Annotated in this window: 92 protein-coding genes and 8 tRNA genes (1 of these 100 only partly in view); 80 read left to right on the top strand and 20 right to left on the bottom strand. The window is 56.1% G+C overall.

Translation table 11 applies throughout. From position 1 onward, the window contains the following. Nucleotides 1–325: 325 nt before the first annotated feature. The 10 genes from AAF463_RS15405 (at nt 326) to lplT (ending at nt 19,355) form a co-directional block, all read left to right on the top strand. Nucleotides 326–514 carry a hypothetical protein gene (locus tag AAF463_RS15405; RefSeq protein ID WP_061719884.1) on the top strand — a complete coding sequence of 63 codons (189 nt, stop codon included), beginning with the start codon at nt 326–328 and terminating at the stop codon, nt 512–514. Nucleotides 515–817: 303 nt separating this feature from the next. Continuing rightward, nucleotides 818–1,954 carry an efflux RND transporter periplasmic adaptor subunit gene (locus AAF463_RS15400; RefSeq protein WP_350261050.1) on the top strand — a complete coding sequence of 379 codons (1,137 nt, stop codon included), beginning with the start codon at nt 818–820 and terminating at the stop codon, nt 1,952–1,954. 9 nt (nt 1,955–1,963) lie between these two features. Continuing rightward, nucleotides 1,964–5,101 carry an efflux RND transporter permease subunit gene (locus tag AAF463_RS15395; protein ID WP_350261049.1) on the top strand — a complete coding sequence of 1,046 codons (3,138 nt, stop codon included), beginning with the start codon at nt 1,964–1,966 and terminating at the stop codon, nt 5,099–5,101. Next, complete coding sequence (locus AAF463_RS15390) at nt 5,088–6,488, top strand: efflux transporter outer membrane subunit (RefSeq protein ID WP_350261048.1); 1,401 nt, start codon at nt 5,088–5,090, stop codon at nt 6,486–6,488. The genes AAF463_RS15395 and AAF463_RS15390 overlap by 14 nt, the downstream gene beginning before the upstream one ends. A 142-nt stretch (nt 6,489–6,630) precedes the next feature. Beyond that, complete coding sequence (locus tag AAF463_RS15385; RefSeq protein ID WP_350261047.1) at nt 6,631–7,878, top strand: MdtA/MuxA family multidrug efflux RND transporter periplasmic adaptor subunit; 1,248 nt, start codon at nt 6,631–6,633, stop codon at nt 7,876–7,878. Beyond that, a complete protein-coding gene (locus AAF463_RS15380; RefSeq protein WP_350261046.1) occupies nt 7,875–11,027 on the top strand; it encodes an MdtB/MuxB family multidrug efflux RND transporter permease subunit in 3,153 nt (1,050 codons plus the stop codon). Before AAF463_RS15385 ends, AAF463_RS15380 begins: the two co-directional genes overlap by 4 nt. Continuing rightward, nucleotides 11,024–14,128, top strand: coding sequence for an efflux RND transporter permease subunit (locus AAF463_RS15375; RefSeq protein ID WP_350261045.1), 3,105 nt, complete (start codon nt 11,024–11,026; stop codon nt 14,126–14,128). The genes AAF463_RS15380 and AAF463_RS15375 overlap by 4 nt, the downstream gene beginning before the upstream one ends. Then, on the top strand, nt 14,129–15,532 hold the full coding sequence (locus AAF463_RS15370; protein WP_350261044.1) for an efflux transporter outer membrane subunit: 1,404 nt from the start codon (nt 14,129–14,131) through the stop codon (nt 15,530–15,532). It abuts the gene before it with no gap. Nucleotides 15,533–16,017: 485 nt separating this feature from the next. Then, nucleotides 16,018–18,168, top strand: a complete 2,151-nt coding sequence (aas, locus tag AAF463_RS15365) for a bifunctional acyl-ACP--phospholipid O-acyltransferase/long-chain-fatty-acid--ACP ligase (RefSeq protein WP_350261043.1) — start codon at nt 16,018–16,020, stop codon at nt 18,166–18,168. Continuing rightward, a complete protein-coding gene (gene lplT, locus AAF463_RS15360) occupies nt 18,165–19,355 on the top strand; it encodes a lysophospholipid transporter LplT (RefSeq protein ID WP_110867969.1) in 1,191 nt (396 codons plus the stop codon). Before aas ends, lplT begins: the two co-directional genes overlap by 4 nt. Before the next feature lie 119 nt (nt 19,356–19,474). On the opposite strand, the gene AAF463_RS15355 is transcribed toward lplT, so the two are convergent. The 3 genes from AAF463_RS15355 to mutH all read right to left on the bottom strand — a co-directional run bounded on the left by AAF463_RS15355 (nt 19,475) and on the right by mutH (nt 21,669). After that, nucleotides 19,475–20,515, bottom strand: a complete 1,041-nt coding sequence (locus AAF463_RS15355; protein ID WP_110867968.1) for an NADP(H)-dependent aldo-keto reductase — start codon at nt 20,513–20,515, stop codon at nt 19,475–19,477. A gap of 144 nt (nt 20,516–20,659) precedes the next feature. Further along, a complete protein-coding gene (locus AAF463_RS15350; RefSeq protein ID WP_101761992.1) occupies nt 20,660–20,878 on the bottom strand; it encodes a YgdI/YgdR family lipoprotein in 219 nt (72 codons plus the stop codon). Nucleotides 20,879–20,982: 104 nt separating this feature from the next. Continuing rightward, on the bottom strand, nt 20,983–21,669 hold the full coding sequence (mutH, locus tag AAF463_RS15345) for a DNA mismatch repair endonuclease MutH (RefSeq protein WP_110867967.1): 687 nt from the start codon (nt 21,667–21,669) through the stop codon (nt 20,983–20,985). Between the two features lie 682 nt (nt 21,670–22,351). On the opposite strand from mutH, the gene rppH reads away from it, so the two are divergent. From rppH to recD, 12 genes are all read left to right on the top strand, one after another. Continuing rightward, entirely contained in the window at nt 22,352–22,879 is a 528-nt protein-coding gene (rppH, locus tag AAF463_RS15340) for an RNA pyrophosphohydrolase (protein WP_007890933.1), read from the top strand. A 12-nt stretch (nt 22,880–22,891) separates the two neighbouring features. Then, nucleotides 22,892–25,138, top strand: coding sequence for a phosphoenolpyruvate--protein phosphotransferase (gene ptsP, locus AAF463_RS15335; RefSeq protein ID WP_110867966.1), 2,247 nt, complete (start codon nt 22,892–22,894; stop codon nt 25,136–25,138). A gap of 95 nt (nt 25,139–25,233) precedes the next feature. Next, a complete protein-coding gene (lgt, locus tag AAF463_RS15330; protein ID WP_008109262.1) occupies nt 25,234–26,115 on the top strand; it encodes a prolipoprotein diacylglyceryl transferase in 882 nt (293 codons plus the stop codon). Beyond that, nucleotides 26,112–26,906 carry a thymidylate synthase gene (thyA, locus tag AAF463_RS15325; RefSeq protein ID WP_350261042.1) on the top strand — a complete coding sequence of 265 codons (795 nt, stop codon included), beginning with the start codon at nt 26,112–26,114 and terminating at the stop codon, nt 26,904–26,906. Before lgt ends, thyA begins: the two co-directional genes overlap by 4 nt. Before the next feature lie 177 nt (nt 26,907–27,083). Continuing rightward, complete coding sequence (locus tag AAF463_RS15320; RefSeq protein WP_350261041.1) at nt 27,084–27,554, top strand: prepilin-type N-terminal cleavage/methylation domain-containing protein; 471 nt, start codon at nt 27,084–27,086, stop codon at nt 27,552–27,554. Beyond that, nucleotides 27,545–28,084 carry a prepilin peptidase-dependent protein gene (locus AAF463_RS15315; RefSeq protein ID WP_350261040.1) on the top strand — a complete coding sequence of 180 codons (540 nt, stop codon included), beginning with the start codon at nt 27,545–27,547 and terminating at the stop codon, nt 28,082–28,084. Before AAF463_RS15320 ends, AAF463_RS15315 begins: the two co-directional genes overlap by 10 nt. Beyond that, nucleotides 28,081–28,503, top strand: coding sequence for a DUF2509 family protein (locus AAF463_RS15310; RefSeq protein WP_110867963.1), 423 nt, complete (start codon nt 28,081–28,083; stop codon nt 28,501–28,503). Before AAF463_RS15315 ends, AAF463_RS15310 begins: the two co-directional genes overlap by 4 nt. Continuing rightward, nucleotides 28,436–28,777: a prepilin-type N-terminal cleavage/methylation domain-containing protein gene (locus tag AAF463_RS15305; protein WP_350261039.1), complete on the top strand. Its 342-nt coding sequence runs from the start codon at nt 28,436–28,438 to the stop codon at nt 28,775–28,777. The genes AAF463_RS15310 and AAF463_RS15305 overlap by 68 nt, the downstream gene beginning before the upstream one ends. Nucleotides 28,778–28,846: 69 nt before the next feature. After that, nucleotides 28,847–32,227, top strand: a complete 3,381-nt coding sequence (gene recC / locus AAF463_RS15300; RefSeq protein WP_350261038.1) for an exodeoxyribonuclease V subunit gamma — start codon at nt 28,847–28,849, stop codon at nt 32,225–32,227. Nucleotides 32,228–32,334: 107 nt separating this feature from the next. Further along, nucleotides 32,335–35,232 (top strand): pitrilysin, encoded by a 2,898-nt coding sequence (gene ptrA, locus AAF463_RS15295; RefSeq protein ID WP_350261037.1) that lies wholly within the window; start codon nt 32,335–32,337, stop codon nt 35,230–35,232. Then, complete coding sequence (gene recB / locus AAF463_RS15290) at nt 35,229–38,768, top strand: exodeoxyribonuclease V subunit beta (RefSeq protein ID WP_350261036.1); 3,540 nt, start codon at nt 35,229–35,231, stop codon at nt 38,766–38,768. The genes ptrA and recB overlap by 4 nt, the downstream gene beginning before the upstream one ends. Further along, nucleotides 38,765–40,603 (top strand): exodeoxyribonuclease V subunit alpha, encoded by a 1,839-nt coding sequence (recD, locus tag AAF463_RS15285; RefSeq protein ID WP_350261035.1) that lies wholly within the window; start codon nt 38,765–38,767, stop codon nt 40,601–40,603. Before recB ends, recD begins: the two co-directional genes overlap by 4 nt. 142 nt (nt 40,604–40,745) lie before the next feature. On the opposite strand, the gene argA is transcribed toward recD, so the two are convergent. Continuing rightward, nucleotides 40,746–42,074, bottom strand: a complete 1,329-nt coding sequence (argA, locus tag AAF463_RS15280) for an amino-acid N-acetyltransferase (RefSeq protein WP_007891884.1) — start codon at nt 42,072–42,074, stop codon at nt 40,746–40,748. Between the two features lie 233 nt (nt 42,075–42,307). Here argA and amiC point away from each other — a divergent pair, with 233 nt between their 5' ends. After that, complete coding sequence (amiC, locus tag AAF463_RS15275) at nt 42,308–43,543, top strand: N-acetylmuramoyl-L-alanine amidase AmiC (protein WP_146222856.1); 1,236 nt, start codon at nt 42,308–42,310, stop codon at nt 43,541–43,543. 73 nt (nt 43,544–43,616) lie between these two features. On the opposite strand, the gene AAF463_RS15270 is transcribed toward amiC, so the two are convergent. The 3 genes from AAF463_RS15270 to AAF463_RS15260 all read right to left on the bottom strand — a co-directional run bounded on the left by AAF463_RS15270 (nt 43,617) and on the right by AAF463_RS15260 (nt 43,951). Then, nucleotides 43,617–43,693 (bottom strand) — tRNA-Met (locus AAF463_RS15270). Between the two features lie 51 nt (nt 43,694–43,744). Then, nucleotides 43,745–43,821: transfer RNA gene (locus AAF463_RS15265), tRNA-Met, on the bottom strand. Nucleotides 43,822–43,874: 53 nt separating this feature from the next. Then, nucleotides 43,875–43,951: transfer RNA gene (locus tag AAF463_RS15260), tRNA-Met, on the bottom strand. Between the two features lie 204 nt (nt 43,952–44,155). Here AAF463_RS15260 and mltA point away from each other — a divergent pair. Then, entirely contained in the window at nt 44,156–45,304 is a 1,149-nt protein-coding gene (mltA, locus tag AAF463_RS15255) for a murein transglycosylase A (RefSeq protein WP_101762003.1), read from the top strand. Between the two features lie 28 nt (nt 45,305–45,332). Then, the gene (gene tcdA, locus AAF463_RS15250; protein ID WP_101762004.1) at nt 45,333–46,139 is read left to right on the top strand and encodes a tRNA cyclic N6-threonylcarbamoyladenosine(37) synthase TcdA; all 807 of its coding nucleotides are present in this window, start codon (nt 45,333–45,335) and stop codon (nt 46,137–46,139) included. Here tcdA and csdE read toward each other — a convergent pair. Both csdE and csdA read right to left on the bottom strand, forming a co-directional pair. Beyond that, complete coding sequence (gene csdE / locus AAF463_RS15245) at nt 46,127–46,582, bottom strand: cysteine desulfurase sulfur acceptor subunit CsdE (protein ID WP_110867956.1); 456 nt, start codon at nt 46,580–46,582, stop codon at nt 46,127–46,129. The genes tcdA and csdE overlap by 13 nt on opposite strands. A 4-nt stretch (nt 46,583–46,586) precedes the next feature. After that, nucleotides 46,587–47,792, bottom strand: coding sequence for a cysteine desulfurase CsdA (gene csdA / locus AAF463_RS15240; RefSeq protein WP_350261034.1), 1,206 nt, complete (start codon nt 47,790–47,792; stop codon nt 46,587–46,589). A gap of 206 nt (nt 47,793–47,998) precedes the next feature. Between csdA and AAF463_RS15235 the strand changes: the two genes are divergently transcribed. The 4 genes from AAF463_RS15235 (at nt 47,999) to rlmM (ending at nt 51,010) form a co-directional block, all read left to right on the top strand. After that, a complete protein-coding gene (locus tag AAF463_RS15235) occupies nt 47,999–48,223 on the top strand; it encodes a YgdI/YgdR family lipoprotein (protein WP_008109575.1) in 225 nt (74 codons plus the stop codon). A gap of 331 nt (nt 48,224–48,554) precedes the next feature. Continuing rightward, the gene (locus tag AAF463_RS15230; protein WP_101762006.1) at nt 48,555–49,472 is read left to right on the top strand and encodes a transcriptional regulator GcvA; all 918 of its coding nucleotides are present in this window, start codon (nt 48,555–48,557) and stop codon (nt 49,470–49,472) included. 49 nt (nt 49,473–49,521) lie between these two features. Next, on the top strand, nt 49,522–49,917 hold the full coding sequence (locus tag AAF463_RS15225; RefSeq protein ID WP_101762007.1) for a DUF423 domain-containing protein: 396 nt from the start codon (nt 49,522–49,524) through the stop codon (nt 49,915–49,917). Further along, on the top strand, nt 49,910–51,010 hold the full coding sequence (gene rlmM / locus AAF463_RS15220) for a 23S rRNA (cytidine(2498)-2'-O)-methyltransferase RlmM (protein WP_101762008.1): 1,101 nt from the start codon (nt 49,910–49,912) through the stop codon (nt 51,008–51,010). Before AAF463_RS15225 ends, rlmM begins: the two co-directional genes overlap by 8 nt. A gap of 254 nt (nt 51,011–51,264) precedes the next feature. Here the strand turns inward: rlmM and xni are convergent, their stop codons facing one another. The 3 genes from xni to queF all read right to left on the bottom strand — a co-directional run bounded on the left by xni (nt 51,265) and on the right by queF (nt 54,466). Further along, on the bottom strand, nt 51,265–52,035 hold the full coding sequence (xni, locus tag AAF463_RS15215; RefSeq protein WP_350261033.1) for a flap endonuclease Xni: 771 nt from the start codon (nt 52,033–52,035) through the stop codon (nt 51,265–51,267). A 38-nt stretch (nt 52,036–52,073) separates the two neighbouring features. Continuing rightward, a complete protein-coding gene (gene ppnN, locus AAF463_RS15210) occupies nt 52,074–53,438 on the bottom strand; it encodes a nucleotide 5'-monophosphate nucleosidase PpnN (RefSeq protein ID WP_350261032.1) in 1,365 nt (454 codons plus the stop codon). A 182-nt stretch (nt 53,439–53,620) separates the two neighbouring features. Further along, a complete protein-coding gene (queF, locus tag AAF463_RS15205) occupies nt 53,621–54,466 on the bottom strand; it encodes an NADPH-dependent 7-cyano-7-deazaguanine reductase QueF (protein WP_350261031.1) in 846 nt (281 codons plus the stop codon). A 62-nt stretch (nt 54,467–54,528) separates the two neighbouring features. Here queF and syd point away from each other — a divergent pair, with 62 nt between their 5' ends. From syd to AAF463_RS15185, 4 genes are all read left to right on the top strand, one after another. Next, nucleotides 54,529–55,077 carry a SecY-interacting protein gene (gene syd, locus AAF463_RS15200; protein ID WP_192412009.1) on the top strand — a complete coding sequence of 183 codons (549 nt, stop codon included), beginning with the start codon at nt 54,529–54,531 and terminating at the stop codon, nt 55,075–55,077. Nucleotides 55,078–55,669: 592 nt separating this feature from the next. Next, a complete protein-coding gene (locus tag AAF463_RS15195; protein WP_350261030.1) occupies nt 55,670–55,996 on the top strand; it encodes a YqcC family protein in 327 nt (108 codons plus the stop codon). Beyond that, nucleotides 55,996–56,775, top strand: coding sequence for a tRNA pseudouridine(65) synthase TruC (gene truC / locus AAF463_RS15190; RefSeq protein WP_350261029.1), 780 nt, complete (start codon nt 55,996–55,998; stop codon nt 56,773–56,775). The genes AAF463_RS15195 and truC overlap by 1 nt, the downstream gene beginning before the upstream one ends. 12 nt (nt 56,776–56,787) lie before the next feature. Further along, nucleotides 56,788–57,234 carry a flavodoxin gene (locus AAF463_RS15185; protein WP_217549464.1) on the top strand — a complete coding sequence of 149 codons (447 nt, stop codon included), beginning with the start codon at nt 56,788–56,790 and terminating at the stop codon, nt 57,232–57,234. A gap of 123 nt (nt 57,235–57,357) precedes the next feature. On the opposite strand, the gene garD is transcribed toward AAF463_RS15185, so the two are convergent. Then, entirely contained in the window at nt 57,358–58,917 is a 1,560-nt protein-coding gene (garD, locus tag AAF463_RS15180) for a galactarate dehydratase (protein ID WP_350261028.1), read from the bottom strand. Nucleotides 58,918–59,426: 509 nt separating this feature from the next. Between garD and AAF463_RS15175 the strand changes: the two genes are divergently transcribed. The 6 genes from AAF463_RS15175 (at nt 59,427) to AAF463_RS15150 (ending at nt 66,419) form a co-directional block, all read left to right on the top strand. Then, nucleotides 59,427–60,773 (top strand): MFS transporter, encoded by a 1,347-nt coding sequence (locus AAF463_RS15175; protein ID WP_110868301.1) that lies wholly within the window; start codon nt 59,427–59,429, stop codon nt 60,771–60,773. A gap of 9 nt (nt 60,774–60,782) precedes the next feature. Then, nucleotides 60,783–62,123 (top strand): enolase C-terminal domain-like protein, encoded by a 1,341-nt coding sequence (locus tag AAF463_RS15170; RefSeq protein WP_192236500.1) that lies wholly within the window; start codon nt 60,783–60,785, stop codon nt 62,121–62,123. A 16-nt stretch (nt 62,124–62,139) separates the two neighbouring features. Beyond that, the gene (gene gudD, locus AAF463_RS15165) at nt 62,140–63,471 is read left to right on the top strand and encodes a glucarate dehydratase (RefSeq protein ID WP_101762586.1); all 1,332 of its coding nucleotides are present in this window, start codon (nt 62,140–62,142) and stop codon (nt 63,469–63,471) included. 52 nt (nt 63,472–63,523) lie between these two features. Further along, complete coding sequence (gene garL, locus AAF463_RS15160; protein WP_101762587.1) at nt 63,524–64,291, top strand: 2-dehydro-3-deoxyglucarate aldolase; 768 nt, start codon at nt 63,524–63,526, stop codon at nt 64,289–64,291. A gap of 19 nt (nt 64,292–64,310) precedes the next feature. Then, entirely contained in the window at nt 64,311–65,195 is an 885-nt protein-coding gene (garR, locus tag AAF463_RS15155) for a 2-hydroxy-3-oxopropionate reductase (RefSeq protein WP_350261027.1), read from the top strand. 84 nt (nt 65,196–65,279) lie between these two features. After that, entirely contained in the window at nt 65,280–66,419 is a 1,140-nt protein-coding gene (locus tag AAF463_RS15150; protein ID WP_192236501.1) for a glycerate kinase, read from the top strand. Between the two features lie 145 nt (nt 66,420–66,564). Here the strand turns inward: AAF463_RS15150 and barA are convergent, their stop codons facing one another. Next, nucleotides 66,565–69,294 (bottom strand): two-component sensor histidine kinase BarA, encoded by a 2,730-nt coding sequence (barA, locus tag AAF463_RS15145; protein WP_336768819.1) that lies wholly within the window; start codon nt 69,292–69,294, stop codon nt 66,565–66,567. A gap of 90 nt (nt 69,295–69,384) precedes the next feature. Here barA and rlmD point away from each other — a divergent pair, with 90 nt between their 5' ends. The 6 genes from rlmD (at nt 69,385) to queE (ending at nt 77,943) form a co-directional block, all read left to right on the top strand. Next, a complete protein-coding gene (rlmD, locus tag AAF463_RS15140; protein ID WP_350261026.1) occupies nt 69,385–70,701 on the top strand; it encodes a 23S rRNA (uracil(1939)-C(5))-methyltransferase RlmD in 1,317 nt (438 codons plus the stop codon). A gap of 32 nt (nt 70,702–70,733) precedes the next feature. Next, nucleotides 70,734–72,965 (top strand): GTP diphosphokinase, encoded by a 2,232-nt coding sequence (gene relA, locus AAF463_RS15135; protein ID WP_101762592.1) that lies wholly within the window; start codon nt 70,734–70,736, stop codon nt 72,963–72,965. Nucleotides 72,966–73,077: 112 nt separating this feature from the next. Next, on the top strand, nt 73,078–73,869 hold the full coding sequence (mazG, locus tag AAF463_RS15130; protein WP_350261025.1) for a nucleoside triphosphate pyrophosphohydrolase: 792 nt from the start codon (nt 73,078–73,080) through the stop codon (nt 73,867–73,869). 241 nt (nt 73,870–74,110) lie between these two features. Continuing rightward, nucleotides 74,111–75,748 (top strand): glutamine hydrolyzing CTP synthase, encoded by a 1,638-nt coding sequence (pyrG, locus tag AAF463_RS15125; RefSeq protein WP_007891723.1) that lies wholly within the window; start codon nt 74,111–74,113, stop codon nt 75,746–75,748. A 75-nt stretch (nt 75,749–75,823) separates the two neighbouring features. After that, entirely contained in the window at nt 75,824–77,122 is a 1,299-nt protein-coding gene (gene eno / locus AAF463_RS15120; RefSeq protein ID WP_350261024.1) for a phosphopyruvate hydratase, read from the top strand. 149 nt (nt 77,123–77,271) lie between these two features. Then, on the top strand, nt 77,272–77,943 hold the full coding sequence (gene queE, locus AAF463_RS15115) for a 7-carboxy-7-deazaguanine synthase QueE (protein ID WP_110868307.1): 672 nt from the start codon (nt 77,272–77,274) through the stop codon (nt 77,941–77,943). Between the two features lie 54 nt (nt 77,944–77,997). Here the strand turns inward: queE and queD are convergent, their stop codons facing one another. Further along, the gene (gene queD, locus AAF463_RS15110; RefSeq protein ID WP_167391191.1) at nt 77,998–78,357 is read right to left on the bottom strand and encodes a 6-carboxytetrahydropterin synthase QueD; all 360 of its coding nucleotides are present in this window, start codon (nt 78,355–78,357) and stop codon (nt 77,998–78,000) included. A 297-nt stretch (nt 78,358–78,654) separates the two neighbouring features. On the opposite strand from queD, the gene cysJ reads away from it, so the two are divergent. The 3 genes from cysJ to AAF463_RS15095 are packed head-to-tail and all read left to right on the top strand — an operon-like array spanning nt 78,655 to nt 82,912. Next, nucleotides 78,655–80,457, top strand: a complete 1,803-nt coding sequence (cysJ, locus tag AAF463_RS15105) for an NADPH-dependent assimilatory sulfite reductase flavoprotein subunit (RefSeq protein WP_222185577.1) — start codon at nt 78,655–78,657, stop codon at nt 80,455–80,457. Next, nucleotides 80,457–82,181: an assimilatory sulfite reductase (NADPH) hemoprotein subunit gene (gene cysI, locus AAF463_RS15100; RefSeq protein ID WP_101762597.1), complete on the top strand. Its 1,725-nt coding sequence runs from the start codon at nt 80,457–80,459 to the stop codon at nt 82,179–82,181. The genes cysJ and cysI overlap by 1 nt, the downstream gene beginning before the upstream one ends. Next, entirely contained in the window at nt 82,178–82,912 is a 735-nt protein-coding gene (locus AAF463_RS15095; protein WP_192236506.1) for a phosphoadenylyl-sulfate reductase, read from the top strand. The genes cysI and AAF463_RS15095 overlap by 4 nt, the downstream gene beginning before the upstream one ends. Before the next feature lie 199 nt (nt 82,913–83,111). Here the strand turns inward: AAF463_RS15095 and AAF463_RS15090 are convergent, their stop codons facing one another. Both AAF463_RS15090 and AAF463_RS15085 read right to left on the bottom strand, forming a co-directional pair. Further along, nucleotides 83,112–83,396 carry a YciI family protein gene (locus AAF463_RS15090; RefSeq protein ID WP_350261023.1) on the bottom strand — a complete coding sequence of 95 codons (285 nt, stop codon included), beginning with the start codon at nt 83,394–83,396 and terminating at the stop codon, nt 83,112–83,114. Between the two features lie 9 nt (nt 83,397–83,405). Beyond that, nucleotides 83,406–84,428: an aminopeptidase gene (locus AAF463_RS15085; protein WP_271461264.1), complete on the bottom strand. Its 1,023-nt coding sequence runs from the start codon at nt 84,426–84,428 to the stop codon at nt 83,406–83,408. Nucleotides 84,429–84,676: 248 nt separating this feature from the next. Between AAF463_RS15085 and cysG the strand changes: the two genes are divergently transcribed. The 15 genes from cysG (at nt 84,677) to AAF463_RS15010 (ending at nt 98,308) form a co-directional block, all read left to right on the top strand. Further along, on the top strand, nt 84,677–86,092 hold the full coding sequence (cysG, locus tag AAF463_RS15080) for a siroheme synthase CysG (RefSeq protein ID WP_350261022.1): 1,416 nt from the start codon (nt 84,677–84,679) through the stop codon (nt 86,090–86,092). 9 nt (nt 86,093–86,101) lie between these two features. Then, on the top strand, nt 86,102–87,010 hold the full coding sequence (gene cysD / locus AAF463_RS15075; RefSeq protein ID WP_007893231.1) for a sulfate adenylyltransferase subunit CysD: 909 nt from the start codon (nt 86,102–86,104) through the stop codon (nt 87,008–87,010). A 10-nt stretch (nt 87,011–87,020) separates the two neighbouring features. After that, on the top strand, nt 87,021–88,448 hold the full coding sequence (cysN, locus tag AAF463_RS15070) for a sulfate adenylyltransferase subunit CysN (protein ID WP_101762602.1): 1,428 nt from the start codon (nt 87,021–87,023) through the stop codon (nt 88,446–88,448). Further along, nucleotides 88,448–89,053: an adenylyl-sulfate kinase gene (cysC, locus tag AAF463_RS15065; RefSeq protein WP_008104549.1), complete on the top strand. Its 606-nt coding sequence runs from the start codon at nt 88,448–88,450 to the stop codon at nt 89,051–89,053. The genes cysN and cysC overlap by 1 nt, the downstream gene beginning before the upstream one ends. Nucleotides 89,054–89,108: 55 nt before the next feature. Then, nucleotides 89,109–89,429: a DUF3561 family protein gene (locus AAF463_RS15060; protein ID WP_350261021.1), complete on the top strand. Its 321-nt coding sequence runs from the start codon at nt 89,109–89,111 to the stop codon at nt 89,427–89,429. 171 nt (nt 89,430–89,600) lie between these two features. Beyond that, nucleotides 89,601–89,918 (top strand): cell division protein FtsB, encoded by a 318-nt coding sequence (gene ftsB, locus AAF463_RS15055; protein ID WP_101762604.1) that lies wholly within the window; start codon nt 89,601–89,603, stop codon nt 89,916–89,918. A gap of 3 nt (nt 89,919–89,921) precedes the next feature. Further along, on the top strand, nt 89,922–90,638 hold the full coding sequence (gene ispD / locus AAF463_RS15050) for a 2-C-methyl-D-erythritol 4-phosphate cytidylyltransferase (RefSeq protein WP_101762605.1): 717 nt from the start codon (nt 89,922–89,924) through the stop codon (nt 90,636–90,638). After that, complete coding sequence (ispF, locus tag AAF463_RS15045; RefSeq protein WP_061719965.1) at nt 90,638–91,120, top strand: 2-C-methyl-D-erythritol 2,4-cyclodiphosphate synthase; 483 nt, start codon at nt 90,638–90,640, stop codon at nt 91,118–91,120. Before ispD ends, ispF begins: the two co-directional genes overlap by 1 nt. Further along, entirely contained in the window at nt 91,117–92,160 is a 1,044-nt protein-coding gene (gene truD / locus AAF463_RS15040; RefSeq protein ID WP_350261020.1) for a tRNA pseudouridine(13) synthase TruD, read from the top strand. Before ispF ends, truD begins: the two co-directional genes overlap by 4 nt. Beyond that, nucleotides 92,141–92,902, top strand: a complete 762-nt coding sequence (gene surE / locus AAF463_RS15035; RefSeq protein WP_350261019.1) for a 5'/3'-nucleotidase SurE — start codon at nt 92,141–92,143, stop codon at nt 92,900–92,902. Before truD ends, surE begins: the two co-directional genes overlap by 20 nt. Next, nucleotides 92,896–93,522, top strand: a complete 627-nt coding sequence (locus AAF463_RS15030) for a protein-L-isoaspartate(D-aspartate) O-methyltransferase (RefSeq protein ID WP_350261018.1) — start codon at nt 92,896–92,898, stop codon at nt 93,520–93,522. Before surE ends, AAF463_RS15030 begins: the two co-directional genes overlap by 7 nt. 172 nt (nt 93,523–93,694) lie before the next feature. Beyond that, nucleotides 93,695–94,810: a murein hydrolase activator NlpD gene (gene nlpD / locus AAF463_RS15025; protein ID WP_350261017.1), complete on the top strand. Its 1,116-nt coding sequence runs from the start codon at nt 93,695–93,697 to the stop codon at nt 94,808–94,810. Between the two features lie 48 nt (nt 94,811–94,858). Beyond that, nucleotides 94,859–95,857, top strand: a complete 999-nt coding sequence (rpoS, locus tag AAF463_RS15020; protein ID WP_007893257.1) for an RNA polymerase sigma factor RpoS — start codon at nt 94,859–94,861, stop codon at nt 95,855–95,857. A gap of 457 nt (nt 95,858–96,314) precedes the next feature. Beyond that, nucleotides 96,315–97,535 carry an MFS transporter gene (locus AAF463_RS15015; protein WP_350261016.1) on the top strand — a complete coding sequence of 407 codons (1,221 nt, stop codon included), beginning with the start codon at nt 96,315–96,317 and terminating at the stop codon, nt 97,533–97,535. Then, nucleotides 97,532–98,308, top strand: coding sequence for a GolD/DthD family dehydrogenase (locus tag AAF463_RS15010; RefSeq protein WP_350261015.1), 777 nt, complete (start codon nt 97,532–97,534; stop codon nt 98,306–98,308). The genes AAF463_RS15015 and AAF463_RS15010 overlap by 4 nt, the downstream gene beginning before the upstream one ends. 103 nt (nt 98,309–98,411) lie before the next feature. Here the strand turns inward: AAF463_RS15010 and mutS are convergent, their stop codons facing one another. Then, the gene (gene mutS, locus AAF463_RS15005) at nt 98,412–100,955 is read right to left on the bottom strand and encodes a DNA mismatch repair protein MutS (protein ID WP_101762611.1); all 2,544 of its coding nucleotides are present in this window, start codon (nt 100,953–100,955) and stop codon (nt 98,412–98,414) included. 366 nt (nt 100,956–101,321) lie between these two features. Between mutS and mltB the strand changes: the two genes are divergently transcribed. Further along, nucleotides 101,322–102,404 (top strand): lytic murein transglycosylase B, encoded by a 1,083-nt coding sequence (gene mltB, locus AAF463_RS15000; RefSeq protein WP_222234634.1) that lies wholly within the window; start codon nt 101,322–101,324, stop codon nt 102,402–102,404. A gap of 85 nt (nt 102,405–102,489) precedes the next feature. Further along, nucleotides 102,490–102,825, top strand: coding sequence for a zinc ribbon domain-containing protein YjdM (locus AAF463_RS14995; protein ID WP_192236517.1), 336 nt, complete (start codon nt 102,490–102,492; stop codon nt 102,823–102,825). 32 nt (nt 102,826–102,857) lie between these two features. Here AAF463_RS14995 and AAF463_RS14990 read toward each other — a convergent pair whose 3' ends face one another. After that, nucleotides 102,858–103,745 carry a dihydrodipicolinate synthase family protein gene (locus AAF463_RS14990; protein ID WP_350261014.1) on the bottom strand — a complete coding sequence of 296 codons (888 nt, stop codon included), beginning with the start codon at nt 103,743–103,745 and terminating at the stop codon, nt 102,858–102,860. 166 nt (nt 103,746–103,911) lie between these two features. Between AAF463_RS14990 and tam the strand changes: the two genes are divergently transcribed. The 15 genes from tam to luxS all read left to right on the top strand — a co-directional run bounded on the left by tam (nt 103,912) and on the right by luxS (nt 114,711). Further along, a complete protein-coding gene (tam, locus tag AAF463_RS14985) occupies nt 103,912–104,688 on the top strand; it encodes a trans-aconitate 2-methyltransferase (protein ID WP_192411990.1) in 777 nt (258 codons plus the stop codon). A gap of 102 nt (nt 104,689–104,790) precedes the next feature. Next, nucleotides 104,791–105,285 (top strand): nicotinamide-nucleotide amidase, encoded by a 495-nt coding sequence (gene pncC / locus AAF463_RS14980; RefSeq protein WP_110868324.1) that lies wholly within the window; start codon nt 104,791–104,793, stop codon nt 105,283–105,285. Nucleotides 105,286–105,378: 93 nt separating this feature from the next. Beyond that, the gene (gene recA, locus AAF463_RS14975; RefSeq protein WP_350261013.1) at nt 105,379–106,449 is read left to right on the top strand and encodes a recombinase RecA; all 1,071 of its coding nucleotides are present in this window, start codon (nt 105,379–105,381) and stop codon (nt 106,447–106,449) included. Nucleotides 106,450–106,564: 115 nt separating this feature from the next. Then, nucleotides 106,565–107,080, top strand: a complete 516-nt coding sequence (locus AAF463_RS14970) for a regulatory protein RecX (protein WP_350261012.1) — start codon at nt 106,565–106,567, stop codon at nt 107,078–107,080. Between the two features lie 135 nt (nt 107,081–107,215). Further along, nucleotides 107,216–109,843 carry an alanine--tRNA ligase gene (alaS, locus tag AAF463_RS14965; RefSeq protein WP_350261011.1) on the top strand — a complete coding sequence of 876 codons (2,628 nt, stop codon included), beginning with the start codon at nt 107,216–107,218 and terminating at the stop codon, nt 109,841–109,843. Between the two features lie 249 nt (nt 109,844–110,092). Next, a complete protein-coding gene (gene csrA, locus AAF463_RS14960; RefSeq protein WP_008104508.1) occupies nt 110,093–110,278 on the top strand; it encodes a carbon storage regulator CsrA in 186 nt (61 codons plus the stop codon). Between the two features lie 305 nt (nt 110,279–110,583). Next, nucleotides 110,584–110,676 (top strand) — tRNA-Ser (locus AAF463_RS14955). Between the two features lie 8 nt (nt 110,677–110,684). Further along, nucleotides 110,685–110,761, top strand: a tRNA-Arg gene (locus tag AAF463_RS14950). A gap of 85 nt (nt 110,762–110,846) precedes the next feature. After that, nucleotides 110,847–110,923: transfer RNA gene (locus tag AAF463_RS14945), tRNA-Arg, on the top strand. A gap of 55 nt (nt 110,924–110,978) precedes the next feature. After that, a tRNA-Arg gene (locus AAF463_RS14940) sits at nt 110,979–111,055 on the top strand. A 44-nt stretch (nt 111,056–111,099) separates the two neighbouring features. Next, a tRNA-Arg gene (locus tag AAF463_RS14935) sits at nt 111,100–111,176 on the top strand. Between the two features lie 241 nt (nt 111,177–111,417). After that, nucleotides 111,418–111,984 (top strand): fructose-1-phosphate/6-phosphogluconate phosphatase, encoded by a 567-nt coding sequence (gene yqaB / locus AAF463_RS14930; RefSeq protein WP_008108985.1) that lies wholly within the window; start codon nt 111,418–111,420, stop codon nt 111,982–111,984. Next, complete coding sequence (locus AAF463_RS14925) at nt 111,981–112,409, top strand: YqaA family protein (protein ID WP_350261010.1); 429 nt, start codon at nt 111,981–111,983, stop codon at nt 112,407–112,409. Before yqaB ends, AAF463_RS14925 begins: the two co-directional genes overlap by 4 nt. A 31-nt stretch (nt 112,410–112,440) precedes the next feature. Then, nucleotides 112,441–114,045: a glutamate--cysteine ligase gene (gene gshA / locus AAF463_RS14920; protein ID WP_176973519.1), complete on the top strand. Its 1,605-nt coding sequence runs from the start codon at nt 112,441–112,443 to the stop codon at nt 114,043–114,045. Between the two features lie 150 nt (nt 114,046–114,195). Then, nucleotides 114,196–114,711 carry an S-ribosylhomocysteine lyase gene (gene luxS, locus AAF463_RS14915; protein WP_192236523.1) on the top strand — a complete coding sequence of 172 codons (516 nt, stop codon included), beginning with the start codon at nt 114,196–114,198 and terminating at the stop codon, nt 114,709–114,711. Between the two features lie 53 nt (nt 114,712–114,764). Here the strand turns inward: luxS and AAF463_RS14910 are convergent, their stop codons facing one another. Further along, nucleotides 114,765–115,343 carry the 3' portion of an HlyC/CorC family transporter gene (locus tag AAF463_RS14910; RefSeq protein ID WP_101762622.1) on the bottom strand. The gene runs 708 nt beyond the window's last position, so only the last 579 of its 1,287 coding nucleotides appear in the window; the start codon falls outside the window, past its right edge — the gene reads right to left on this strand; the stop codon is at nt 114,765–114,767.

The raw sequence follows: 115,343 nt of genomic DNA, 5'->3' as shown, positions 1-115,343 counted from the left end.
GTCTTTCACCGACTCATCGGTGCGAGTATGGAGATCCCAGAGGTATTGATGGGTGTGAAACAAGCTGCTTTGGCAGTACCCTGTTATTACACCGACCCACGCAGATGCGTGGGTTTTTTTTGCCTGTAATTTACTGCCGTGCGAACTCGCTCACACCTCTTGTCTGAGTCTTAACACTTCCCCGGCAACATAAAAATATCGGGTTGTGTAACCTGTAGGTAACGCACCGCGATGTCGCATTCCATGGCGGTTCGCTAGCCCCTTACGGTGTTGGTAGCGCTTTAAGGGGCGATTTTTTATTGCGACTCGTTGAGGCCAACCCGCGATGCCAAAAACCAAAGACCGCACGCCAAAAGGCGAGGGCCGTTCTTCGGCGTTTCAGTTACGCATTCACCCGGAGCTGCACGAGCAGCTGCGCAGTGTGACTGACGACGACAACGTCACGCTGTCATGCTGGTTAAAAGAGCTGGCGCGCCGCGAGCTGCGCCGCAGAGGCATCGAACCCAAAGGTTGAATCGGTTGTTATTGCGTGCACATAACCGTAGCGGCGCAATTCATTGCGCTCCGTTGACCTTTTTCCCGCTGTTATCTTGCGCAATAAATTGCGCCGCTACGAAATTTTCGATAATCGATTTCGGGGCTGAAAACCCGCAAAACGCTAAAAATCCCAACCCTTTATGGCACGAAAGGTTTACCATTTTCCTTTGGAAAATATATTTTACGCAACCTTAACAACCCCGCTTAACCCGCCTCCCTACAATGGCTTTCAAGTCATTACCTTCGTGACTATTCCCTTCCTATCTTTTAGAGAACAACTATGCGCCTGAAACTTCTTTCTGCCAGCGTGGTGTTTTTACTGGCAGCCTGTGACCAGGGCGGAGCAAAGCCCGCCGCATCCGCCACCCCGCAAGTGGGCGTGGTCAACCTCAAAGCGCAACCCGTTACGCTTGTCAGCCAATTGCCAGGCCGCACCACGGCGGTGAGAACTGCGCAGGTGCGTCCGCAGGTGAGCGGCGTAATTGAAAAAATCCTGTTTACCGAGGGCGGTGAAGTGAAAGCCGGCCAGCCGCTGTATCAAATCGATCCGGCCACCTATAAAGCCGCCTACGACAAAGCCATGGCGACCTGGCAGAACGATGCGATGGTGGTGAAGCGCTATCAGCCGCTGGCCAACGCACACGCCATCAGCCAGCAAACCTACGACGATGCGGTCGCCGCCGCGCGTGAAGCGCAGGCCGACGTGGAAACCGCCAAAGTGAATCTCGACTACACGCTGGTGAAAGCACCGATTTCCGGCCACATTAGCCGCTCGCTGTACACCGCCGGTGCGCTGGTCACCAACGGGCAAACCGATTATCTCGCCACCATCACTCAGCTTGATCCGATCTATGTTGATGTCAGCGAATCCTCCACCGATCTGCTGCGCCTGCGCCGCGCGCTGGCCGACGGCAAAATCGCCAAAATGACCGACAACACCGCCGCCGTGGGCTTGTCGCTGGAAGATAACAGCCAGTACGCCGAGCAGGGCAAGCTGGCGTTCTCGGAAGTGAACGTCGATACCGCCACCGGCACCGTGGTGCTGCGCGCGGTATTCCCGAACCCGAATAACGAACTGCTGCCCGGCATGTACGTGCATGCCAGCTTCCCGCAGGGCATTCAGCAGCAAGGCATTCTGCTGCCGCAAGAGTCGATCATGCATGACACCAAAGGTCAGCCATATGTCTTTGTGGTGAAAAGCGACAACACCATCGAGCAGCGCAGCATCCACACCGGCGAGATGATCAAAGGAGAATGGCTGGTGACCTCGGGCTTGCAGCAAGGGGAAAACGTGGTGGTGAACAACCTGCAAAGCGTGCGCAGCGGGGTGAAAGTCACCACCAGCGCCGCCAACACCAACGACACGCCATCCGCCAATGCGGTGAGTCTTTCGATGACTGACGCAGCGGCGCAATAAGGGGGCGGCATGTCGAAGTTTTTTATTGAACGTCCAATCTTCGCCTGGGTTATCGCCATTATCGTGATGCTGGTCGGCGCGATTGCCGCCATCAGTTTGCCGGTCAATCAATATCCCAATATCTCCGCGCCAGCGGTCTCCATCTCGGTGACCTATCCTGGTGCCAGCGCCGAAACCACGCAAAACACCGTGGTGCAGGTCATTGAGCAGCAGCTGAACGGTCTGGATGGTTTGCGCTATCTGGAGTCGAGCAGCGCCTCGGACGGCAGCGCGCAGATCATCGCCACCTTTAATCAGGGCATCAATCCCGATATCGCCCAGGTTCAGGTGCAGGATCGCGTGTCGCTGGCGGAGTCGCAGCTGCCCACCGATGTCACCCAGCAAGGCATCCGTATCCGTAAGTACCAGAAAAACTTCATGATGGTCATCGGGCTGATCGCCAAAGACGGCAAGCTGACCAACGGCGATCTGGCCGACATGCTGGTGTCGAAACTGGAAGATCCGATCTCGCGTACGCCGGGCGTCGGCGACTTCATGGTGCTGGGCTCCGAATACGCGATGCGCATCTGGCTCGATCCGGCCAGGCTGTACAAATACAACCTGATGCCGAGCGATGTCACCACCGCGATTGATAACCAGAACGTGCAGGTATCGTCCGGTTCACTCGGTGGTTTGCCGACCATTCAGGGCGCAAAAACCGAGGCGACCATCCTCGGCAAAACCCGTTTCACCACTGTGAAGCAGTTTGAGAATGTGCTGCTGAAGGTGAACAGCGACGGCTCGCAGGTGCGGCTGAAAGATGTGGCCAGCGTCGCGCTCGGGCCGCAAAGTTACGGCATCGATGCCACCATGAACGGCAAACCGGCCGCCGGTATCGCGCTGCGTCTGGCAACCGGTGCCAACGAACTGGATACCGCCAAGGCGGTGCGCCAAACCATCGCCGACCTGAAAGATTCGCTGCCGGATAACGTCGAGATTCAGTATCCGTACGACACCTCGCCGGTGGTCAGCGCCTCGATTGAAGAGGTGGTGAAAACGCTGATCGAAGCGGTGGTGCTGGTGTTCTTCGTAATGCTGATCTTCCTGCAAAACCTGCGCGCCACGCTGATCACCACGCTGGTGGTGCCGGTGGTGCTGCTGGGCACCTTTGGCATTCTGTCGGCCTTTGGTTACAGCATTAACACCCTCACTATGTTCGGTATGGTGCTGGCCATCGGGCTGCTGGTGGATGACGCCATTGTGGTGGTGGAGAACGTTGAGCGCGTAATGCACGAAGAGCAGCTCGACCCGAAAGCCGCCACCATTAAATCGATGCAGCAGATTCAGGGCGCGCTGTTTGGCATTGCGCTGGTGCTGTCGGCGGTGCTGCTGCCGATGGCGTTCTTCTCCGGATCGACCGGTGTCATTTACCGCCAGTTCTCGGTCACCATCGTCTCGGCGATGGCGCTGTCGGTGATCATGGCGCTGATCTTCACGCCTGCGCTGTGCGCCACCTTGCTGAAACCGGCGGCGGCGGAGCACAAAACCACCGGATTCGCCGGTTGGTTTAATCGCAAGTTCGACAGCGGGGCAATGCACTACACCCACGGCGCCAGCAAAGTGATTTCCCGTCGCGGCCTGTTCCTGGTGATCTATCTGGTGATCGTTGGCGTGACGGGCTTTTTGTTCACCCGCGTACCAACCACCTTCCTGCCGGGTGAAGATCAGGGCTTGATGATGGTGCAGATCACGCTGCCGGTGAACTCGTCATCGCAGCGCACTCAGCAGGTGATCAACGATCTCAACGCCTATCTGCAGCAGAACGAAGCGTCGGTGGTGACCACCACCTTTGGCGTGGCGGGCTTTAACTTTGCCGGTCGCGGCCAGAGCAACGCCATGGCTTTTGTGCGCCTGAAAGATTGGGGCGACCGCACGCACAGCGGTCAAAGCGTGCAGGATTTGGCGAACCGCGTGATGGCGCACTTCGCCAACTATCAGAACGCCAAAATCTTCGCCATGGTGCCGCCGGCGGTGATGGAGTTGGGCAACGCCACCGGTTTCGATCTCTATCTGCAGGATACCGGCGCGCACAGCCATCAGCAGATGATGGATGCCGCGCATCAGCTGATTACGTTGGCGAACAACGATCCGCATCTGGCGCAGGTCCGTCTTAACGGGCTGGAAGATGAGCCGCAGTATCAGTTGGAGATCAATGATGAGAAGGCCAGCGCGCTCGGCCTGAGCATGACCGACATCAACAACACATTGTCGGTGGCGTGGGGCTCCAGCTACATCGATCAGTTCATGTACAACGGCCGCGTGAAAGAGGTCTATCTGATGGGTAAAGCGGACTCGCGCGTTACACCGTCGGATCTCGACAAATGGTACTTCCGCAACAGCAGCGGCACCATGGTGCCATTCTCCGCCTTCGCCTCGGGCAAATGGGTGTACGGCTCGCCGCACTTTGAACGCTTTAACGGCTTAACCGCCGAAGAGATTCTCGGATCGCCCGCGCCGGGCCAAAGTACCGGTGAAGCGATGAAAGCGGTGGAGCTGTTGGCGAAGCAGCTGCCGCATGGGTTCCGCGTGCAGTGGTACGGCATTTCGTATGAGGAGCAGGCATCTGGCAGCCAAACCACGCAGCTCTATCTGATCTCGATTCTGGTGGTGTTCCTGTGTCTGGCGGCGCTGTACGAGAGCTGGTCGATTCCGTTCTCGGTGATCATGGTGGTGCCGCTCGGCATTCTCGGCACCATTAGCGCGGTGCTGCTGCGCGGCCTGCAGAACGATGTGTTCTTCCAGGTCGGCTTGCTGACCACCGTGGGGCTGGCGGCGAAAAACGCCATCCTAATCGTGGAGTTCGCCAAAGAGCTGCATGAGCGCGAGGGCAAAACGCTGGTGGAAGCGGCGGTAGAAGCGGCGCGGCTGCGTATCCGTCCGATTATCATGACCTCAATGGCGTTTATTCTCGGCGTGCTGCCGCTGACCATATCCAACGGCGCGGGCGCAGGCAGCCAGCATTCGATTGGTACGGCGGTGGCGGGCGGTATGATCACCGCGACTTTCCTCGCCATCTTCTTTGTGCCGATGTTCTACGTGGTGGTTTCGCAGTTCTTTGCGCGTAAGAAACAAACATCCGCAGAGGTGGTTAAAAATGAACATGAATAACTTCCGTCTGGCGCTGTTGCCGCTCGCGCTGGCATTGGCCGGTTGTACGCTGGCACCGCACTATCAGCGCCCGGCGCTGCCGGTGGACGCTAAATACGATCAGGCGACGCCCGTCGGCAACGTCGCCGATTTACCGTGGCAGAACTTCTTCACCGATGCCACGCTGCGCAACCTGATCCAGCTGTCGCTCGATAACAACCGCGACCTGCGCGTGGCGGCGCTGAACGTGCAAGAGGCGCAGCAGGGCGTCACGGTGCAGCGCGCGGCGCTGATGCCGTCGATCAACGCCACGGCCAGCCAGACTTCGGCGCATGAACCGGCCAATCTCTACAACACCAAAACCAGCGGCGCGGTGACCTATCACGAGCTGAACAGCGGCTTGAGCGTCACCTCGTGGGAGCTGGATTTCTTTGGCCGCCTGCAAAGCCTGAGCGATCAGGCGCAGGAAACCTATCTGTCGAGCGCCGCCACCGAACGCGCCACGCGCATTTCACTGATCGCGGAAGTGGCGATGGCGTGGCTGACGCTGAGTTCGGATAACGATCTGCTGCATCTGGCGCAACACACCGCGCAAAGCCAGCAGGAATCTTATCGCCTGACCAAGCTCAGCTACGACGGCGGTGCCAGCAGCGATCAGGATCTGGCGCAGGCCGAAAGCACGGTGCGGGCGGCGCAGGCGGACGTGGCGAGTTACACGCGGCAGGTGCGGCAGGATGTGGATGCGCTGCGCTTGCTGGTCGGCACCGATCTGCCCGCCACGCTGCTGTCACACGCCACGCTGGACGCCAACTGGCACTTCCCGGCCACGCCCGCTGGCTTACCGTCGGATCTGCTGACGCGTCGCCCGGATATCATGGCGGCGGAGCACACGCTGAAGGCGGCTAATGCCAATATCGGCGCGGCGCGTGCCGCCTTCTTCCCGAGCATCACGCTGACCGCGTCCGGCGGCTCCACCAGCAGCTCGCTTGGCAGCCTGCTGGGCGGCGGCACCGGCGCATGGTCATTCATGCCATCGATTAACCTGCCGATTTTTGACGGTGGTAAAAACCAGGCCAACCTAAATATCGCGCATATCGAGAAACGCATTGAGATTGCTGACTATGAGAAGGCGATCCAGACCGCGTTTAAAGAGGTGAACGATGCGCTGGCCGGTCAGGATACCTGGCAGGATCAGCTGACGGCGCTGCAACAGGAGGTTGGCGCCAATCAGCGCGACTACGACTATTCTGTATTGCGCTTCAAGCAAGGCGTCGACAATTATCTCAATGTGTTAGTGGCCCAGCGATCGCTTTACAGTGCGCAGCAGTCGCTGATCAGCGCGCATCTCGGCCAATTGAGCCAGAAAATCACCCTGTACAAGGCGTTAGGCGGCGGCTGGAAATCTTAATCACCTTAACGAAACCCTTACGGTTCGCGTATGGAATTCGCGCGGGCATTCAACCGATAATGCGCGTAGTGATGATTTCCCCTTGAAATAGTCCCCTGTTTTACAGGGGATTTTCCGTTTTCTGGCTAACCTGAAGATCCTGATGACTAACAACGCTTCCCGCTCCCCGTTTTCCCGCTGGCTGAAATGGCTCCTGTTGTTGCTTGTGCTGTTGATTGTGGCGGGCGTGATCTGGCGCGTGGTCGGCGGTCACGGCGGCATGCCGGGCGGCGGAAAGCCGCCGGGCGCACGTGGCGGTCATCGCGGTGGCGCGGGTGGCCCGCCGGGCATGGCGATGATGATGGGCGGTGCCACGCTGGTGCACAGCGGCGTCGCCAGCAGCGCGGATGTGCCGGAATACCTCAACGCGCTCGGCACGGTGATCCCCAACGCCAGCGTCACCGTCACCAGCCGCGTCGCCGGACAGCTGGAAAAAGTGTTCTTTACCGAAGGGCAGAAAGTTAGCGCCGGCCAGCTGCTGGCGCAGATCGATCCGCGCAGCTATCAGGCCACGCTGGCGCAGTATCAGGGCGATCTCAATCAGAATCAGGCGTTGCTGAAAAGCGCGCAGTTAACGCTGGTGCGTTATCAGAAACTGGCGGCGCAGGACTCGCTGTCGCGCCAAGATCTTGATACCCAAACCGCCACCGTCGGCCAGTACAAAGGCGCGGTCGCCGCTGATGAAGCGCAGATCGCCAGCGCCAAACTGGATATCGAGTATGCGCGCATCACCTCGCCAATCAGCGGACGCGTCGGTTTGCGTCTGGTCGATCCCGGCAATATGGTGCAAACCACCGATACCACTGGCATTGTGGTGGTGACGCAGATGCAGCCCGCCGCCGTGACCTTTAGCGTGCCGCAGGGCAACATTCCGCAGCTGACCAAAGCGCTGCACGGCGGGCAAAGTCTGCCCGCCACCGCCTTTGATCAGGACAACAGCCGCGCGCTGGCGCAGGGCGAGGTGAAGTTCATCAGCAACCAGATCGATACCGCGACCGGCACCATTGAGCTGAAAGCCACCTTCCCGAATGAAGACGAATCGCTGTTCGCTAACCAGTTCGTCAATCTGCGGCTGCAAACCAACATCCTGAAACATGTCACGGTGATCCCGGCGCAGGCGCTGCAGCTGAGCAGCGACGGCAGCTTCGTGTTTGTTATCAATAAAGACAACACCGTGACGCGCAAAGCGGTCACCACCGGGCCAACGTTTGGTGAAGATCAGCAGGCGATTCTCAACGGAGTGGAACCGGGCGATCGTCTGGTCACCGAAGGCATCGATCGCCTGACCAACGGCAGCAAAGTGCAGCTGGCGGATGAGCGCAAAACCACCGCGACCGCCGAGGCCAAATGAATCCGTCTCGCCTGTTTATCCAGCGTCCGGTCGCCACCATTTTGCTGATGGTCGGCGTGCTGATCGCCGGGATCTTCTCTTACCGTTTTCTCTCCACCTCGGCGCTGCCGCAGGTGGATTACCCAACCATTCAGGTCACCACGCTCTATCCCGGTGCCAGCCCGGATGTGATGGCGTCTTCTGTCACCTCGCCGCTAGAGCGCCAGCTGGGGCAAATGGCCGGGCTAAGCCAGATGACCTCCACCAGCTCAGGCGGATCGTCGATCGTCACGCTGAAATTCAGCCTCGATCTGTCGCTGGATGTCGCCGAGCAGGAAGTGCAGGCGGCGATCAATGCCGCCAATAATTTGCTGCCGAGCGATCTGCCCAATCCGCCAACCTACAAAAAGGTCAATCCAGCCGATACCGCCGTGATTACGCTGGCGGTGAGTTCCGACACGCTGCCGCTGACGCAGGTGCAGGATCTGGTGAACACGCGCGTGGCGCTGAAGCTGTCGCAGATTAACGGCGTCGGCATGGTGACGCTGGCGGGCGGCCATCAACCGGCGATTCGCGTGCAGATGGACCCGAAAGCGCTGGCGGCGCATCAGCTGTCGCTGGAGGACGTCAACACGCTGATCGGCAACAGCAACGTGAACGGCTCGAAAGGCGGCTTCGACGGTAAGTATCACTCGGTCACCATCGACGCCAACGATCAGTTGCGCACCGCCGATGAGTACGGCAATTTGATCATCACTTACCAAAACGGTGCGGCGCTGCGGCTGAAAGATATCGCGCATATCGAGCAGGGACCGGAGAACAGCTTCCAGTCGGCGTGGGCCAACAACAGTCCGGCGATTGTGATCAGCGTGCAGCGCCAGCCGGGCGCCAACGTGATTCAAGTGGTGGACAGCATCAAAGCGCAGCTGCCGAAGCTGCAGGCGGCGCTGCCGGACGGCGTGAAGATGAGCATCTTGTCGGATCGCACGCAAACCATTCGCGCCTCCATCAGCGATGTGCAGTTTGAGCTGATGCTGTCGGTGGCGCTGGTGGTGATGGTGACGTTCCTGTTCCTGCGCAACGTGGCGGCGACGCTGATTCCCAGCGTGGCGGTGCCGCTGTCGCTGATTGGCACCTTCGGCGTGATGTATCTGGCCGACTTCAGCCTGAATAATCTTTCGCTGATGGCGCTGACCATCGCCACCGGCTTCGTTATCGACGATGCGATTGTGGTGGTGGAGAACATTTCACGGCGGCTGGAAGAGGGCGAAACGCCGATGCAGGCGGCGCTGAAAGGCTCGCAGCAGATTGGCTTCACCATCATATCGCTGACCTTCTCACTGATTGCCGTGCTGATCCCGCTGCTGTTTATGGGCGACGTGGTTGGGCGGTTGTTCCGCGAATTTGCCATCACGCTGGCGGTGTCGATTCTGGTGTCGATGGTGGTGTCGCTAACGCTGACGCCGATGCTGTGCGCCTATCTGTTGCAGCACATTCCGCCAGAAAAACAGTCGCGCTTCTCGCGTAAAGGCGGCGAACTGTTCGACAAGCTGGTGCGCGGCTACGACCGCATGCTGACGGTGGTGCTGAACCATCAGAAGCTGACGCTGCTGGTGGCGCTGGCGACCTTTGCGCTCACCGCGCTGCTGTATATCGCCATCCCAAAAGGCTTCTTCCCGACCCAGGATACCGGGCTGAATCAGGGCGTCACCGTGGCGTCGCAGGATGTGTCGTTTAGCGAGATGTCGAAGCGGCAGCAGGCGCTGGCGAAAGTGATTCTGCAAAATCCGTCGGTGGAGAGTTTGTCCTCAACCATCGGCATTGATGGCAGCAACACCAGCCTGAATAGCGGGCGCATCCAGATCAACCTCAAGTCGTTTGAACAGCGCGACGACAAAGCCGACGTGGTGATTAAACAGCTGCAACAGGCGGCGCAGCAGGTGGCGGGCATTCAGCTCTATCTGCAACCGGCGCAGGATTTGACCGTTAACGATCAGGTGTCGCCGAGCCAGTATCAATTCACGCTGGATGATGCCGACAGCGAAAACCTGGTGCGCTGGACGCCAAAGATGGTCGCCGCCTTGCAGCAGCGTCCGGAGTTTAACGGCGTGGTGAGTAACCTGCAGGATCAGGGCCGCGTGGCCTATGTCGAGCTGAATCGCGATAAAGCGGCGCGCTACGGCATTACCGCCGCCGACGTCGATACCGCGCTGTACAACAGCTTCGGTCAGCGTTTGGTCTCCACCATCTTTACCCAGGCCAATCAGTATCGCGTGGTGCTGGAAGTGGCGCCGCAGTATCAGCAATCGCCCGCTTCGTTTGATGATGTCTATTTGCCGGTGACCAGCGCGAGCAGCAGCACTTCCACCACGGATGGCACCACCACAACCACCACCGGCATGGTGAAGCTCACGTCCATCGCCACCATTCACCAGCGCACCGGTTCGCTGATGCACATGCGCCTCAATCAGTTCCCGGCGGTGATGGTGTCGTTCAATCTCAACAAAGGCTATTCGCTGGAAGATGGGCAGAAGGCGATTGCCACAGTAACGCAGCAGCTGAATTTGCCGTCGAGCATCACCTTGCGTTATCAGGGCGAAACCTCGGCATTCCAAAGCGCCACCGGCAACACGCTGTGGCTGATTCTGGCGGCATTAATCACCATGTACGTGGTGCTCGGCATTCTCTATGAGAGCTTTATCCATCCGGTGACCATTCTCTCGACGCTGCCGTCGGCGGCGGTCGGCGCGCTGTTGACGCTGCTGCTGGCGGGCAGCGAGTTCAGCCTGATTGCGCTGATTGGCGTAATTCTGCTGATCGGTATCGTCAAGAAGAACGCGATTATGATGATCGACTTCGCACTGGAGGCGGAAAACAAGCAGCACATGAGCGCGCGGGACGCGATTCATCAGGCCTGTTTGCTGCGCTTCCGCCCGATTCTGATGACCACCATGGCGGCGCTGCTCGGTGCGCTGCCGCTGATGCTGGCGTCCGGTTCCGGTGCCGAGCTGCGCCAGCCGCTCGGTCTGGTGATTGTTGGCGGTTTGATCGTCAGCCAGGTGCTGACGCTGTTCTCTACGCCGGTAATTTACCTGTGGTTTGATGGCATCGCGCAGCGCGGCAAGCGCTACATGCAGCGCAAGCAGCAGCAGGCGCGGGGCGAGCGATGAACCTCACCCGGCTGTTTATCTTCCGCCCGGTTGCCACGTTATTGCTGACGCTGGCGATCCTGCTGCTGGGCGCGTTGGGCTATCGGCTGCTGCCGGTGGCGCCGCTGCCGCAGGTGGATTTCCCCACCATTATGGTGAGCGCCAGCCTGGCCGGTGCCAGCCCGGAGACCATGGCGGCCACCGTCGCTACGCCGCTGGAGCGTTCGCTGGGGCAAATCGCCGGCGTCACCGAGATGACCTCCAGCAGTTCGCAGGGATCGACCAGCGTGATTTTGCAGTTTGATCTCGATCGTGACATCAACGGCGCGGCGCGTGACGTGCAGGCGGCGATCAACGCCGCACGCAGTTTGCTGCCGAGCGCGATGGAGTCGCTGCCGACCTATCGCAAAGCCAATCCATCGGATGCGCCGATTGTGATGCTGGCGCTGACGTCCGCCACGCGCACGCCGGGCGAACTCTACGATCTGGCCGAAAGCAAAATCGAGCAGGCGATGGGCCAGGTGAAAGGCGTGGGCGAAGTGTCGCTGATGGGCAGCGCCTTACCGGCGGTGCGCATCGATCTGCAGCCGCTGAAGCTGACGCAGTATGGCATTTCGCTGGATACGGTGCGCAGCGCCATCGCCAACAGCACCAGTAATAAGCCGAAAGGGATTTTGCAGGGCAGCAGCCAGTCGTGGGTGGTGGACAGCAACGGCCAGCTGGATAAAGCCGCGCAGTATCAGGATCTGATCGTTACCTATAAAGAGGGCAAAGCGGTGCGGCTGCATGATGTCGCCACCGTGTATGACTCGGTTGAAGATCAGTATCAGGCCGGTTTCCTCAATGCCATGCCATCGGTGATGGTGGGCATTAAGCGCCAGGCCGGTGCCAACATGCTCGACACCATTGATGCCATCAAAGCGCAGCTGCCGGCGCTGGAAAAAAATCTGCCCGCCGATACGCAACTGAAAGTGGTGGTGGATCGCTCGCCGACGGTGCGCGCCTCGCTGTATGACACCGAAGAGACGCTGCTTGTGGCGATGCTGCTGGTGATCGCCGTGGTGTTTGTGTTTCTGCGTAACGTGCAGGCGGTGATTATCCCGGCGCTGGCGCTGCCGGTCTCGCTGATTGGCACCTGCGCGGTGATGTATTTGCTGGGTTACAGCCTCGATAACCTGTCGCTGATGGCGCTGATTATCGCCACCGGCTTTGTCGTCGATGACGCGATTGTGGTGCTGGAAAACATCACGCGCCATATCGAAGAAGGGCTCAGTCCGCTGCGCGCGGCGCTGCGTGGCGCGCAGGAAGTGAGTTTTACCGTGCTGTCGATGACCATGTCGTTGATTGCGGTGTTCATCCCGATTCTGCTGATGGGCAGCATCGTCGGACGCTTATTCCGCGAATTTGCCGTCACGCTGACGGTATCGCTGCTGATTTCAATGTTTGTCTCGCTGAGCCTGACGCCGATGCTGTGCGCGCGCCTGCTGAAGCCAAAGCCTAAAGTCACGCAACGCTCGCACCTGCTGTATCAGTTTATCGAAAACCAACTTAACGCATTGCTGGCGGCTTATTCGCGCGGGTTAACCTGGGTGATGGCGCACCAAAAGCTGACGATGTTTAGTCTGGTGCTGACCGTGCTGCTTAACCTGTTCCTGTTTTCCGTGGTGCAGAAAGGCTTTTTCCCCAATCAGGATACCGGCCTGCTGATGGGCGCGCTGCGCGCCGATCAGAACATCTCCTTCCAGGCGATGAAGCCGAAAATGCTGCAGTTCACCCACATCATTCAATCCGATCCGGCGGTGGAGAGCGTGATGTCGTCGATGGGCAGCGGCATGTTCGGCTCGCGCAACAGCGCCAACTTCTTTGTGCGCCTGAAGGATTTTGATCAGCGCGACGCCACCGCCACCGAAGTGGCGAACCGCCTGAGTATGAAAACCAGCCATATCGCCGGCGCGCAGATGTTCCTGATGGCGGCGCAGGATCTGCACATCGGCGGCCGTAGTGCCAACGCCACCTATCAATACAGCTTGCAGGCCGACGATCTCGATCTGCTGCGTGAGTGGACGCCAAAAGTGCAGGCGGCGCTGGCGGCGATCCCGCAATTGAACAGCGTCGATTCCGATTCACAGACCGGCGGTCAGGAAGTGGTGATCAACATCGATCGCGACCGCGCCCAACGGCTTGGCGTTAACGTGCAGATGCTCGACACCATGCTGAATAACGCCTTCAGCCAGCGCCAGGTCGCCACGCTCTATCACACGCTTAATCAGTATCATGTGGTGATGTCGCTGCAGGATAGTTACACGCGCGATCCGGCGATTCTGCAGCAGCTGTATGTGATTAACGACAGCGGCGATCGCGTGCCGCTCGCCGCGTTCGCCAGCTTTAAAGGCGGCAACGCGCCGCTGTCGGTGGCGCATCAGGGCCAATCCGCCACCAGCACCGTGGCGTTTAACCTCAACGATGGTGTGTCGCTGGAGCAGGCGCAGGCGCTGATTAAGCAGGCGATGGCGCAGCTCGGTTTACCCTCCAGTATTCAGGCCGGTTTTGCCGGCACCGCCGCCGCCTTCGCCCAGCTTACCGCCACCATGCCGTGGCTGATTATCGCGGCGCTGGCGGCGGTGTATATCGTGCTCGGCGTGCTGTATGAGAGTTACATCCATCCGCTCACCATTCTCTCAACGCTGCCGTCGGCGGGTGTGGGCGCGCTGTTGTTGCTGCTGCTGACCAACACGCAGCTGACGGTGATCGCGCTGATCGGCATTATCCTTCTGATTGGTATCGTGAAAAAGAACGCCATCATGATGATCGACTTTGCGATTCACGCCGAGCGTAGCCAAGGCATGACGCCGCAGCAGGCGATCACCCAAGCCTGTTTGATGCGCTTCCGGCCGATCATGATGACCACGCTGGCCGCCTTCTTTGGCGCGCTGCCGCTGGCGCTGGGCAGCGGCGGCGATGCCGACTTACGTAGCCCGCTCGGGCTGGCGATTGCCGGTGGTTTGGCGCTGAGCCAATTATTAACGCTGTTTACTACGCCGGTGGTTTATCTCTGGCTCGACCGTTTAAGCCGCGCCACGCAACGTCAGTGGCAGCGGTTGCGTCATGTGGAATCCCGATAGATGAAAATGTCTCTGAAACTTACGCCGTTGCTCACCGTGATGTTGCTGGCGGGCTGCGCGGTTGGCCCCGATTATCAGCGCCCGAGCATGGCGATGCCGACCCATTTCAAAGAAGCCAAAGGCTGGACGCAGGCGACGCCGCAGGATGCAAACAGCAAAGGTGAATGGTGGCAGGTTTATCATGATGCCACGCTGGCTAGTCTGCTGAAGCAGGTGAGCATCTCCAACCAGAACGTAGCCAGCTATGCCGCGCAGTACCGCGAAGCACAGGCGCTGGCTGGGCAATCACGCGCGGAGTTGTTGCCGTCGCTAGGCTACGACGCCAGCAGCACGCGCAGCGGCAGCCGCGCCAGCGCCAGCGGTCAACGCAGCGTCAGCAACAGCCATGCCGCCGATCTCAGCGCCAGCTGGGAGCTGGATGTGTGGGGCAAACTGCGACGCACGCTGGAGGAGAACCATGCCAGCGCCGAAGCCAGCAAAGCCGAGCTGGCGAATATCACCTTGAGCGCGCAGTCCGAACTGGCGCAGGACTATTTCCAGCTGCGCATCATCGACGAGAAAATCGCGCTCTATCAGCGCAGTATCGCGGCCTATCAGCGCTATCTGACGGTGATAGAAAACAAATACGCGGCGGGCAGCGAATCACGCGCCACCTTAGCGCAGGCGCAGATGCAGCTGGAGAGCGCCCGCGCCTCGGCGCAGGATTACCAGTGGCAGCGTGCGCAGATGGAGCACGCCATTGCGCTGCTGCTGGGCCGCGCACCGGCGGATTTCTCCTTGCCGGTGGCGAAGCTGGAGGCCGCGCTGCCCGCGATCCCGAACAGCGTGCCGTCGCAGCTGTTGCAGCGCCGTCCCGATATCGCCTACGCCGAGCGCAACGTGGCGGCGGCGAATGCGGCGGTCGGCGTGGCGATTGCCGGTTACTACCCCGATTTGACGCTGAGCGCCAGCGGCGGCGTGAGTTCATCGGCGATCAACAGTTTGTTCTCGCTGCCCAATCGCGTTTGGTCTTTGGGGCCGGAGCTGAGCGGTACGCTGTTAGATTTCGGCGCCACCTCAGCGAAAGTCGAACAGGCACGCGCCGCCTATGATGCCAGCGTTGCCAGCTATCGCCAGTCGGTGCTGACCGGCATGGGCGAAGTGGAAGATTATCTGGTGCAGCTGAATACTTTGCAGGGCGAAATCGCCGCACAGCAGCGCGCCACCGACGCAGCGCAGGAATCGGCGCGCGTAACGCGCAATCAGTATGATGCCGGAATGATCGACTATCTTGACGTCGCCACCACCGAAAACAGCAGCCTGAGCGCGCAGCAGAGTTTGCTGTCGCTGCAGAGCACGCAGTGGGTCAGCAGCGTCGGTCTGATCGCCGCGCTGGGCGGTGGCTGGCAGGCGGATACGCGGTAAAACCAGGTCGCCATGAATGGCGTAATGCTTGTTAGTTAAGAAAGCATTTTTGGTGCGGGCTCTGACACATCTGCTGCGTCACGGGCCGTCCTCGCGCCGCTAACGCGGTGCCTTCGGCTTCCACGTCGTGCCGACGGATCGTTCGTGGATCGGCCGTCCTGGCCGCCCCGAACTGCCTCACGCATCCCTGCGTGAGGCTCCTGGCCCAACGTAAAAGCCTCAGCGCTGCGAATGGCCCTTTGCCGCAGCTGACGCGCCAGCGCCTCTGGCAAATGAGCGAAGTGAAGGCACCGCGCTAGCGGCGCGAGGACCGCCGGCCCAAAAGTGGCCCCGGCCTGCGCACTCATCGTTGGCTTAACTAACAAGGATTACGCCATGAATGGCGGCCCTACGCCCGCTATTGCGTTTAAATCACCACGCCACTTGTCGAAAATCCCCAGATCCTGCATCGTAAGAGCCATTTTTAAGACTGCTAAGGAGCTGGCATGCTACTCACTTTTTTCCGTTTCCTGTTCCTCCTGCTGTGGCGTGTGGAACTGCGCGGCGACCTCGCGGCACTGCATAAAGAGAAAGTGCTGATCACCCCCAATCACACGTCATTTCTGGATGGGGTATTACTGGCGCTGTTTCTGCCGATCAAACCGGTGTTTGCGGTCTATTCCTCGATCAGCGATCAATGGTTCATGCGTCTGCTGAAGCCGATTATCGACTTCGTTCCGCTCGATCCCACCAAGCCGATGTCGATCAAACATCTGGTGCGCATGATCAATCAGGGCCGTCCGGTGGTGATCTTCCCCGAAGGGCGCATCACCGTGACCGGATCGCTGATGAAGATCTACAGCGGCGCGGGCTTTGTGGCGGCGAAATCCGGTGCCACCGTGGTGCCGATGCGTATCGAAGGCGCGGAATATACGCCGTTTGGTCGTCTGGCGGGCGTGTTTAAACGGCGCCTGTTCCCGCGCATCACCTTAACGGTGCTGCCGCCAACGGTAATCCCAATGCCTGAAGCCAAACGCGCGCGCGATCGCCGCACGCTGGCGGGCGAGCACCTGCATCATGTGATGATGGAAGCCCGCATGGCAGTGCGTCCGCGTGAGACGCTGTTCGAGGCTTTCCTGAATGCGCGTCAGCGTTATGGCGCGATGAAGCCGTGCATCGAAGACGTCAACTTCAAACCGGATAGCTATACCGGTTTGCTGAAGAAAGCGCTTGGCGTGGGCCGCATTCTGGAGCGCTACAGCCAGCAAGGTGAATACGTCGGTCTGCTGCTGCCGAACGCCACGGTGACGGCGGCGGCGATTCTCGGTGCCTCGCTGCGCGGGCGCATTCCGGCGATGCTCAACTACACCGCAGGCGTGAATGGCATGCGTGCGGCGTTGACCGCATCGCAGGTGAAAACCGTGTTTACCTCGCGGCAGTTCCTCGAAAAAGGCAATTTGTGGCACTTGCCGCAGGGACTGACCGAAGTGCAGTGGATCTATCTGGAAGATCTGAAAGATACCGTTACGCTGCAGGACAAGTTGTGGATTGTGGCGCATCTGCTGATGCCGCGCCGTGCGCTGGTGGCGCAGCAGCCGGAAGATGCGGCGATGGTGCTGTTTACCTCCGGTTCGGAAGGCCATCCCAAAGGTGTGGTGCACTCGCATAAAAGTCTGCTGGCGAACGTTGAGCAGATTCGTACCGTAGCGGATTTCACCCCGCGTGACCGCTTTATGTCGGCGCTGCCGCTGTTCCATGCTTTCGGTTTAACCGTTGGCCTGTTTACCCCGTTGCTGACCGGCGCGCAGGTGTTTCTCTATCCGAGCCCGCTGCATTACCGCATCGTGCCGGAGCTGGTTTACGACCGTAACTGCACCGTGCTGTTTGGTACCTCAACCTTTCTTGGCAACTATGCGCGTTTCGCCAGCCCGTACGATTTTGCGCGTCTGCGCTATGTGGTGGCGGGCGCGGAAAAACTGCAGGAAGCGACGCGTCAGATCTACATGGAAAAATACGGCATCCGTATTCTCGAAGGCTACGGCGTGACGGAATGCGCGCCGGTGGTGGCGATCAACGTGCCGATGGCGGCAAAAAATCACACCGTGGGCCGCATTCTGCCGGGCATGGATTCGCGTCTGATTTCGGTGCCGGGCATTGAGCAGGGCGGTCGCCTGCAGCTGCGCGGTCCGAACGTGATGAACGGGTATCTGCGCGTGGAAAATCCAGGCGTGCTGGAAGTGCCGGTCGCCGATAACGGCGAAGGCGAGATGGAAGCGGGCTGGTACGACACCGGCGATATCGTCAGCTTTGATGAAGGCGGTTTCTGCCAGATTCAGGGCCGTGCGAAACGCTTCGCCAAAATTGCCGGTGAGATGGTGTCGCTGGAGATTGTGGAGCAGATTGCGCTGAAAGCCTCTAACGAGAAGCAGCATGCGGCGTCGCTGCGTCCGGACGGTAATCGAGGCGAAGCGTTGGTGCTGTTTACTACCGACAGCGAGTTGGGCCGCGACACGCTGCTGAAAGCGGCGCGTGAAATTGGCGCGCCGGAACTGGCGGTGCCGCGTGATATCCGCGTGATGAAACAGCTACCGATGCTGGGTAGCGGCAAACCGGACTATGTCAGCCTGAAGCAGCTGGCGGAAGAGGAGCAGGCATGAGCCAGGCGTTAAATAAGGATGCACCGCTGTTATCGCGCAACATGCTGGCGGTGATCGTGGCGCAGTTCTTCTCGGCATTTGGCGACAACGCGCTGTTGTTTGTGACGCTGGCGGTGCTGAAAAATCAGTTCTATCCGGACTGGAGTCAGCCGATCCTGCAAATGCTGTTTGTGGCCACTTACATTCTGCTCGCGCCGTTCGTGGGCCAGATGGCGGATAGCTTTGCCAAAGGTCGGGTAATGATGTTCGCTAACAGTCTTAAGCTGCTCGGCGCGCTGGTTATCTGTTTCGGCTTCAATCCGTTCCTCGGCTATACGCTGGTGGGGATTGGCGCGGCATCCTATTCGCCAGCCAAGTACGGCATCCTGACGGAGATCACCAGCGGTGAACGCCTGGTCAAAGCCAACGGCTTAATGGAAGGTTCGACCATTGCGGCGATTCTGCTGGGTTCGGTGGCGGGCGGTATTCTGGCGGACTGGAACCTGGTCGCCGCGCTGGTGGTGTGTGCCATGACCTATGCGATGGCGGTGGTGGCGAACATCTTTATTCCGCGCCTGACGGCAGCGCGTCCCGGTCAGAGCTGGCATTTTGGCGCCATGCTGCGCAGTTTCATCGCGGCCACTAAGCTGCTGTGGCGCAACGGCGAAACGCGCTTCTCGCTGCTCGGCACCAGCTTGTTCTGGGGCGCGGGCGTGACGCTGCGTTTCCTGCTGGTGCTGTGGGTGCCGGTGGCGCTCGGCATTAGCGATAACAAAACCCCGACCACGCTGAATGCCATGGTGGCGATTGGCATCGTGATTGGTGCGGCAGCGGCAGCGAAGCTGGTGACGCTGCAAACCGTGCGTCGCTGCATGCCAGCCGGTGTGCTGATTGGCGTGATGGTGGTGGTGTTCGCGTTGCAAACCAGCTTGCTCAATGCCTATCTGGTTTTGATGCTGATTGGTGCGCTGGGTGGTTTCTTCGTAGTACCGCTCAATGCGCTGCTGCAGGAGCGTGGCAAGGCGTCCGTGGGTTCGGGCAACGCGATTGCGGTGCAAAATCTCGGTGAGAATACCGCGATGCTGCTGATGCTGGGATTGTATACCGTGGCGATTAAGCTGGGCGCGCCTGCGGTGGCGACCGGCGTCGGATTCGGCGCGATTTTCGCCGTGGCGATTGCGGTGTTGTGGTGGAAAGCGCGGAAGTAACAAAAGCATAGCGTCGTAGCGGGGCAATGTATTGCGCAATGGCGAATGCCGCACAAGTGGAAAAATGTGCGGCGTTTTTAAAGCGCGCGATAAATCGCGCCGCTACGGTGTGGTGCGATTTATGGCGCTGGATAGGTAAACTGGCGATGAATCGCTTCCAATTCCTCTAACACCTCGGCATTCAGCGTCAGATTGAAACTCTCAACGTTAATCTTCAGCTGCTCCAGCGTGGTGGCGCCCAGCAAGGTGCTGGCGACAAACGGCTGTTGACGCACATACGCCAGCGCCATCTGCGACGGATCCATATTGTGCTTCTGCGCCAGCGCAACATAGGCTGCAATCGCCTGCTGAGACTGATCGCCGCTGTAGCGGGTAAAGCGACTAAACAGCGTATTGCGCGCACCGGCGGGTTTCGCACCGTTCAGGTATTTGCCACTCAACGTACCAAACGCCAGGCTGGAATACGCCAGCAACTCGACGCCTTCATGCTGGCTGATCTCCGCTAAACCAACCTCGAAGCTGCGATTCAGCAGGCTGTACGGGTTCTGGATGGTGACGATACGCGGCAGCTCATGCTTTTCAGCCAACTGCAGATAACGCATCACGCCCCACGCAGTTTCGTTCGACACGCCAATGTAGCGAATCTTACCGGCGCGCACCTGTTCGGTCAGCGCTTCCAGCGTCTCCAGCAGCGTCACCGGCACGCTGGAATCGGTGTATTGATAACCCAGCTTGCCGAAGTAGTTGGTCTGACGCTGCGGCCAGTGCAGCTGATAGAGATCGAGATAATCGGTGTTCAGGCGTTTCAGGCTGGCATCCAGCGCTTCGCGGATGTTTTTGCGATCCAGCGCCTGGTTCGGGCGAATCGACGCATCCGCGCCGCGTACCGGACCGGCTACTTTGCTGGCGAGGATGATTTTGTCACGGCTGCCGCGCTTCTTCAGCCAGCTACCTATGTATTGTTCGGTTAATCCCTGGGTTTCCGGGCGCGGCGGCACCGGATACATTTCTGCGGTATCAATCAGGTTGATGCCACTGCTAACCGCGTAATCAAGCTGTGCGTGGGCGTCGGCTTCGCTGTTCTGCTCACCAAACGTCATGGTTCCAAGCCCCAGCTGACTCACTTCCAGCGTGCTATGGGGAATACGGTGATAGTGCATGTGCCGGCATCCTTTTTTCATTATGAAAGGGAATGTTGTGTCCTTTGGGACTATAGCGTGTGAAGCGGCGCGGAAGGAAGAGGGGAAAGTTCGGGAAATCGCCTGCACAAGGGGAAAACGCGTGCAGGCAGGGCAATTTGGCACTTAACGCTCAATGATGGTTGAAACCTCGTCACCATTGATCTGCATCTGATGGCCTTGCTCATCGGTGTACTGTACCAATCCGGTCTCTTTATCGATGGCGGGTTTGCCATCTGTCATGATCATGCGGCCATCTTTGGTCGCCATGACGTAATCACTGCTACAACCACTCAATAACAGCGTCACCAAGGTTAAACCTACTGCACTCACCAACCCTTTCATTCTTATCTCCTTCTCGCGACTTCAACAGCAAAAGTGTAGTAATAAATGCTTTCGTCGTTAGGAGTAATCGCATCATTCCTAAAATTATCGGCAGCAATATGCATTTACAGTAAAAAATGTCGCGCCAAAAGCGGACCGGTGAAGCTCTTCTTCAGATAAAAGCCGCGCGGCAGCGTCATGATCGGCTCGCCGTGTTCGCCAATCGCTTCGGTCAACGCTTTGCTGTTGGCGGCTTTAGGGCGGATTTGCAGCCAGGCACCGTGACGTGCGGTGATGCGCTCCACCTGACCGAGCACAATCATATCCATCAACTCTTCCCAGTCTTCGCGCAGCTGTTGCTCCTCTTCTGCACTCGGATGCCACAGCAGCGGCGAACCGACGCGGCGTTCGGCCAGCGGCAAAGCACGATCGCCTTCGATCGGGATCCACAGCACCCGCGCCAGTTTGTGCCGCACATGGCTGGTTTGCCAGGTTACGCCGCTATTGCCGGTTAACGGCGCGACGCACACGAAGGTGGTCTCCAGCGGTTTGCCCTGCGCATCTACCGGAATCGTTTTCAGCTCAATGCCGAGATGGGCGAAATCCTGCTCGGCTTTGCTGCCAGCGCTGGCACCCAAATGCAGCTCTAACAGCATGCCAACCCAGCCTTTATCGCGTTTCAAATCTGCCGGAATCGGCAGGTTAATCTGCGCCGCCAGCGCGGCAAAGGTCTGTCCCGCCAGCTGCTGTGCGCGCTGCAGTAATTCCGCTTCGTTTTCAGGTGGCGATGGCAATAACGGTGAGAAGTGCATGCTAAAACCTACATTGGTTAAAGAGTGAACAGTAAACGCGAGCCGGGTTTGTCCACATGGCAGTTAGTTGAATAAAGGTGATAATAGCATGATTCAGCATGCTTTTTTATTTCAATAGAATGGGACGATCCAGTGATATGGCCCGGTTATCCCAGCTTGTTATCGACAATGAACAGGTGTTGAACCTGGTTATCCACAGAAAAGTGGGGTAACACCCTTTTGGCCATACCCCTGTTTCCATTTACAGCCTTGACTTTCGCGTTTTGAACGCTTTTTTTCCTTTCTTTGACCAGGTTTAGGGCATTCTCTGTGGATAAAAACGTCGATGATGGATCTTTAACCGATCGAAAAAACTGAGCGGAGTATAACTACGGATCCTGGCAACGATTTAACGGTTAATAAGTTATATCCCGATGAATATGATGATTTTTTTGCGTATTGTTATGTTGGGTAATGAGATTTATCCGAAGGGGTTATTCAATTCATTCCCGTGTTCTGCACAAAGCTATCCACAGAAAAGGTGAATAAGATCGCCGATAAATGGGGGCGTCTGTTTATAACTTGGCTAATCTCTGTGAGTTATCCTGTTTTTATTCCGCCTGCGGCCCGCTATCCAGTGGTTTACCGCCTGTAAGGAGTGTGAAACAATCAGGCTATTCAAATTTAGCTTTGAGGTAGTCCAGTGATCGATGATGATGGCTACCGCCCGAATGTTGGTATCGTAATTTGTAACAGGCAAGGACAAGTGTTGTGGGCCAGGCGCTTTGGACAGCACTCCTGGCAATTTCCTCAGGGAGGCATCAATCCGGGTGAAACTGCTGAACAGGCGATGTATCGCGAACTGTTCGAAGAAGTGGGTTTACACCGCAAAGATGTTCGAATACTTGCTTCAACCCGAAACTGGTTACGCTACAAGTTGCCAAAACGTTTGGTGCGTTGGGACACAAAGCCGGTGTGTATCGGCCAGAAACAAAAGTGGTTTCTTCTGCAGTTGATGTGCAGTGACGCGGAAATCAATGTGCAGCACAGCAGCACGCCCGAGTTTGATGGTTGGCGCTGGGTTAGCTTCTGGTATCCGGTACGTCAGGTGGTCTCTTTCAAGCGCGATGTATATCGCCGCGTAATGAAAGAATTCGCGGGCGTAGTGATGTCTATGCAGGAGAGTGCGGGGCAGCGTAATAACGCCGCCCAACGACGTAAAAGAGGATAGGCCACGCCCTTTATGCTCACTCAGTTACGCGAAATAGTAGAGAAAGTGGCGAGTGCTCCACGTCTGAATGAAGCACTCGACATTCTGGTAAACGAAATTTGCCTTGCGATGGAAACCGAGGTTTGCTCGGTTTATCTCGCCGATCACGATCGTCGTTGCTACTACCTGATGGCGACACGCGGGCTAAAAAAGCCGCGTGGTCGTACGGTCACGCTGGCGTTTGACGAAGGCATTGTTGGCCTCGTTGGACGCTTAGCCGAGCCGATCAACCTCGCCGACGCGCAAAGCCATCCCAGCTTCAAATACATTCCTTCCGTTAAAGAAGAGCGTTATCGCTCCTTCCTCGGCGTGCCGATTATCAGCCGCCGCCAGCTGCTTGGCGTGTTGGTTATCCAGCAGCGCGAACACCGTCAGTTTGATGAAAGCGAAGAGTCATTCCTCGTCACGCTCGCCACGCAAATGGCGGGATTGCTGTCGCAGTCGCAGCTCGGTCAACTGTTTGGTCAATTCCGTCAGACGCGGGTAAAAGCGATTGCCGCTGCGCCGGGCGTGGCGGTCGCGCCGGGTTGGGTAGATGAAACCCAGCCGCTGCTCGATCAGGTTTCCGCTGCGTCCACGCTTGACGTGCAGCGCGAGCGCGAGCGCCTGGTGCTGGCGATGGGCGAGGCCGGCAACGAATTCCGCCGCTTCAGTAAACGCTTTGCTGCCAGCGTGCAGAAAGAGAGCGCGGCGATCTTCGATCTCTATTCGCACCTGCTTACCGATGCGCGGCTGAAAAAGGATCTGTTTGATGAGATCGAGCGCGGATCGGTAGCGGAGTGGGCGGTAAAAACGGTGATCGAGAAGTTCGCCGAGCAATTCGCCAATTTGCAGGATCAATATCTACGCGAGCGCGCCGGCGATCTGCGCGTGCTCGGTCAACGTCTACTGTTCCACCTCGATGATTCGCTGGTCGGCACCAATGCCTGGCCGGAGCGTTTTGTGTTAGTCGCGGATGAACTCACTGCCACCACGCTGGCTGAATTGCCGCAGGAGCGTCTGGCGGGCGTGGTGGTGCGCGACGGTGCCGCCAACTCGCATGCGGCGATTTTGACGCGCGCGATGGGTATTCCCACCGTGATGGGCGCGGATATTCTGCCGGCGCAGCTTAACAAACGCTTGCTGATTGTTGATGGTTATCGCGGCGAAGTGCTGATCGATCCGGAACCGGTGCTGGTGCAGGAGTATCAGCGTTTAATCAGCGAAGAGAACGCGCTGAGCAAAATGGCCGAAGGCGTGGTCGAGCAGCCCGGTGAGCTGAAAAGCGGTGAGCGCGTTCAGGTGATGCTGAATGCCGGCCTCAGCCCGGAACACGAGCAGGCGCTGGATAACTGGGTGGATGGCATTGGCCTGTATCGTACTGAAATACCGTTCATGCTGCACAACGGCTTCCCGTCCGAAGAGGAGCAGGTGGCGCAGTATCAGGGCATGCTGCAGCTGTTCTACGACAAACCGGTGACGCTGCGTACGCTGGATGTCGGCGCGGATAAGCAACTGCCGTACATGCCGATCAGCGAAGAGAATCCGTGCCTTGGCTGGCGTGGCATTCGTTTAACGCTCGACCAGCCGGAAATCTTCCTGGTGCAGGTGCGCGCCATGCTGCGTGCCAACGTGGCCTCCGGTAACCTGAGCATTCTGCTGCCGATGATCAGCCATATCGATGAGATCGATGATGCGCGTCGTCTGATCGATCGCGCTGGCCGCGAAGTGGAAGAGATGCTCGGCTATGTGATTCCCAAGCCGCGCATTGGCATCATGATTGAAGTGCCGTCGATGTTGTTTATGATCCCGCATCTGGCGGATCGCGTCGATTTTGTCTCGGTTGGCACCAACGATTTGACGCAATATCTGCTGGCGGTTGATCGCAACAACACGCGCGTGGCGAACCTGTATGATTCGCTGCATCCGGCGATGCTGCGGGCGCTGCACACTATTGCCAGCGAAGCCCGCCAGGCCAAGCTGGAGCTCTGTTTGTGTGGTGAAATGGCTGGCGATCCAATGTGTGTCGCGCTGTTAGTGGGCATGGGATATCACCATCTCAGCATGAACGGCAAGAACGTGCCGCGGGTGAAATATCTGCTGCGCCATCTCGATTTTGAAGAGGCGCAGAAGCTCAGCGAGCATGGACTGGCCGCGCATACCGCCTCGGAAGTGCGCCATCTGGTCTCCACCTTTATGGAGCGCCGTGGTTTAGGCGGTTTGATTCGCGGCGGGCGTTAACGGTTACAACTTCACGACCTGTAAAAAAAAGTGGCTGTGCTATCATGCGCAGCCTTTTATTGTCCCGTTTCAGGGCAGAAAAATGATGGTGAAAGATGACTGACGGCTACATTTCGTTTCCCCAATTCGATCCGGTAATTTTCTCTATCGGACCGGTTTCGCTTCACTGGTACGGCTTGATGTATCTGGTGGGCTTTGTATTTGCTATGTGGCTGGCGACGCGACGCGCCAACAAACCTGGCAGCGGCTGGAAAAAAGAGGAAGTGGAAAACCTGCTGTATGCGGGCTTCCTCGGCGTATTCCTCGGTGGACGTATCGGCTATGTGTTGTTCTATAATCTGCCGCTGTTCCTGGAGAATCCGCTGTATCTGTTTAAGGTCTGGGATGGCGGCATGTCGTTCCACGGCGGCCTGATTGGTGTGATTGTGGTGATGCTGATTTTCGCACGCCGTACCAAGCGCACGTTCTTCCAGGTAGCGGATTTCATTGCACCGCTGATCCCGTTTGGTTTGGGGGCCGGTCGTCTCGGTAACTTCATCAACGGCGAACTGTGGGGCCGCGTGGCGCCCGATTTCAAATACGCGATGTTGTTCCCCGGTTCACGCAGCGAAGATATCGCGCTGGCAGCCAACAATCCGCAATACCAGGAGTTGCTGAACACCTACGGCGTGCTGCCGCGTCATGCGTCGCAGCTGTATGAGCTGTGCCTCGAAGGCATTGTGCTGTTCATCATTCTTAACCTATTCATTCGCAAGCCGCGCCCCATGGGCAGCGTCTCGGGCCTGTTCCTGATCGGCTACGGCGCATTCCGCATCATCGTGGAGTTCTTCCGTCAGCCGGATGCGCAGCTTGGTCTGTTTGAAGGGGGCGTCAGCATGGGACAGATTCTGTCGATCCCAATGATTCTGGCCGGTGTAATTATGATGATCTGGGCGTATCGTCGTCGCCCGCAGCAACAAACTCGTGAGGTAAAATGAAACAGTATCTGGACCTAATGCAACATGTGCTGAATGAAGGCGCAGAAAAGGCCGACCGTACCGGCACCGGCACGCTCTCCATCTTTGGCCACCAGATGCGTTTCAATTTGCAGGATGGTTTTCCGCTGGTCACCACCAAGAAAGTGCACCTGCGCTCGATCATTCATGAGCTGTTGTGGTTCCTGAAAGGTGAGACCAACATCGGTTACCTGAAAGAGAACAAGGTCACCATCTGGGACGAATGGGCCGATGAGAACGGCGATCTCGGCCCGGTCTACGGCAAGCAGTGGCGCAGCTGGGGCAGCGCCTCGGGTGAAGAGATTGATCAAATCAGTAAAGTGATTGAGCAGCTGAAGCGTGACCCCGATTCGCGTCGCATCATTGTCTCGGCGTGGAACGTGGGCGAGCTGGATCACATGGCTCTGGCGCCTTGCCACGCCTTCTTCCAGTTCTACGTGGCCAACGGCAAGCTCTCTTGCCAGCTCTATCAGCGCTCATGCGATATCTTCCTGGGGCTGCCATTCAACATCGCCAGCTACGCGCTGCTGGTGCATATGGTGGCGCAGCAATGCGATCTCGATGTGGGCGATTTTGTCTGGACCGGTGGCGATACGCATCTGTACAGCAACCATTTAGAGCAGGCGCGCCTGCAGTTAACGCGTGAGCCGCGCCCGTTGCCTAAGCTGGTAATCAAGCGTAAACCGTCCTCTATCTTTGATTATCAGTTCGATGATTTCGAGATTGAAGGCTACGATCCGCATCCAGCCATTAAAGCGCCCGTCGCCATTTAACGCCACTCCCGCAAGGTCGCCATTCATGGCGACCACGCCCAAATCGCACTTTAATCCTGAATCCGTCTCACAAAACGCTGTATCTCTCTGCACCTCTCCTCGATTTCCTGAGCAACGTTTCCCAACGTCGATTTCTCTCCCTTGTTGAACTTCATGTTGCTGGGCACATTACCCGCCATGAACAGAAACGATAACCACGGTTTCACTTTGCCCGAACTGTTATTGGTGATGGTGATCGCCGGCATACTTAGCGTCGGCGCGCTGCAGGGTTGGCAGCGCTGGCAGCAATATCAACAGCTGCGCGACAGCGTACTGCAACTGCAGGGATTTCTGCTGCGCTTGCGCGCCCATGCTAACTGGCACAACCGCGATCTCACGCTGTGGGTACAGAGCGGTGAAAACGGCTGTATTGGCGCGGGACCTAAACCTGCAGAAGGCTGCGCACTGCCCTCGCGCTGGTTATTTAAAACGCCGCACGACAGCGTGCGCCTTGTCGGCATCAATGGTGACGTCGGTTTTTACGGTCGGCGTGATGTCGCGCGTCCTGGCAGCATCGATCTCGCCAGTGCGGCGGGACGCTGGCGCTTAATTATCTCCGCCAGAGCGCGCATCCGTGCCTGTCAGCCGGGAGAGAAAGGATGCGAGTAGCGCAACGCGGATTCAGCCTGCTGGAGATGCTGATTGCCATGGCGATTGGCGCGGTACTGATGATCAGCGTCGGACGATTTTTACCGCTGCTGCTGGAGCAGAATCTGCACCTGCAACAGCGCGTGCAGTTACAGCAGGAGCTGCAGCAGATCGCCAATACGCTGCAAAAAGCGCTGCGCCGAGCCGGCTATTGCCACGGCCAGTGCAGCGGTTCGGCGCTAACGATTGCCGCCAGCGGCAGCTGCGTTTTACTGCGCTGGGATGAGAACAGCAACGGGCGCTGGGAAGGCGTGGGCCATAGCGAAAGTGACTATTACGGCTATCGGCTGCGCAGCGGACAGCTTGAAATGCAGCGCGGCGTGGATGAGTGCAACAGCAGCGGCTGGGAGAAACTCTCCGATCCGGCGTTTCTCACCATCGATGCCTTCAAGCTTGAACGGCAGGGATCGCGTCTGGTGCTGCAACTGGCGGGACACGCTAACAGCCAAAGCGTAGAGCTGGCAAGCTGGATAGAAGGAATCAATCTGTGAAGCAGCGCGGCAATAGCACGCTGGGCATGGTGCTGATGATGTTACTGATGGGCGGATTGACGCTACACGCCACGCGAACGCAGCTCTCGCAAGGCATGGTGTTAGTGGCTGATGAGCAGCTGCACAGTCAGGATTTCTGGCAGGCGCAGGCGGCGTTAACGTGGGGCAGCGTGCAAAACTGGCCGCAGGCCACCGGCTGGCAATGTCAGCAATGGACAGCAGAACAGTGGCAAAGCTGCCTGCTACGAATGGAGGATGACAATGCGTTGTTATCGGGACATGGAGAAGGGCGCGCGCTGTGGCTCTATCGTTGGGTATCCATCCCCAACACGCAACCCCAGCCGCAAGCGCATGGCTGGATCGATTACTGCCCGCTGTCGCAGCCGGCGCTGTGCCAGCCAGAAGCAGCAGGGCTTTAGCCTGGCGGAAACGCTGGTGGCGATGCTGTTGCTGGCGATGACCATCAGCACATTGCTGCAATATCATCGCGCGCTGGCGCTGGGGTTTAGCCAGCAGTGGCAGCAGCGTCAGGCGTGGCGCGTTGCCGGCCAGGCGCTGCTTGGCCGTGACGTTGAGGGATGGCATAGTCAGCGCCAGCAGCAGAGCCTGGCGGGCGGCTGCACGCTGGAGCGCGTCACGGTCACGGGGCCACAGCAGCGTTCCGCCTCACTGGCGCAGCTCAATTGCCACTAGCGGTAGGCATCGCAGGTGATAAACGGTAGAGTGGCTCGGCTGCGTTGTTGTCTTGTGTTTAGGAGAAATATGTTCCGGGTCTATCACTCTAATCAGCTTGATCTGTTGAAAAATCTGGCAGGTATTCTGATTGAAAATCAACCGCTGACCGATCCGCTGGCGGCTGAACAGGTGCTGGTACAAAGCCCAGGCATGGCGCAGTGGCTGCAAATGGAACTGGCTAACAGTTTCGGCATTGCCGCCAACATTGATTTCCCGCTGCCTGCGAGCTTCATCTGGAACATGTTCGTTAAGGTGCTGCCCGATATTCCTGAAGAGAGCGCCTTCACCAAGGCCAGCATGAGCTGGAAGCTGATGCATCGCTTGCCAACTTTGCTGGAGCAGGACGCTTTCCAGCCGCTGCGTCACTACCTCAATGATGACGACGACAAGCGCAAGCTGTATCAGCTCAGCGCCCGTGTTGCCGATCTGTTTGACCAATATCTGGTGTATCGCTCGGACTGGCTCAACAGCTGGGAGCGCGGTGAACGGATTGATGGCTTAGGCGAATCGCAGCAGTGGCAGGCGCTGCTGTGGTGCGATCTGGTTAACTTTACCGAAAGCCTGGGTCAGCCGATGTGGCATCGCGCCAACCTCTATGCGCGCTTTATCCAAAAGCTGGAACAGGCGCAAATGCCGCCGCCGGGCTTGCCGCAGCGCGTGTTTATTTGCGGTATCTCCGCGCTGCCGCCGGTTTATTTGCAGGCGTTGGAAGCGCTGGGCCGTCACATTGATATCCATCTGTTGTTCACCAATCCCTGCCGTCACTATTGGGGCGACATTCAGGATTATGCCTTTTTGGCGAAGCTGCAAAGCCGCCAGCGCCGCCGCATCCAGTCGGATGAGCTGCAGCCGCTGTTCCGCGATCCGGCTAGCGCGTCAGCATTGTTTAACGATATCGGCGAGCAGCAGTTGACCAATCCGCTGCTGGCGTCATGGGGCAAGCTGGGGCGCGATAACCTGTATCTGCTGAGCCAGATGGAATCCGCCGCCAACGACATTGATGCTTTCGTCGAGATGCCTCAAGACAATCTGCTGCACAGCTTGCAAGCGGATCTGCTCAATCTGGACGATAAAGCGATCATTGGCCTCAACGCCGGTGAGCTGGCGAACAGCGCCGAAAAACGGCTGCTTGATCCTGAAGATCGCTCGATCACGCTGCAGGTGTGCCACAGCGCACAGCGTGAAGTTGAAGTGCTGCAGGATCATCTGCTCACGCTGATGGAAGCCCATCCCGAACTCAAACCACGCGACATCATCGTGATGGTGGCGGATATCGACAGCTACGCCCCTTTTATTCAGGCCGCTTTTGCCAGCGCGCCGAGCGAACGCTATTTGCCGTTCGCCATCTCCGACCGCCGCGCCAGTCAGGCGCACCCGGCAATTCTGGCGCTGCTCAGCTTGCTGTCTCTGCCTGAAAGTCGCTTTGCCTCCGAAGATGTGCTGGCGCTGCTTGAGGTTCCCGCATTAGCGCAGCGCTTCTCGGTGGATGAAAGCGGGCTGCGCCTGCTGCGCCGCTGGGTGATGGAATCCGGCATTCGCTGGGGACTGGACGATGCCAGCGTGGAAGCGCTGGCGCTGCCGGTAACCGGACAACACACCTGGCGCTTCGGCCTGCAGCGTATGCTGCTCGGCTATGCGCTGGAGAGCCGCAACGGCGACTGGCAAGGGATCCTGCCGTATGACGAATCCAGCGGTTTGATCGCTGAGCTGGCGGGGCATCTGGCGGAACTGCTATCGCGACTCGAAGAGTGGCGTGCGCGTCTGGCAGAAGAGCGCACGTTAGCGGAGTGGCAGCCGCTGTGTCGTGAGTTGATTGAGTGCTTCTTTAGCGGAGACGCCGAAAGTGAAGCCGCGCTGCTGCTGGTGGAAACGCAGTGGAAACAGATTATCGAGCAGGGCATGCAGGCGGCGTATCAACAGCCGATTCCGGTTACGCTGCTGCGTGATGAGCTGCGTTCACGCCTCGATCAACAGCGTATCAGCCAGCGTTTCCTCGCCGGTCCCATCAACTTCTGTACGCTGATGCCGATGCGTTCGATTCCCTTCAAAGTGGTGTGTTTGCTGGGCATGAACGATGGCGTCTATCCGCGCACCTTAGCGCCGCTGGGTTTCGACCTGATGCAGCAACAGATGCGCAAAGGCGACCGTAGCCGCCGCGATGATGATCGCTATCTGTTCCTTGAAGCGCTGATCTCGGCGCAGCAGCAGCTCTATATCAGTTACATCGGCCGGGCGATTCAGGACAACACCGAGCGCTATCCATCGGTATTAGTGAGCGAGCTGGTTGATTACCTGGGGCAGAGCTTCTGTCTGCCGGGTGATGAAGCGCTTGAACCCGATATCAGCGAGCAGCGCGTGCGCGAACATCTGCAAAAGCTGCATAGCCGCATGCCGTTTGCCGCAGAGAACTTCCAGCCGGGCGCACACGGACAAAGCTTTGCTGCGGAGTGGTTGCCTGCAGCCACCGGCAGCGGCGTGGCACAGCCGGATTTTGTGCAGCCCTTGCTGCCTGCACCGATAGAAACCTTGTCGCTGGAGCAACTGCTACGCTTCTGGCGCCATCCGGTGCGCGCCTGGTTCCAGCAACGCTTGGGGGTGGCTTTCTGGATGGAAGAGAGCGAGCTGCCCGACAGCGAACCGTTCGCGCCTGACAGCCTGGAACGCTACCAAATCAACGCGCAATTGCTGAATACGCTGGTCAACGGTGACGATCCGGCGCAGCTGTATGCGCGTCACCGCGCCGCAGGCAATCTGCCTTATGGCGCGTTCGGGGAACTTTTCTGGCAAAGCCAGACCGAAGAGATGCAGGAAGTGGCCGCCGAGGTGAGTGGTCAACGCCAGCCCGCTGAAAGTTGGGAAATCAATCTGACAATCGGCGCAGTGCAATTGACCGGCTGGCTGACGCAGGTGCAAGCTGATGGCCTGCTGCGCTGGCGTCCGGGCGTGCTGAACATGAACGATGGTCTGCTGCTATGGCTGGAACATCTGGTGTATTGCGCGTTGGGCGGCAGCGGTGAAAGCCGCATGTACGGCCGTAAACAGAGTCACTGGCGCTTCGCGGCGCTGCCTGCTGAACAGGCGCTGTCGCTTCTGCATGCGTATGTTGCGGGTTACCAGGCCGGATTAGTCGAGCCGCTGATGCTGCTGAATAAATCCGGCGGAGCCTGGCTGGAAGCCAGCTTTGATAGCAAGTCGCAGCAGTTGCTGGAAGACGAAGCCACGCAGAAAAAGGCACTTAACAAATTGCTGCAAGCCTGGCAGGGTGGTTTCCAGGTGGAAGGCGAGGGCAGTGATCCCTATCTGCAACGCCTGAGTCGGTCTTTGGACGATGATGCCGTGCAGGCGATTACTGCCGCCGCACGCCAATGGTATTTGCCGGTGCGCCTGGCGCATCAGAATGATGAATAGCATGGGGATACGGCCTCGTTTGAGGTTGTTCCTGACACGATAAGAAAGTTTGTCTATTTCACCGCTGGGCACACAGCCAGCGGAAAAGGGTAATGTAAGGGGTTTAAATGCGGATTTACGCACGCTGGATTGGAGCGCTGCTGCTGAGCACGTTAGCGCTGAATGCCTTTGCCGATACCGATCGCGGCTGGCAACCCATCAATGACACCATTCGTAAAAGCGATCACGATCCACGCAGTTATCAGGCGATTACGTTAAACAACGGCATGACCGTGCTGCTGGTCTCGGATGCCGAAGCGCCTAAATCGCTGGCGGCGCTGACCTTACCGATCGGTTCGCTGGATGATCCTAATCAGCAGCTGGGTCTGGCGCACTATCTCGAACACATGGTGTTAATGGGCTCAAAGCGTTATCCGCAGCCTGATAATCTCGCCGAATTCCTGAAAAAAAATGGTGGCAGCCACAATGCCAGCACCGCGTCGTATCGCACGGCGTTCTATCTGGAAGTGGAAAACAGCGCGTTGCAGCCCGCAGTTGATCGTCTAGCCGATGCGATTGCTGAACCGCTGCTCGATCCGGTTAATGCCGATCGTGAACGCCATGCGGTTAACGCAGAACTGACCATGGCTCGCTCACGCGATGGCTTGCGTATGGCACAGGTGGGTGCAGAAACTCTCAACCCTGCGCATCCCGGCTCGCGCTATTCCGGTGGCAACCTTGATACGTTGAGCGACAAGCCAGACAGCAAATTGCATCAGGCGCTGACCGATTTTTATCACAGCCACTACTCCGCCAATCTGATGAAGGCGGTGATTTACAGCAACAAACCGCTGCCAGAGATGGCCGACATTGCGGCAAAAACCTTTGGTCGTGTGGCTAATCATCAAACGACGGTGCCAGAGATTGACGTGCCGGTAGTGACCGACGCGCAGAAGGGCATCATTATCCATTACGTGCCCGCACAGCCGCGCAAGCAGTTGAAAATTGAGTTCCGCATCCCGAACAACAGCGGCCAGTTCCGCAGTAAAACCGATACGCTGATCAGCTACATTCTGGGCAATCGCAGCAAAAACACCCTCAACGACTGGCTGCAAAAGCAAGGGCTGGCGGATGGCGTCAGCGCCGGTGCAGACCCGATGACCGAGCGCAACAGCGGCGTCTTCGCTATCAGCGTGTCGTTAACCGACAAAGGTCTGGCGCAGCGCGATGAAGTGGTGGCTGCGGTGTTCAACTACCTTGATATGCTGCGCACCAAAGGCATCAGTAAAGAATACTTCGATGAAGTCTCCCACGTGCTGGCGCTGGATTTCCGCTACCCATCAATTACCCGTGATATGGATTACATCGAGTGGCTGGTAGATACCATGCTGCGGGTGCCGGTTGAACACACGCTGGATGCGCCTTATCTGGCCGATCAGTTCGATCCCGCGGCAATCAAAACGCGTCTCGACGAAATGACGCCGCAGAACGCGCGCATCTGGTACATCAGTCCGCAGGAGCCGCATAACAAAGAAGCCTACTTTGTGAATGCGCCCTATCAGGTGGACAAAATCAGCGACGCCCAAATTAGCGACTGGCAGCAACGTGCCGCGCAGCTTCAGCTGTCGATGCCCACGCTGAATCCCTATATTCCGTCGGATTTCGCCATCATCCCCTCCGATGGCAAAACCTACGATCATCCGGTCGCATTGACCAATGGCGACAGCATGCGTATTTACTGGATGCCAAGTCAGCAGTTTGCCAGCGAACCGAAAGCCGCTATCACCTTAGCGCTGCGCAACAAATCGGCGATCAGCGATGCGCGCCAGCAGGTGCTGTTTGGGTTGAATGACTATCTCTCCAGCCTGGCGCTGGATGAGTTGAATTCGCAGGCTTCGGTTGGCGGCATCAGTTTCTCCACCGGGGAAGATGATGGCATCGTGTTTAGCGCCAGCGGGTTTACCCAACGTCTGCCGGAATTGCTGAAGAAGCTGGTAGAGGGTTACGCCACCTTTACGCCGGATCAGCAGCAGCTGGAACAGGCCAAATCCTGGTACCTGGATCGACTGGAAGCGGCAGAGAAGGGCAAAGCGTTTGAGCAGGCGATTCAGCCGATGCAGATGTTGTCGCAGCTGCCTTACACCCAACGTGAAACGCGCCGCAATCTGGTGAAAGATATTACTCTGAAAGAGGTCACCGATTACCGCGATGCGCTGATTCATCATGCAACCCCGGAGATTATGGTGGTGGGCAATCTCTCTGCAGAGCGCGTGAAACAGCTCGGCGATGAGCTGCAGCAACAGTTGCACAGCGATGGCCACGGCTACTGGCACAGTGATTATGTGACGGTGGATAAAGCGATGAAGGCCAATCTGCAGAAAGCCGGCAGCAGCACTGATTCAGCGCTGGCCGCGCTGTATGTGCCGTTGGGCTACAGCGAATATCAAAGCATGGCCAACAGCACCATGCTGAGCCAGATCGTTCAACCCTGGTTCTACAACCAGTTGCGCACCGAAGAGCAACTCGGCTATGCGGTGTTTGCTTACCAGATGCCGATCGGACGCCAGTGGGGCATCGGTTTCCTGCTGCAAAGTAACAGCAAGCAGCCAGCGTTTTTACTGCAACGCTTCCAGGCGTTTTATCCGCAGGCTGAACAGCGTCTGCGCAGCATGAAAGCAGAGGATTTCGCCCAGTATCAGCAGGCGCTGATCAACGATATGAAGCAGCGTCCGCAAACGCTGGATGAAGAGGCGAACCGCTTTAACCGTGACTTTAAACGTCAGAACTTTGCCTTCGATACGCGTGAAAAAGCGATTGAGCAAATTCAGCAACTGACGCCAGCCGGCCTGGCCGACTTCTTCCATCAGGCGGTTTTAGCGCAGCAAGGCATGGCGATGATTTCGCAGATCGGTGGCAGCCATGATGGCGCGACCAAAGATGACTACGCCCAGCTGCCGGGCTGGACCACATGGGATGAGGTCCAGAAGCTGCAGCAGTCGTTGCCCGCGAAGAGTGATGCCCAATGAGTCTGCTACCTGAATCGCTCAATCCTCTGACGCTGCCGCTGCGCGGTGAGCGTCTGATTGAGGCCTCAGCCGGCACCGGCAAAACCTTCACCATCGGCCTGCTCTATCTAAGGCTGCTACTGGGATTGGGCGGACAACATGCTTATTCGCGCCCGTTGTCGGTAGAAGAGATTCTGGTGGTGACCTTTACCGAGGCCGCGACCGCTGAACTGCGCGGGCGTATACGCGCCAACATTCACGAGCTGCGGCTGGCCTGCCTGCGCGGCGTCAGCGGCAACCCGATGCTGATGCAGCTGCTGCAGGAGATTCCACAGCCCGCCGATGCGGCTTCGCTGCTGCTCGCCGCTGAACGACAGATGGATGAAGCCGCCATCTTCACCATCCACGGCTTCTGCCAGCGCATGCTGAATCTCAACGCCTTTGAGTCCGGCATGCTGTTTGAACAGCAGCTGATTGAGGATGAACAGCTGCTGCTGCGCCAGGCGACTGCCGATTTCTGGCGTCGTCACTGCTATCCGCTGACGCTGGATGTCGCGCGAGTAATTGTCAGCGAATGGAGCGGCCCGGAGCAGTTGCTTTCCACCTTGCGTCCGTGGTTGCAGGGCGAATCGCCCAGCCTGCGTCTGCCGCCTGCCGACAGTGAAACTCTGGCTTCGCGCCACAGCGAAAACCTGGCGCGTATCGCCGCGATGAAAACGCAATGGCTGGCGGTGGGTGACGAAGTGCTGACGCTGGTGGGGCAATCTGACGTGGATAAGCGCAGCTACAGCAGCAAGAATTTGCCGGTTTGGGTCAATAAAGTCAGCTTTTGGGCGCAGAGCGAAACGCGTGATTATCAAGTGCCCGCCGAACTGGCGCGCTTCGGTCAGCGCATGCTTGAAGAGAAGACCAAAAAGGGCAGTCCGCCGCATCACAGTGTGTTTGACGCCATCGACACTTTCCTTGCTCAGCCGCTGTCGCTGCGCGATCTGGTGATTGCGCGTGCGCTGGTAGAGGTGCGCGCTGCGGTGCGCAAAGAGAAACGTCAGCAGGCACTGTTGGGTTTTGATGACCTGCTGAGCCGCCTCGACGAAGCACTGCAGCAGCCGAGCGGTGAGCAACTGGCTCAGGCGATTCGCCAGCGTTTCCCGGTGGCGTTGATTGATGAGTTCCAGGATACCGATCCGCTGCAATACCGTATTTTCCGCACGCTTTATATCAATCAGCCAGCGCATGCGCTGCTGTTGATTGGCGATCCCAAACAGGCGATTTACGCCTTTCGTGGCGCGGATATTTTTACCTATATCCGCGCGCGCAGTGAAGTCAGTGCGCATTACACGCTGGATACCAACTGGCGCTCGTCGCCTGCGATGGTCAACAGCGTTAACCAGCTATTTGCGCGCCTCGACGCGCCCTTCCTGTTCGCTGAGATCCCGTTCCAGCCGGTGCAGTTTGCGCCTCCCAACCAGCAACTGTCGCTCAGTATCGATCAGGTTGAGCAAGCGGCGTTACGCTTCTGGCTGCAGCCGGGCGAAGGCTGCAGCGTTGGGGATTATCAACAACGTATGGCGCAGCAGTGTGCGGCCGATATCAGTCGCTGGTTGCAGGCCGGGCAGCAGCAGCGCGCGATGCTGGGCAAAGCGCCCAATTTGCGGCCGGTACAAGCCTCTGACATCACTGTGTTAGTGCGCAGCCGTAACGAAGCTAACCAGATTCGCGAAGCACTCAATCTGCTCGGTATTCCGTCGGTTTACCTGTCGAATCGCGACAGCGTTTACACCACGCCGGAAGCGCGAGAGCTGTTATGGCTGTTGCAGGCGGTACTGGCACCGGAGCAGGAGCGTATGCTGCGTACCGCGCTGGCAACCTCGCTCTTTGCCTTTGATGCCTCGCAGCTGGATGCGCTGGATCAGGATGCGCGCGGCTGGGATGAACTGGTGGATACCTTTGCCCGCTGGCAGATGGTGTGGCAGCAGCGTGGCGTCTTGCCGATGCTGCGCGAGATGATGCTGGAGCGCCAGCTGGCGGAAAATCTACTGGCATCGGAGAACGGCGAGCGTCGTCTGACGGATTTACTGCATCTCGGCGAACTGCTGCAGGAAGCGGCTGCGCAGCTGGATAGCCCACACGCGCTGGTGCGTCATCTGGCACAGCAGATCGCCCGCCCGGATAGCCAGTCTGCCAGCCAGCAGTTGCGTCTGGAGAGCGATCGTCATCTGGTGCAGATTGTCACCATCCACAAATCTAAAGGGCTGCAATATCCGCTAGTGTGGCTGCCATTCGCCGCCGGTTTTCGCGAGGCGGATACCGCGCTTTATCACGATCGTGAGAGCTTTAACGCGGTCCTGGATCTGCAAGCCGATGAAGAGAGCCTGGCGCTGGCCGAACAGGAGCGTCTGGCGGAGGATTTGCGCCTGCTCTACGTGGCGTTGACCCGTTCGATCTATCACTGCAGCGTCGGCGTGGCACCGCTGTTTCGCGGCACGCGTAAGAAAGAGGGCGAGAGCGATTTGCATAAAAGCGCGCTCGGTTTTCTGTTGCAGCGCGGTGTAGCGGCAACAGCCGAACAGCTCGGCGCGTTGCTGCATAACATGGACGCGGCGGGCACCGAAGTGGTGCTGGCCGAAGATATGCAAGCCGAGCGCTGGCAGGTTGAGGCGGTCGCCGATAGCGTGTTGGGGGCGCGAAGCGTAACGCGCGTGCTGGCCGACCCGTGGCGCGTCACCAGTTATTCCGGTTTGCAGCAGCACAGTTCTCATCGTCTGCTTGAGGTGATGCCGAATTTCGATGTGGAAGCAGCCGGCGAAGAGGATCGGGAAGAGGAAGGGGAAGCGGCGCTCACGCCCCATCACTTCCCGCGCGGTGCTGCGCCGGGAACGTTTTTGCATGAGCTGTTCGAATCGCTGGATTTCCCGCAGCCGCCTTCCGAGGAGACGCTGGCGCAACATCTGCAGCAAAACGGCTATCCGCTGCACTGGCAGCCGATGCTCAGTGCGTGGATCAGGCGTGTATTGAGCACGCCACTTAACGCGCAGGGTATTCATCTGGCGCAGGTGCAGAGCAGCGATCGTTTGGTGGAGATGGCATTCTATCTGCCAATTGACAATGTGCTGACCGCGCGTGAACTGAGCGCGTTGATTGCTCAGGATGCGTTATCGGCGCAGGCTCCGCCGCTCGATTTCCGTCAGGTGCAGGGCATGCTGAAAGGCTTTATCGACCTGGTGTTCCGCTGGCAGGGCAAATATTACCTGCTGGATTATAAATCCAACTGGCTCGGTGACAGCCATGAAGCTTATACGCCGCAGGCAATGGCGCAGGCGATGATCGACCACCGCTACGATTTGCAGTACCAGCTCTATACGCTGGCGCTGCACCGCTATTTACAACATCGCGTGCCGGATTACGATTATGAGCAGCATTTCGGCGGCGTATTTTATCTCTTCCTGCGTGGCATGGACGGCAGCTCTCCAGACAACGGCGTGTTTCATACCCGTCCCACCTTCGACTTCATTTCACAACTGGATAGCCTGTTTCGCGGGCCGGGAGCGACAGCATGAGCGGTATGACCGCGCTTTTAGCACAGGCGGCTGAGCTGCGTTTGCTGCGCTCGCTGGATGTCCAGTTCGCTCAACTGCTGGCGGATGATGATCAACCGGCGCGTTTGCTGCTGGCGGCCTGCCTGAGCGCGGAAGCGGGAGATGGGCATGTCTGTTTGCCGTTATCACAGCTAAGCCGCGACAACCTGTTTAAAGGGCGTCATGCGGAGCTGGCCCAGGCCATCTGGCAAGCGGCAGGCAAACCGCAGGATTGGCCTGCAATTTTAGCCGGCTGGTCGGCACTGAGTAGCAGCGATTGCGCGGCACCCATCGTGCTGAGCGGAGATCGTCTCTATCTGCATCGCCTTTGGCACAACGAAGGGCAGGTGGCGCGCTTCTTTCAGTCACAGTCGGCAGCACAGCCTTTTGCGCCTGAACGGGTCAGGGAAGTGCTGGATCAGCTGTTTGGCAGCGAGCCGGATAACTGGCAGAAGATTGCGGCTGCGGTGGCGCTGACGCAGAAAACTGCGGTGATCTCGGGCGGTCCCGGAACCGGAAAAACCACCACGGTGGCAAAACTGCTGGCGGCACTGATCCGTCTTAGCGAAGGCGCGTTACGTATTCAGTTGGCTGCGCCGACCGGCAAAGCGGCGGCGCGTCTCACCGAATCGCTGGGCAAGGCGCTGCAAAAGCTGCCTGTGAGCGAGGCGGAGCGGCAGCGCTTTCCGGCCGATGCCACCACGCTGCACCGCTTGTTAGGCGCGCAGCCTGAAACGCAGCGCCTGCGCTATCACGCCGGCAATCCACTGCATCTGGATGTGCTGGTGGTGGATGAAGCCTCAATGGTCGATCTCGGCATGATGGCGAATTTGATTGCCGCATTGCCAGCGCAGGCGCGCGTGGTGTTCCTCGGCGATCGCGATCAGCTGGCATCGGTGGAAGCGGGCGCAGTGCTCGGTGATATCTGTCGCTGTGCCGAAGCCGGTTACAGCCCGATGCGCGCTGCGCAGCTGAGTGAGCTCACCGGCAGCGGGGTGGCGGGCATCGATGACAGCAGCGCACCCGCGGTACGCGACGCGATTTGCCTGCTGCGTAAAAGCTACCGCTTTGACGCCAACTCCGGCATTGGCCAACTGGCCGCAGCGGTTAACGCCGGTGATGCAAAGGCGGTTGAAGCCGCATTCAAGGCTGGTTTCAGCGATATCACCCGTCAACCTTTGCAGGATGCTGATGCGTATCAGGCGATGCTGACGGAGATTGCCGCTGGTTATCAGCCGTTCCTGAAACTCATTCGTCAACGCGCTGATCCTGCTGAGATTATCGCGGCGTTTGGCCGATATCAGCTGTTGTGCGCACTGCGTGAAGGGCCGTTTGGCGTGCAGGGATTGAATCAACGTATTGAGCAGAAGCTGATGCAGCTGCAGCTGATTCGTCGTCCAACCGGCGGCAGTCGCTGGTATCAGGGACGTCCGGTGATGGTGACGCGTAACGACAGCGCGCTGGGCCTGTTTAACGGCGATATCGGCATTACGCTGTTTGATGAGGAAGGTCTGCTGAAGGTGTTCTTTCCGTTGCCGGATGGCAGCATCAAGGCGGTGCAACCGAGCCGCTTGCCGACGCACGATACCGCGTGGGCGATGACGGTGCATAAATCGCAGGGTTCGGAGTTTGACCACACGGCGTTGGTGATGCCGGCGCAGTTCCTGCCGGTGTTAACGCGCGAGCTGATTTATACCGCGATTACCCGCGCGCGTAAGCAGCTGACGTTGTACAGCGATGACGGCGTGTTCCGTCGTGCCGTGCAGTTGCGTACCCAGCGACGCAGCGGATTACTGGAGCGGTTGAGCGGGGAGTAATTAAATATCGATTCCGCACAATCCGTCGCGGCGCGATGAATCGCGCATATCAATAGCGGCAGCTTGCCCATGCGGATATTGCGCAATAAATTGCGCCGCTGCGGTATGTGCAACTACGCAACGGCACAGTTAAATGATGCGACTATCCCAAATCCGCCATCAGCACTTTTGAACGGCGCTGATAGTTATACATCTGCTTCTTGCTCTCGGGCAGGGATTCAATATCCACCGGCGTAAAACCGCGCTCCTGGAACCAGTGAATGCTGCGCGTGGTTAACACAAACAGCTTCTTTAGCCCCATCTGACGTGCCTGCAACGCCACGCGATCCAGCAACAGTTCGCCACGCGACGAGCTGCGATAATCCGGATGCACTGCCACACAAGCCATCTCACCAATCTGCTCGTCCGGGAACGGATAGAGCGCGGCACAGGCGATGGTTAAATTATCGCGCTGAATAATGGTGAACTTATCAATCTCCATCTCCAGCTGCTCACGGGAACGACGCACCAGAATCCCTTGCTGCTCCAGCGGGCGAATCAGTTCGAGAATACCGCCGATATCGTTGATGTTGGCGCGCCGAATCTGCTCGGCCGACTCCATCACAATCTGGGTACCGATACCGTCGCGCGAGAACAGTTCTTGCAGCAACGCACCATCTTCCTGATAGCTAATCAGGTGGCTGCGGCGCACGCCGCTGCGGCAGGCTTTGACCGCACCACGTAAGAACCGCACGGTGCCTGAGAGGAAATCGCCATCACTCTCCATTTCGTCGATGCGCGCCTGGGCTTCGTTCGGGAACAATTCAGAAATAATCGCGCCTTCGCGATTGGTCACGCCCTGCTCGGAGCAGAAACCAATCATCTTTTCGGCCTTCAATTTAATTGCCAGCTGCGTCGCCACTTCTTCTGACGTCAGGTTAAAACTCTCGCCAGTAACAGAAACCGCCACCGGACCGAGTAGCACAATCGCATCGTTATCCAGCTGACGATGGATCGCTTCCTCATCAATACGACGAATACGCCCGCTGTGGCAGTAATCAACGCCATCATCCACCCCCAGCGGCTGCGCAATGATGAAGTTGCCGCTCACTACGTTAATGTGCGCGCCCTGCAGCGGCGTGTTGTTGAGGCTCATCGACAGACGCGCGGTGATATCCAGCTGTAAACGACCGGCGGCCTGCTTTACCAGCTCAAGTGATTGCGCATCGGTAACGCGCGTATGTTTGTGGTAAATCGGTTCCAGCTGTTGCTGGGCCATGCTGGCGTCAATCTGCGGACGCGCACCATAAACCACCACTAAGCGAATGCCGAGGCTATGCAGCAGACCGATGTCATTAACGATGCTTGAGAAGTTCTCATGCTCGATGGCTTCGCCACCCAACATGATGACAAACGTCTTGTCACGATGGGTATTTATATAGGGAACGGTGTGGCGAAAACCCTGAACCAGTTCTGTACTGCGTTCCTTCACGGCAAAGCCCTCTATGCATGTTTATTCGTAATTTTCGTATTTTTATGCTCTTTTGCTCTTTATTGCAAGCGCCGGGCCTGACGTTACTTTACGATTTTCATGATGCAACACGCGCTAACAGACTGCATTATCTGGTTTTTCCGGCAAGACAAGACGATTCTCATCGAGTAAAGTTTTCACTTTCTTGCCATCGAGTGATGATTTTTTAGACATAACACAGCAGTTGGAGCGGCATGTCCGAAGCTTTTACACGACGACGATTATTACAGGGCGCTGGCGCATTATTAATGCTAAGCGTGACGCGTACCGGGCTGGCTGCCAGCCAGCATATTGTGGCGGTGCGCATCTGGCCCTCATCGACTTACTCCCGCGTAACCCTGGAATCAAACGTTCCCCTCAAGTACAAACAGTTCACGCTGGGGAATCCCGATCGTCTGGTTATTGATATCGAAAATATGCACATCAACCCGGTCCTGAAAGGAGTCGATAAGCTGGTGCGCGTGGACGATCCCTATATCAAAACCGCACGCGTCGGTCAGTTTGACGCTAACACGGTGCGACTGGTGCTGGAACTCAAGCGCAGTATTGCGCCCAAGACATTTACTCTTGCGCCAGTGGCAGGTATCAAGCATCGCTTAGTGGTCGATCTCTATCCTAATCAACAATCACGGGAAGAGGATCCGCTACTGGCGTTACTGCAGAATTACAATCAGGGCGATTTAGAACGCGATCAGCCGGTGCAGGCGGCGCTGCCGGGCAAAGCGGGGCGCGATCGACCGATTATCATCATGATCGATCCTGGCCATGGCGGTGAAGATCCCGGCGCGCATGGCAAATACAAAACGCGTGAGAAAGATATCGTGTTGAAGATCGGTCGCTATCTGAAGGCGCTGATCGACAAAGAGCGCAACATGAAAGCTTATATGACGCGCAATGAGGATGTGTTTATCCCGCTGCGTGTCCGCGTGGCGAAAGCGCGAAAGCAGCGTGCGGATCTGTTCATTTCGATCCATGCTGATGCCTTCACCAGTCGGGCCGCGCGCGGTTCGTCGGTGTTTGCCCTTTCGACCAGCGGCGCTACCTCAGCGGCGGCGCGCTTCCTCGCACAAACGCAGAATGAAGCCGATTTGATTGGCGGCGTCAGCATGAGCGGCGATCGCTATCTCGACCACACCATGTTCGACATGGTGCAGCGGCAAACCATCAGCGACAGCCTGAAGTTTGGTAAAGAGGTGCTGTCACGCATGGGACATATCAATCACCTGCACAAGCGCACCGTCGATCAGGCGGGATTTGCGGTGCTGAAAGCGCCGGATATTCCCTCGATTTTGGTGGAAACCGCGTTTATCAGTAATGTCGAAGAGGAGCGCAAGCTGCGCACGTCGCGCTATCAGCATCAGGTGGCTGAGGCGATTCTGCATGGGATTAAGGCGTATTTTGATAAGGGTGCGGCACTAGCGCATCGCTGAGGAGGGCGGCAGCAATGCCGCTTTTTTCCGGACGCCAGAAACAAAAAAACACCCGTTAAGGTGTTTAAATGATTGGTTGCGGGGGCCGGATTTGAACCGACGACCTTCGGGTTATGAGCCCGACGAGCTACCAGGCTGCTCCACCCCGCGTCCGTCTGTCGCATTAAGCGACTTTTCACATTGTATTCTTCTTAAGACAATTGGTTGCGGGGGCCGGATTTGAACCGACGACCTTCGGGTTATGAGCCCGACGAGCTACCAGGCTGCTCCACCCCGCGTCCGACTGACGCGTTACACGACACTTCACATTGTCTCTTCATTTAAGAAGAATTGGTTGCGGGGGCCGGATTTGAACCGACGACCTTCGGGTTATGAGCCCGACGAGCTACCAGGCTGCTCCACCCCGCGTCCGTGGATGCGCACTATACTCTGGACGCGCGGCGATGCAACCCCTTTTTGAGACAAAACGTCAAATTTACAGTCAGTTGATGAATAAACTCGCCATTGGGTGAATTATTGTACAGATGTGAGCGTGACCGCTGATGGCAGATTTCATTCTCTCTGCCCCTTTGCTATCGTCGCCGGGCAAACAATCGATAAAAAGAGAAGGTTATGAAAGGACATTGGGCGAAGTATGCACTTACTGGCGCATTTATCGCGCTGTTAGCAGGCTGTAGTTCCAAACCGACCGACCGCGGTCAACAGTATATCGATGGCAAGCTGGAGCAACCGCTTGGGCTGGTCAACCAACCGAATGCTAAAGGGCGTCCGGTGAACGGCAAAGACTTTAGCGATCAGGTGGTGCAGATTCAAACCGCCTCATCCGGCCTGTTCGGGCGCAACAACGGTACTTACAGCGCAGTGCAAAACTGGCTGCTGTCCGGCGCGGATACGCGCCAGCTCAACCAGTTTGGTTTGAATGCTTATCAGATGGAAGGCACTGACAATTACGGCAACGTGCAGTTCACCGGTTACTACACGCCGGTTGTGGAAGCGCGTTATACCCGTCAGGGCGAGTTCCAGTATCCGATTTATCGTATGCCACCGCGTCCGCGTGGACAGAAACTGCCGAGCCGCGCTTCTATCTATAATGGTGGGCTCGACGATCGCTACATCATTGCCTACAGCAATTCGCTGATCGATAACTTCATGATGGATGTGCAGGGCAGCGGCTACGTTGATTTTGGTGATGGTCGTCCACTGCGCTTCTTTGGTTACGGCGGCAAAAATGGCTGGGCTTATCACAGCATCGGTAAAGAGCTGATCGATCGCGGTGAAGTGAAGCGCGAAGATATGTCGATGCAGGCGATTCGTCAGTGGGCGCAAGAGCATTCGCCACAGGAAGTGCGTTCGGTGCTGGAAACCAACCAATCCTTCGTCTTCTTCAAACCGGAAGAGTATGTGCCGGTGCGCGGTGCCAGCGCGGTGCCGCTGATTGCCAAGGCTTCCGTTGCCTCCGATCGTTCATTGATTCCGGCCGGAACCGTGCTGTTAGCCGAAGTGCCGCAGCTGAACGAGAAGGGCAAGTTCAATGGCAAATATGAGATGCGTCTGATGGTGGCGTTAGACGTGGGTGGCGCGATTAAAGGCCAGCACTTCGATATCTATCAGGGCGTTGGCCCGGATGCGGCGCATCTGGCCGGTTTCTACAACCATTATGGCCGCGTCTGGGTGCTGAAAGCCGCGCCGGGCACCGGTCAGCCGCTGTTTAGCAACCCACAAAATGGCAACAACGGTTCTCTGCTGTTAGGTTCTAATTAATGTCCCGTTTTCCCGGAAAGGTTTGGTTATGACAGTAGTAAGCGACGCCTGGCGACAACGTTTTGGCGGCACGGCGCGTCTCTATGGCCAGGACGCGCTGCAGCGTTTTGCCGACGCGCACTTTTGCGTGATTGGTATTGGCGGCGTGGGTTCGTGGGCAGCGGAAGCGCTAGCGCGCACCGGTATCGGTAAAATCACCCTGATTGATATGGACGATGTCTGCATCACCAATACCAACCGCCAGATTCACGCGCTGCAGGGCAAAGTGGGCCAGGCGAAAACCGAAGTGATGGCGGAACGTATGCGCGCCATCAATCCGGAATGCGAAGTGATCTGCATCGATGACTTCATCACGCCGGAGAATACCGCTGAACTGTTATCGGCGGGTTTTGACTACGTGATTGATGCGATTGACAGCGTGCGCCCCAAAGCCGCGTTGATCGCCTGGTGTCGTCGCAACAAGATCCCGCTAATAACCACCGGCGGCGCGGGCGGCCAGATCGATCCCACGCAGATCCAGGTGAGCGATCTGGCAAAAACCATTCAGGATCCGCTGGCGGCAAAGCTGCGTGAGAGATTGAAAGGGGATTTTGGCGTGGTGAAGAACAGTAAAGGCAAGCTCGGCATCGACTGCGTATTCTCGACGGAAGCGCTGATGTATCCGCAGCCGGACGGCAGCGTGTGCACTTCACGCTCCACCGCCGAAGGCCCGAAACGCATGGATTGTGCCGCCGGATTTGGCGCGGCGACCATGGTTACCGCCACGTTCGGGTTTGTGGCGGTTTCCCATGCATTGAAGAAGTTTCTGGCGAAGGCAGCGCGTCAAACGGCCTGAGCGTGCTGACGGGCAGCGCGTTGCACCGCATCCGCCAGCGCCTGTAAACCGCTGCTGCGCGACGCACTGAGCTGTGCGCGCAGACCTAACGTATCAAACAACGCCAGCGGATCTTGCTGCAGCAAGTCGGCTGGCGTTTTGCCTTCCACCGCCGTCAGTAACACCGCTAGCAATCCGCGCACGATGCGTCCTTCGCTGTCACCATAAAAGTGCAGCGTGCCGTTGTTCAGCAACTGGCTGCTTAGCCAGACGCGATTTTCACAGCCCGTGAGTTCGATATCTGGCGTCTTTAACTCTTCCGCTAACGCAGGCAGCTGGCGGCTGAGCTGGATCAGTTGACGATAGCGATCTTCCCACTGATGAAAATGGGTGAATTTTTCCGTCAGGCTGGCGGCGGTAATCAGATCGCCGAACGGATGCGGGGCGAGCAGGGTTGATGTCATGGGCTTATTCACTCAGTAAGTCTACGGCATGGCGCATGGCGCGCACCAGCGCATCCACGTCCTGCAAATTATTATAGGGGGCGAACGAGACACGCAGCGTGCCGGTGACGCCCAGCGCCGCCATCAGCGGCTGCGCACAGTGCTGCCCGGCGCGCAATGCGATGCCATGCTCGGCGAGCAGCGTAACGATATCGCTGTGGTGAATGCCGGCAATATCAAACGCCAGCAGGCTGGCATTGCCACAGCGGAAGCTGCGAAAACCGGGGATCTCGCTCAGTTGCTCCTCGGCGAGGCTCGCCAGTTGCTGGCTCCACATTTCGGCCTTTTTGCCATCATGTTGCGCCAGCCACTGCAGCGCGGCACTCAACCCCACCACGCCGGCAACGTTAGGCGTTCCGGCTTCAAAACGCCACGGCACCGGCTGCGGTGTGAAACTGTTAAAATCGACCTGCGTCAGCATTTTGCCGCCGCCTTGCCATGGATCCATCGCTTCCAGCAGTTCCGCTTTGCCATACAGCACGCCAATGCCCATTGGGCCATAAAGCTTATGGCCGGAAAAAGCATAGAAATCAATATCCTGCGCCTGTATATCCGGCGGACAATGCACCACACCTTGTGCGCCATCGACCATCACTTTGGCACCGACGTCATGGGCTAAACGGATCGCCTGCGCCAGATCCGGACAGCCGCCGGTGACGTTCGACATCTGACCAACGGCCAGCAATCGGGTACGTGAATTGAGCAGTGCTGGTAACAGCGTGATATCCGGCAAACGATCGTCGCCCAACGGCCATTTCACCACTTTCGCGCCCGCCGCTTTTGCCACCATCAGCCACGGCACCAGATTGGCGTGATGTTCGGCTTCGCTAACCACGATTTCATCGCCAGCCTGCAATCGCGGAGCCAGCCAACTGTTCGCCACCAGATTGATCGCTTCGGTGGTGCCGCGCGTCCAGACAATCTGCCGATCGTCCGCAGCATTGAGCCAGCGCGCCACTAATCCGCGCGCCTGTTCGTATTTTTCCGTTAATGCGCGAGCGGCAGCGAACTGGCTGCGATGCACGGTGCCAGCGCTGAGGCTGTAGAACTGTGCGGTTGCGTCGATCACCGCCTGCGGCTTGAGCGCAGTAGCCGCGCTATCGAGGTAGATTCCGGCATCGCTCAGCGCGGGGAACTGCTGGCGGAAGGCGCCGGGAGAAAAAATGGTCATACTCAGCCCACTGTTAATCATGTTAGGACCAGGCTGAAAGTTGGCCCGTTGCCTGGCAAAGCTGGAAAAGCGCGTTATGCTAATTATTGCAAGGTTTGAACCGAAACCCGCATAACGCGTCGCTATTCATAGTCGATTTCACTGGCGCTACCTTTGGTGAGCGCATGCGGGTGGTTTAATGCAATCAATCTGCAAGGAGATAGAAGATGAATAAACTCACCGCAGTGCTGGCCGTGTGTACTCTGGCCTTTACCCTGTCCGCATGTTCCAGCAATTACGTAATGCACACTAACGATGGTCGCACCATCGTCGCCGATGGCAAACCTAAAGTTGATGACGAAACCGGTATGATCAGCTATCAGGATGCCAATGGCAACAAGCAGCAGATTAACCGCTCTGACGTCAAAGAGATGGTGGAGATGGGGCAGTAAGGCAAAAAAAAAGCACCGCAATTTGCGGTGCTATTTAAAATCACTATGGACAGACAGGGTAAATCTACAGGAATTAAAAGCTTGATCTGCAAGCGTCAGATCAAAATGCAAACACAACATCACGACCACAAGCCAAAAGCTCTCCAAAAGTCTGCGATCTCTCGCACGTTTCCAGAAATCTTTTCGTTCCGGCTCAGGAAGTGCGGCAACTATAGGTATTTGCTGGAGCTTCCTCAACGGACAAATTATAATGTCTCGGATTAAAAAAACTAATACGTAGCGACTTTGTATAAGTTGAAGTATTACCTTGTCAATCCGGATACGGAAAACCATGTCTAAACGCCTTCCGCCGCTTAATGCTTTACGCGTCTTTGATGCTGCTGCCCGTCATTTGAGCTTCACCAAAGCCGCTGAAGAGCTGTTTGTTACCCAGGCTGCTGTCAGCCATCAGATCAAATCTCTGGAAGATTTCCTCGGTCTAAAGCTGTTTCGCCGGAGGAATCGTTCGCTTTTACTGACGGAAGAAGGTCAAAGCTACTATTTAGATATTAAGGAGATTTTCTCCGCTCTTAACGATGCGACGCGCAAGTTGCAGGCGCGCAGCGCTAAGGGTGCGCTGACCGTCAGTTTGCTGCCGAGTTTCGCCATTCAGTGGCTGGTTCCTCGCCTTTCCAGCTTTAATATGGCTTATCCGGGCATCGACGTGCGTATCCAGGCGGTGGACCGTGATGAGGAGAAATTGGCGGACGATGTCGACGTGGCGATTTTCTACGGTCGTGGCAATTGGCCAGGCCTGCGGGTTGAGAAATTGTATGCCGAATATTTGCTGCCAGTCTGCTCACCGATGTTGCTGACGGGTGATCATCCTCTCAAATCGCCGGCCGATTTGGCGCACTGCACGCTGCTGCATGATGCATCGCGCCGTGACTGGCAATCCTATACGCGTCAGCTGGGCGTCCAGCATATCAATGTGCAACAGGGCCCGATCTTCAGCCACAGCGCCATGGTGTTGCAGGCGGCGATTCATGGTCAGGGCGTGGCGCTGGCGAATAATGTGATGGCGCAGAGTGAAATTGAAGCCGGTCGTCTGGTATGTCCTTTTAACGACGTGTTGGTCAGTAAAAATGCTTTTTATCTGGTTTGTCATGACAGCCAGGCAGAACTGGGTAAAATAGCCGCCTTTCGTCAGTGGATCCTGGAAAAAGCGGCCAATGAACAAGAAAAATTCCGTTTTCGCTACGATCACTAATGCGTTGCTGGCTGCACAATGATGTGCGCATTACCTTGAGGATTGTTTGATGTCCAGTCGTGCCATGTTTGTTTTTGCTGCCATTAGCGGATTTATGCTGGTGGCGTTTGGTGCTTTCGGCGCGCATGTGCTGAGCAAATCGCTCGGCCCAGCCGAAATGGCGTGGATACATACCGGGCTTGAATATCAGGCGTATCACACGCTGGCGGTGATTGGCCTGGGTGCCGCTATGCTGCGTCGTGCCAATATCTGGTTTTACTGGAGTAGCGCCGCGATGGCGCTCGGTATCGTGTTGTTCAGTGGCAGCCTCTATTGTCTGGCGCTGTCGCACATGAAGTTTTGGGTTTTTGTTACGCCGGTGGGAGGCTTATGCTTCCTTATTGGCTGGTTCTTGATGTTGATTGGCGCACTGCGTCTGAAACGAAAGGCAGATCGCCATGAATAAAGTTTTACTCTATTGCCGTCCTGGATTTGAGAAAGAGTGCGCGGCAGAAATCAGCGCTAAAGCGGCTGAGCGCGAGATTTACGGCTTCCCGCGCGTCAAAGATGACTCAGGTTACGTGCTGTATGAGTGCTATCAGCAGCAAGATGCTGAAAAGCTGATCCAAACGCTGCCGTTTGCCGAGCTGATCTTTGCGCGGCAGATGCTGGTGGTAGGAGAGTTGCTGCGCGATCTGCCACCAGAAGACCGCATCACGCCGATTGTCGGCATGCTGACCGGTGTGGTGGAGAAGGGCGGTGAACTGCGGGTTGAAGTGCCGGATACCAATGAAGCGAAAGAGCTCACCAAGTTCTGCCGTAAATTAACCGTGCCGCTGCGTGCCAGCCTGCGTGAAAGCAAAATCCTGCTTAATTACGAAACGGCTAAGCGTCCGGTGGTGCACGTGTTCTTTATTGCGCCGGGCACCTGTTACGTCGGCTATTCGCTGCCGGAAAACAACTCGCCATTCTACATGGGCATTCCGCGCCTGAAATTCCCCTCCGATGCGCCGAGCCGTTCTACGCTCAAGCTGGAAGAGGCGTTTCACGTGTTTGTGCCTGCGGATGAGTGGGATGAGCGTTTAGCCAGCGGCATGTACGCCGTCGATCTTGGTGCTTGCCCTGGCGGCTGGACCTATCAACTGGTGAAACGCAGCATGTGGGTTTTTGCGGTAGATAACGGCCCGATGGCGCCAAGCTTGATGGACACCGGACAGGTGACGCACTGCCGCGAAGATGGTTTTAAATTCCGTCCGCCGCGTACCAATATCAGCTGGCTGGTGTGCGACATGGTGGAAAAACCGGTGCGCGTCGCAAGCCTGATGACCGAATGGCTGGTGAATGGCTGGTGCCGCGAGGCGATCTTCAACCTCAAGCTGCCAATGAAAAAGCGCTACGAAGAAGTGACACAGAACCTGGCGATGATTGATGACGCGCTGAAAGCGCAGGGTATTAATGCCCAGATTCAGGCGCGCCAGCTTTATCATGACCGCGAAGAAGTGACCGTTCACGTACGCCGGTTGTGGGCAGCGGTGGGCGGCCGTCGCGACGAGCGCTAATCCTGCTTCATACTTTGCGCTACAGCGGTCCTGCTTCATACTTTGCACTACAGCGGCGTTGGCTGCGTTTGCTCGCCCCGGTCACATACTGATGTATGCTCCCGGGGACTCGCGCACTTGCCGCCTTGCTGTAGCACAAATTATTTCGCAGGATGCCAGCTTTATACTTTGCACTACAGCGGCGTTGGCTGCGCTTGCTCGCCTTGCTGTAGCAAAAATTATTTCGCAGGATAACTGTTTTACACAGTCGCCATTTATGGCGACGACTGTTTCGTTTGAAATCTCAATGTATTGAGATTGCCTTGCAGTACCAAATCACGCTTTAACGTCGATACTTTGCGGCAAATTTCTGCCATTTCCCGCTGTTCCTGCAATTTTCCCTGCCATTTGCTCGGTACCTGGTCCCATTGCTGATAGATCGCATCCAGCGATCCAAACTGCATCAACAACTCGCGGGCGCTTTTCGGGCCAATGCCGGGCACGCCGGGAATTTTGCTGCTGCTGATACCACACAATCCCCAATAGTCGGGCAACTGCGCGGGCGTTACGCCAAACTCTTGCTCGATAAAAGGTACATCCAGCCAGCGCTTCTGGAAATAGTCGCGAATACGAATGTTAGGTGCCAGCAGCTGGCAATAACCTTTATCGGTAGAAACAATCGTTGCCTGATGACCAGCGTCCGCCATTTTCACCGCCAGCGTGGCGGCGAGATCGTCGGCTTCGTCTAAATCAGCCACCCAGCAGTTAACGCCTGCTGCGCGGAAGGCGTCCTGCAGCGCGGGCATCTCCAGATGCAAATCCTCCGGCATCGGCGGGCGACCCGCTTTGTAATCCGGCAATAGCTGATGGCGCCAACCGGGCTGACGCTCATGGCTATCAAACACCGCCACCACGTGCGTGGGTTGTGTATGTCCTAATAACTGATGCAAGGCGGCAACGCAGCTGTCGCGGCATGGCGAACCCTGAACAGCGTGCAGACGGCGAATCAGATTGAGTGCATCAATGATAAGAAGATGAAGCGACATAGCGATAGCGGCAGCCCGCAGGCTGCCTTCCTGATGGGTTATTTGATAATTTCGTAGCAAGGCGTGTAGGCGCTGCCCGGCAGCTTCATGCGCTGCTGTGCGACAAAACCTTGCAACAGTTCGTCCATGCGGTGCATGAGATTGGCATCGCCGTGCAGTTTGTACGGGCCTTTCTCGCGAATTTCACGAATTCCGATCTCTTTGACGTTACCCGCCACAATGCCGGAGAAGGCGCGACGCAGATCGGCTGCCAGCAGCTCGGCGGGCTGATCCAGGAACAGCTTCAGGTTTGCCATATTCTCGTGCGTCGGCAGGAAGGGCACTTGCAATTCGGGTGCGATACGAATCGACCAGTTGAAGCTGTAGGCATCGCCGGTTTCGCGGCGATACTCTTTCACCTGCGGCATGGCTTTCTTCATCAGACGCGCCACTTCAGCGGCATCATCAATGATAATTTTGTAGTGCTTGCGTGCGGCTTCGCCCAGCGTATTTACGATGAAATCATCCAGCACGCGGAAGTAGTCGGCGCTCTCTTTGGGTCCGGTCAGAATCAGCGGCAATACCTGATCGCTGTTGTGCGGATTCATTAAAATACCCAACAAATACAGCAGCTCTTCGGCTGTGCCCACGCCGCCAGGGAAGATCACGATACCGTGGGCGATACGCACAAAGGCTTCAAGGCGTTTTTCGATATCCGGCATGATGATCAGCTCATTGACCAGCGGATTCGGTGGTTCGGCGGCAATGATTGAGGGCTCAGTCAGGCCGATAAAACGGCTGTCATGATAGCGCTGCTGCGCATGTCCTACCGCCGCACCTTTCATCGGTGCTTCCATGACGCCAGGTCCGCAACCGGTACAGATGTTGAGTTCGCGCAGGCCCATTTGCGTGCCGACGTTGCGGCAATATTGGTATTCCACCGCATTGATTGAGTGGCCGCCCCAACACACCACGGTATTCGGATATTCGCCGATGTGCAGTGCACGCGCGTTACGCAGAATCGAAAACACCTGATTGGTGATATGCGCAGAGTCTTCCGGCTCCTCGTTCTGGTAGCGTTCTGTTGCCGCCAGTTGTCCGTTTACAAACAGAATGTCGCGCAGCACGGCAAACAAGTTTGCCTGCAGCGAACGAATAATCCGGCCATCAACAAATGCCTCTTCCGGCGGGTTAATCAGCTCCAGTTTCACACCGCGCTCACGGCGCAACACGTTGATGTCGAAGTTTTCAAAACGCGAAAGCAATTCCTGGCTGCTGTCGGTCTGGCTACCGGAGTTGAGTACCGCAAGAGAACAGTTACGAAACAGCTGATAAAGGTCGCTGCTAGCGGTGCGCTTCAGCATGTCGACTTCAAGCTGGGAGAGCAGATCCATCGAGCCAAGCGGGCTGATATGTGTAATCAAGAGAACTCCTTTACACGCAAATGCGTGGCTGATGACGCTGCGCTTAACTTATTAACGCAGCGACGAAAATCCCTGGTCGCGCATGCTTCGATCGCGCCTTCAACAGAGTAACGTTGTCCGCTGTGAATGCTCAAGGGGAACCGCGCATCCGTGCAGCGGCCTGCGAGGCGTCTCGCAAACTATTACTGGCGAACCAGGCGGGAAAATCCCGGAGAGAAGGGCACGTTACTGCGCCACGGATTGATATCCAGACCGCCGCGCCTGGTGTAACGTGCATAAACGCTCAGGGTTTCTGGCTGACAAAAGCGCTGAACGTCGTTGAAAATGCGCTCAACGCACTGCTCATGAAACTCATTATGCTGACGGAATGAGATGAGATAACGCAGCAGCGCTTCACGATTAATACGCGGGCCTTTGTAGCGAATCATCACCGAGCCCCAATCGGGCTGATTGGTAATTAAGCAGTTCGATTTCAGCAGATGGCTAACCAGCGTTTCTTCAACAATTTCACGGCCTGCAGCCTGCGCCAGATAATCCGCATTGAAGGCGTAATCGTGAATTTCGATATCCTGTTCATCAATCACTTCGCCACTGAAATGGCCGATCGGCTGGCCTTCCACTTCGCTGAGACGAAACAGCGCCACGCTGACCTGACCCTTCGCGCAGGCGCTGAGATCGCGCTCCAGCGTCTGGCGAACTTCGCCCCAGTCGGCGAAAACGCTCTGATTAAAACTGTTAAGATAGAGCTTGAAACTCTTCGACTCGATCAGGTTTTGGCTATCGGCGCGCAGTACCACTTCGCCCACTGCGACCTGCGGAACGCCTTTGCTGTTGAGCCAGGAGAGTTCGTAGAGCGTCCAGATATCTGCGCCAGTAAACGGCAGATTATCGGGATACAGCCCCAGCGGCTCACGGTTAAGGCTGCGCGGCACGGATTGCAGCAGCGTGTTATCGTAGCGATCAACATAAGCCGTGGGCTTACCTAAGGTCAGGGCGCTTAATGCCTGATCCCGGTTTTCAGAAGACATAACGGTTACCACTGAATTTCATCAAAGTGGTTAAGTGTAACCTAACACTTGCGAGAATATGAATGATGCAGCAAACCGTAGATGCTCTGCGTGAGTTTACCGCCCGCTACGTGGAACATTGGCAGCAACAAACCGGACATTTTCCCGCCAGCGCCGATCTGCTTGGCGTTCCCTCCGACTGCATTATCAGCACGCTGGATGACCGCGTGTTGTGGCAGCCGCAGCCGTTTACGTTACCGGCCACGCTTGAAGCGGTAGAGCGTGCGCTGGATCTGCAACTGCAACCAGAAATCAGTGCGTTTTACACCAGCCAGTTTGCAGGTGATATGACGGCAACCTTTGAACTGCAGCCGATTACCCTGCTGCAGGTATGGAGTGAAGCAGATTTCACTCGCCTGCAGGAAAACCTGATTGGTCACTTGGTTATGAAGCGCCGCTTAAGACAAGCGCCAACGCTGTTTATTGCCACCACCAACTCAGAGAATGATGTGATTGCGCTGTGCAATCTTACCGGCGAGGTCATTATTGAGGAGCCTGGCACTAAAAAGCGTGAAGTCCTGGCGACATCGGTTAAGACATTTCTTAATGCTTTACAACCGGTTACTCAGTGATTTGCAGATTTTTAGGCTGCGCTTTGTGAGAGATCTCTCACGTTAGGTGTGAGAGATCGCTAGATCATTGCGCAGACTTGCGGAAGCCCTAAATGTAAAAATATTGTGAATCATGAACTTATGGCATCAATCTGAAAATTAAGACAGGACTTAATCCATTAACGCTTCTTACTGGCTTGTTATTGCGATGGTTTCTGGGAGAATAGTCACCACTGGCAGGATGCTGGGGATTAAGAGACGTTCAGGAGAATGTCAGCCATGAGGCGGGAACGTAACGGAGTTTACGGCACACGGAAGGCTTTAGGACGAAGCAGGACAATCAGGATTGAGTATAAAGGACACCTCCAGGACGGAGAATGAGAGCCACGCGGAACGTGGCGGGCCAGGATGCTAAGGACCAATGTCATGATGACAAGCGACGGAAAGCGCAGGAAAAGTTGTCATGGATGAGCAGGGAGCACAGCAGTAGCTGGAATGCTGCAAACGAAAACCGGGAGCACTGTAATCACAGTGCTCCCTTTTTTTATGCCATTTTTACGCCGGGCGTGACTGATGGTATGCTTGCCGCCCAATTTTTCTCTGGAGGTGGCGCATGTCGTCGCAAATGATTTTTCAGCGCCTGCAGCAGGTCGAAGCGGTGATGCGTGAACACGGCCATTGGCAGTCACAATCCCCCGAGGCGGGCGCCTTCGCCAGTACCGAACCTTTCTGTCTTGATACCATGGAGCCGCTGCAATGGCTGCAATGGGTGTTCATGCCACGTTTTTATGCGCTGCTCGAAAGCGGCGCGTCGTTACCGCAGAATTTTGCCATCGCTCCCTATTATGAAGTCTCATTGCCAGCCGACACGCCGGGCTATGCGGTGCTATTGCTGACGCTCAGCAAGTTTGATGCGCTGTTCCAGGAACCTTCCGCCTGATGCTCGAAATCCTTTATCAAGATGCGTGGCTGGTCGCGGTGAATAAGCCGGCCGGTTGGCTGGTGCATCGCAGCTGGCTCGATCGCAATGAAAAAGTGGTGGTGATGCAAACGGTGCGCGATCAGATTGGCCAGCATGTGTTTACTGTGCACCGCCTCGATCGCCCAACGTCCGGCGTGTTGCTGATGGCCTTATCGAGTGAAGTCGCCCATTTACTGGCGCAGCAGTTTGAACAGCATCAGATGCAGAAAACCTATCATGCGGTGCTGCGCGGCTGGCTGGAAGGCGGCGCGACGCTGGATTATCCGCTGGTGGAAGAGCTGGATAAGATTGCCGACAAATTTGCCACCCAGGAACCTGTTGCCCAACCGGCGGTAACGGATTATCGGGCGCTGGCACACGTTGAGATGCCGGTCGCCATCAGCCGCTATAACACCGCGCGCTATACGCTGGTGGAGATGGCGCCGCACACCGGGCGTAAACATCAGCTGCGTCGCCACATGGTGCATCTGCGTCATCCGATTATTGGCGACAGCGCGCACGGCGATCTGCGCCAGAATCGCGGTGCGGCGGCACATTTTGGCCTCAATCGCCTGATGCTGCACGCCAGCGCGCTCAGCTTTACCCATCCCGTTACCGGCGAGGCCATAGTGATTCGCGCCGGGTTGGATCGCGTCTGGCAGCAGATGCTTGAGCAGTTTGGCTGGCAGGATCAGATCCCTGATGTTCCCAGGGTTGAGTTTGCCAATGATGCAGTCCAGGATAAGCCGACAGAATAAAGGAGCGGCAAGATGGTAAAGATTGGCATTTTTACAGGTACGGTTTACGGCAATGCGCTGCTGGTAGCTGAAGAAGCACAGACGGTGCTGGAAGAGCAGGGCCACGACGTGAAGGTGTTTGAAGATCCGTCGATGGCGGATTGGCAGGCATACAGCCAGGATGTGGTGCTGATTGTCACCTCAACCACCGGTCAGGGCGACTTCCCGGATAACATTGCCCGCCTGTATGTTGCAGTGCGCGATCAGCTGGGTTATCAACCAGAATTGCGTTATGGCGTGATTGGCTTGGGTGACAGCAGCTATGACAATTTCTGCCGTGCAGCTAAAACCTTTGATGCCACCTTGCAGGAGCAGAGCGCGCAGCGCATCGGCGAGGTGCTGTTGGTGGATGCGACGGAAGATCCGGAGCCCGAATCAGTGACCTCACCGTGGGTGGAGAGCTGGGGTAAGTTGCTGTAAGGACTTTTCCCTCACCCTAACCCTCTCCCGCCAGCGGGAGAGGGAATATTTAGAGGATGCAGCCCGCACGGTTTGTTCCCTCTCCCGCGAAGTGGGAGAGGGCCAGGGTGAGGGCAATAGCCATCACGTTACCGGCGCCGGATTAAACACCGCCAGCTGATTACGAATCCCCCAACGATCCGACCATGTCTGCTTGCGCCCGCTGGCAATCTCCAGAATCAACTCAAACAGTCGCCAACCGACCTGTTCAATACTCTCTTCGCCCGTTGCAATGGTTCCGGCATTAATATCCATCAAATCATGCCAGCGTTCGGCCAGGGCATTGCGCGTTGCCATCTTGATTACCGGAATGGCGGCCAAACCGTAAGGTGTGCCGCGCCCGGTAGTGAACACCTGCAAGGTAATGCCCGATGCCATCTGCTGCGTGCCACACACGAAATCGCTGGCTGGTGTGGCCGCATAAATCAGCCCGCGTTTGGTGGGGCGCTGTCCTGGCGATAACACTTCAACAATCGGGCTGCGACCTGACTTGGCAATCGAACCCAGCGCTTTCTCCACCACATTCGCCAGCCCGCCTTTTTTGTTGCCCGGCGAGGGATTGGCGCTGCGATCGGTTTGGCCCTGGCTAAGATAATCGTCATACCACGCCATCTCTTCCAGCAGCCGTTTGCCGACCGCTTCATCCACCACGCGCGGCGTCAGCAGATGGATAGCATCCCGCACTTCGGTCACTTCCGAGAACATCACCGTCGCACCGCAGCGCACCAGTAAATCAGAAGCAAATCCCACGGCGGGGTTCGCCGTTACACCCGAGAAAGCGTCGCTGCCGCCGCACTGCGTGCCGATCACCAATTCCGATGCTGGACAGGTTTCGCGCTGACGTTGATTAAGCTTTTTCAAATGGCGTTCGGCGACCTGCAGGATTTCATCCACCATCGCGCCGAAGCCCACCAGCCGCTCATCCTGCAATCGCACAATGTCGTTGTCATCCAGCGAAATGGCCTGCACATCCGGTGTGCCGGTCAGCAGACGTTCGGGCTGTAACTTCTCGCAGCCGAGGCTGACGATCATCACTTCGCCACCAAAATTGGGATTCAGCGCCAGGTTATGAATGGTGCGAATCGGCACCACCGCGGCGGGCGCATTGATTGCCACGCCGCAACCGTACAGATGATTCAGCGCCACCACGCCATCGACATTGGGATAACGCGGCAGCAAATCACGCTCAATGATCTGCACTACATAATCCACCACGCCCGCCACGCAGTGAACGCTGGTGGTGATGCCGAGCAGGTTGCGCGTGCCCACGCTGCCATCTGCGTTGCGATAGCCTTCGAAGGTATAACCTTCCAGCGGCGGCAGCGCGGGCGGCACATTGTTTGCCAACGGCAAACTGTTGAGTGGCGGCGCTTCGGGCAGCGCTACCCGTGATTCTTCAATCCAGCTACCTTGTGGGATGGGGCGCAGCGCGTAGCCAATCACTTCACCGTAGCGCAGGATCGCGCCTGCTTGCGGGATATCGCTGAGCGCGACTTTATGTCCCTGTGGCACATGCTCAGTCAGTTGCAGTCCGTCGTCGAACCGGGTGCCAGACGGTAATCCCTGATTGTTGACCACGATCGCCACGTTATCGGCATCGTGCACTTTGATATAGAGCGGTTTTTCTGTCAGAGGACGGTTCATTGCTCACCTTCCAGTTCGTCGCACCGTACGTAGCAGCGCGGTTTAAAATACGTCCATCACGTCATCGTTTTTTGCCAGCCTCAGTATATGCAGGGGTATTTGCCGTATGCATTGTGCAACTGACTGGCTTTAAGGAGATTTATCAGGGGAATTTGGTTCGTTTATCCAAACACAAGTGAAGGGACTCACAAACTGCCGTTGTCCTGTACGTTAACCAGGCAAAATCAGGGAGCAAAAAAGCGTTCCGTGAGCCACGCCGCAGCGTTATGTGCAGATGCCATAAAATCATTCTCTTTCACCCTTAATCCTCATGCGTTCTTCCAGTGTTTCGCCGCCAGGCTGTTCCTATACTGATTCTCGTTCTTCAACGTTAGGTTATTCGTCACGACGCATCATCGTATTGCCAAATATAAAAATCGCCGTGTTTAACCCGACTTCATTCTGATACCCAACGCGATGTGTATGCAGTCAGAGTGGATGTAGCGTTCGCTATATTTCAGGAGTGCATCATGAATAGTTTCAGCCAGACAGCGGAAGCGGTGCAAAAGCGCACCAATGCCCGTTACTGGATTGTGGTGATGTTATTTATCGTCACCTCGTTCAACTACGGTGACCGCGCAACCATTTCGATTGCCGGTTCGGCGATGTCCAAAGAGATCGGCCTTGATTCGGTCGGCCTTGGCTATATCTTCTCCGCCTTTTCCTGGGCGTACGTGATTGGGCAGATTCCGGGCGGCTGGCTGCTCGACCGCTTCGGCTCAAAACGCGTCTACTTCTGGAGCATCTTCCTCTGGTCGCTGTTTACCTTGCTGCAAGGCTTCGTCGATCTGTTCAGCGGTTTTGGCATTATCATTTCGCTGTTCCTGTTGCGCTTCCTGGTCGGCCTGGCTGAAGCGCCATCCTTCCCCGGCAATAGCCGCATTGTTGCGGCCTGGTTCCCGGCACAGGAGCGCGGCACCGCCGTCGCAATCTTTAACTCGGCGCAATACTTTGCCACGGTAATCTTCGCGCCGATCATGGGTTGGCTGGTCTCCGAAGTGGGCTGGGCGCACGTGTTCTGGTTCATGGGCGGATTGGGCATCATCCTCAGCTTTATCTGGCTGAAAGTGATCCACGATCCCACCGATCATCCGGGCGTTAACAAAGCCGAGCTGGAGTACATGGAGCAGGGCGGCGCGCTGATCAACATGGACGTCAAAAAGGATGCCCGCAAAGTGAGCTGGAGCGAGAAGTGGTTCCAGATCAAACAGCTACTGACCTCACGCATGATGCTGGGCATCTATCTCGGCCAATACTGCGTCAACGCCTTAACCTACTTCTTTATTACCTGGTTCCCGGTGTATCTGGTGCAGGCGCGCGGCATGTCGATTCTGAAGGCCGGCTTTATTGCTTCGATTCCTGCGGTGTGTGGCTTCCTCGGCGGCGTATTGGGCGGCGTGATTTCTGATTACCTGATGCGTAAAACCGGTTCGCTGAACATCGCGCGTAAAACGCCCATTGTGCTCGGTATGCTGCTCTCCATCTCGATGGTGATGTGTAACTACACCGACACGGAATGGGTGGTGGTGTTCTTTATGGCGCTGGCATTCTTCGGCAAAGGCATTGGTGCGCTGGGTTGGGCGGTGATGGCAGATACCGCACCGAAAGAGATCAGCGGTTTGAGCGGTGGCTTGTTCAACATGTTCGGTAACTTCTCCGGCATCGTCACGCCAATTGCCATCGGTTACATCATCGCCACCAGCGGATCCTTCGAGGGCGCGCTGATTTATGTCGGTATCCATGCCTTTGTCGCCGCATTTAGTTTCCTGGTGATTGCCGGCGATATCAAACGCGTTGAACTGAAAACCAGGCCATAAGGACGGAATATGACTACGCAAAGCACGCCGGTCATCACCGATATGCAGGTGATTCCGGTTGCCGGTTACGACAGCATGCTGCTCAACATCGGTGGCGCGCACAGCGCCTGCTTCACCCGCAATATCGTGGTGCTCACGGATAGCGCGGGACACACCGGCGTCGGTGAAGCGCCGGGCGGGGAAACCATCTACCAAACGCTGGTTGAGGCGATTCCGCAGGTAAAAGGTCAGCAGGTTGCCCGCATGAATCGTCTGGTGCAGCAGGTGCACAAAGGCAATCAGTCGGCGGATTTCGATACCTTCGGCAAGGGCGCGTGGACCTTCGAGCTGCGCGTCAATGCGGTGGCCGCGCTGGAAGCGGCGCTACTGGATTTACTCGGCCAATGTCTCGGCGTGCCGGTGGCGGAACTGCTCGGTCCGGGCCAGCAGCGCGATGAGGTCACGGTGCTCGGCTATCTGTTCTATCTCGGCGATCGTCGCAAAACCGATTTGCCGTATCTGACCGGCGAAAATGCTAGCCACGACTGGTATCACTTGCGTCATCAGGAGGCGCTGACGCCGGAATCTGTGGTGCGTCTGGCGGAAGCGGCGCAGGACAAATATGGCTTCAAAGATTTCAAACTCAAAGGCGGCGTGCTGCCGGGCGAGCAGGAGATTGAGTCGGCGGCGGCGCTAAAAAAACGCTTCCCCGATGCGCGCATCACCGTCGATCCCAACGGTGCCTGGACGCTGGATGAAGCCATTCGCTTGTGTAAAGGCATGGGCGATGTGCTGACCTACGCCGAAGATCCGTGCGGTGCCGAGCAGGGCTATTCCGGCCGCGAAGTCATGGCCGAATTCCGCCGTGCGACGGGGTTGCCGGTCGCCACCAACATGATCGCCACCAACTGGCGCGAGATGAACCACGCGGTGATGCTCAATGCCGTCGACATCCCGCTGGCCGATCCGCACTTCTGGACGCTGAGCGGCGCAGTGCGCGTGGCGCAGCTGTGTGATGACTGGGGGCTGACGTGGGGCTGTCACTCCAATAACCACTTCGATATTTCACTGGCGATGTTCACCCACGTTGGCGCCGCTGCGCCGGGTAAACCCACCGCGATTGATACGCACTGGATTTGGCAGGAGGGCGATCAGCGCCTGACCAAAGAGCCGCTGCAGATCCGCAACGGCAAAATCGCCGTGCCGGATAAGCCGGGCCTCGGCGTCGAGCTGGATTGGGATCGCCTGCATCAGGCCAACGCGTTATACAAATCACTGCCGGCGGGCGCACGTAATGACGCCACCGCGATGCAGTATCTGGTTCCCAATTGGGCATTCGACCGCAAGCGTCCAGCCTTTGGTCGCGGCTAAGTTTAAGGAGCAGGAAATGAGTCAGACACCGAAAATAACATCGCTGCAGGTCATTCCGGTGGCCGGTCACGACAGCATGTTGCTTAACCTGAGTGGCGCGCATTCGCCGTTCTTTACCCGCAACATCGTCATCATTAAAGACAATGCCGGACACACCGGCGTCGGTGAGATTCCGGGCGGCGAAAAGATTCGTCAGACGCTGGAGGATGCGGCGGCGCTGGTGGTGCAGAAAACCGTTGGCGAATACAAGAACATCCTCAACCTGGTGCGCAGCACCTTTGCTGACCGCGATTCCAGCGGACGCGGCAACCAAACCTTTGATTTGCGTACCACCATTCACGTGGTTACTGGCATCGAAGCGGCGCTGCTCGATCTGCTGGGACAGCATTTAGGCGTGAACGTCGCCTCGTTGCTCGGCGATGGTCAGCAGCGCGACCGGGTAGAAATGCTCGGCTATCTGTTCTATGTCGGCGATCGCAAGAAAACGTCGCTGCCGTATCAGAGCCAGGAAAATGACAAATGTGATTGGTATCGCCTGCGCCACGAAGAAGCGCTGACGCCGGATAAGGTGGTGCGCCTGGCGGAAGCGGCCTATGAAAAATATGGCTTTAACGATTTCAAACTGAAAGGCGGCGTGCTGCGCGGTGGCGAAGAGGCCGAAGCGGTGACGGCGCTGGCGAAGCGCTTCCCGCAGGCGCGTGTGACGCTTGATCCTAACGGCGCCTGGTCGCTCAACGAGGCGATTCTGCTCGGTAAGCAGCTGAAAGGTGTGCTGGCCTATGCGGAAGATCCGTGCGGTGCTGAGCAGGGCTATTCCGGTCGCGAAGTGATGGCGGAATTCCGCCGCGCCACCGGCATGCCGACCGCCACCAACATGATCGCCACCGACTGGCGTCAAATGGGCCACACGCTGTCGCTGCAGTCGGTCGATATCCCGCTGGCCGATCCGCACTTCTGGACGATGCAGGGTTCGGTACGCGTGGCGCAGATGTGTCACGACTTCGGCCTGACGTGGGGCTCGCACTCTAACAACCACTTCGACATTTCACTGGCGATGTTTACCCACGTTGCCGCCGCCGCACCGGGTGCGATTACCGCCATCGATACCCACTGGATTTGGCAGGAAGGCAATCAGCGCCTGACTAAAGAGCCGCTACAGATTAAAGGCGGCATGGTGCAGGTGCCGCAAAAACCGGGTCTCGGCGTCGAGCTGGATATGGATCAGGTGATGCAAGCCAACGCGCTGTATCAGAAACACGGTTTAGGCGCGCGCGACGATGCGCAAGCCATGCAGTTCCTCGTACCGAACTGGACCTTTGATAACAAGCGTCCGTGCCTGGTGCGCTAACTTTTCCGGCTCCCCGCGCGGGAGCCTGCTGTAACCGACAGGAGTGAAGACAATGAGCAATGCCTGGCCGAACCCTTTTCGTCGCCGTTTGCTGGCAGGAGAAACCCTGATTGGCAGCTGGTGCGCGCTGGCTAATCCTCTTACCACTGAAGTGCTGGGCCTGGCGGGCTTTGACTGGCTGGTGCTGGATGGCGAACACGCGCCGAATGACATCACCACCTTTGTGCCGCAACTGATGGCACTGAAGGGCAGCCACAGTGCGCCGGTGGTGCGTCCGCCGTGCAACGAACCGATCATCATTAAGCGCTTGCTGGATATCGGCTTCTACAACTTCCTGGTGCCATTTGTGGAGACCGAGGAAGAAGCGATTCGCGCGGTCGCGTCTACTCGCTATCCACCGGCGGGCATTCGCGGTGTGTCGGTTTCACACCGCAGCAACATGTACGGCACGCTGCCGGATTACAACAGCACCATTAACGACAACATCACGGTGCTGGTGCAGATCGAAACGCAACAGGCGGTGGACAACATTGATGCTATCGCCGCAGTGGAGGGTGTCGATGGCATCTTCGTTGGGCCGGGCGATCTCTCGGCAGCGCTCGGCTATCTGGGCCAGCCTGCGCATCCCGAAGTATTGAAAGTGATTAAACACGTCTTCGAACGCGCCAAAGCGGCGGGGAAACCGAGCGGCATTCTGGCGCCGGTGGAAGCCGATGCGCGCCGCTATCTGGAGTGGGGCGCCAGCTTTGTGGCGGTAGGCAGCGATCTGGGTGTGTTCCGTAACGCCACGCAGGCGCTGTGTGACAAATTTAAAAAATAACTGACTGAGAGGAAAGGCAATGAAAATTGGATTTATCGGCCTCGGCATCATGGGCAAACCGATGAGTAAAAACCTGGTGAAAGCCGGTTATTCGCTGGTGGTGCGCGACCATAATGTTAGTAACGAAGCAGAGTTGGTGGAGCTGGGCGCCATCGTGGCGAAGACGCCAAAAGAGGTGGCTGAACAGGTGGATGTGTTGATCACCATGGTACCGAACTCGCCACAGGTTAAAGAGGTGTGCCTCGGCGCTAACGGCCTCATCGAAGGCGCGAAGCCGGGCCTGATTGTTATCGACATGAGTTCCATTGCGCCGTTGGCCAGCCGCGAAGTGCATGATGCGCTGGCGGCGAAAGGCATCAAAATGCTCGATGCGCCAGTCAGCGGCGGCGAGCCGAAAGCGATTGAAGGCACGCTGTCGGTGATGGTGGGCGGCGATAAAGCGGTGTTTGATCAGTGCTACGACATCATGAAAGCGATGGCGGGTTCGGTGGTCCACACCGGTGACATTGGTGCGGGGAATGTGACCAAGCTAGCGAACCAGGTGATTGTGGCGCTTAACATCGCGGCGATGTCAGAAGCGCTGTCGCTGGCGACCAAAGCGGGCGTTAATCCTGAGCTGGTTTATCAGGCGATTCGTGGTGGTCTGGCAGGCAGCACCGTGCTGGATGCCAAAGCGCCGATGGTGCTGGATCGTAACTTCAAACCGGGCTTCCGCATCGATCTGCATATCAAAGATCTGGCCAATGCGCTGGATACCTCGCACGAGATCGGTGCGCATCTGCCGCTGACTGCCGCAGTGATGGAGATGATGCAGGCGCTGAAAGTGGATGGACAGGGCACTTCCGACCATAGCGCGCTGGCCTGCTATTATGAAAAATTAGCGAAAGTTGAGATCACCCGGTAGTGCAATCGTCCGGCGTCTACGGATGTCGGGCGGCTCGCTGCCTTCGCAGGACGGATGTCCGTCATCAACCGCGCTGGATTGCCTATGAAAATTGTCATCGCACCGGATTCATATAAAGAGAGTTTATCCGCCCTGGAAGTGGCTTCGGCGATTGAAGCGGGATTCCGCGAGATCTTTCCCGAAGCTGAGTACGTGAAAATACCGGTTGCCGACGGTGGTGAAGGCACGGTTGAAGCGATGGTGGCGGCAACGCAGGGAAACATTGTCCGGCTGACGGTTACTGGACCGCTCGGCAAGCCAGTGGAGGCGTTCTACGGTTTGTCAGGTGATGAGCGTACCGCATTTATCGAAATGGCGGCAGCCAGCGGGCTGGAGTTAGTGCCCGCGGCACAGCGCGATCCGCTGATTACCACCTCGTTCGGCACCGGCGAGCTGATCAAAGATGCGCTCGATCGCGGTGTCGATCACTTCATTATCGGCATTGGCGGCAGCGCCACCAATGATGGCGGTTCCGGCATGATGCAAGCGCTGGGCGCACAACTGCTGGATGAGCACGGCAAGCAAATCGCCTACGGCGGCGGCGCATTACCGCAGCTGGCGCGCATCGATATCGAACAGCTGGATACGCGTATTAAGCAGTGTCGCTTTGAAGTCGCCTGCGATGTCAGCAATCCGCTCACCGGTGATAAGGGCGCTTCGGCGATCTTCGGTCCGCAGAAAGGCGCGACGCCGGAACTGGTGCAGCAGCTGGACAAAGCACTGGAACATTACGCCACCCTGATTCATCGCGATCTGGATATTGATGTTTTACACATTGATGGCGGCGGCGCGGCGGGCGGCATGGGCGCGGCGCTGCATGCGTTTTGTCAGGCCGAGTTACGCAGCGGCATTGAAATTGTCACTGAAGCATTGGGCCTGGCCGAGCAGGTGAAAGATGCCGATCTGGTGATTACCGGCGAAGGGCGCATTGATAGTCAAAGCATTAATGGCAAGGTGCCGATTGGTGTGGCAAAGGTCGCGAAGCAGTTTAATAAACCGGTGATTGGCATTGCCGGAAGTTTAACCGCGGATGTCGGCGTGGTGCACCAACATGGGCTGGATGCGGTGTTCAGCGTGCTGTTTAGCATCTGCTCATTGGATGACGCGCTGGCCAACGCGGCGCAGAACGTGCGCCTGACGGCGCGCAATGTGGCGGCGGTGATAAAGCTGGGGAAAGGGAGATAGTTTTCCCTCACCCTAATCCTCTCCCAGAGGGGGAGGGAACCGATCGGAGCGATGGAATAAGTTTGCACGTAACTTCAGCATGCTCAGGGCAACTCCCTCGCCCGCTTGCGGGAGAGGGCTGGGGTGAGGGGAAAACCGCACCGCACTAACCCAACGCCAATAACTTCCTCGCTTCACGCGCCACGTTCGCCATCTCATCACTCAACTCCAGCAGCTCCGGCTCCAGCGCGTCGATATCGCTCTCCTGATGTAAACTCTTCTCCAGCTGCTGACACAGCTGCTTCAGGCGCGGCACGCCGCTGTAGCTGGCGCTGCCGTGCAGCTTGTGGATAATCTCGCGCAATCCCACCACATCATTGCTCGCCATGGCACTCTCTACGCGCTCTTCCACTTCCGGCAGGAAATCGAGCAGCATTTGCAGCAAATCGCGGGCTAAATCGGGTTTATTGGCGGCCTGACGTAGCGCCAGCGTCCAGTCCAGCGACGGCGCCACGTGCGGCTGTTGCGGCTGTGGCATGACCCGGTTCGGCGCGTAACGCTGCAGCAGCTGGCTCAGTTTGTCCTCATCAATCGGCTTCGCCAGATAGTCATTCATGCCAGCGTTGATGAGCTGCGCACGTTCGCCATCCAGCGCATGCGCAGTAACGGCGACAATCGGTGTGGTGGCGTGCAGCGGCAGGCTGCGGATGATTTCGCTGGCGCGGATGCCATCGATATCCGGCATCTGAATGTCCATCAGAATCACGTCCAGCTTGTGCAGGCGCGCCTGGCGAATCGCCTGCTCGGCGTTATCACACAGAATGATGTGCTGCACCTGCTCCTCCAGCAGCGCGCCAATCAGTTTCAGATTGGCGGGATTGTCATCCACCGCCATTACCGTCAGCGGCTGACGTGCACCACGCGGCAGCGCATCGCTTTGCCAGTCATGTAAGTCCAGCAGCATCGGCAGCAAGCGCGTCAACGAAACCGGTTTGGCGATACACCCGGCAATGCCGCGCGCCCGTAAGTCATCGGCAAACAGCATCATTTCACTCGGCAGCGCCAGCAGCACCGAATCGGCGCGCGCATGCAGACGTTTAATCAATGCATCCGGCAACGTCGCAGGATGCGGCTCGGTGACCGGCAAACCCATCAGCAGCAGCGGGAAGTGCGTCTCGGGCATCTCTTCCAGGCTGGAGAAGTGCTGCACCTGCAGCGGCGTGATGCTTAGCATCTCCTGCACCGCTTTTGCCACCGCTGGATGTGGCTCGATATACGCCAGCGGCGTGGCGCGCAAATCGTCCAACATGCGCGGAATGGCTGGCGCATTGGGATTGAGATCGAGATGAACGTGCACCCAGAAGGTCGAACCCTGATTCGGGCGGCTGTGGAAGGCAATTTCGCCGCCCATTTCGCTCACCAGTTTCTGCGTGATCACCAACCCTAAACCGGTGCCGCCATGACGGCGCGTAATGCTGGCATCGGCCTGACGAAACGCCTGGAATAGCTGCGACTGCTGCTGTTCAGAGATACCGATGCCGGTGTCATGCACCTGAATCTCCAGCTCGACGCGCGTAGTGTTGATGCTGCGCAGCTCAACGCGCAAATCGATATGACCGTGCTCGGTGAATTTAATCGCGTTACCAATCAGGTTAATCATGATCTGCTGCAGGCGCAGCGGGTCGCCAATCACATTATCCGGCACCTGTTTTTCCAGGCACACGGTAATTTCCAGCCCTTTGTCATGGGCAGATGGCGCCAGCAGCACCAGCGTTTCATCCAGCGTGGCGCGCAGCGGGAACGGGATCGACTCCAGCACCAGCTTGCCGGCTTCCAGTTTCGAGAAATCGAGCACGTCGTTAATGATGCTCAGCAGGTTATTCGCCGAACGCTCGATGGTGCTCATGTAGTCGCGCTGGTTGGTGCTCAGCCCGGTTTTTAGCATCTGACGGGTAAAGCCAATTACGCCGTTCAGCGGCGTACGCAGCTCATGCGACATGTTGGCGAGGAATTCCGATTTGATGCGCGCCGCTTCCTGCGCGCGCTTCTTCGCCAGATCCAGCTCGACGTTCTGAATCTCCAGCTGCTCCAGCGTTTCACGCAGATCGTAAGTCGCCTGATCGATGTTTTGCTGCATCTCTTCGTGATAGGCGGTGAGCGACATCGCCATGGCGTTGATGCCGTTTTTCAGAATGCTCAGCTCGCCCAGCATGTAACCATCGACGCGGCTGTCCAGCTGGCCACGACGAATGCGGTCCACGGTGGTAACCATATTGCGAATGGGACCGGTGACGTCGCGCATCAGGCGATAGGCAAACAGCATGGCGATGCACAGGCAGAACAGCAGCAGCAGCGTGGCGACAAATACTTCTTTGTACTGCTCCAGCCGCACTGATTGCAGATCCAGTTCGATCGCCACATAACCCAGCGGATTCCCGGCTGGTTTGGCATCTTCGCCCGGCAGCTCATCCACCGAATAGCGTTCAGAGATAATCGGCGTGCGCAGAATCATAATTGTGCCTTGCCGCTCCACCGAGACGCCATCTTCCAGCGTGGAGATGTCCTCTTTTTGCAGCAGCGCCAGATTCTGATTGTTATTCGAGGTGACGTAGACGTGATTGTTGTTGTCGAAAATGGTGATGGCACGGACAATATCGGAGTGGCGGCGATGCAGCAGACTAACTAACTCGCGAATCGCATCGCGGTTGTGCCACGTCATGCCGTATTCACTGGAGACCGCCAGCGGTTCGATGATGTTCGCTCCCGCGTCGTGCACCTGATGCTGTAATTCGTTGTAGCGGTGCACCACAAAGAAGGTACTGAGCAGCAGACCAATCATCAGCGTTGGCGCCAGTATCAGAATCATCATTCGCGCCCGCAGGCTGTATTTGGTCATAATTGTGGCCTGGCGACTCCTGGCATTTTTTCCCTGTGCAAGCACGGTTATTGGCTGCACACCCAATTAACGTAGAGATTTCACAATACTATGGCGCAATTTTACTCCGCAAAACAGCGTGTGACGACGAAGGCTCGCATATCCGTCACCATTGAAGACCTCGATCCTTTCGGACAAGGTGTTGCGCGCCATAAAGGCAAGGCGATGTTTGTTAGCGGCGCGCTGCCCGGTGAACAGGCGGAAGTGACGGTGTTCGAGGATAAAAGCAAATACGCACGCGCCAAAGCCAATAAGATCATTAATCCCAGCCCACAGCGGGAAACACCGCGCTGCGTCCATTTTGGCGTGTGCGGCGGCTGCCAGCAGCAACATGCTTCGGTGGCTTTGCAGCAGGAGAGTAAAGCGCGCGCATTAAGCCGCATGTTAAGCCGCGAAGCGCCGCTGCCGGTGAAGGTCGATGAGATCATCAGCGGCAGCGCGTGGGGCTACCGTCGCCGGGCGCGTTTAGGATTGCAGTGGCAGCCAAAACAGCTGCGTTTGCAAATGGGGTTCCGTCAGGCCGCCAGCAACGATCTGGTTGAACTGAAGCAATGCCCGGTTTTGGTGCCCGAACTTGAAGCGTTGCTGCAGCCGCTGCACCAGTGCCTCAGCGATTTACAGGCAGTTAAACGGTTAGGCCACGTAGAATTGGTGCTGGCGGATAATGGCCCGCTGATGGTGCTGCGTCATCTTGATGCATTATCTGCCGGCGACCGCGCAAAACTGGAACGCTTTTCGCATGAGCAGCAACTGTCGCTCTATCTGGCTGATGGCAGTGAAAGTTTGCAGGCGCTGAATGCGCGCGAACCTTTTTATCACTCGTTGAATTTGCCGCTATCCTTTAGCCCGCAGAATTTTATTCAGGTCAACGATGGTGTGAATCAGCAGATGGTCGCAAAAGCCATTGAATGGCTGGATTTGCAGCCAGAGGATCGTGTGCTGGATTTGTTCTGCGGCATGGGAAACTTTACCTTGCCATTAGGAAAGTTCGTACAAAATGTTGTAGGTGTGGAGGGCGTTGCAGCATTAGTGCAGCAGGCAGCGTATAATGCTGAGCAGACTAATCTCAAGAATGTTCGCTTTTTCCAGCATAACCTGGAGGAAGATGTATCGCGTCAGCCGTGGGCGACGCAGGGATTTAACAAGGTGTTACTGGATCCAGCGCGTGCTGGGGCCGCGGGCGTAATGGCGCATGTGGTTAAACTTGCGCCGCAACGTGTGGTCTATGTTTCCTGTAACCCTACAACGCTGGCGCGTGACAGTCAGACATTGCTGTCAGCGGGCTACCATTTGGAAAGGGTCGCGATGCTGGATATGTTCCCCCATACCAGTCATCTCGAATCCATGGTGCTGTTTAGCAAAGCATAAGCGATGTCCACATCGCTGTGGCAGGAGAGGATATGGTTGCGGTTAGAAGTGCGCATTTAAATACGGCGGGCGAATTTGCCCTCGACCAGTGGATCGCCAGTTTGAGTATCAACAATCCGCAATCCTGTCAGCGACTGGCGGATGCGTGGCGCTACTGTGAAGCCGAAACGCACAACCATCCTGATCAAGCTCTGCTGCTGTGGCGCGGTATTGAGATGGTGGAAATTCTCACCATGCTCAGCATGGACATTGACAGCCTGCGCGCGGCGCTGCTGTTCCCGCTCGCCAACGCCGATGTGGTGAGCGAAGAGGATCTCGAAAAAGCTTTTGGCAAAGAGATTGTGATGTTGGTGCACGGCGTGCGCGACATGGATGCCATTCGCCAGCTGAAAGCGATTCACAACGATTCGATGGCCTCCGAGCAGGTGGATAACGTGCGCCGCATGCTGCTGGCGATGGTGGAAGATTTTCGCTGCGTGGTTATCAAGCTGGCGGAACGTATCGCCCATCTGCGAGAAATGAAAGACGCGCCAGAAGATGAGCGCGTGCTCGCGGCGAAAGAGAGCACCAATATCTACGCGCCGCTGGCCAACCGCTTGGGTATCGGTCAGCTCAAATGGGAGCTGGAAGATTACTGCTTCCGCTATCTGCATCCCGATGAATACAAACGCATTGCTAAGCTGCTGCATGAACGCCGTATTGACCGCGAAGGCTATATTGAAAGCTTCGTTGCCAACCTGCGTGCCGAGATGCAGAAAGAGGGCGTGCGTGCTGAAGTGTATGGTCGTCCGAAACACATCTACAGCATCTGGCGCAAGATGCAGAAGAAGTCATTAGCGTTCGATGAGCTGTTTGACGTGCGCGCGGTGCGTATCGTGGCGGAACGGCTGCAGGATTGCTACGGCGCGCTTGGTACGGTGCATACGTTGTTTCGCCATCTGCCGAGTGAGTTTGACGACTACGTTGCCAATCCCAAGCCTAACGGCTATCAATCGATTCATACCGTGGTGCTGGGTCCGCAGGGCAAAACGGTGGAAATCCAGATTCGTACGCGCCAGATGCATGAAGATGCCGAGCTGGGCGTCGCCGCACACTGGAAGTACAAAGAAGGTCCAACCTCCAGCAACGCGCGCGGCGCGGCAGGACATGAAGGGCGCATCGCCTGGCTGCGTAAGCTGATTAGCTGGCAGGAAGAGATGGCTGATTCCGGCGAGATGCTGGAAGAGGTGCGCAGCCAGGTATTCGACGACCGCGTGTATGTGTTTACCCCGAAAGGTGACGTGGTCGATCTGCCGGCGGGATCAACGCCGCTCGACTTCGCCTACCATATTCACAGCGATATCGGCCACCGCTGCATTGGCGCCAAAATCAGCGGGCGCATCGTGCCGTTTACCTATCAGTTGCAGATGGGCGATCAGATTGAAGTGATCACCCAGAAACAGCCAAACCCAAGCCGCGACTGGCTGAACCCGAACCTCGGCTATATCACCACCAGCCGCGGACGCTCGAAAATTCACGCCTGGTTCCGCAAACAGGATCGTGACAAAAATATCATTGCTGGCCGTCAGATCCTCGAAAGCGAGCTAAATCAGATGGATATCAGCATGCGCGAAGCGGAAAAACTGCTGCTGCCGCGCTATAACGTCAGTTCGCAGGATGAGCTGCTGGCGATGATTGGCGGCGGCGATATTCGCCTCAATCAGATGGTGAATTTCCTGCAGGGCAAGCTCAACAAGCCGAGCGCCGAAGAGGAAGATCGCGAGGCGCTGCGCCTGCTGACGCAGAAGTCACATGCGCCGTCCGCGCGCAAAGAGAGCGGTCGCGTGGTGGTGGAAGGCGTGGGCAATCTGCTCCACCACATCGCCCGCTGCTGCCAGCCGATTCCTGGCGACGATATCGTGGGCTTTATCACCCAGGGGCGCGGCATCTCGATTCACCGCGCCGACTGCGACCAGTTAACCGAGCTGATTTCGCACGCACCGGAACGTATCGTTGATGCGGTGTGGGGCGAGGATTACTCCAGCGGTTATTCGCTGGTGGTACGCGTTACCGCCAACGATCGTAGCGGCCTGCTACGCGATATCACCACCATTCTGGCTAACGAGAAGGTCAATGTGCTCGGCGTCTCCAGCCGCAGTGACACCAAAAAGCAGCTGGCGACCATTGATATGGATATTGAGATCTATAACCAGCAAGTGCTTGGCCGCGTGCTGGCACGTCTCAATCAGGTGCCGGATATTATCGACGCGCGCCGTTTGCATTGATTCAGAGCCGTTTGTCCCCCATCCCGATCTTCCCCCGTTCGCGGGGGAAGAAGACGCTGCCGTATTTGTAACCGGCGCAGTCTCTCCCAAAATTTTCCCAAAGGATCCTTTCATGACGCCCTTAAATCGCCTGCTCACCATCATGCAAACCTTGCGCGACCCGGAGCGCGGCTGCCCGTGGGATCGTCAGCAAACCTTCGCCTCGATCGCGCCTTACACGCTGGAAGAAACCTACGAAGTGATCGATGCCATCCAGCGTGAAGATTTTGCCGATCTGCGCGGTGAACTTGGCGATCTGCTGTTTCAGGTGGTGTTCTACGCGCAGATGGCCGATGAGCAGCAGCGCTTTAATTTCGATGACATCTGCAACGCCATCAGCGACAAACTTGAGCGCCGTCATCCGCACATTTTTGGCGATGTTCAGGCTGCAACCAGCGAAGAAGTGCTGAAAAACTGGGAAGCCATCAAGCACAGCGAACGCGCAGAAAAATCGCAGCACTCGGCGCTGGACGACATTCCTAAAGCGCTGCCGGCATTGATGCGCGCGCACAAAATTCAGAAGCGTTGCAGCTCGGTGGGCTTCGACTGGAACAATCTCGGCCCGGTGCTGGATAAAGTGCATGAAGAGATCGATGAGGTGATGCACGAAGCGCAGCAAGCGGTGGTGGATAACGCCAGGCTGGAAGAGGAAATCGGGGATTTGCTGTTCGCGACCGTCAATTTGTCGCGCCATTTAGGCAGCAAAGCGGAAGTCGCCTTGCAAAAAGCCAACGATAAATTTGAGCGCCGCTTCCGTGAAGTTGAAGCCATCATCGCCTCACAAGGGTTAGCCATGAGCGATGCGACCCTGGAGCAAATGGAAGCCGCCTGGCAGCAGGTGAAAGTGAGCGAGAACAAACAGTAAGCGAATCTGGCGATTATTCCAGCGCTGCGCATAAATTCGCCGCTTGAGCTTACTCGATTCAGCCTTGCGGCGACTTTGTGACGTACATCAACATTTCGCACTATGCTATCCGCTATGTTACCGGCTTACCTGTGGAGGACGATGGTGTGATTCATCAATTGTGGCTTAAGACGACTTCAAGTATACTATTTTCCCGTCTTGGTTATTCCACCGTCTTTAAACCTAAACTCTCAGGTTCAGCATGACAACGAATTATATTTTTGTGACCGGCGGGGTTGTTTCCTCTCTGGGCAAAGGCATTGCCGCAGCCTCCCTCGCAGCCATCCTTGAAGCACGTGGTCTTAATGTGACCATCATGAAACTCGATCCGTACATCAACGTCGATCCGGGTACCATGAGCCCAACGCAGCACGGTGAAGTATTTGTTACCGATGATGGGGCCGAAACCGATCTGGATTTAGGTCACTACGAGCGCTTCATCCGCACCAAAATGTCGCGCCGTAACAACTTTACTACCGGTCGTATCTACTCAGAAGTGCTGCGCAAAGAGCGTCGCGGTGACTATCTGGGCGCCACAATTCAGGTTATTCCACACATCACCAACGCCATCAAAGAACGCATTATTGAAGGCGGCGAAGGTCATGACGTGGTTCTGGTCGAGATCGGCGGTACCGTGGGTGATATCGAATCCCTGCCGTTCCTCGAAGCGATTCGTCAGATGGCGGTCGATGTCGGTCGTGAACACACCATGTATATGCACCTGACGCTGGTGCCATATATGGCGGCCGCAGGCGAAGTGAAAACCAAGCCAACCCAGCATTCAGTGAAAGAGCTGCTGTCGATCGGGATTCAGCCAGACGTGCTGATCTGCCGTTCTGACCGCGCGGTGCCGGCGAACGAACGCGCTAAAATCGCGCTGTTCTGTAACGTGCCAGAAAAAGCGGTTATTTCCCTGAAAGATGTGGATTCCATCTACAAGATTCCAGGCATGCTGAAATCGCAAGGTCTGGATGATTACATCTGCAAGCGTTTCAATCTGAACGCGCCGGAAGCGAACCTGGCCGAATGGGAACAGGTTATTTACGAAGAAGCCAATCCGGGCGGCGAAGTGACCATCGGTATGGTCGGCAAATATGTCGAACTGCCGGATGCGTACAAGTCAGTGATTGAGGCCTTGAAACACGGTGGCCTGAAAAATCGCGTTACCGTGAATATCAAATTGATCGACTCGCAGGATGTTGAAACGCGCGGTGTCGAATTACTGAAAGATCTGGATGCTATTCTGATCCCTGGCGGCTTCGGCTACCGCGGTGTGGAAGGCAAAATGATGACGGCGCAATACGCCCGTGAGAACAACGTGCCTTACCTGGGAATTTGCCTGGGCATGCAGGTTGCGCTGATGGAATTCGCCCGCAACGTTGCCGGTATGGAAGGCGCGAACTCTACGGAATTTGTGCCAGACTGTAAGTATCCGGTGGTTGCGCTTATCACCGAATGGCGTGACGAAGAGGGCAACGTTGAACAGCGTACTGAGCAGAGCGATCTGGGCGGCACCATGCGTCTGGGCAGCCAGCAGTGCCAGTTGACGCCGGAAAGCAAAGTGCGTCAGTTGTACGGTTCTGAAATCATTACCGAACGCCACCGTCATCGTTACGAAGTAAACAATATGTTGCTGAAGCCGATTGAAGCGGCGGGTCTGCATATTGCCGGTCGTTCTGGCGACGATCAGCTGGTTGAGATCATTGAGATCCCGAACCACCCGTGGTTTGTTGCCTGTCAGTTCCACCCGGAATTCACGTCGACCCCACGCGATGGTCATCCGCTGTTCGCTGGCTTTGTGAAAGCCGCGCAGGAACACCAGAAGCGTTTAGCGAAGTAAGTTTCACGAACAACGCGCGAACTTTTCGCGCGTTGTTTGTCTTAGGATTGACTAACTTGTACTGAGGAAAATCGAATGTCCAAAATCGTAAAAGTCATCGGTCGCGAAATCATCGACTCCCGTGGCAACCCAACTGTAGAAGCAGAAGTGCATCTGGAAGGCGGTTTCGTTGGTCTGGCTGCTGCGCCATCAGGTGCATCAACCGGTTCTCGCGAAGCTCTGGAGCTGCGTGACGGTGACAAATCTCGTTTCCTGGGCAAAGGCGTAACCAAAGCGGTTGCGGCTGTTAACGGTCCAATCGCTAACGCGGTAACCGGTAAAGATGCCAAAGACCAGGCGAACATCGATAAGATCATGATCGAGCTGGACGGTACTGAGAACAAATCTAACTTCGGTGCTAACGCCATTCTGGCGGTTTCACTGGCTGCTGCTAAAGCTGCTGCTGCCTCTAAAGGCCTGCCGCTGTACGCACACATCGCTGAACTGAACGGCACCCCAGGCAAATACTCTATGCCGCTGCCAATGATGAACATCATCAACGGTGGTGAGCACGCCGACAACAACGTCGACATCCAGGAATTCATGATTCAGCCGGTTGGCGCGCCAACCCTGAAAGAAGCGATCCGCATGGGTTCTGAAGTCTTCCATCACCTGGCGAAAGTGCTGAAGTCTAAAGGCATGAGCACTGCAGTTGGTGACGAAGGTGGCTACGCGCCAAACCTGGGTTCTAACGCCGAAGCGCTGGCTGTTATCGCTGAAGCGGTAAAAGCAGCAGGCTACGAACTGGGCAAAGACATCACCCTGGCGATGGACTGCGCAGCATCTGAATTCTACAAAGACGGCAAATATGTGCTGGCTGGCGAAGGCAAAAAAGCCTTCTCTTCAGAAGAGTTCACCCACTTCCTGGAAGACCTGACCAAACAGTACCCAATCGTTTCTATCGAAGACGGTCTGGATGAATCTGACTGGACTGGTTTCGCCTACCAGACCAAAGTGCTGGGCGACAAAATCCAACTGGTGGGTGACGATCTGTTCGTAACCAACACCAAGATCCTGAAAGAAGGTATCGATAAAGGCATCGCTAACTCCATCCTGATCAAATTCAACCAGATCGGTTCACTGACCGAAACTCTGGCTGCAATCAAGATGGCGAAAGATGCGGGTTACACCGCGGTGATTTCACACCGTTCAGGTGAAACCGAAGATGCAACCATCGCTGACCTGGCGGTAGGTACGGCGGCTGGCCAGATCAAAACCGGTTCTATAAGCCGTTCTGACCGTGTTGCTAAGTACAACCAGCTGATTCGTATCGAAGAAGCGCTGGGCAGCAAAGCTCCGTTCAACGGTCTGAAAGAAGTTAAAGGCCAGGCGTAATCGCCTGAGTATGCTGCCTGCGGGCAGCATCGTCTGAATGAAGCCCCGCCTTGTGCGGGGCTTTTGCTTTTATTTGGCACGAAGCAGCTGTGACCTGGCGCATAAGATCTGCCATAATCTGCGCCTCAAATTTTAGACGTGAGTAAATAATGTTCTACCCGATTAACGAAATGTTCCAGACGCTGCAGGGCGAAGGTTTTTACACCGGTGTTCCGGCGCTGTTCATCCGCTTACAAGGATGTCCGGTGGGCTGTAGCTGGTGTGATACCAAACATACCTGGGAAAAGCGGGCGGATCGGGAGACCTCGCTGGGTGATATTCTGGTCAAAACCGTGGAAAGCGATGCGTGGGGCAGCGCCGATGCGGCCATGTTGATCGACACCATCCAACGTCAGGGCTGGACCGCACGTCATGTGGTGATCACCGGCGGCGAACCGGCGATTTTTGATCTGCGCCCTTTGACGGAACAATTAGAAGCGGCGGGTTTTGCCTGCCAGATCGAAACCAGCGGCACGCACGACGTGCAGTGTTCCGACGCAACATGGGTGACGGTTTCACCCAAGGTGAACATGCGCGGTGGCTATGATGTTTTGCCGCAGGCACTGCAGCGTGCCGATGAGATTAAACATCCGGTGGCGCGTGAGCGTGATGTGGAAGCGTTAGATGCGTTGCTGGCAGGCTTACACGACGATAAAAAGCGCATTGTGGCACTGCAACCGATCAGCCGTGGTGATGCGGCAACGAAGCTCTGTATTGAAACCTGTATCGCCCGCAACTGGCGGCTTTCGATGCAGACGCACAAATACCTGAATATTGCCTGAGTTCTAAGGTCGCCATGCATGGCGACCTCACTCACGGTTACGGCTTCACTGACCTCAACCGCGATAAACGCAGCCGGCGGTGCAGGTCTCTTTAATCATCACCGCACTCAATTCCGGCAGAATCGGCTTCATCTGATCCCAAATCCATTTCGCCAGCACTTCACTGGTAGGATTCTCCAGACCCGGAATGTCATTCAGATAGTGATGATCGAGGCGTTCATACAGCGGCTTAAACTTCGCCTTCAGTTCGGCAAAATCCATCACCCAACCGGTATGCGCATCCACTTCGCCGGTAATTTCTAATCGCACCAGGAATGAATGGCCGTGCAAACGCCCACATTTATGGCCTTCCGGCACGTGAGGTAAGCGGTGGGCAGATTCAAACTGGAACTCTTTAAATAACGTGGTAGACATAATGGCTCTCAGACTTAAAAACCGCTGAAGTCTACCTGAATTGCAGATTTTTCGCACCCGCTGGCAAAGAAAAGGGCATTTTGCGCCATCCCGACAGCAAAACGCCTAATTAACTCATTGAATCATATCGCCTTCATTTACCACTTTTGCTGGTTAACTTTACCCGAAAAACCACTTAGTCATTTTGGTTATTTAATATGTCGAAGGCGTATTTAATCGTTAATATACAGCCCGGTAACCTACGCACTCTTTCGCAACATATTGATCCGGACTTCTGACACTGGAATTTTTAACGCAATGACGACTCAGGCACCAGGTTCACTGCTTCCGTTATCACCGGAGCAACTCGCGCGCTTACAGGCGGCGACCACGGATTTCAACACCACTCAGATGGCCTGGCTCTCCGGCTATTTCTGGGGCATGGTCAATCAGACGCCGGGTGCGGCTGCCGCGCCAGCGCCTGTGCAGGCAGAAACCCCGACCATCACGCTGATCTCCGCCTCGCAGACCGGTAACGCGCGTCGCCTGGCTGAGCAACTGCGTGATGACCTGCTGGCTGCTAAGCTGAGCGTCAATCTGGTTAACGCCGGCGATTACAAATTCAAGCAGATCGGTCAGGAAAAGCTGCTGGTGGTGGTGACTTCCACGCAAGGCGAGGGCGAGCCGCCGGAAGAGGCCGTGGCGCTGCATAAATTCCTGCTGTCGAAGAAAGCGCCGAAGTTCGCAGGCACAGCGTTTGCGGTGTTCGGTCTCGGCGATACCTCTTATGAGTTTTTCAGCAAAGCCGGTAAAGACTTTGATGAACGTCTGGCTGAGTTGGGTGCAGAACGTCTGCTGGATCGTGTGGATGCCGATGTTGAATACAAAGAGCAGGCGAACGCCTGGCGTCAGCAGATCACCGAGATTCTGAAGGCACGTGTGCCGAGCGAATCGCCAGCACAGGCCGCCATCACCGCGGCGGGCAGCGTTAACCTGGTCGACAGCAGCCCGTACACCAAAGAAGAGCCGCTGGTGGCCAGCCTGGCGGCCAACCAGAAGATCACCGGACGCGATTCGGATAAAGATGTGCGTCACATTGAGATCGATCTTGGCGATTCTGGCCTGCGCTACCAGCCGGGCGACGCACTCGGCGTGTGGTTTGAAAACGATGACGAGCTGGTGCAGGAACTGCTGCAGCTGGTGTGGCTGAAAGGTGACGAGCAGGTCGACGTGCAGGGCAAAACCCTGCCGCTGGCCGAGGCGCTGAAAACCCATTTCGAACTGACGGTTAACACGCCACAAATCGTCGAACAGTATGCGGCGCTGTCCCGCAATGACGCGCTGCTGGCGCTGGCCGGTGATAAGCCGAAGCTGCAGAGTTATGCGCAGAGCTTCCCGATTGTCGATATGGTGCGTCAGGCACCTACCGAACTGAATGCCGAACAACTAACCGGCCTGCTGCGTCCGCTGACGCCGCGCCTCTACTCCATCGCCTCATCGCAGGCGGAGAACGAAACCGAAGTGCACATCACCGTGGGTGCGGTGCGCTTTGAAATCGACGGTCGTCAGCGCGGCGGCGGCGCCTCAACCTGGTTAGCGGATCGTATTGAGGAAGAGGGCGAAATTCGCGTCTTCATCGAGCACAACGATAACTTCCGTTTACCGGCTAACCCGGAAACGCCAGTGATCATGATTGGTCCGGGCACCGGCATCGCGCCGTTCCGCGCCTTTATGCAGCAGCGCGATAACGATGGCGCAGGCGGTAAAAACTGGCTGTTCTTCGGTAACCCGCATTTCACCGATGATTTCCTCTATCAGGTGGAGTGGCAGAAGTATGTCAAAGATGGCCTGCTGACCCATATTGATCTGGCATGGTCGCGCGATCAGGCCGAGAAGGTTTACGTACAAGATAAAATCCGCGCCAAAGGTGCGGAGGTGTGGAGCTGGTTACAGGAAGGCGCACACCTTTACGTCTGCGGCGACGCCAATCGTATGGCGAAAGACGTTGAGCAGGCATTACTGGATGTGGTGGTCGAACACGGCGGCATGGATCGTGAAACGGCTGACGAATTTTTAAGTGAGCTGCGCATTGAGCGCCGTTATCAGCGAGACGTTTACTAATGAGCGAAAAACATCCTGGACCGCTGGTCGTTGAAGGCAAGCTGGTCGACGCTGAGCGTCTGAAAAAACAGAGCAACTACCTGCGCGGCACCATCCTCGACGATCTCGACGATGGCCTGACCGGCGGCTTCACTGGCGACAACTTCCTGCTGATCCGTTTCCACGGTATGTACCAGCAGGATGACCGCGACATTCGTGCCGAGCGTGTAGCGCAGAAACTCGAACCGCGTCACGCCATGATGCTGCGTTGCCGTCTGCCGGGCGGCATCATCACGCCAACGCAGTGGCTGGCAATTGATAAATTCGCCACCGATAAAACCATTTATGGCAGCATCCGGTTGACCAACCGCCAGACCTTCCAGTTTCACGGCATTCTGAAGAAGAACGTCAAGCCGACGCACCAGATGCTGCACGAAGTCGGGCTGGATGCGCTGGCGACCGCCAACGACGTGAACCGTAACGTGCTTTGCACCTCGAATCCGGTGGAATCAGAGCTGCATCAGGAAGCGTACGAGTGGGCGAAAAAGCTGTCAGAGCATCTGCTGCCGCAAACCCGCGCTTACGCGGAAATCTGGTGGGACAAAGAGAAGGTCGCCACCACCGATAAAGAGCCGATTCTTGGCGAAACCTATCTGCCGCGTAAATTCAAAACCACGGTGGTGGTGCCGCCGCATAACGATGTCGATCTGCACGCCAATGACCTGAACTTCATCGCCATCGCCGAGCAGGGCAAGCTGATTGGCTTTAACCTGCTGGTGGGCGGTGGCTTGTCGATTGATCACGGCAACAAAGCAACGTATGCGCGCACCGCAAGCGAATTCGGCTTTCTGCCGGTCGAGAAGATCCTCGACGTGGCGGCTGCGGTGGTCACCACGCAGCGCGACTGGGGGAATCGTACCGATCGTAAAAATGCCAAGACCAAATACACGCTGGAACGCGTCGGTGTTGAAACCTTCAAAGCGGAAGTGGAAAAGCGTGCCGGTCTGACCTTCGAACCGATTCGTCCGTATGCGTTCACCTCGCGCGGCGATCGCGTTGGCTGGGTGAAAGGCATCGATGAGAAATGGCACCTGACGCTGTTCATTGAGAACGGCCGTCTGCTGGATTATCCTGGCCGTCCGCTGAAGCGCGGCATCGCCGAAATTGCCAAAATCCATCAGGGCGATTTCCGTCTGACGGCTAACCAGAACCTGATTGTGGCTGGCGTGCCGGAGAAGCAAAAAGCGCAGATCGAAGCCATCGCCCGTGAACACGGTTTGATGGAAGCGGTCACGCCGCAGCGTGAGAACTCGATGGCGTGTGTGGCGTTCCCGACCTGTCCGCTGGCGATGGCCGAAGCCGAGCGCTTCCTGCCGTCGTTCGTGACCAAAGTGGAAGAGATCATGCATAAGCATGGTGTCGGCGAAGAGCACATAGTGTTACGCGTTACCGGTTGCCCAAATGGTTGTGGCCGTGCTTTGCTGGCGGAGTTGGGTCTGGTGGGCAAAGCGCCGGGCCGTTACAACTTACACATTGGCGGCAACCGCGAAGGTACGCGCATTCCACGCATGTATCGCGAGAACATCAACGAAGGCGAAATCCTCGCCAGCATTGATGAGCTGGTGGCGCGCTGGGCAACCGAGCGTCAGGCCAACGAAGGCTTCGGCGACTTCGTGATTCGCACCGGCATTATTAAAGCCGTGGTTGATCCCGCCCGTGATTTCTGGGACTCGGAGGCAGTATGACGGTACTCGATCTCGCAGCACTGAATGGTTCATCAAAAGTTGACCGCATCATGGCGCTGGCGGAAAGCAATGTGCAGCTGGAGAAACTCTCCGCTGAACAACGCGTGGGCTGGGCATTAGAACAGCTGCCGGGCGCATTTGTGCTGTCATCCAGCTTTGGTATTCAGGCGGCGGTTTTGCTGCATATGGTGACGCAGCAGAAGCCGGACATTCCGGTGATCCTGACCGATACCGGTTACCTGTTCCCGGAAACTTACCGCTTTATTGATGAGCTGACCGACAAGCTCAATCTCAACCTGCAAATCTTCAGTGCGGAGACCTCAGCGGCATGGCAGGAAGCGCGTTACGGCAAACTGTGGGAGCAGGGCGTCGAAGGGATTGAGCAGTATAACCAGATCAACAAAGTGGAACCGATGAACCGCGCGCTGGAAACGCTGGGCGCGCAAACCTGGTTTGCTGGCCTGCGCCGCGATCAGTCTGGCAGTCGCGCCAGTTTGCCGGTGCTGGCGGTGCAGCGCGGCGTGTTCAAGATTCTGCCGATCATTGATTGGGATAACCGTCAGGTGCATCAGTATCTGACCCAACACGGATTGAAATATCATCCGCTGTGGGATGAAGGTTATCTGTCAGTGGGCGATACGCATACCACCAAAAAGTGGGAACCGGGCATGGCAGAGGAAGAGACACGCTTCTTCGGCCTGAAGCGCGAGTGCGGGTTGCATGAAGGTTGATTGGTAGGTGCTGGTTGTCTCCCATCCTTGGTTTGTGCTCGCTTTCCCCCTCCTCGGTCCTCCCCCATAAATGGGGGAGGAAGATGCTGCCATATGTGAGTTCTGAAGCTGCATGTGGCAGCATCTCCTTCCCCCGCTTGCGGGGGAAGGCCGGGATGGGGGACAGCCAGCACAATCGAGTAGGGAACAGCCAGCACAATCAGACCCCCTGCAACCCCACAAACTCTTCCGCCGCACGCGTCACATTCACTTTCGTCACTTCATAATGCGCCACCGCCACAAACGGATCTTCCGCCAGGATGGTATCTAATCGCGCACGATCAATATCCTTCACCAACAGCACGCCGCCCGTGCGTGGATCTTTGCGTCCCGCCGCAATAAACACGCCGTTAGCGAAATAGCGATCCAGCCAGCTAATGTGCGGTTCCAGTAACGCTTCCACTTCTTCTACCGGACGAAAATAGTCTAGATAAACCACGTACATAGGGAATCCTCAGGTTGTCGGATTAGCAAGCTCGGTCAGCAGCGGCAGCAGAATCTTCACGCTGTCATGCGTGCGCTGGGTGATGCGGCCAGGCAGCCAGTGATCGAGGTAGTTGAGGTTATCGCGCTCGGTTTGATGGCGCACATTGCCTTCCGGGAAGTGGCTGGAACGCGCGCGCTGCTGCTGCCCATCTTTGTTGCCCAGCGTCCAGTTGGCGGCGGTGACATCCATCAGTGGCATGCCGGCTTTGTCGAACGGATTGACGCCAGGATAATCGCGTGCGGTCATCGCGTGGCTGGCGGCGGAGATACCGTAACGGTGCGCCAGCTGCACGGCACGCGCGCTGGTCTGTTTGCGCACCGCCGCTGGCGTATTGATGCCGCTGTTAAAGTAGAGATGATCGCCGACAATCAGGCTATTCAGATCGATCACCAGCAGCGTGTTCTTCTTCTCCTGCGCGCTCATGCGCGCCAGATAATCATCCATGCCGTGCAAACCCGCTTCACCGGCGCTCAGCGCCACAAAGCGCACGCCGTAGTGCAGCGGTGTTTTGCTTAGCGCCTGCGCCAGCTCCAGCATCACGCCAAGCCCGGAGGCATTGTCATCCACGCCCTGCAAACGCAGGCCGCCGAGATTGTTATCGGCTTCGTGGCGGCTGAGCGGCGTCCAGGTATCCAGATGCGTAACGATCAGGATCTCCTGCGGCACTTCACCGGCCCGCGCGGCAATCACCGACGTGGCCGTAACTTTATGGGTGCGGCTCTCGCCCTTTTTCTCCAGCCAGCTATAGCTGGTTTTAAACTGGCGGGTATTACTCTGATATCCCAGTTGGCTGAACTGCTGCTGCAGATAATCGGCAGTCAGCAACTCGGCGGGACTGCCGCTCATGCGGCCGGGGAAATAAGTGGCGATATGGCGAAGCTGCTGTTCGGCAAAATGTCCTGGCGTGTTGTTGCTCGCAGCCTGAACAAAGAAAGGCAAACCGCCCGCGAGCAGTGCAGCCAGCACAGTGCGGCGGAGAGTGGCAAACATAGTTAGCGTCCTTTTCTGACATCCGGTCATGCTAAAAAAATTCCGACTTAGTATGAAACTGTGACGACACTTGCACAATTTGATTTGCTCCGAAACACCAGCAATATCATTTGTTAAGCACAAAATGTTATCAGCAATCCTGGGTCGTTATTCCATTCGGTAACTACTCATTCCAATTCGTAATTTCATCTGCTGGAAGGCCGGGACGTATAGTCGCGTTAACTTATTGTAAAACTTGCAAGGTTAACGTGGATTATCTGCCTCTCTTTGCCGATCTCAAAAGCCGTCCGGTGCTGGTTGTCGGCGGTGGCGAAATTGCTGCGCGCAAAATAGAACTGCTGCGGCGTGCCGGTGCGCGCGTGCTGGTCGCCGCGCGCGAACTCGGTCATGAGCTGCAGGCGCTGCTGGAAATTGAGGCGATTGAATGGATCGCTGAACGCTTTGATCCGGCGCAGCTGGATGGCGTGTTCCTCGTGATTGCCGCTACCGATGACAACGTGCTTAACGCGCAGGTGTTCGATGCCGCCAATGCGCGCCACAAGCTGGTGAACGTGGTGGACGATCAGCCGAAGTGCAGCTTTATCTTCCCGTCGATTGTCGATCGTTCACCGCTGGTGGTGGCCATCTCCTCCAGCGGCACCGCGCCGGTGTTGGCGCGTCTGCTGCGTGAAAAAATTGAAGCGTTACTGCCGGCCAATCTCGGACAGATGGCGGAAGTGGCTGGGCAGTGGCGCGACAAGGTGAAGCAGCGCTATCACCGCATGTCTGACCGCCGTCGCTTCTGGGAGCGCGCCTTTAACGGTCTGTTCGCCAGCCAGATGGCGGCGGGCAACGTCCATGAAGCGCGGCGCACGCTGGATCACGAACTGGAAAACGATAGCGACAATCAGGGCGAAATTACGCTGGTAGGCGCCGGTCCAGGCGACAGCGGTTTGCTGACGCTGCGTGGCTTGCAGGTGATGCAGCTGGCCGATGTGGTGCTGTATGACCATCTGGTCAGCGACGAAGTGCTTGAGCTGGTGCGGCGCGATGCCGACCGCATCTGCGTCGGTAAACGCGCCGGTGCGCATTCGGTGCCGCAGGAAGAGACCAATCAGATGCTGGTGACGCTGGCGCAACAGGGTAAACGCGTGGTGCGCCTGAAAGGCGGCGATCCGTTTATTTTTGGCCGCGGTGGCGAAGAGCTGCAGGCGGCGCAGGCCGCGGGTATTCCGTTCCAGGTGGTGCCGGGCATCACCGCTGCAGCAGGCGCAACCGCCTATGCCGGTATTCCACTGACCCATCGCGACCACGCGCAGAGCGTGCTGTTTATTACCGGTCACTGTCGCGCGGATGGCGACGGCATTGATTGGCCGTCGCTGGCGCGCGCACGTCAAACCTTAGCGATTTATATGGGCACGGTGAAAGCGGCGGAAATCGCTGCCGGTCTTATCGAACATGGCCGCGCCGCCTCCACGCCGGTGGCGGTGATTGGCCGCGGCACGCGTCAGGATCAGCAGGTGCTGACCGGCACATTGGATCAACTGGAGGCGCTGGCTGCGGCCGCGCCCACGCCAGCACTGTTAGTGATTGGCGAAGTCGTAAATTTGCACGGGCAATTGGCCTGGTTCCAACATTCGGCACAGCAGGGGGCTCGCGAGTCCGCCGTTGTCAATTTGGCTTGAGGAAAAATTATGGACCAAAATCGACTTACTCATCTGCGCCAGCTGGAGGCAGAGAGTATCCATATCATCCGCGAGGTGGCGGCCGAGTTCAGCAATCCGGTGATGATGTACTCCATCGGTAAAGACTCCTCGGTAATGCTGCATCTGGCGCGTAAAGCCTTCTATCCGGGCACGCTGCCGTTTCCGCTGCTGCATGTTGATACCGGCTGGAAATTCCGTGAAATGTACGAGTTCCGCGATCGCACCGTGAAAGCGATGGGCGCTGAGCTGCTGGTGCATCGCAACCCGGAAGGCGTGGCGATGGGCATCAACCCGTTTGTGCACGGCAGCGCCAAGCACACCGACATCATGAAAACCGAAGGCCTGAAGCAGGCGCTGAACAAATACGGTTTTGATGCGGCATTTGGCGGCGCACGTCGTGATGAAGAGAAGTCGCGCGCGAAAGAGCGTATCTACTCCTTCCGCGATCGCTTCCACCGCTGGGACCCGAAAAACCAGCGTCCTGAGCTGTGGCACAACTACAACGGCCAGATTAACAAAGGCGAAAGCATCCGCGTGTTTCCGCTCTCCAACTGGACCGAGCTGGATATCTGGCAGTACATCTTCCTCGAGAATATCGAGATCGTGCCGCTCTACCTCGCCGCGCCGCGTCCGGTGCTGGAGCGTGATGGCATGCTGATGATGATCGATGACGACCGTATCGATCTGCAGCCAGGTGAAGTGATCAAACAGCGCATGGTGCGTTTCCGTACGCTCGGCTGCTGGCCGTTGACCGGCGCGGTGGAATCAGAGGCGCAGACGCTGCCGGAAATTATTGAAGAGATGCTGGTCTCCACCACCAGTGAACGCCAGGGACGCGTGATTGACCGCGACCAGGCCGGTTCGATGGAAATGAAGAAACGTCAGGGTTATTTCTAAGGAGACGCAGATGAATACCGTTATTGCACAACAGATTGCCGATCAGGGCGGCGTAGAAGCCTGGCTGACCGCGCAACAACATAAGAGCCTGCTGCGTTTCCTGACCTGCGGTAGCGTCGACGACGGCAAAAGTACGCTGATTGGTCGCCTGTTGCACGACACGCGTCAAATTTACGAAGACCAGCTCTCCTCGCTGCACAATGACAGCAAACGTCACGGGACGCAGGGTGAGAAGCTGGATCTCGCGTTACTGGTTGATGGCTTGCAGGCCGAGCGCGAGCAGGGCATCACCATTGATGTGGCGTATCGCTATTTCTCCACTGAGAAGCGCAAATTTATTATTGCCGACACGCCGGGACACGAGCAGTACACCCGCAACATGGCGACCGGTGCATCGACCTGCGATTTGGCGATCCTGCTGATCGATGCGCGTAAAGGCGTGCTGGATCAGACGCGTCGTCACAGCTTTATCTCCACGCTGCTGGGCATCAAGCATCTGGTGGTCGCCATCAACAAGATGGATCTGGTGGAGTACAAGCAAGAGACCTTCGAGCAGATCAAACAGGATTACCTCGATTTCGCCGCGCAGCTGCCGGAAGACCTTGATATTCGCTTTGTGCCGATGTCGGCGCTGGAAGGCGATAACGTGGCAACGCCCAGCGTCACCATGCCGTGGTACAGCGGCCCAACGCTGCTCGACGTATTAGAAACCGTTGAATTGAACCGCGTGGTGGATCATCAGCCAATGCGTTTCCCGGTGCAGTATGTGAACCGTCCTAACCTCGATTTCCGTGGTTATGCCGGTACGCTGGCTTCGGGTGTGGTCAACGTCGGTCAGCGCGTGAAAGTGCTGCCATCGGGCGTGGAATCGACCATCTCGCGCATCGTCACCTTCGATGGCGATCTGCCTGAAGCGGGTGCCGGTGAAGCGATTACCCTGGTGCTGAAAGATGAGATCGACATCAGTCGTGGCGATCTGCTGGTGGATGCGGAAGCCGAGCTGCAAGCGGTGCAATCCGCCACCGTTGACGTGGTGTGGATGGCGGAACAGCCGCTGCAGCCCGGGCAAAGTTACGAAGTGAAGATCGCCGGTAAGAAAACTCGCGCGCGCGTTGAGAAAGTGATCCATCAGGTGGAGATCAACTCGCTGGAGAAGCGCACCGTGGACAGTCTGCCGCTTAACGGCATTGGCCTGGTCGAACTGACCTTTGACGAACCGATGGTGCTGGACGCGTATCGCCAGAATCCGGTGACTGGCGGCATGATCTTTATCGATCGTCTGAGCAACGTGACGGTGGGCGCGGGCATGATTAATCAGCCGCTGACCGATGTGCGTACGCAAGCGGGTCAGTTCAGCGATTTCGAGCTGGAGCTGAACGCGCTGGTGCGTCGTCACTTCCCACACTGGAACGCGCGCGATCTGCTGGGTGGCAAGTAATGGCGCAACACGATGAAAACGTGGTGTGGCACGATCATCCGGTAACGCGCGAGGAGCGCGAACAGCAGCACGGCCATCAAGGCGTGGTGCTGTGGTTCACCGGGCTTTCCGGCTCGGGGAAATCCACCGTGGCCGGCGCGCTGGAGCAGGCGCTGCATCGGGCCGGTGTGAACACCTATCTGCTGGATGGCGACAACGTGCGTCACGGTTTGTGCCGTGACCTCGGCTTTAGCGATGACGATCGTAAAGAGAACATTCGTCGCGTCGGCGAAGTGGCGAAACTGATGGTCGATGCCGGTTTAGTAGTGCTGACCGCATTTATCTCGCCGCATCGCGCGGAACGCAATATGGTGCGCGATCTGCTGGCTGAAGGGCAGTTCATCGAAGTGTTTGTCGATACGCCGTTGGCCGTGTGCGAAGCGCGCGACCCCAAAGGTTTGTACAAAAAAGCCCGTGCCGGTGAGCTGCGTAATTTCACCGGTATCGATAGCGTTTACGAGGCGCCAGACGCCCCGGAAATCCACCTTGATGGCGAACAATTGGTTACAAAACTCGCCGGCCAATTGTTAGACCTGCTGCGTCACCGCGATATCATCAGATCCTGAACCGACAGCGGCAAATCCCTTTGGGTTTGCCGCGCTTAGCGTCAACAGGATCTCTATGCAGAACGTAACGCCCATGCTAGCCCGTAAAGATGAACGCACCCCGGATGAGCCTCGCTCATCACTGCCGGGCGGCGTGTTTGGCTTTCTCTCGTACTGGTGCGCACTGGCGATTCCGTTCATGCTTTACGGCTCCAACACGCTGTTCTTCTTCCTCTACACTTGGCCATTCTTCCTCGCGCTGCTGCCGGTTTCGGTACTGATTGGCATCGTGCTCAGCCTGATGATCCGCACTCACTTATTCTTGAGCGGGATCGCCACGGCGATTGTGGTGGTGTGCTTGTTCTGGCTGCTGTTCTCATTTCTCTCCGGTTGGTAACGCCCAGCTGATGTGCAAACGCATCGGCAGGTTACAAAACTTTACCTGCCGTCTCGCCTCCTACTCTGGCATTATTTGCACGGCTAAACGCCCGTGCGCGGCATTTTCGCCGTCGCAGTGGAGTCCAGCGTCAAGTTATGGGATGATTGGGCCGTTTTTCAGGGGGCGGGGATGGGAAAACTGACGTTACTGCTACTCGTGCTGCTGGGATGGCTTCAATATTCCCTGTGGCTGGGTAAGAACGGTATTCATGACTATACGCGCGTCAACGAAGACGTCGCGACACAACAGGCGAATAACGCCAAGCTTAAAGCGCGTAACGATCAGCTATTCGCCGAAATTGACGATCTCAATGGCGGCTCTGAAGCGATCGAAGAACGCGCACGTAATGAACTGGGCATGATTAAGCCCGGTGAGACTTTCTATCGTCTGGTGCCAGACCAGAACAAACGTAACGCGCAACAAGCTGCGCAAAATCAACAACGATAAGCCATGAACAAGCGCCCGATCCTTGCGGATGTGATTGCCGTGGTGCCCGCCGCAGGTGTGGGCAGCCGAATGCAGGCTGCCTGCCCAAAACAGTATCTGACCATTGGTCAATTCACCCTTCTTGAACACAGCGTCGCACGTCTGCTGGCACATCCTGCGGTAAAACAGGTAATTGTGCCGGTCAGCAATGACGATGGCTGGTTCGATTCACTACCGCTGGCGCAGGATTCCCGTATTCTCCGCGTGACCGGTGGCAACACGCGCGCCGAATCAGTGCTGGCGGGCTTAAACGCCATTCACCACAGCGAATGGGTGCTGGTGCATGACGCCGCGCGTCCTTGCCTGCATCCGGACGATTTAGCACGTCTGCTGGCGGTACGTGAGTACAGCAAGGTTGGCGGAATTCTGGCGGCGCCGGTGCGCGACACCATGAAACGCGCCGAACCGGATAAAACCGCCATCGCCCACACCGTTGAACGCGAGGATTTATGGCACGCGTTAACGCCGCAATTTTTCCCGCATCAACTGCTCACCGCTTGCCTGACGCGCGCACTCCATGAAGGCGCTACCATTACCGATGAAGCGTCGGCGCTGGAGTATTGCGGTTATCACCCAGAATTGGTGAGTGGACGCAGCGACAATATTAAGGTGACGCGGCCAGAAGATCTGGCGCTGGCGGCCTTCTATCTTACCCAGATTCAGTTACAGGAGAGCGCATGATGCGTATCGGTCACGGTTTTGACGTTCACGCTTTTGGCGGCGAAGGTCCGTTAGTGATTGGCGGGGTGCGTATTCCCTTCGAACACGGTTTTATTGCCCATTCTGATGGTGATGTGGCGCTGCATGCGTTGACGGATGCCTTGCTCGGCGCGGTGGCGATGGGCGATATCGGCAAGTTATTCCCGGATACCGATCCGGCGTTTAAAGGCGCTGACAGCCGCGGTTTGCTGCGCGAAGCCTGGCGTCGGATTCAGCTGAAAGGCTATCGCATCGGTAACGTTGATGTGACCATCATTGCGCAGGCACCGAAAATGTTGCCGCATGTGCCGCAGATGCGCGTCAATATCGCCGAAGATCTCGGTTGCCATATGGATGACGTCAACGTCAAAGCCACCACCACCGAAAAGCTGGGCTTTACCGGGCGTGGCGAAGGCATTGCCTGTGAAGCGGTTGCGCTGCTGATAAAGGCCGATCAGGCATGAGTGAACTGCATTACCTGCACGGCGTGCCGACTGCCACCGGCGTCATCAAAGCCAATCCCGAAGATTTCGTGGTGATTGAAGATCTTGGCTATCCCTATGATGGCGAAGGTGAACAGCTGTTGGTGCGCATCCGTAAAATTGGCTGCAATACGCGCTTTGTCGCTGAAGCCATCGCCAAATTTCTCGGCGTGCCGGTGCGTGACCTTAGCTATGCCGGCATGAAAGATCGTCATGCCGTCACCGAGCAAACACTCTGTTTCCGCGTACCGGGCAATGGCATGCCGAATCTGGCCGGATTCCAGCTGGATGGCGTTGAAATCCTGCAGGTGATTCGCCACAAACGCAAACTGCGTACCGGCGCGCTGGCGGGCAATGCGTTCCGCTTAGTGGTGCGTCAGATCTCCGATCGCCGTGAAGTCGACGCACGTTTACAGCAGATTCAACAGCGCGGCGTGCCGAACTACTTTGGTGAGCAGCGCTTTGGTCGTGGCGGCAACAACCTGACGCAGGCGAAACAGTGGGCGAAAGAGACATTCCGTCCGCGCGATCGCAATATGAAAGGTTTGCTGTTGTCAGCGACCCGCAGCCATCTGTTTAATCAGGTGACCAGCGCGCGTTTGCAGCGTGATGGCGCACTGGATGTGGTGCAGGTGGGCGATGCGGTACAGCTGGCCGGTCGCGGCAGCTGGTTCGTGGCGCAGGCGGAAGAGTTGCCTGACTTGCAGCAGCGCATCGATAATCATCAACTGCGCATCACTGCGCCGCTGCCGGGTCGCGGTGATGCGGGTCCGCAAGGCGACGCGCTGCTTTTTGAGCAGCAGAGCCTGGCAGGCGCAGAAGAATTGATTACACTGCTTGAGCGCGAGCGGGTTGATGCCGCGCGTCGTGCAATGCTTGTGATGCCAAAGGATCTGCGCTGGGAATGGTGGGACGATGTGACGCTGGAGATGCAGTTCTGGCTGCCCGCGGGCAGTTTTGCCACCAGCGTGGTGCGTGAGCTTCTCCAACAAGAAGGTAACGATGCGGATATTGCTGAGTAACGATGATGGAATTCATGCGCCAGGTATTCAGACGCTGGCGCGTGCTTTACGTGAGTTTGCCGAGGTGCAGGTTGTCGCGCTCGATCGCAATCGTAGCGGCGCATCAAACTCGCTCACGCTGGAGACGCCGCTGCGTACCTTTACACATGAAAACGGCGATATCGCGTTGCAGATGGGCACGCCGACCGACTGCGTGTTCCTCGGCGTGAACAAGCTGATGCAGCCGCGTCCCGATATCGTCGTGTCCGGCATCAACGCCGGTCCAAACCTTGGCGACGATGTGATTTACTCCGGTACCGTCGCTGCGGCAATGGAAGGGCGCCATCTTGGCTTGCCTGCGCTCGCCGTTTCGCTCAACGGACATCAGCATTACGACACCGCCGCATCCATCACTTGTACGCTGTTACGTGCGCTGTCGCGCGCTCCGCTGCGTACCGGCCGTATTCTCAATATCAACGTGCCTGATTTGCCGTTAGCGGAGATCAAAGGTTTCCGCGTGACCCGCTGCGGCAGCCGCCATCCCGCCGATCAGGTTATCTGCACCGAAGACCCGCGCGGCCAGCCGCTTTACTGGATTGGCCCGCCGGGGCAAAAGCTGGATGCAGGCCCGGATACCGATTTCGCTGCGGTGGATGCGGGCTACGTTTCGTTGACCGCGCTGCATGTGGATTTGACCGCGCATGCTGCACAAGAAGTATTAAGTGACTGGCTGACCCAGGCAGAGGTAAAACTCGCATGGTGAATCGCCGCATCGAAACGCTTTTGGAGCAGCTGCGCGCGCAGGGCATTCATGATGAACACCTGCTGAAAGCCATTGCCGATGTGCCTCGTGAGCGTTTTATCGATGAGGCGTTTGAGCATAAAGCGTGGGAAAACGTTGCGCTGCCGATTGGCAACGGCCAAACCATCTCTCAGCCTTACATGGTGGCGCGCATGACCGCCTTGTTAGAGCTCACGCCGGAATCGCGCGTGCTGGAAATCGGCACCGGCTCTGGCTATCAGACCGCGATTCTGGCGCATCTGGTTAATCATGTTTATTCCGTCGAACGCATCAAGGGCTTGCAGTGGCAGGCTAAGCGTCGCCTCAAGCAACTCGATCTGCATAATATCTCTACCCGGCATGGCGATGGCTGGCAGGGCTGGGCGACGCGTGGTCCGTTTGATGCCATTATCGTGACCGCCGCACCGCCTGAAATTCCGACTTTGCTGATAGCGCAATTAGGTGACGGCGGCAAAATGGTGCTGCCGGTTGGCGAGGATCAGCAGGTATTGAAGCGTTTGCGTCGTCAGGGCAATGAATTGATTGAAGAAATCATCGAACCCGTGCGCTTTGTGCCGTTGGTTCAGGGCGATCTGGCCTAGGACAGCATTACGCAATTCTTCACAACTGTTACATGGCACGGCACAGTTGATATTGTTACTATCCTTGTTTATCAATGCTAAAAACCGTTTTTAACGTTACGCGCAGTGGATAATGCGGTTAACGCCGTTACACATTTATATTCAGGGTTGCCATCACGGGGGATCAGTGAGCATGGGAAGCACAGCATTTCAATTACGCCGTTTGGCGGCACTTTCATTGGTAGGTTTTTGGCTGGCGGGCTGTAGTTCTGGCGATAATACACAGGCACCCATTAGCCAGATTGGTGGTAATAGCGGCGATAGCGGTATGGCTTCAGCCCCAGGCGGCGGCATGATCTCTTCGCAAAACAGCGCTGTGCCCGCGATGCCACGTGGCGGAATGTTAAGCGGCGGCACACCATCGGCACAACCGTCAGGTGGAATGGTAAGTGACAATAACAATGTGGCCACGGAAAATGGTCGCATTGTGTACAATCGCAATTATGGGAATATTCCTAAAGGTAGCTACGGTGGTGAAACCTATACCGTTAAACGTGGCGATACCCTGTTCTACATTGCCTGGATTACCGGAAACGATTTCCGCGATCTGGCACAGCGTAACAATATTGCAGCCCCGTATGGCTTGAACGCTGGGCAAACGCTGCAGGTTGGTAATGGTAACGGCCAGACCATTACCGGTGGAAACGCGATTACTGCCGCCGATGCAACCCAGGGCGGCGTGCCAGTTACACTGAGCCAGACGCAAATTAAATCCACCCCTGTTGCACAGCAACCTGTTATTACGTATTCTGATGATTCGGGTAATTCGTCGGGTAGCAAATTGCTGCCGTCGAAAGGAGCAAATAATGTGGCAACGACCACAGCTCCGGTTGTCGCACCACCTACAGTCAGCAGCACGACTAATAGCACAACTCCAGTGGGAAGCTGGCGTTGGCCGACTGATGGGAAGATCATCGATAACTTCTCCGCTGCGGAAGGCGGAAACAAAGGGGTCGATATCGCCGGTTCGCGTGGACAACCTGTTGTCGCCACAGCTTCGGGAAGAGTGGTGTACGCAGGCAACGCGCTCCGTGGGTACGGTAATTTAATCATCATCAAACACAATGATGACTACCTGAGCGCCTACGCCCATAACGACTCTATGCTGGTCCGGGAACAACAGGAAGTTAAGGCGGGGCAAAAAATCGCTACCATGGGTAGCACCGGTACCAGTTCAGTACGATTGCACTTTGAAATTCGTTACAAGGGGAAATCCGTAAACCCGTTGCGTTATTTACCGCAGCGATAATCCGGCAGAACCTTGGTTCTGCCCTTGGATCACGGGTAGGAGCCGCTAATGAACCAGAATACGCTGAAAGTTAACGATTTACATGAAGATGCGGAATTCGAGGAAAACAACGGAGCTGAGGTTTTTGATGAGAAGGCTCTCGTTGAGAACGAACCTGGTGATAACAACGACGTAGCGGAAGAAGAGCTGTTGTCACAGGGTGCGACGCAACGCGTTTTGGATGCGACGCAGCTTTACCTCGGAGAGATTGGTTATTCACCGCTGCTGACGGCAGAAGAAGAAGTCTTCTTTGCGCGCCGTGCACTGCGGGGTGACATTCCATCTCGCCGCCGCATGATTGAAAGTAACTTACGCTTGGTAGTAAAAATTGCCCGTCGTTATAGCAATCGTGGTCTGGCGCTGCTGGATCTGATTGAAGAGGGTAATCTCGGCTTGATTCGCGCCGTAGAGAAGTTTGACCCAGAACGTGGGTTCCGTTTCTCAACTTACGCCACGTGGTGGATTCGTCAGACAATTGAACGGGCGATTATGAATCAAACCCGTACCATCCGTCTGCCCATTCACATCGTTAAAGAGTTAAATGTTTACCTGCGTACCGCGCGTGAACTTTCGCACAAGCTTGATCATGAGCCTAGTGCTGAAGAGATTGCCGAGCAGCTAGACAAGCCTGTTGATGACGTGAGCCGTATGCTGCGTCTTAATGAGCGCATTACCTCGGTCGATACACCTTTGGGTGGCGATTCCGAAAAAGCGCTGCTGGATATCCTGGCCGATGAGAAAGACAACGGTCCGGAAGACACCACACAAGACGATGATATGAAACAGAGCATCGTTAAGTGGTTGTTTGAACTGAATGCCAAGCAGCGTGAAGTGCTGGCGCGTCGTTTCGGCCTGTTAGGCTACGAAGCGGCAACGCTTGAAGATGTCGGTCGTGAAATCGGTTTGACCCGTGAACGCGTACGTCAGATTCAGGTGGAAGGACTGCGTCGTCTGCGTGAGATTCTGCAGACGCAAGGTTTGAACATCGAAGCACTGTTTCGTGAATAACAGAATACGTGGTTAATACAAGAAGCGGTGGTGAAAACCACCGCTTTTTTATTGGTTAAAATATACAGACAGCACTTGTTAATTCATCAAAGTAAAATCTTTTAACGCTATCACTTAAACCCTCACCTAAATAGATAAACGTAAATTAAATCCATTAGATATTAATTAAACATCTAATAAATGCTCAGTTTATCTTGCTCTCATTTAGCAATTTGTAATGTTGCGCACGACTTTCTTTGCGATTTTGCCTTATTTCTTTTCTCCGTGTCACTCTGATAAAAGTTTTTAACACGGTGCTATGCCATTTTCTTGCTCGCTGTATCACCAGGATATTCAAGCAATGAATAACTAAAAGGGAGTGAGAAAAACAATGCGTGTGCAAAGCAGCAGTACAAAGTCACAATACTCCAGAGTGGTTTTCGGAATGCCAATATCTCTGCTATGGGGATATATTGCGATGGCCACCTTCATGACCGGCGATGGCATCGAATTGGCTCATCTCTCCCGATATCTCTACGATCTCGGCTATGGAGAAAAACAAGTTTCATTAGTTTTCACCGTTTATGCGTTAACGGCAGCAGTTTCAAGTTGGCTTTCCGGTGCCGTCAGTGAAATTTATGGTCCGAAGAAAATTATGCTCACCGGCGCTATTTGGTGGATGGTGTTACATGCCGTATTTGTTTATTTTGGCGTAAGTGAAAATAACTTTACCTGGATGTTGGTGAGTTATACGTTGCGCGGCTTCGCTTATCCGCTGTTCTTTTATGGATTCTATGTATTAGTAGTGCAGCGCACGCCTGAGCATCGACTTGCCTCCGCAACCGGCTGGATATGGTCGATGTTTACCATTGGTTATGGCATTACCGCTTCCTTCCTCTCCGGCCTTCTGGTGCCTGAAATTGGGTTCATTAATACGCTTTGGCTTTCACTGCTGTTTGCTGCGGTGGGCGGTGTGATTATATTGTTTACGGTTAAAACTCAGAGTGAACACAATCTAAATAGTAACGGCGTCAGTCGCAAAGAAAAATTGCGGGAAATATCGCGCGGAATAACCTTGATCTTCGAAGACCGCAGTATGTTCTTTGCGCTGATAACACGCATCTTATGTAATGTGGCATTATTTGGCCTGCCGGTATTTATGCCGATCTATTTCACCCGTGAATTAGGATTTTCTACTAAAGAGTGGGCGACTATCTGGGGCGTATTTTTCCTGGTTCAACCAATAACCAATGTGCTTTGGGGCATTATTGGCGATCGTATTGGCTGGATTTTTCAAATGCGCTGGTTTGGTTTCTTCGGATGCACGATTACCACTGCCGCTTTCTATTATTTACCCTCATTTTTCCCAGGTAATCTGGCGTTAGCCATTGTCTGCGCGCTGTTATTAGCCTTAACGCTTACCTCCTTTGTGCCAATGGGGGCGATTTTCCCGATGCTGGCGCCGCAGCATAAAGGCGCTGCGGTTTCAGTGCAAAATCTGGGTGGTGGTTTCGGTAATCTAATTGGTCCGGCGGTTGCCGCACTAATGTTCGGCCTGTCATTTGAAATCAAGCACGTGATTATTACTTTCTCCGTTCTCTATTTTGCTGGCGGCGTCATGACATTCTTTATTCGTGATCCCCAACCAAAAATAGAGCGTAACGCTCCTTTCAAGACCACGGCCAGCGAATCCGAATGAATACCCCCAATGAAAAGGACCACAATATGACAACACCATTTTCACTGCAAAATAAGGTCGCCATCGTCACCGGCGCCGCATCGGGAATTGGTTACGCCATTGCCCGCTGTTTAAGTGCTGCGGGTGCTCAAGTGGCGATGATCGATCGCGCAGAAGAGGTAAAAACGGTTGCCAGCAAGATGGACAACCCTGCGCGAGGTTACGTTTTCGATCTGGCTAATGTCGAAGCGCTTGGCGAACTGGTTGAGCAGATTCACCATGATTTTGGCCGCATTGACATCCTGGTCAATAACGCCGGTATTGGCATGCTGGAATCCGTGGGCGAAGTGCAACTCGCCAGCTGGAATACCACGATGTTGATTAACATGACCGCGCCATTCTTCCTCGCTCAGCATTGTGCTCGATATATGAAAGAACACGGTTTTGGCCGCCTGATTAACATCGCCTCACAGGCCAGCGTCATTGCACTCAATGAGCACGCGGCATATTGCACCAGCAAATCAGGTATGGTGTCTTTCACGCGGGTGTTGGCAGCGGAGTTGGGGCCGTTTGGTATTACCGCTAATGCCATTTCACCAACGGTGGTTGAGACGGAATTAGGTAAGCGTTACTGGCATGGGGAGCGAGCGGAGCAGATGAAATCAAAAATCCCATCACGACGTTTTGCCACACCTGACGAAGTCGCGAGTACGGTGTTGTATCTCAGCAGCAATGAAGCGGCAATGGTCAATGGCGAGAATTTAGTGATCGATGGGGGATATAGTGTGATTTAAAGCCGGGCGAGTTGACTGGAATGAGCCCGCTAAAATTGCTTAACACCAGGGAATTGTAAAAAAAATGGCCCGCACAGAACGTTGCTTCTGGGCGGGCGAATAACTACACCAGCGTTTTCAAGCGATAGATCCATTCCAGCGCTTGTTTCGGCGTTAAGCTGTCTGGGTCCAGTGCCTCAAGCGCATCAACCGCCGGTGAGGTTTCTGCCACCAGCAACTGCATTTGCGAACCTTCCACTGTGGATGCGGCGGAGCTGCCAGATAACGCTTCCAGCTCCTTCAGCTTGTTACGCGCGCGCTTAATCACTTCCTTCGGCACGCCCGCCAGCGCCGCCACCGCGAGACCATAACTTTTGCTTGCTGCACCATCCTGCACGCTGTGCATAAAGGCGATGGTGTCTCCGTGTTCGACCGCATCCAGATGCACATTCACGACACCTTCCATTTTTTCCGGCAGCGTGGTCAGCTCGAAATAGTGGGTGGCAAACAGCGTCATGGCCTTAATGCGATTCGCCAAACTTTCAGCGCAGGCCCATGCCAGCGACAAACCATCATAAGTCGAGGTGCCGCGCCCGATTTCATCCATCAGTACCAGACTGTTTTCGGTAGCGTTATGCAGAATGTTGGCGGTTTCCGTCATCTCCACCATAAAGGTTGAGCGTCCGGAAGCCAGATCATCAGCAGCCCCGACGCGCGTGAAGATGCGATCGATAGGGCCGATGACGGTCTCTTCTGCTGGCACATAGCTGCCTATCCACGCCATCAGCGCGATCAACGCTGTCTGGCGCATGTAGGTACTTTTACCGCCCATATTGGGGCCGGTAATGATCAGCATGCGACGCTGCGGTGAGAGTGACAGCGGATTCGCGATAAACGGCTCTTTCAATACCTGCTCGACCACCGGATGGCGGCCTGCAGTAATACGGATGCCGGCTTTTTCTTGCAGCACCGGGCGGCAATAATTCAGCGTCCATGCACGTTCGGCCAGGTTCGCTAGCACGTCCAGCTCAGAGAGTGCAGCCGCACTGATTTGCAGGGCTTCAAGATGTGGTAGCAAGCGATCAAACAGCTCATCGTAGAGACCTTTCTCCAGCGCCAGCGCTTTGCCCTTCGACGTCAGGACCTTATCTTCATACTCTTTTAGTTCAGGAATGATATAGCGTTCAGCATTCTTCAGCGTCTGGCGGCGAACGTAATGAATCGGCACCAGATGGCTTTGACCACGGCTGACCTGAATGTAGTAGCCGTGAATCGCGTTAAAGCCGACTTTCAGCGTATCCAGCCCGAGTTTCTCGCGCTCTCGGATTTCCAGACGATCAAGATAATCGGTGGCACCATCGGCTAGCGCACGCCACTCGTCGAGTTCAGCGTTGTATCCCGAAGCGATCACGCCACCGTCGCGCACCAGCACTGGCGGCGATTCAATGATCGCCTGTTCCAGCAACTCACGCAGTTCGGTAAATTCGCCCATCTGAGAGCGCAGATTAATTAACTGCGTGGCCTCAACGCCCTCGAGTTGTTGGTTTAACTCGGGCAACTGCTGGAAGGCATGGCGCATACGTGCCAAATCGCGTGGGCGCGCGGTGCGCAGTGCCAGTCGCGCCAGAATACGCTCCAGATCGCCCACCTGGCGCAGCACCGGCTGCAGCTCCTGACTAAGTGATTGCAGTTCTGCGATAGACTCCTGACGCCGGGCAATGGTAGTGACATCGCGCAGCGGCATATGCAGCCAGCGTTTCAGCATACGGCTGCCCATCGGCGTGACGGTTTTATCCAGTATCGCCGCCAGTGTGTTCTCGATGCCGCCGGCCAGGTTTTGCGTTATTTCCAGGTTGCGGCGCGTAGCAGCATCCATGATCACGCTATCCTGCTGACGCTCCATGCTCAGCGAGCGAATGTGCGGTAATGACGTGCGCTGCGTGTCTTTAACATATTGCAGTAGACATCCTGCAGCGCGTAGCGCCAGATGCGCCTGCTCAACGCCAAAACCACTTAAGTCGCGGGTGCCAAATTGCAGATTGAGCTGCTGGCGCGCCGTATCGATTTCATATTCCCACAGCGGGCGGCGACGCAGGCCACGGCGTTGATCGATCAACGTCATTGCCTGGAAATCTTCGGGATAGAGCAGTTCAGCCGGATTGGTGCGCTGCAGTTCTGCTGCCATCGTCTCCAGATCGCCGGGTTCACTCAGGCGGAAGCGACCAGAACTGATGTCCAGTGTTGCATAACCAAAACCGCGCTGGCTCTGGAAGATGGCGGCGAGCAGGTTATCCTGGCGCTCTTGCAGCAACGCTTCATCGCTGATGGTACCGGGTGTAACGATACGCACCACTTTTCGCTCAACCGGGCCTTTGCTCAAGGCTGGGTCGCCAATCTGCTCACAGATCGCCACCGATTCGCCGAGCTGGACCAGTTTCGCCAGATAGCCTTCAACCGCATGGTAAGGCACGCCCGCCATCGGAATCGGTTCCCCAGCAGAGGCGCCGCGTTTAGTCAGAGAGATTTCCAGCAGTTGCGAGGCGCGTTTCGCGTCATCGTAAAACAGCTCGTAAAAATCGCCCATGCGATAAAACAGCAGGATGTCAGGATGATCGGCCTTCAGGCGCAGGTATTGCTGCATCATCGGCGTATGGCCACTAAAGTCCATTTGCTCTGCTCCTTTCATCTCATTCTCACTCAACATTCATTCTTTTAATTACCTGAGGCTGGGTCAATGCAGCCCGGAAGTGTCGTTATCACTTGGGCGGATAACGAAAGCGGGATATTACCATTTTTGCCGCGTAACCTTCATCCGCCAGCAGGGCTTTATGGCTGCCGACCATAACAAATTGCCGCAAACGGTAAAAAGCAAAATTTAATGAAAAAGGTAAAGTGTGGAGCGGTTTCGCAAATTCGCGTTGCAACCGGCTGAAACGGGCGGGAAACGGCTAAATTTTAAGATATTGCTCTGTATGTCACCCCGATGAACGATTACCATGAGTGCTTCCGGTTTCACCTGGCTTATGGATATCCAATGCGTTTTAAGGTTGCTCTTCTTCCGCTTATTACTCTGCTTGCTGCCTGCAGCAGTAAGCCTGCATCCCATCAGCAGCCCGCCGTTGTGCCTGCACCGAAAGGCGGCTTTTTGCTGGAACCTTCGCACGCGGTTCAACCGATGTTTGGCGATTTTGCGGGTAACCCCGCCGCTGAACAGTTCATTGATCAAATGGTGGCAAAACACGGTTTTAACCGTGAGCAATTGCATGCGGTTATCGGCCAGGCGAAGCGTCTGGATTACGTGCTGCGTTTGATGGATCAGCAAGCCCCGAGCTATACGCCGCCAACCGGACCGAATGGCGCGTGGATTCGCTATCGCAACAAGTTTATTACGCCGGATAACGTGCAGAACGGCGTGGCATTCTGGAATCAGTATCAGGATGCGCTACAGCGTGCGCAGCAGGTTTACGGCGTGCCGCCGGAAATCATTGTTGGCATTATCGGCGTTGAGACGCGCTGGGGCAGGGTAATGGGCAAAACGCGCTTGCTGGATGCGCTGGCAACCTTGTCATTTAGCTATCCGCGTCGTGCAGCTTACTTCAGCGGTGAGTTGGAGACCTTCCTGCTGATGGCGCGAACAGAGCAAGACGATCCGCTGGATCTGCGCGGCTCCTTTGCCGGTGCGATGGGTTATGGACAGTTCATGCCATCCTCTTATAAGCAATACGCAGTCGATTTTAATGGCGATGGTCATATCAACCTTTGGGATCCGGTTGATGCGATTGGCAGCGTAGCCAACTACTTCAAAGAACATGGCTGGCGTGCGGGCGAGAACGTTGCGGTGCCAGCCAGCGGGCAGGCTCCGGCATTGGAGAATGGCTTTAAAACCAAGTACCCAATCAGCACCTTAGCCGCGAGTGGGTTAACGCCGCAGGGATCGCTGGGCGGCAATACTCAGGTCAGTTTGCTGCGTTTGGATCTCGGCACCAGCTATCAATATTGGTATGGTCTGCCCAACTTCTATGCCATTACGCGCTATAACCACAGCACCCACTATGCAATGGCGGTGTGGCAGTTGGGTGAAGCCGTTGCTAAAGCACGTCAGGGCAGCCTGTTTTAATGCTGTCCATATAAAGTGTGAGGGTATAAGATGGCGCCCCATTTGCGGTGCCATCTTCACCGCATCCGACTTCTGAGGAGCGCTTATGAGTACCTTACCTGCCTGTCCTGTCTGCCACGCCGATTACACCTGGCAAGATGGCGAGAATCTGAATTGCCCATCTTGCGGCCATATCTGGACGGCAAACGCCGATGATGCATCGGACGGTTTGGTGGTACGCGATGCCAACGGCAACCTGTTAGCCGATGGCGACAGCGTCACTGTCGTTAAAGATCTTAAGGTTAAAGGCAGCTCTTCGACGTTGAAAATTGGTACCAAAGTCAAAAGCATTCGCCTGGTCGAAGGCGATCACAACATTGATTGCAAGATTGATGGTTTTGGCCAGATGAAACTCAAATCTGAGTTCGTCAAAAAGAACTAATTATGGGACGGCTTTGCGCCGTCCTGTTTGTTTCAACTCAGTAAACGATCCACTTCCTCGCACTGTTCCGCTGTTAGCTCGCCACCATAATTGCGCGAGTTGCTGCGCATTGAATCAAATCGACGTGCAACAGCCGTTTTTATGGTGGTAACAAAATCATCGCCGATAGTGTAAATCGCCATCAGTTTACCAATACGTTGTTGAATCTCACTGAGCTGCGCTACATCGCCCGCCCGCCAGGCCTGCATCGCACGGGCAAATAGCTCCGGCACAATATTGTTCAAGCCGGAAATCACACCTGAACCGCCAGCCAGTAGATTGGGCAACAGATATTCGTCATAGCCGGAAAGCACGGTGAAATCGCTGCGCACCTGCTTCGTTTCTTCAATCATTGCGCGGTTGTGCGACAAGCAATCCATGGTGTCTTTGATGCCAATAAAGTTGGGCAGCTCTGCCGCCAGTTCTGCGACCAACGCAGGCGTTAAATCACAGCCGGTGCGTGCGGGGAAATTGTAGGCGAACCACTTGCCGCCCAGCTGTGTATCCAGCGCTTTGAAATAGCTCAGCAGCTGTTTATGTGTCTGCCCGTAATAGTAAGGAGGCAGCACCATCACAGCATCAAATCCGTTCTGCCAGGCCGCATCTGCCATTTGCAGCATGTCCGCAATACAGGTGCTGGAGACATTTGCCACCATGGTCAGTGGCGAGAGTTGACGCGCCTCACGGATCAGTAACAGGCGCTCCTGCTGCGAGAGCGAGGCAAATTCGCCAATACTGCCCATCAGCAGCAAGGTATCAATACCTGATTGGCTCAGGCGCGAAAAATGGCGGCCAAGCGCATCAATATCCAGATTATTGTTGCTATCAAAGGGAGTTACTGACGGACACCATACGCCGGGCAATGCAGGTTGTGCAGACATATCAAGCTCCTTGGTTGGAAAATGAAACGTCGTTTTAACTTAATGCTATCTGCACAGGCTAACCAGCTAACGAGGGCAAAAAGGTGAGATATCGCACTTTTCTCTTTCTATAAACGCATGAAAAGCAGGTAGTGTTTAACCCCTCAGCCAAGACAGGAGCATTGCCATGCAAGACTGGAATCCACAGCTGTATCGCCAATTTGAATCAGAGCGAACCCGCCCGGCGCGCGAGCTATTGGAGCGCATTCCGCTCGATGATGTGCGCTTTGCCACCGATCTTGGTTGCGGACCCGGCAACAGCACCGAGCTACTGGCACAAGCCTGGCCGGAGGCGCAGATAACCGGCATTGACAGTTCTGCGGCAATGTTAGAACAGGCGCGCGAACGTCTCCCCAACTGCCATTTCCTGCAGGCCGATATTCGTCGCTGGCAGGCTGAACAGCCGCAGCAGGTTGTCTATGCCAACGCCTCGCTGCAGTGGCTGACCGAGCATCACACCTTGCTGCCGCATCTGGTTGATCAATTGGCCATCGGTGGCGCGCTAGCGATTCAGATGCCGGATAATCTTGAAGAACCATCGCACCGTCTGATGCGTGAAGTGGCGGCGAATGAAAAATGGCAGGCGCTGATTTCGCCACAAGCGGCGGATCGCAAACGTCTGCTAACCACCGATCGCTATTACGATCTGCTGACCGATGCGGGTTGTCAGGTTGATGTCTGGCGCACTACTTATTATCACCCGATGGCAGATGCGCAGGGCATCATTACCTGGTTGCGTGCCACCGGGCTGCGTCCTTTCCTCGCGGGGCTGGATGAAACGCAGCAGGCAGCATTTCTTCATGATTATCATCAGGCCCTCATTCCGGCTTACCCCGCACGCAGTAACGGCCAGGTTTTGTTAGCCTTCCCGCGTCTGTTTATGGTTGCAGTGAAAACTGGCTAAGGTATCTGGAAGCCACTGCGCAGAAATGATGGCTGAAGGTTGAAAAGGGCTTTTCAGCGCACCATTTACTGCTAACGTGAAGCGCCACAACGGGAGAAGGCGATGAACGATGAACAGTTACAGCAGCTAAGCCACCGCATTGGCGAACAGCTGAAAAGACGTCAGGCCACGGTGACTGCTGCAGAATCCTGCACCGGCGGCTGGATTGCGAAAGTATTTACTGATATCAGCGGCAGCTCTACCTGGTTTGAGCGCGGTTTCGTCACTTACAGCAATGAAGCTAAGCAGCAGATGGTCGGCGTACAGGAGACAACGCTGCAGCAGCATGGCGCCGTAAGTGAACCGACGGTGCGTGAGATGGCTAACGGTGCGGCTAAAGCGGCAGCGGCAGAATACGCCATCGCCGTAAGCGGTATTGCCGGTCCTGAAGGTGGCACGCCCGATAAACCGGTGGGCACCGTGTGGTTTGCGATTGTGGGTCCAGAGGGGCGCGTACTAGCGCAGCGCCAGATCTTTGCTGGCGACCGTGATGCGGTACGCCGTCAGTCAGTGGCTTGGGCGCTGCAAACGCTGCTTGATGAATTTCTGATAAATTAAAACTTGATACTGTATGACTATACAGTATAATTAGCGGCAACAGAACGAGCGACATACTTGATGTCGACTCACCCAGCATGATTAGGAGTGGAAATGGCGATCGACGAGAACAAACAGAAGGCTTTAGCTGCCGCACTGGGCCAGATTGAGAAGCAATTTGGTAAAGGCTCCATCATGCGCTTGGGTGAAGACCGCTCAATGGATGTCGAAACCATCTCTACCGGCTCACTGTCACTGGATATCGCGCTGGGCGCGGGTGGCTTGCCGATGGGCCGTATCGTTGAGATTTACGGACCAGAATCTTCGGGTAAAACCACGCTGACGCTGCAGGTTATTGCTTCTGCACAGCGTAAAGGTAAAACCTGTGCCTTTATCGATGCTGAGCACGCACTGGATCCGGTGTACGCGAAAAAACTGGGCGTTGATATCGATAACCTGCTGTGTTCACAGCCGGATACCGGTGAGCAAGCGCTGGAGATTTGTGATGCGCTGGCGCGTTCAGGCGCAGTTGACGTCATCATCGTCGACTCCGTGGCGGCGCTGACGCCGAAAGCGGAAATCGAAGGCGAGATTGGCGATTCGCACATGGGTCTGGCCGCTCGTATGATGAGCCAGGCAATGCGTAAGCTGGCGGGTAACCTGAAGCAGTCCAACACGCTGCTGATCTTCATCAACCAGATTCGTATGAAGATTGGTGTGATGTTCGGTAACCCGGAAACCACAACAGGCGGTAACGCACTGAAATTCTACGCTTCTGTTCGTCTGGATATCCGCCGTATCGGTGCGATTAAAGAGGGCGACGAAGTGGTAGGTAGCGAAACCCGCGTGAAAGTCGTGAAGAACAAAGTTGCGGCACCGTTTAAGCAGGCTGAATTCCAAATCATGTACGGAGAAGGTATCAACACCTTTGGCGAGCTGGTGGATCTTGGCGTGAAGCACAAACTGGTTGAGAAAGCCGGCGCGTGGTACAGCTACAACGGTGAGAAGATTGGTCAGGGTAAAGCTAACTCCACCAACTTCCTTAAAGATAACCCGGCGATTGCGAATGAAATCGACAAGAAGCTGCGTGACTTACTGCTAAGTGGTGATGTCGCCGCCGCAGACACCGCGAAAATCTCCGCGGATGATCGCGAAGAAGCCAGCGAAACCAACGAAGATTTCTAAAATATTAACGGGAGCAGAAATGCTCCCGTTTTGCTTTTCCCCGCCAGCGCTTTTCCTCTCTGCCTTCTTGCTTTACTCTGCGACCCTGCACGACTGTTAGAACAAGGTTGATCCTATGTCATCGTCATCATCTGCGGCACCTGTGCCAACATATTCCCGTTTACTCGACCGCGCTATGCGCATCCTTTCGCAGCGCGACCACAGTCGTGAAGAGCTAAAGCGTAAATTGCAGCTCTCTTCCCAACGTGCGGCTTATCTGCAGCAGCAGGAAAACACGCCCATTCCCGACGAGTTACTGGAAAAAGTGCTCGACTGGTGTCAGGAGAGCGGTTGGCTCAACGATGAGCGCTTTACCGAACGCTTTATTCAAAGCCGTGCGCGTAAAGGATATGGTCCACAGCGCGTGCGTATGGAATTGCAGCAAAAGGGCATTGGCCGTGAGGAGATCAATCAGGCGCTATTCGATACCGACGTAGACTGGAGCCAGTGCGCAGCCGATCTTGCCAAACGCAAATTTGGCGAACCCTTACCGCAAACCTGGACTGAGAAAAGCAAGGTACAGCGTTTTTTAATGTCGAAAGGCTTTATGATGGAAGATATTCAGGCTGTTTTCAGAAATAGTGACGACTGAAAGGCGATGTGATTTTACTTCCCACTGAAGAAAATTTATCTTATTCCCACTTTTTGTTCCTCAATCAGCGGCAGGCCGGATGGATAGGGTTTGCCAGCGAAAGGGAACGTTCGTTAGCGTGATTCCAGGAATTTTATGAGCAAGAGCACTGCTGAGATCCGTCAAGCGTTTCTCGACTTTTTTCATAGCAAGGGACATCAGGTTGTAGCCAGCAGCTCCCTCGTACCGAACAACGACCCGACTTTGCTGTTTACCAATGCCGGGATGGTCCAGTTTAAAGACGTTTTCCTCGGGCAGGATAAGCGCGACTATGCGCGGGCAACGACGTCGCAGCGCTGTGTGCGTGCCGGCGGCAAGCATAACGACCTCGAAAACGTGGGCTACACGGCACGTCACCACACCTTCTTTGAAATGTTGGGCAACTTCAGCTTTGGTGATTACTTCAAGAAAGAAGCGATCGCTTATGCATGGGAACTGCTGACGGGTGAGCAGTGGTTCAAGCTGCCTAAAGAGCGCCTGTGGGTGACCGTCTATGAAACAGACGATGAAGCCTTCGAAATCTGGGCTAACGATATTGGCGTGCCGCGCGAGCGCATTATCCGTATCGGTGACAACAAAGGCAGCGCTTTCGCATCAGATAACTTCTGGCAGATGGGCGACACCGGACCTTGCGGTCCATGTACCGAAATTTTCTTCGATCACGGCGATCATATCTGGGGCGGCCCACCGGGCAGCCCGGAAGAAGATGGCGATCGTTACATCGAGATCTGGAACATCGTCTTCATGCAGTTCAACCGTCAGGCCGACGGCACCATGGAGCCGCTGCCTAAACCGTCAGTGGATACCGGCATGGGTCTGGAGCGTATTTCTGCCGTGTTGCAGCACGTTAACTCCAACTATGAAATCGATCTGTTTGCCAAACTGATCAAATCAGTTGCGCAGGTAACTGGCGCAACCGATCTGGATAACAAGTCGCTGCGCGTTATCGCTGACCATATTCGCTCTTGTGCCTTCCTGATCGCCGATGGCGTAATCCCATCGAATGAAAACCGCGGCTATGTGTTGCGTCGCATTATTCGTCGCGCGGTACGTCACGGCAATATGCTGGGTGCGAAAGAAGCCTTCTTCTACAAGCTGGTTGCGCCACTGATTGAAGTGATGGGAGCTGCAGGCGAAGACCTGAAACGTCAGCAGAAGCATGTTGAAAACGCGCTGAAGAACGAAGAAGAGCAATTTGCTAAAACGCTGGAGCGTGGACTTGCACTGCTGGATGAAGAACTGGCCAAACTGCAGGGCGATACGCTTGATGGCGAAACGGTGTTCCGTCTGTACGATACCTTTGGTTTCCCGGCGGATTTGACCGCTGACGTGTGCCGTGAGCGCAATCTGAAGATTGATGAAGCGGGTTTTGAAGCCGCGATGGAGCAGCAGCGTCAGCGTGCGCGTGAAGCCAGCGGTTTTGGTGCCGACTATAACAATGTCATTCGCATTGATGCCGCAACCGACTTTAAAGGCTATGACCATCTGGAACTGAACGCGACAGTCGAAGCACTGTTCGTCGACGGTCAGCAAGTTGAGCAGATCAGCGCGGATCAGGACGCGGTGGTCGTACTGGACGAAACGCCGTTCTACGGCGAGTCAGGTGGACAGGTTGGCGATACCGGCGTGTTGGCTGGGCAGAATGCTGAATTTAGCGTTCAGGATACGCAGAAGTATGGTAAAGCGATTGGTCATATCGGTAAGCTGAGCAGCGGTCAGTTATGCGTTGGTGACCGTTTGCATGCGCAGGTTGATGAAACGCGTCGCGCGCGCATCCGTTTGAATCACTCCGCCACGCACTTACTGCATGCAGCACTGCGTCAGGTGTTGGGTGATCACGTAGGACAAAAAGGCTCGCTGGTTAACGATAAATATCTGCGTTTCGACTTCTCTCATTTTGAAGCCATGAAACCGCAGGAAATCCGTCAGGTTGAGGATATTGTTAACGCGCAGATTCGCCGCAACCTTGTCGTTGAGACCGAAATCATGGATCTCGATGATGCAAAACAGAAGGGCGCAATGGCGCTGTTTGGTGAGAAATACGATCAGCGCGTACGTGTGCTGACCATGGGCGATTTCTCTACCGAACTCTGTGGTGGTATTCATGCGCTGCGTACCGGTGATATCGGCCTGTTCCGCATTCAGTCTGAATCGGGCACTGCTGCAGGTGTACGCCGCATTGAAGCTGTAACCGGCGAAGGTGCGTTGGCACAAGTGAATGCGCAGAGCCAACAGTTGCTGGATGTGGCGCAATTGGTGAAAGCCAATAGCAGTAACCTGAATGAGAAAGTGCGCGGCTTAGTTGATCACGTCCGCGCGCTGGAAAAAGAGTTGCAGCAACTGCGCGATCAGCAAGCTGCGCAGGAAAGCGCGTCACTAAGCAGTAAGGCGATTGACGTTAAAGGCACGAAGTTGCTGGTCAGTGAACTGAGCAACGTTGAACCGAAAATGTTGCGTACCATGGTTGACGATCTGAAGAACCAGTTAACGTCTGCCATTATCGTGCTGGCAACGGTTGATGATGGCAAAGTTTCATTGATTGCTGGCGTAACCAAAGATCTTACTGACCGTGTAAAAGCCGGCGAGCTGATTGGCGAACTGGCCTCTCAGGTTGGTGGTAAAGGCGGTGGTCGCCCAGATATGGCTCAGGCCGGCGGTACAAATCCGCAGGCGCTAGCGGGTGCGCTGGCAGGCGTGCAGGAATGGGTCAGTGACCGACTGTAACGTATAAAATTTCGCATTGTGATAAGCGCCAGAAGCCCGTTTTCTGGCGCTTTTTTAACGCGGTGCACACCAGGTAATGACAAAGTCCGGTTGATGTAGTGTATTTCGGCTAAACTAACTATCAGCAGAATGTATTGGCATGGCGAAGCACAATGGTGTATTTGTCATAGGCATTGTTCAGCGTTATATGATGGATACGGCCGGGAGACCGAACAAGCCCGACTCTTTTAATCTTTCAAGGAGCAAAGAATGCTTATTCTAACTCGTCGAGTTGGTGAAACCCTCATGATTGGCGATGAGGTGACTGTAACGGTGCTGGGTGTAAAAGGTAACCAGGTCCGCATTGGGGTTAACGCGCCTAAAGAAGTTTCGGTACATCGCGAAGAGATCTATCAGCGTATTCAAGCCGAAAAAACTCAAGCCTCGAGTTACTAACGGATTCAGCGCCTCGCTCCTGAGCGAGGCGCTACCGGTTTTTCCTCTCCAGTCCCGCACATCTTCCGCTTTTCGCTCTCAATTCCCAATTCTTTTTAACGCCCATTTCTGTTCTCCAGCAGGCTTTCTTTGTTGATAAATCACTCTTTTTGTCGCTAAAGCATCCGAATTGAGTGTCATTTGTGCAATCAAACAAAAGGCTGGAAATAAATGTTTGACTTATAAGTCCGGGAAAGTAATATGTGCGCCACGCAGTGCCGATGAGCAGAAACAAGTTCAGAAGCACGGTTCGGAAGAACGCGTAAGGTGAGGTGGCCGAGAGGCTGAAGGCGCTCCCCTGCTAAGGGAGTATGCGGTCAAAAGCTGCATCCGGGGTTCGAATCCCCGCCTCACCGCCATTTCCGATGCATCCATAGCTCAGCTGGATAGAGTACTCGGCTACGAACCGAGCGGTCGGAGGTTCGAATCCTCCTGGATGCACCATTCGGAAAGGTGAAGTAAGAGTGAACGAGCAGTTCCTTTCATGGTGAGTTGTTAGCACCCTGCGTTGTACAAGAATTAACTCGATGCATCCATAGCTCAGCTGGATAGAGTACTCGGCTACGAACCGAGCGGTCGGAGGTTCGAATCCTCCTGGATGCACCATTCTTCGTATCATCCTCAGGTTGTTTCAGTTAGTCCATCGTAAGAAAACCTCAATGCATCCATAGCTCAGCTGGATAGAGTACTCGGCTACGAACCGAGCGGTCGGAGGTTCGAATCCTCCTGGATGCACCATTCCTCTTCAAACTTCTCAAAATTTTCTTCAGCAGTAACTCAATGCATCCATAGCTCAGCTGGATAGAGTACTCGGCTACGAACCGAGCGGTCGGAGGTTCGAATCCTCCTGGATGCACCATCTCTTCTTCGATACCTTTCTGTTTTTGACTCTCAGTTTCTGAATCCTGCAGCAATCAAATCAACTTGTAAAAAAATCGCTGAATTTACCGGCGTTTATCCACGGCATTGCACTCTGACCTTTTTCTGAAAACGAAAAAAACTAATGCTTTCAAAGCATTTGCGGTTAAGCGTGCCTGGCGACAACCTGAGCGCATTACGCTAAAGTAATGGCTCATTTTGTGGTGCTCGATGGAGTGACAATGTACGACCAATATGACGCCCTGATTTTCGATATGGACGGCACAATTCTGGATACTGAGCCGACACATCGAAAAGCCTGGCAGCAGGTGCTTGGCCGCTATGGTTTCACCATGGATGAAGAAAAAATGGTGGGCTTCAATGGCGCTCCAACCTGGCAACTGGCGCAGTTCATTCTTGAGCAGAACAATGCAACGCACGATCCGCATCTGCTGGCGGCGGAAAAAACCGCTGCACTGAAAGCGATGTTGCTGGATGACGTGCGTCCGCTGCCGTTGATGGACGTGGTAAAGGCTTATCATGGTCGCCGTCCGATGGCGGTGGGCACCGGCAGTGAACACAGCCTGGCAAAAGCCTTACTCGAAGAGTTAGGTGTTTACCACCTGTTTGATGCGGTGGTCGGAGCGGATGACGTACAGCGTCATAAGCCGCAGCCGGACACCTTTTTACGCTGCGCTGAATTAATGGGTATCGCACCCGAGCGCTGTGTAGTGTTTGAGGATGCTGACTTCGGCGTACAAGCCGCCAAAGCAGCAGGCATGGACGTGGTTGATGTCCGTTTACTGTGAATGAATTTCTGACCTATGGATCGTTATTCGGCAGCAGCTTTCTTAGCGCGACTCTGTTCCCAGGAAGCTCGGAAGCGGTGCTGGTTGCACTGCTGATCGCCCAAAAAGGTTCGGTTTATGGATTGTTATTGGCTGCATCAGTGGGAAACACGCTGGGTGGCCTGACCAACATTCTTCTTGGTCGCCTGATGCCGCCAAAAGGGCAAGGGCGATGGCACGACACAGCAATGACGTGGTTACACCGATTAGGACCTGCAGCACTGATTTTTAGCTGGCTGCCGGTAGTGGGCGACTTACTCTGCGTGCTCGCAGGTTGGTTGCGCTTTGCCTGGCTACCTACAGTGCTGTTCCTCGCCATTGGTAAAACGCTGCGTTATATCGTTATCGCGACCGCCACATTGCAAACAATGCAATGGTGGCATTGATTCGCACAGATTCGAGGCTACGGCTAACATTATGCTGAACAAAAATAAATTATTAACACAGCGGGAGGTTAACGTGATCCCGGACGTATCTAAGGCACTTTCCTGGCTGGAGGCGCATCCTGACGCGTTAAAGGGTATCGGCCGTGGTATTGAGCGCGAATCATTACGCGTAAAACCCGATGGTCACCTGGCAACCACAGGACATCCTGAGTCACTCGGTTCGGCGCTTAAGCATGATTGGATCACCACCGATTTTGCCGAAACGCTGATGGAGTTCATCACGCCAGTTGATCAGAGCATCGATCGCTCACTGGCGTTTCTGCGCGATATTCACCGTCATGTGGCGCGTGAGTTAGGCGAGGAGCGCTTGTGGCCTTTCAGCATGCCGGGCTTCATTGATGACGTTGATAGCATCGAGCTGGCGCAGTATGGCAGCTCGAACATTGGCAAAATGAAAACGCTGTATCGTCAGGGGCTGAAGAATCGCTATAGCGCGCTGATGCAGATTATCTCTGGCGTGCACTACAACTTCTCGTTGCCGCTGTCGTTTTGGCAGGAGTGGGCGGATGTAAAAGATGCCGAAAGCGGCAAAGAGACCATCTCTGCCGGCTATCTGCGTCTGATTCGTAACTACTATCGTTTTGGCTGGGTCATTCCGTATCTGTTCGGTGCATCGCCAGCGATCTGCTCCTCTTTCCTGCAAGGGCGCGAGAGCAATCTGCCGTTTGAAAGTGATGGCAAAGGCACGCTGTGGCTGCCTCACGCCACCTCACTGCGCCTGAGCGATCTCGGTTATACCAACAAATCGCAGAGCGGTTTGGGTATCACTTTTAACTCGCTGGAAGGTTACGTTGCAGCGCTGAAAGCGGCGATTAAAACGCCGTCGGAAGAGTATGCCGCCATGGGCACCAAAGATGCCGATGGCAACTGGCTGCAGTTGAACACCAATGTGCTGCAAATTGAAAACGAGCTGTACGCGCCGATTCGTCCGAAACGCGTTACGCGTTCAGGCGAGGCACCATCTGATGCGCTGCTGCGCGGCGGTATTGAATACATTGAAGTGCGTTCGCTGGACATCAACCCATTCTCCGCGATTGGCGTAGATGCCGATCAGGCGCGCTTCCTCGATCTGTTCCTGATTTGGTGTACGCTGGCTGATGCGCCAGAAATGAGCGCGGATGAGCTGCTGTGTACGCGTAAAAACTGGAATCGCGTGGTGATGGAAGGGCGTAAGCCTGGCCAGGTCATTGCAGTAGGTTGCAGCGAAAAAGAACATACGCTGGTTGAAGTGGGTAAAGCGCTGTTTGCCGATCTGCGTCGCGTGGCGGAAGTGCTCGACAGCAATCACGGCAACACGCAATATCAACAGGTTTGCGATCAACTGGTGGCATCTTTCGACGATCCTGAGCTAACCTATTCGGCGCGCATCCTGCATGCGATCAAAGAAAACGGTTTGACCGGCGCGGGCGTGGCATTGGCAGAGCAATATCGTCATCTGCTGTGTGAAGAGTCGTTAGAGATTCTGACTGAAGAAGATTTTAGTCGTCAGGCGTTAGAGTCGGTGCAGGCACAAGAGAAGCTGGAACAGAGCGATACGCTGGATTTCGAAAGCTACCTTGCGGGTCGCGAAGGCTAGAAAAGAAAATGGCCACATCAATGTGGCCAAAATAAACATCTCTGTTGTCAGGGATGATGATAACAAATGCGCGTCTTTCATATATTCAGACGCTGGACGAACAGAAAAGTTTCATCGTTTTAAAAAAAATCTCAAAACAGGAGGTGACGTATGCCACTACTGGATAGTTTTACTGTTGATCACACCATCATGGGCGCACCTGCAGTACGCGTAGCAAAAACCATGAAAACTCCGCATGGCGATACCATCACCGTTTTCGACCTGCGTTTTTGCCGTCCGAATATTGATATTCTGACTGAGCGTGGCATCCATACGCTGGAGCACCTGTTTGCTGGCTTCATGCGTAATCATCTGAATGGTGATGGCGTTGAAATCGTCGACATCTCGCCAATGGGTTGCCGCACCGGCTTCTACATGAGTTTGATTGGTACGCCTGACGAGCAGCGTGTTGCGAAAGCCTGGAAAGGCGCGATGGAAGATGTTCTGAAAGTCAAAGAGCAGGGCCAGATTCCAGAGCTGAACGAATATCAGTGCGGCAGCTACAAACTGCACTCACTGGATGAAGCGCAGCAGATCGCGCGCAATGTGCTGGCGCACGACATCGGCGTGAACCGCAACGAAGATTTGAAGCTGCCAGCGGAAAAGCTGAAAGAGCTGCACATCTAGTTGAGACACCATGAAAAACGCCGCGATTATCGCGGCGTTTTTGTTTACAGGCTTCAGGAGCCGATGGAGGATTTCAGTGCGTGGTGTGGCGTAATGCGCACCTGCTTCACCATGTTGTCCTGCACATCAAGGATATCGATATCGTAGGCGCCAAGGGTGACGCGAGTATCGACCAGCGGAATCTCTTCCAGTGCTTCCAGCAGCATGCCGTTAATGGTGCGCGCATCCTCTTCCGGTAACGTCCAGTTAAAGGCTTTGTTGATTTCACGCACATTGGCGCTGCCTTCAATCAATACCGAACCATCATTTTGCGGCATGACTTCTTCGGCCAGCGACGGCGACATGGAGGTGGTGAAATCGCCGACGATCTCTTCCAGAATATCTTCGATCGTCACTAAGCCTTTAACATCGCCATATTCATCAACCACCATGCCGACTTTCTTTTTGTTACGCTGAAATTTAACCAGCTGCACGTTAAGCGGCGTGCCTTCCGGTACATAGTAAATCTCATCAGCAGCACGCAGCAGGCGATCTTTGTTGAACTCTTTCTTCTCGGTCATCATGCGCCAGGCTTCACGCACGCGCAGCATACCAACGCAGTCATCCAGCGAGTCACGGAACAGGACGATACG

It is taken from the genome of Pantoea sp. BJ2 (assembly GCF_040255075.1).
GTDB classification, from domain to species: domain Bacteria; phylum Pseudomonadota; class Gammaproteobacteria; order Enterobacterales; family Enterobacteriaceae; genus Pantoea; species Pantoea leporis.
Note: the sequence above shows the minus strand (reverse complement) of the source record. Positions and strands in the feature narration are given on the sequence as shown.

Coding starts and splice junctions, on each gene's coding strand:
- AAF463_RS14970 (WP_350261012.1), top strand. CDS start 106,565: ATGTCATCGTCATCATCTGCGGCACCTGTGCCAACATATTCCCGTTTA.
- AAF463_RS15355 (WP_110867968.1), bottom strand. CDS start 20,515: ATGCACTATCACCGTATTCCCCATAGCACGCTGGAAGTGAGTCAGCTG.
- AAF463_RS15405 (WP_061719884.1), top strand. CDS start 326: ATGCCAAAAACCAAAGACCGCACGCCAAAAGGCGAGGGCCGTTCTTCG.
- AAF463_RS15320 (WP_350261041.1), top strand. CDS start 27,084: ATGAACAGAAACGATAACCACGGTTTCACTTTGCCCGAACTGTTATTG.
- AAF463_RS15150 (WP_192236501.1), top strand. CDS start 65,280: ATGAAAATTGTCATCGCACCGGATTCATATAAAGAGAGTTTATCCGCC.
- pyrG (WP_007891723.1), top strand. CDS start 74,111: ATGACAACGAATTATATTTTTGTGACCGGCGGGGTTGTTTCCTCTCTG.
- AAF463_RS15370 (WP_350261044.1), top strand. CDS start 14,129: ATGAAAATGTCTCTGAAACTTACGCCGTTGCTCACCGTGATGTTGCTG.
- ispF (WP_061719965.1), top strand. CDS start 90,638: ATGCGTATCGGTCACGGTTTTGACGTTCACGCTTTTGGCGGCGAAGGT.
- AAF463_RS15030 (WP_350261018.1), top strand. CDS start 92,896: ATGGTGAATCGCCGCATCGAAACGCTTTTGGAGCAGCTGCGCGCGCAG.
- AAF463_RS15380 (WP_350261046.1), top strand. CDS start 7,875: ATGAATCCGTCTCGCCTGTTTATCCAGCGTCCGGTCGCCACCATTTTG.
- AAF463_RS15170 (WP_192236500.1), top strand. CDS start 60,783: ATGACTACGCAAAGCACGCCGGTCATCACCGATATGCAGGTGATTCCG.
- mutH (WP_110867967.1), bottom strand. CDS start 21,669: ATGCACTTCTCACCGTTATTGCCATCGCCACCTGAAAACGAAGCGGAA.
- nlpD (WP_350261017.1), top strand. CDS start 93,695: ATGGGAAGCACAGCATTTCAATTACGCCGTTTGGCGGCACTTTCATTG.
- recA (WP_350261013.1), top strand. CDS start 105,379: ATGGCGATCGACGAGAACAAACAGAAGGCTTTAGCTGCCGCACTGGGC.
- csrA (WP_008104508.1), top strand. CDS start 110,093: ATGCTTATTCTAACTCGTCGAGTTGGTGAAACCCTCATGATTGGCGAT.
- cysN (WP_101762602.1), top strand. CDS start 87,021: ATGAATACCGTTATTGCACAACAGATTGCCGATCAGGGCGGCGTAGAA.
- AAF463_RS15230 (WP_101762006.1), top strand. CDS start 48,555: ATGTCTAAACGCCTTCCGCCGCTTAATGCTTTACGCGTCTTTGATGCT.
- surE (WP_350261019.1), top strand. CDS start 92,141: ATGCGGATATTGCTGAGTAACGATGATGGAATTCATGCGCCAGGTATT.
- luxS (WP_192236523.1), top strand. CDS start 114,196: ATGCCACTACTGGATAGTTTTACTGTTGATCACACCATCATGGGCGCA.
- thyA (WP_350261042.1), top strand. CDS start 26,112: ATGAAACAGTATCTGGACCTAATGCAACATGTGCTGAATGAAGGCGCA.
- pncC (WP_110868324.1), top strand. CDS start 104,791: ATGAACGATGAACAGTTACAGCAGCTAAGCCACCGCATTGGCGAACAG.
- cysJ (WP_222185577.1), top strand. CDS start 78,655: ATGACGACTCAGGCACCAGGTTCACTGCTTCCGTTATCACCGGAGCAA.
- AAF463_RS15390 (WP_350261048.1), top strand. CDS start 5,088: ATGAACATGAATAACTTCCGTCTGGCGCTGTTGCCGCTCGCGCTGGCA.
- AAF463_RS15375 (WP_350261045.1), top strand. CDS start 11,024: ATGAACCTCACCCGGCTGTTTATCTTCCGCCCGGTTGCCACGTTATTG.
- rlmD (WP_350261026.1), top strand. CDS start 69,385: ATGGCGCAATTTTACTCCGCAAAACAGCGTGTGACGACGAAGGCTCGC.
- cysC (WP_008104549.1), top strand. CDS start 88,448: ATGGCGCAACACGATGAAAACGTGGTGTGGCACGATCATCCGGTAACG.
- AAF463_RS15225 (WP_101762007.1), top strand. CDS start 49,522: ATGTCCAGTCGTGCCATGTTTGTTTTTGCTGCCATTAGCGGATTTATG.
- queD (WP_167391191.1), bottom strand. CDS start 78,357: ATGTCTACCACGTTATTTAAAGAGTTCCAGTTTGAATCTGCCCACCGC.
- eno (WP_350261024.1), top strand. CDS start 75,824: ATGTCCAAAATCGTAAAAGTCATCGGTCGCGAAATCATCGACTCCCGT.
- yqaB (WP_008108985.1), top strand. CDS start 111,418: ATGTACGACCAATATGACGCCCTGATTTTCGATATGGACGGCACAATT.
- rlmM (WP_101762008.1), top strand. CDS start 49,910: ATGAATAAAGTTTTACTCTATTGCCGTCCTGGATTTGAGAAAGAGTGC.
- queF (WP_350261031.1), bottom strand. CDS start 54,466: ATGTCTTCTGAAAACCGGGATCAGGCATTAAGCGCCCTGACCTTAGGT.
- AAF463_RS15090 (WP_350261023.1), bottom strand. CDS start 83,396: ATGTACGTGGTTTATCTAGACTATTTTCGTCCGGTAGAAGAAGTGGAA.
- recC (WP_350261038.1), top strand. CDS start 28,847: ATGTTCCGGGTCTATCACTCTAATCAGCTTGATCTGTTGAAAAATCTG.
- ispD (WP_101762605.1), top strand. CDS start 89,922: ATGAACAAGCGCCCGATCCTTGCGGATGTGATTGCCGTGGTGCCCGCC.
- tam (WP_192411990.1), top strand. CDS start 103,912: ATGCAAGACTGGAATCCACAGCTGTATCGCCAATTTGAATCAGAGCGA.
- AAF463_RS15175 (WP_110868301.1), top strand. CDS start 59,427: ATGAATAGTTTCAGCCAGACAGCGGAAGCGGTGCAAAAGCGCACCAAT.
- queE (WP_110868307.1), top strand. CDS start 77,272: ATGTTCTACCCGATTAACGAAATGTTCCAGACGCTGCAGGGCGAAGGT.
- aas (WP_350261043.1), top strand. CDS start 16,018: ATGCTACTCACTTTTTTCCGTTTCCTGTTCCTCCTGCTGTGGCGTGTG.
- syd (WP_192412009.1), top strand. CDS start 54,529: ATGATGCAGCAAACCGTAGATGCTCTGCGTGAGTTTACCGCCCGCTAC.
- AAF463_RS15395 (WP_350261049.1), top strand. CDS start 1,964: ATGTCGAAGTTTTTTATTGAACGTCCAATCTTCGCCTGGGTTATCGCC.
- garD (WP_350261028.1), bottom strand. CDS start 58,917: ATGAACCGTCCTCTGACAGAAAAACCGCTCTATATCAAAGTGCACGAT.
- cysD (WP_007893231.1), top strand. CDS start 86,102: ATGGACCAAAATCGACTTACTCATCTGCGCCAGCTGGAGGCAGAGAGT.
- xni (WP_350261033.1), bottom strand. CDS start 52,035: ATGTCGCTTCATCTTCTTATCATTGATGCACTCAATCTGATTCGCCGT.
- AAF463_RS15085 (WP_271461264.1), bottom strand. CDS start 84,428: ATGTTTGCCACTCTCCGCCGCACTGTGCTGGCTGCACTGCTCGCGGGC.
- mltB (WP_222234634.1), top strand. CDS start 101,322: ATGCGTTTTAAGGTTGCTCTTCTTCCGCTTATTACTCTGCTTGCTGCC.
- cysI (WP_101762597.1), top strand. CDS start 80,457: ATGAGCGAAAAACATCCTGGACCGCTGGTCGTTGAAGGCAAGCTGGTC.
- alaS (WP_350261011.1), top strand. CDS start 107,216: ATGAGCAAGAGCACTGCTGAGATCCGTCAAGCGTTTCTCGACTTTTTT.
- mazG (WP_350261025.1), top strand. CDS start 73,078: ATGACGCCCTTAAATCGCCTGCTCACCATCATGCAAACCTTGCGCGAC.
- AAF463_RS15095 (WP_192236506.1), top strand. CDS start 82,178: ATGACGGTACTCGATCTCGCAGCACTGAATGGTTCATCAAAAGTTGAC.
- ptrA (WP_350261037.1), top strand. CDS start 32,335: ATGCGGATTTACGCACGCTGGATTGGAGCGCTGCTGCTGAGCACGTTA.
- AAF463_RS15235 (WP_008109575.1), top strand. CDS start 47,999: ATGAATAAACTCACCGCAGTGCTGGCCGTGTGTACTCTGGCCTTTACC.
- AAF463_RS15015 (WP_350261016.1), top strand. CDS start 96,315: ATGGCCACCTTCATGACCGGCGATGGCATCGAATTGGCTCATCTCTCC.
- amiC (WP_146222856.1), top strand. CDS start 42,308: ATGTCCGAAGCTTTTACACGACGACGATTATTACAGGGCGCTGGCGCA.
- mutS (WP_101762611.1), bottom strand. CDS start 100,955: ATGGACTTTAGTGGCCATACGCCGATGATGCAGCAATACCTGCGCCTG.
- lgt (WP_008109262.1), top strand. CDS start 25,234: ATGACTGACGGCTACATTTCGTTTCCCCAATTCGATCCGGTAATTTTC.
- AAF463_RS15315 (WP_350261040.1), top strand. CDS start 27,545: ATGCGAGTAGCGCAACGCGGATTCAGCCTGCTGGAGATGCTGATTGCC.
- recB (WP_350261036.1), top strand. CDS start 35,229: ATGAGTCTGCTACCTGAATCGCTCAATCCTCTGACGCTGCCGCTGCGC.
- relA (WP_101762592.1), top strand. CDS start 70,734: ATGGTTGCGGTTAGAAGTGCGCATTTAAATACGGCGGGCGAATTTGCC.
- AAF463_RS14990 (WP_350261014.1), bottom strand. CDS start 103,745: ATGTCTGCACAACCTGCATTGCCCGGCGTATGGTGTCCGTCAGTAACT.
- mltA (WP_101762003.1), top strand. CDS start 44,156: ATGAAAGGACATTGGGCGAAGTATGCACTTACTGGCGCATTTATCGCG.
- AAF463_RS15010 (WP_350261015.1), top strand. CDS start 97,532: ATGAATACCCCCAATGAAAAGGACCACAATATGACAACACCATTTTCA.
- gshA (WP_176973519.1), top strand. CDS start 112,441: ATGCTGAACAAAAATAAATTATTAACACAGCGGGAGGTTAACGTGATC.
- barA (WP_336768819.1), bottom strand. CDS start 69,294: ATGACCAAATACAGCCTGCGGGCGCGAATGATGATTCTGATACTGGCG.
- truC (WP_350261029.1), top strand. CDS start 55,996: ATGCTCGAAATCCTTTATCAAGATGCGTGGCTGGTCGCGGTGAATAAG.
- recD (WP_350261035.1), top strand. CDS start 38,765: ATGAGCGGTATGACCGCGCTTTTAGCACAGGCGGCTGAGCTGCGTTTG.
- AAF463_RS15185 (WP_217549464.1), top strand. CDS start 56,788: ATGGTAAAGATTGGCATTTTTACAGGTACGGTTTACGGCAATGCGCTG.
- garL (WP_101762587.1), top strand. CDS start 63,524: ATGAGCAATGCCTGGCCGAACCCTTTTCGTCGCCGTTTGCTGGCAGGA.
- AAF463_RS15385 (WP_350261047.1), top strand. CDS start 6,631: ATGACTAACAACGCTTCCCGCTCCCCGTTTTCCCGCTGGCTGAAATGG.
- AAF463_RS15400 (WP_350261050.1), top strand. CDS start 818: ATGCGCCTGAAACTTCTTTCTGCCAGCGTGGTGTTTTTACTGGCAGCC.
- AAF463_RS15195 (WP_350261030.1), top strand. CDS start 55,670: ATGTCGTCGCAAATGATTTTTCAGCGCCTGCAGCAGGTCGAAGCGGTG.
- truD (WP_350261020.1), top strand. CDS start 91,117: ATGAGTGAACTGCATTACCTGCACGGCGTGCCGACTGCCACCGGCGTC.
- AAF463_RS15350 (WP_101761992.1), bottom strand. CDS start 20,878: ATGAAAGGGTTGGTGAGTGCAGTAGGTTTAACCTTGGTGACGCTGTTA.
- ftsB (WP_101762604.1), top strand. CDS start 89,601: ATGGGAAAACTGACGTTACTGCTACTCGTGCTGCTGGGATGGCTTCAA.
- ptsP (WP_110867966.1), top strand. CDS start 22,892: ATGCTCACTCAGTTACGCGAAATAGTAGAGAAAGTGGCGAGTGCTCCA.
- AAF463_RS14995 (WP_192236517.1), top strand. CDS start 102,490: ATGAGTACCTTACCTGCCTGTCCTGTCTGCCACGCCGATTACACCTGG.
- garR (WP_350261027.1), top strand. CDS start 64,311: ATGAAAATTGGATTTATCGGCCTCGGCATCATGGGCAAACCGATGAGT.
- csdE (WP_110867956.1), bottom strand. CDS start 46,582: ATGACATCAACCCTGCTCGCCCCGCATCCGTTCGGCGATCTGATTACC.
- AAF463_RS15305 (WP_350261039.1), top strand. CDS start 28,436: ATGGCTGGATCGATTACTGCCCGCTGTCGCAGCCGGCGCTGTGCCAGC.
- AAF463_RS15060 (WP_350261021.1), top strand. CDS start 89,109: ATGCAGAACGTAACGCCCATGCTAGCCCGTAAAGATGAACGCACCCCG.
- rpoS (WP_007893257.1), top strand. CDS start 94,859: ATGAACCAGAATACGCTGAAAGTTAACGATTTACATGAAGATGCGGAA.
- gudD (WP_101762586.1), top strand. CDS start 62,140: ATGAGTCAGACACCGAAAATAACATCGCTGCAGGTCATTCCGGTGGCC.
- csdA (WP_350261034.1), bottom strand. CDS start 47,792: ATGACCATTTTTTCTCCCGGCGCCTTCCGCCAGCAGTTCCCCGCGCTG.
- tcdA (WP_101762004.1), top strand. CDS start 45,333: ATGACAGTAGTAAGCGACGCCTGGCGACAACGTTTTGGCGGCACGGCG.
- lplT (WP_110867969.1), top strand. CDS start 18,165: ATGAGCCAGGCGTTAAATAAGGATGCACCGCTGTTATCGCGCAACATG.